Here is a 109,562-nt window from a genome sequence, read left to right on the forward strand (position 1 = left end):
GGTGATGGCGAAGATGCTGTTCGATCCGCCGAACTTCCTGGTGCTGGACGAGCCGACCAACCATCTCGACCTCGCCACCAATGAGATGCTGATCACAGCGCTGTCGGATTTCGAGGGCACCATGCTGTTCGTCTCGCATGACCGGCATTTTCTCAGCGTCCTGTCGAACCGCGTGCTGGAGCTGACGCCCGAGGGCATCCATCAGTTCGGCGGCGGCTACACCGAATATGTCGCGCGCACGGGGCAGGAAGCGCCGGGGTTGCGGAGCTAGTTCTTGCTCTTGCCCTTGCCCGCGATCGTGGCGATTGCCTCGATCTCGTTGGTCCAGATCCCGCCGGAATAGCCTTGCGGGAGCCGGGCAAAGAGCTCGGGCGTATCGATGCCGGTGGAGAACTCGCCTCCACTGTAGGGACCGAGCACGAACACTGCGCTGTTCGCGCCCTCCATGCGCGCGAGGAAGCGGTCAGGCCAGCCCCATAGAAAGGGCGCGATATTGATCGGCACCAGCACCATCGCGTTCCGACAGGCTGCCGGCACCAAGCCGGTCCAGCCGTAGCCGATATAGCCGATCAGGCAGCTTCGGATTGCCGCGCGCGAGATCGTGCGAACTTCCGGGGTAAGGCGACGGATCATGTCGATGGGCTCGTCGCCGCCATAAACCATGATCGTCCGGCGGCGCTCGGCCGGCAGCGCGTTCAACACCGTGGCAAGTTTCTCGCCTTCGTATGCGTCGCGGCTCTTCACGTTGATGAGCAGCTTCCTGTCAGGGAAGGCGGCGAACACTTCCGACAATTTCGGCATCATCCCGATGCCTTTGCCGCGAAACGGAAATGTCTTGCCGCCGTCGGCGGTGTAACCATAGCCGATGTCGAGCAGCTTCAGCCTCGCCATGCTTTGCTCGCGCGTCACGCCGTGGCCGTCGGTGCGGCAATCGAGCGTCCAGTCGTGGAAGACGGCAAACTCGCCGTCGGTGGTCGGGTGCACGTCGAGCTCGACCACATCCGCGCCGGCGTCGAAGCTTGCCCGCATCGAGCGAACAGTGTTCTCCAGATAGTCGTGTGTCGCCGGCAACATTTGCGCGGCGGTGCAGGTGTCGTTCTTCACATCGCGCTCATCGAAGCGCTGCGCCATGCCGCGATGGGCGAGTAGCACCGGCTTGCCGTTACGATGAGGCGCCAGCAGACTCGTGTTGTTGACGTAGACGCCCGCGGCGACGGCGATCATGGCTGCCGTCGCGACTCTCAGTTTCGTGCCCACCGATTCTTCCCCCAATTCCGTGATCACCGTCGGCGGCGTTTGGGGTTGATTTGCGGCAATCATCGCGCAAGGGGACGGCTCTGCGCCTTCCGGCTTGAACGGTCCGATGCCGCCCGCTACGCTGCTTTAAAAGCTGGGGTGGAACGCGCATGAAGCAGCTGCGGATCGGCGACATCACCATCGATGCGGTGATCGAGCGGGAGGGGCCGTGGCGGCGGCCGCAGGATTTTTTCCCGGCCTATGACGAGGGTGTGTTCAAGCACCATCTGCCGACGATGGAGCCGGAGGTGTTCGACGCCGCGCGCGGCATGATGGTGATCACCTATCAGACCTTCGTGGTGCGCACGCCGCGCTACACCATCCTGGTCGATACCTGCACCGGCGAGGACAAGGGCCATCCGCCGCCGTTCGATTTTCCGGGCAAGGCGCGCTGGCGCAACGAGCTGTTCGCGCTCGGCATCGGCTTCGAGCAGATCGATTACGTCTTCTGCACGCATCTTCATATCGACCATACCGGCTGGAATACGACCTTGCGCGACGGACGCTGGGTGCCGACTTTTCCGAATGCGAAATACGTCTTCCACAAGGGGGAATATGCGGCCTGGGAGGCCGAGCACGCCAAGGGCAGCAACCCGCCCGGCACCGTGTTTCGCGACAATTGCCTGCCGATCGTCGAGGCAGGCCAAGCGCTGCTGGTCGATGACGATTACGCGCTCGACGACACCGTCACGCTGACGCCGACGCCGGGGCATTCGCCCTGCCATTGCTGCGTGAACATCTTCTCGAAGGGCCAGCGCGCGGTGGTGGCCGGCGATCTCATGCATCACCAGATCCAGTGCCGCGAGCCGGACTGGTCGGCCAAGCCGGATTGGGATGCGAAGCAGTCGGCGGTGTCGCGGCGGAAGTTTTTTGCTTCCGTCGTCGACACCGACACGCTGATCCTGCCGATCCATTTTCCGGCGCCGACGGTCGGGCTGATCAAGCCGTTCGGCGCCGCCTTCGACTACCGTTTCAAGCGGGAGTAGGGCGACCGGACGGTCTAGTAAGTGAAGAACATCCGCTGGATTTCCTTGGTGTCGGTCGTCTTGGTTAGCGCCAGCATCAGCAGAATACGCGCCTTTTGAGGATTGAGCGTATCCGAGACGACGAAGTCGTGTTCGTCATCCTTGGCCTCGCCATTGCGTGCGACGATGCCGTTGCCGACACGGCTGCTGCGCACGATCACGACGCCCTTCTTGCGGGCCTCGTCGAGGGCCGGTTCGACCGCGGGACGAGCCAGGCTGCCGTCACCGACGCCGGCATGCACGATCCCCTTGGCACCGGCGGCGACAAACGCGTCGATCGCGACCCGGTTCATGTTGGCGTAGCCGTAGACAATGTCGACTTGCGGCAGGACATCGAGGCTGGAGACGTCGAATTCGGAGTCCGCGGTGTGCCGCCGCGTCGATTGACGATAGAAGAACGGCTTGTTGCCCTGCATGTAGCCGAGAAAGCCGAGTTCAGGCGTGCGGAAGGTGTCTGCCGTCGAGGTGTTGTTCTTGGTCACATCGCGAGCCGCGTTGATCTGATCGTTGAGAGCAACGAGCACGCCCTTGCCGACGGCCTCGTCGCTGCCTGCGAGGATCACCGCATTGAAGAGGTTGATTGGCCCATCCGCGCTGATCGCGGTCGACGGCCGCATCGCGCCGACGACGACGACAGGTTTCTTGCTCTTGACGACGAGGTCCAGGAAATAGCTGGTTTCCTCGATCGTATCGGTCCCGTGCGTGATCACAATGCCATCGACGTCGTCCTGCGCGAGCAGCGTGTTGACGCGCTTGGCGAGCTTGAGCCAGTAGTCATTGTTCATGTTCTCGCTGGCGATCTGGAAAACCTGCTCGCCCTTGACGTTGGCCACCGTTTTCAGCTCGGGGACGGCGTTCAGGAGCGTCTCTATGCCAACCGTGGCGGCGGTGTAGCCGACCACGGTGGTGCTGCTCGCCCCGCTGCCGGCGATCGTGCCGCCGGTTGCGAGCACCATGACGTTGGGCAGTCCCGGGCCCCTTGCATGCGCGACGTCAAAACTGATGAGCAACGCGAAGAGCACGCTCATTATCGCCATCGTGTAATCACGCACTCGAAACTGCAACATCTCGACCACCCTTTGCTGGAAGATTCGTTGGTGCGCCCCGGTTCGCTCAGCGCTGCATGTTCCGCTAGCCGAGGCACTCTGTCTAGGGTGGCGACGATTTTGCTCTGCGCGCTCGGCGCGTGCGAGAAGAGGCAAACGGTCTTTGCCTCTGTTATTCAGAGACAAAAACGTGGATGCCCGGGACAAGCCCGGGCATGACGAGTTTGTGGAACCGTTGCTCGCTAAATGAGCACCAAAGTCGCAGCGGTCAGGCGCCGACTTCGCACTTCTTCATAAAGCTGTTCTTGGCGGCGCCGGCGAGCGGCTTGCCCTCGGCGCTGACGGCCTTGGGCGCGCAGGCGTCGGCCTTGCACTTCTTCATGAACGAGGTCTTGGCGGCACCAGCCAGGGCCTTGCCGTCCTTCCCGACGGCCTTGCTTTCGCAGGTGTCCTCCGCGAAGGCCGAACCAGCCGCAAACGTGGCAACGATCGCAGCCAGGAAAATCCGCTTCATCATGATTGTCTCCCTAAACCAGAAATGGCGCGCGGATTGGAGCCGGGAATCGTGGCGCAATCAAGCTGGATGAGCGCCTGCCGTCCGGTCTTCCTGGCGATTTTTCGAGCGCGGGTGCGAAGGGGCCGACGGCCTGCTGCACTGCTCGCTGACCGGGACGGGCGATCCTGCTAGCTTCGGGCGAGTTTAGCCGAAGGGAGCATCGTGATGGAGACCCTGATTGCGAACATGCCGGATGCCGCTTCTGACCGGCATTCTCACCTGGTTCGGCCGCAAGAGATGGAATGGCAGAAGACGCGCTTTCCCGGCTGCGAGGCCAAGACGCTGCTGTTCGATCGCAGCAGCGGTCTGATGACGGCCTTGATGCGCTTTGCGCCGGGATCGGTGCTGCCCGATCACGAGCATGTCGGGGTCGAGCAGAGTTATGTCATCGAAGGCGCTCTCGTCGACAACGAGGGGCCGGCCAAGGGGATTGCCTGCAAGGCCGGCGAATTCATCTGGCGCGAGGCGGGCAGCCGGCATGCCGCCTGGTGCCCGGAGGGCGCCCTGATCCTGGCGATCTTCCAGGTGCCGAACAAGTTCTTCGAAGCCGACGGCCGCGTCGTGGATGCCGCCGGTCAGGATTGGGACCAGACGTGGGGGCACACCGACGCGCAACGGGCGGGGAGATAGGCGGCTGTTCGCAGCTCAAACGCTGTCATCGATGCTTCTGACGAGCATGGTGACCTGAACGGCGATCAGCCGCCGCATCTCTTTGCCGGTCCTGGCGGTTTCGCGCAGCCCCCGCATGCCGAACACCAGGCATCGCGCCAGTACTTCCGGCTCGTCCGCTATCGCAGCGGCCTTCACCTGATCGCGGATGAGGTCGGCGACCAAAGACTGGAAGTTGTCGTAGACGTTTCGGACTGCCGGGAAACGGAGGTCGAACAGATCTGCTGAATCGGGATGCGCCTCGATCAGGTCGAAGCCATGGGATCCCCAGGATTTGCAGGCGTGGAGCAGCTTGGCATGGAGACCGTCGAGACGCGCGATCGCGGCCTTAATGTCGCGATGCTTCTGCTCGTCCATTCTCTGGATCACCGCCGCGAACACGGCATCCTTGTCGGGGAAGAGCAAATAGAGCGCCGGCCGCGACATGCCCGCCTTGGCGGCGATATCGCCCATCGTCGTACGGGCATGGCCGTAGCGGGAGAAGACCTCCGTCGCAGCCTCGATCGCGAGCTCCTCTTTCGAAATGCTGGAACGAGCCATGAGCCTCACCGGCGTCGGAATTGAACCTCCGTCATATTGACAAAAGAACAAGAATTGTCAATTTGACGGAAACGGCATGAAGCCATGAGAGGTTCTGCGAGATGAACGATGAAGCGCGACTGAAGACCTGGAACACCTATCAGGCGGCGTGGGGACCCGTCGACGAGGACGAGCGGCGTCGGCTGCTCGAGCAAAGCGTCGCCGCGGACTGCGTGTATACCGATCCGGGCTCTCAGATTGAGGGACGCGACGCCTTGATGGCGCGCATCGGTCAAACCCAGCTCAAGTTTCCTGGCGCGCATTTCAGGAATGACAGCTTCCTCGAACACCACGAGCAGGGGCTTTTTCGCTGGACTATGTATGATGGCGCCGGTCGCGTGTTCGTCACGGGTGAGAGTTTCGGCCGCTTCGGCGGCGACGGCCGGCTCGTTCAGGCGACGGGCTTCTTCGAGGTGCCCGCTGCCAAGGCCTGAACGCCGGCCGGCGTGGCGGCCGATCCTGCCGCTCCCGATATCGCCCTCAGGCGCCGCGCGCGAGAAGCGCCTTGAAGTCCGCGCGTGCGCGCTGCGCTTCCGCGCGCGCCACCTCGGAGGCATCGCCGAGGCCGAAATAGCCGTGGATCAGGCCGGGGCCTTCATGGTGCTTTACCGGCACACCGGCGGCTTCCAGCGCGTGCGCATAGGCTGTGCCCTCGTCGCGCAGGGGATCGAACCAGGCGGTGGTGACGATCGCGGGCGCGACGCCGGCAAGCGAATTCGCGCGCAGCGGTGAAACGCGCCAGTCGGTCGCGTGCGAGGGATCGGCGAGATAATGGCCGCAAAACCACTCCATCACGGCGCGTGAAAGAAAGTAGCCCTCGGCATTCTCGGCGCGCGAGGGGAAGCGTGCGTTCTCGCGCGCGTCCGCATAACTCCCGAGGACGTCGGTCACGGGGTAGACCAGGAGTTGCGCGGCGAGCTTGATGCCGGCGTCGCGGCAGGCGATCGCGGTGGTGGCGGCGAGATTGCCGCCGGCGCTGTCGCCGGCAACACCGAGGCGTTTTGCATCGCCGCCAAATTCCGCGACGCGGCCAAACACGTCGCTGACCGCGGCAAAGGCGTCCTCGAACGCGCCGGGAAAGCGCGTTTCGGGCGGGCGGCGATAGTCGACGGAGACGACGACGGCGCCGGTCTCGATCGCAAGGTTGCGGGCCTGCCGGTCGTGGGTCTCGAGGTCGCCCGCGACCCAGCCGCCACCATGGAAGAACACAACGGTCGGTGCGGGCGTGGTGCCGACCCGGTAGACACGTGCATCGAGCGGTCCGGCGCCGCCTTTCACCTTGATATCCGCGATAATGTCGACGGGTGGCGGCGGTATGGCCGCGCGCGAGGCAGCCAGTGCGCGCAAGGAATCGCGGGCGCTCTGTGGCGTCATCGTCGTGGCATCGCGCATCGGCAGCAGCGGAATGATCTGGGCGATGACGGGATCGAGCGGTGCGGCCATGTTGGCTTTCATGGGATCCTCACAGGGTTCTTGGTCTTGCTTGCGGGTTAGCATAGATATGGCGCGCCGCGTCGGCAACCGCTCGCATGTGGCAATGCCGGGGAATGAACGGGCAGGGAGGTCTTGAGGTGGAATTCGAAACGCTGGTCCAGTCGCGCCGCAGCGTGCGCGGCTTCAGGAACGAGCCGGTGCCGCGCGCGGTGATCGAGGCGATCATCGACACCGCCAAACGTGCGCCGTCGTCGATGAACACCCAGCCCTGGCATGTCCACGTGCTCACAGGCAGTCCGCTGGAACAGCTGCGCCGACGCAACATGGAGGAGATGGTTGCCGGCGCCAAGGTCAAGCGCGACATCGTCAGCCACGGCGAATACCAGGGCGTGCACCGGACGCGGCAAGTCGACGTCGCCAAGAAATTGCTCGGCGCGATGGGAATCGCGCGCGACGACAAGCCGATGCGCCAGGACTGGGTGCTGCGCGGCTTCCGCCAGTTCGACGCGCCGGTGTCGCTGGTCTTGACCTATGACCGCGTGCTCGATCCCGGCGCGGTCTGCCATTTCGACCTGGGCGCGCTCTGCTACGGCATCGTGCTCGCGGCCTGGGACCGCGGGCTCGGTTCGGTGATCAACGGGCAGGGCATCATGCGCTCCGACATCGTGCGCGAGGTCGCGAACATTCCGGAGGACGAGGTGATCATGACCTGCGTCGCGATGGGCTATCCCGACGACAACTTTGCCGCGAACGCCGTTCGCTCCGATCGCGAGGGCAACGACGATTTCGTGCGCTACGTCGGATTCGCCGAGTAGCGCAGGCAGAGGAGATTATTCTCTCGCCGAATTTTTTTGGTGCGGACCGCTTGGCGGCCTCTTGCAATCTCGATCGTGCAGGAGGAACAATGTACGGACTGAAAGGTTTGATGCTGGCGCGAGGGAATTGACATGCGGCGGCTCGCTAGCCTGGTTCGACGGTTCTTCGGCCCGCGAGTGCGGCGTCCGATCGATGATGATCCAAGTCTTCCTTTCACACCCGAAGAGTTCGGCCGGCTGATCCGCAGCGGCCGGCACGAGGACATGAAGCTGCTGGCCGAAGGGCTCGCGTGCCGGACCGTTCCGCGCCGCACCAGACATCGCGCCGCGCACTAGACCGGGGTCGAGACGGGTTGCTGCGCTCATCTCGTGAGCGCGACCTCTCTGAACGCGGTCAGCAGTGCCTTTTCCAGCTTTCCACTCATTCCGCAGAGAATGTTATAAGCCTCTGCCCGCGGCATCGTCGGCTTGTAGTGCCGGTGCTCGATCAGGGCAGCGAAGATGTCCGCGATCGTCAGGATGCGCACGACATCACCGATGTTCCCGGCGCAAAGCGCATCCGGGTAGCCGCTGCCGTCGAGAAATTCGTGATGATGCCGCACGGCATCAAGGATCTCTGGCGAGATATTGTCGTGGTCTTTCAGAAAATCGTAGCCCGCCACCGGGTGCGTCTCGATTATGGCACGTTCCTCCGGATCGAGACGGCCGGGCTTGTCGAGGATGGCAAGCGGAATCCGGGCCTTGCCGATGTCGTGGAACATGGCCGCCGTGTATAGCCGCTCCAGATCTGGCCTGCCGACGCCAAGGCTCAGGCCGAAGTCGATGGCGACGCCGGTGACGAGGAGGCAATGCTGATAGGTCCCCTCGTGATGGCGCCGCACCGTGGTGAGCCACTCCGACAAGCCATGCTGGGTGATGCGATCGGCGATCTGGCGGCCGGCTTCCTTCGTGCCGTCGACGTCGACAGGCTCGCCGAGCGTGACGGCCGTGAACATCGACGCGATGGCGATCGCCGCGGTCTCGACCGCGTTGTCCGGCTGCGGCGCGTGACCTGAGGAACCAGACGCCTCTTCGGCGGGATGAGCCAGCGCTGCCAGCAGCTTGATCTTGTCGATCGTCCCGGGAAGGACGAGCGTGGCCCCGAGCGCGTAGGCTTGCGAGATACTCATATGAGAGGAGTGCTCGACCAGGAAGATGCGTTTCGTTGCCTTCGCGAGCTTTACGGCTCGTTTCTTGATGGCCGCAATGGTGCGGACCTCACGCAATTCCGCACGGATCACGATCGCGAACGGCACCTCGGACAGCTTGGCTTCCGCGTCGAGCCGTTCGCCTGCGACGGCAAACTGCTGCTCGAGAATCGAACAGACGCTCGACAATTTGTCCGAGGAATCAGCCAGCACATGCACGAACCGGCGTGCCGCTTCCTTCTCTCGGATGCCGCCGTCGCCTTTGACGGGGCGGGATATAATTCGCGCGTTCTGCACGGTTGACCTGAATCATGCTGGAGTTAATCGGGGCTGATGAATCCTTGGGGCTATTTGCTCTGAGCGGCAGTCTGCGCGGCGGCTGCCGGTTTCCTCTTTGCGTCTGCGGTGACGAAGTGCACGCCGGCGGTGGTGCCGTCGATCCAGACCAATTCGCAGCGCCGGTAAGCGAGCCCCGTCGACGATAGCAGCAGGAAGAATTCCTTTGCCCGCAGCACGTCGAGCGTGCCCTCAACTTCGATCTTCGCACCGCTTTGCGATATGTCGAGCAGAACGCAACTGCGCCGCCACGTGCCGTCCGAGCCCATCAGATTGACCGGCTGCTTGTGATCCATTTTTACGCGCTGCGCTTTGCGACCGTCGAACTTCATCGGTTAACCACCATCTTCGAGCCGCGATCTACCGGATCGCGCGTGTTGGCGCTTGCTGCTATTTCTCCCCATCGCACTGCCCATTGGCTGGTGGACAGAAGCAGCGTCTCGAAGATGCGTTGCGCGCGCTCGCGCTCGGCAAAAGAGAGCCTTTTCCCGCCGCGGTTGCTCAGGATGGTAAGGGTGGTCTGCCAGTTCAGCCGCGAAGCCCGGCACGCCATGACCAGCCCTTCGCAATCGTCGTCGCTCACGACACGCTCGATGATCTCGAGCGGCGCCCCTGAAAGCACCGACAGCGCCGTGAACAAATTAGCCGTTTCGCCGCGGATCGCAAAACGGTTCACCGTGGAATCGTTGAGCTTGCCGATGCGGTTGAGGACGACGATCTCCGGCCTCGCGCTTGCGTAGTCGGCCCTGCAAGGCCGCTTTGGCGGAGCCGGCTCCGCTTCCGGCACCGGCGCCGCGGCGGGCGGGTTGGGTGTGGCCGGTGCCTTCCGGGCTGGTGGGGCGGAGAGCAGCTTGCGTACGACTAGGTCGGGCGTGCCGGGCCGGAGCACCAGCGCCTTCGCGATCTCGCCGTCCTGGTCAGCCTTGGCAATCAGCGCTGCATAGGCTGCGTCGGAGAATTTCGTTCCCGGGTTCTTGATCAGGGCAAGGCAGATCGCGCCGCCGTGCTTGATCAGCGCCTCGGTCACGGTCGGCGCGATCTCGCTGCGGGCTGTGATCGCGCGTCGATGTCGCTCGCCACGGGAGTCAATGACAGCCTCGAGGTCCGCCGCGGAGAGTGCCTGCGATTTGAGCAGGACCGGACACGCCACGTCGGGATCGTCGTGTGAGGCCAGACGCCACAATGTTTCGGGAGGCGCCACGTCAAGCTCGGCGAGCGCCGTGCTGAGCTGAACCAGCGCGATGGCATCGACCCGTTCCGTCAAGCGCAGCAGAACACCGTCGACCACGTTGACGAGCAATTCCCGGCACTGGTCGTGGCTGCCAATGAGCAGCTGCACCATGCCGGAGAGAATGCGGTCGCAACGCTCCGCCGGGCACGTTGCGACCGTCTCTTCGAATTCAGCGAGAATATCAGCAGGCGAATTTGCCATCATGGCAGGGGCCTGACTCAAAATTGATTTTGACTATCGAACAGCGCTCATTCCGCTCGACAGAGGTTAATATGAAATGTTGCTTTCGATCGTTTGGGTATTGGTGCACCGCTGACACGGCAGGAAACGCTATCGAAAATTGGCGAGATTTGATGCGCCGGGTTGTACTTGGACTTCGACGCTCGCCAACTGGTCGGCATAGTTCGAAGTGATTCTTTCAGACTGAGGGGACACCGGAACGGGAAGTTGGGTCGGCATTGTCGCCGGACGCGCGTTTGTTGCGACGCGAAGTTTCACATTGCCATGAACAGAACTGATGATGCGCCGACGCTGGCGCCAAAGGTATTTCGCTTCACCGACGTCGATGAATTTCGAAATGCCATACGGGGCCTGAACTTCGAGTTCACGCCATTCGTACGAAGGATTTCGGCCGAGCAGATTATTCTGTCGCTGCCCGGCTGCGACGTGAATTTGACGCGGGCATTTCCGCGGGTCGTCGACGCACAACTCGTCGAGAATTGCACCGCGATCGGATTCACGATGGACGACTTGGACGTGCCCGTTCGATTCAACGGCACGCGGCGCACACGACCCGTCATCGTCATCGGCAGCGGCGGCGCGGCCTACACCACCGTCGAGGAGGTTCAGCGGGAAATCGCCTCGGTGGTGTTCAGGCCGGAGGTGACGGATCGCGGCTGGCCACAAGCAGCCCTCTGCTTCAAGATCTTCGAAACGACCGCCGCGGGCTTGAACCGGCTCCGCGTTGTGGTTCGGGAGGTGTTGGCAGCCGCGTCGGAGCCGGTCGACGCGCCCGACGTGCCGCTGAAGGCGGCCGCCATGAAGGAGACCCTGCTCGGCGCCGTGGACGTAATTTTCCAAAATATGGGTCCCGCGCGATGGACCCTGCATCCCAATGACGAGCGGAACTTCAAGGTCTTTCAGGACATCCGCGCGCTGCTTTCCGACGACCTCTCGCAGCCCATCTACAGCGCCGAGATCGCGCGCAAGCTCGGCCTGCCGGTTCGCACCATGCACGACGTCGTCCGCCGCTATCGCGGCATGAGCCTGCACCGCTATCTACGCCTGCGGCGGCTGTGGCTGGTGCGCCAGCGGCTGCTCGCCGGTGCCGACAGCGTCAAGGCCGTCGCGCTGGCGTTCGGGTTCTGGCATTTCGGCGACTTCTCCAGAAGCTATCGCGATCAGTTCGGCGAGACACCGTCGCAAACGCTCGAGCACGGACGGCGAACCTAGCGCGTCAAAACGTTGAGGCCGGCTTGCTGATACGTGCTATACTACCGCCCATGAGCAATCGCATCCTCGTCCTCTACGGTTCCTACCGTTCCGACCGCATGGGCATCCGCCTTGCGAATTTCGTCATCGATCGCCTGCGCGCCCGCGGCGACGACGCCGTGTTCATCGATGCCAAGGCGATCGGCCTGCCGATGCTCGATCGCATGTACAAGGAATATCCCAAGGGCTCCGCACCCGAGGCGCTGGAGAAGCTGGCCGGAGAGATCCGCGGCGCGGACGGTTTCGTCTTCGTCACTGGCGAATACAATTGGGGCATCCAGCCGGGCCTGAAAAATCTCACCGACCACTTCCTCGAGGAGTGGTTCTGGCGTCCGGCCGCGATCGTGAGCTATTCGGCCGGCCGCCTGTCCGGCGCGCGTGCCTCGACCGCCTGGCATGGCACGTTGTCGGAGATGGGCATGGTGGTGGTGTCGAGCACCATCGGCGTCGGCCCGATCGCACAGACGCTGTCGGAAGCTGGCGAACCGATCGGCGAGGGCGGCAAAGCGCTCGAACGTTCATTCCCGCGCTTCGCCGACGATCTCGCCTGGTGGATCGAGGCCGCCAAGGCGCAGCGGGCGCGCAAGGCACCGCCTTACTGACGGTCCCGGACTACGAAGCTGCGCGTTTGCCGCGCTTACGCGGCCCTGACCTCACCGAGGAAACGGTCGAACTGTCCGGCGAGATCGCGTGACTGAGTCGAGAGCTGCTCGGCGGCGCCCAGCACCTCTCTTGCGGCCGTGCCGGTATGGTCGGCGGCGCGCTGCACGCCTGAGATGTTGGTGTTGACCTCCTGGGTGCCGCGCGCGGCCTCCTGGACGCTGCGGGCGATCTCCTTGGTCGCCGAGCCCTGTTCCTCGATCGCGGCCGCAATGGCGGTGCCGATCTGGTCGATCTCGCCGATGACGTCGGCAACGTTGCGGATCGCGGTCACGGTCTCGTCGCTCGCGGCCTGGATCGCCGAAATCTGCTCGGAGATTTCGGTGGTGGCCTTGGCGGTTTGGCCGGCCAGCGATTTCACTTCGGCAGCAACCACCGCAAAACCGCGGCCGGCGTCGCCGGCGCGGGCGGCCTCGATGGTCGCGTTGAGCGCCAGCAAATTGGTCTGCTCAGCGATGCTCTGGATCAGCGTGACGACGTCGCCGATCTTCTGTGCGCCCTCGGCCAGCGCTCGGGCGGTGTCGCCGGTGCGGCGGGCGTTGTCGACGGCGCGGGCCGCGATCTCGGTAGACTGGGCCACTTGACGGCCGATCTCCGAGATCGAAGAGGTCAGCTCTTCGGTGGCGCTCGCGACGGTCTGGACGTTGCTCGATGTCTGCTGTGAGGCGGCGGCAACGACCGCGGCCTGGCTGTTGGTCTGGGCCGCCGTCGAGGTCATCGACTGCGCCGTGCTTTCCATGGTGGATGACGCGCGGGACAGTCCGCCGACGAGCTCGGTGACCTTGGCTTCGAACGCGCGGGTGATCCCGTCGAGCGCCTGTGCGCGGCGCATCTTGCCGTCGTTCTCGGCCTGCTTCTCCGCCGCAAGGCTGTCGGCCCGGATCATGTTGTCCTTGAACACCCGGACGGCCGCGGCCATGGCACCGATTTCATCGGAACGCTCGGCGCCGGGAATCTCTTCCGCAACCTCGCCATCGGCAAGCCGCGACATCCGGGTCGTCAGGTTGACGATCGGGGCGCAGACGCGGCGGCGGACCGTGACGATGAGGCCGGCGCTGGCGATCAGCACGGCGAGGAGGCCCGCGAGTGCGATGGTGAAGCTGGTATGGGCGGCCGTGGATGCACCGGCGAGAATCTGCTCCGCGTTGTCGTAGAAGGCATCGCGGACGTCGATGATGGTGCTGAGGCCGCGCTGCGTGGCGGTGTAATAGGTGTCCATGTCGTGTTCGTACTTGCCGCTGACCGCACCCTCCTTCACCAGCTTGAGCTCGCGGCCGAACTCGTCGATATAGATCGCGTTGAATTTCTCCAGTGCGGCGGCAACGTTCGCCGGCGTTGCGGGATTGCCGCGCAACTCCAGCAGCGACATCACGATCTGGTCGTTGCGGCCCTGCGAGCGGCTGATCTCGGCCTTCTCGGTATCGGTCGCCGGCTTTTTGCCCCCGACGAGATTCTTGTGCAGGCTGGAGTTGAAGCCGCCCACGTCGCGCAATGTCATGGCGATGTTGGCGTAGCTGGCCTGCCGGTAGGCATCGCCGTTGAGGATCGCCATGCGGCGGACCTGCTCGTTGAGCAGCGCGGTCACGCCGGCGTTGAGCACGGCGTTGTCGGCGACGATCTTCTTGGCCGCGTCCTTGCGCGCCTCCGGCGGGCCCGACATCGCCTTGTCGATGGCCTCGCGCAGCGCGGTGAACTTCGAATTGACGGCGTCGATGTTGCCGCCGGTGGTGTTGCCGTCGTCGAACGGGCCGGGCAGGTCCTTGCGCAGCGCGTTCATCCTGTCGCGGGCGGCATCGGTCTGCTTGCGCAGCTTGTCCTGCTCGGCAAGCAGCGCCGGGTCGACGGCGGGAGGGCCATAGAGGATGTTGGTAGAAAAGCCGCGCTCGGGATTGAGGTAGCGTGGGATGTCGCTGACGGCGCGAACGATCGCCAGCCGCCCCTGGGCCTCGGTGATCCGCTCCATGGTCTGGTATTTCGTCACGGCGACGTAGACGGCGAGGCCGCCGCCCACTGTCGAGAGCGAGACGATGGCGGTGGTCAGGAGCGTACCGATTTTCATGATTCTGTCCGGCAACTGGCGCGGGAAATTATTGCACGGACCATAGGCAGGCGATCTTAATCCCGGGTTTACGCTGGTGGCCGCGGCAGCCGCGCGCTGAGTCTGTCCGTCTAGGCGTAGGTCGCGCTTACGGTTCCGAGCGGACCGAAATCGGCGACGTAAGTCTCGCCCCGCTTCGGCCGCAGCATGCCCGTCAGCGTTCCGGTGGAGATGGTCTGGCCGGCCTTGAGGCCGATGCCGGTTCGTGACAGCTCATTGGCGAGCCAGGCGAGCGGCACCAGCGGATGATCGATCGCCTCTGCAGCGCTGCCGCGGCGCCTCTCGGCGTCGTTGCAGTTCAGGACGACCTCCTGATTGGCAATGTCGCGTTTGCGCCAGTCCGCGATGGGCTCTCCAAGCACGATCGTTCCCGATCCGGAGCCGTCGGCCATGATTGCGGGCATCGGGGGAAACGCCGCGTCGTGGACGAAGCGGCATTCGGCGAGCTCGATGCCGGGATGCAGCGAAGCGACCGCATCGCCGACCTCTTCCACCGTATAGGGCTTCGCGCGCGGCGGCAGGTCGGCGCCGAGCCGGGCCTGGTACTCGACCTCCGGAATCGGACTACATTGTTTGACGTGTTCCACGCTCGCGGGCGAGGTCTTGATCAGTGGCGCGAACACCCGCCCATAGATCGGCGTGGAAATGCCAAGCTGGCGCTGGAGCCCGGGCTTCATGCCGGCGATCTTCCAGCCGACGACGTCCCAGCCCAATTCTTCTTCCACCATCTGCGCGATGCGGTACGCCGTGTCGGCATCCGGCGGCACCAGCCGCTGCTCGAGGCCGCTTTGCTGCCGGCCCTCGCGGCGCAAATCGGCGAGATGGCGGGCGAGTTCGCGTTGTCGGGAGAGATTCATCGGTGCGTCTCCATTCTATCCTGGTGTGCGGGCGAGGGCGGAGGACAGGACCGTCTCCAGCTCCTCTTGCACCTGATCGAGCGCGTCGGCGCTGCGATTTGCACGGCACATTGCGACCGTGCCTTCGATCGAGGCGACGACCAGCGTTGCAAGCCGCTCCGCGCGTTCGGCGGCCACTCCCTCGCGCAGGAGGGCTGAGCGCATGATCTGTCGCCAATCGGCGAACACGCCGTCGGCAAGATCGAGCAGGTGCTGCTGCGCCGTCTCGTCGTCCCTGTCGGAGGCTTCTCCGACATAGCGGTCGACGGCGACCGCGAGCACGGGGCAGCCGGCCTCGAAGCCGGTCGCTTCCAGCTGGCGGCGCCACGATGCGACGAAAGCTCGCAAGCCACCGATCACGCCGCGTTCGTTCATGGCCCTCTCCAGGGGAATGGACACCTGCTTGCCGGCAAAGGTTACGGCCTCGGCGATCATCTGCTGCTTGCCGCCGGGGAAGTGGTGACTGATCGAGCCGCGTGGCGTCGCCGCATGGCGGACGACGTCGCGCATGCTGGTGGCGTTGACGCCGCGCCGGCTCATCAGGTCGGCGGCGCCGGCGATCATCTTGTCGCGCGTGGTGGTCATCGGAACTTCCGCAATTGGCTGTGCTTTATCTAAACTATGACGATTGACATAGGCAAGCGGCACTGCGATATGACGTGCGTCATAGTCGCAGAAAGGAATAGGTTGACCATCATCACCGTGACCGCACCTGCCGGCCGGCTCGGTCTGGCGCAGCGCCGCTGCCTCGCCGAAAGCCTGACCGACGCCGTGCTCGCGCCCGAGATCGGCCAGCATGCGCCGGCGGCGCGAATGGGCTTTCAGGTGCATTTCCATGACCTGCCAGCCGACTGCATGGCGATTGGCGGCCGGCTCCTGTCGGACCAGGAAACGCCGCGCGACGTGATGACCGTCAATATCGCGGTGATGAACGCAGCCTGGCCTGCCGAGGTGCGAGCGGAGGTGATCCGCAATGTGCTGGCGCGGCTTGCGGAGGCCTGCGGCATGCAGGCGCCTGCGCCAACCTGGTGGGTCAATTTCGAGATCATCGAGGAGGGAAGCTGGGGATCGCGCGGCGGCGTGCTCTCGATCCTCCAACTCCTGGATTCCGGTGTGTTCACGCCGCAGCGGATCGAGGCTATCCGCGCGGCAATTCAGCCGCCGGCCTGATTTGCCCACCGACTATCCGGAGAGAAGCGAAATGAGCGAAGGTCAGATCCGCACCGAGGTGCACGGCCATGTCTTCAAGATCATCATCGACAACGCCGCGAAGAAGAACGCGTTCACGCCGGCGATGATGGAGCAATTGTCCGATGCGCTGACTGAGCTGCACGACAACGATGCCTATCGCGTCGGCGTGGTTTGCGCCGAGGGCGGGGATTTCACCGCCGGTCTGGACATGCCGAAATTCTTCGGCCCGACTGCGGAGAAGCGCAATATCAGGGAAGGCAATGTCGATCCGCTCGGCCTTGCCAAGCGCTGCCGCAAGCCTGTTATCACCGCCGTGCAGGGCATCGTGTTCACGATCGGCATCGAGCTGATGCTCGCCGGCGACATCGTGGTCGCCGCCGAGGATGCGCGCTTCTGCCAGATGGAGTCCAAGCGCGGCATTGCGCCGCTCGGGGGCGCGCATTTCCGCTTTTTGTCGCGCGCCGGCTGGGGTGACGCGATGTATCATTTGTTCCTCTGCGACGAGTTTTCAGCCGAGCGCGCCCACACAATCGGTCTCGTCCAGGAGGTCGTGCCGGCGGGAGAGCAGGTCGAGCGGGCGATGGCGCTCGCCGCCATCATCGCGCGCAATGCCCCGCTCGGCATCCAGGTCACCAAGGAAGCCGCGGCCAAATATATCGAAGGCGGCGAGGCGGCGGCGATCGCCTATATCCCGATAATCCGCGATCGCGTGCTTGCAAGCGCCGACGCGAAGGAGGGCATTCAGTCCTTCATCGAGCGTCGCGCGGCCGTCTTTCAGGGGCGCTGATCCGACGCGCTATGTCGGCCGATCCAGCTTCGACAGGATCTCCAGCGTAGCGCCGTCGCGCTCGCCGGAAAAATATTTGGCGAGCGCCTCGTCGAAAACGGGCTCATTGGACACCGCGTCGAACAGCGTCATCGACGACCGGAATTTGGCGTCATCGGGCGCGCCGAGGATGGCGTTGATGGTTCGACCCTCGATGGCAAGCACGAGGCGGGTGCATTCGATCAGGCGCGGACCGAGGATGGGGTGGGCGAGATAGGCCTTGGCCTCGGCGCGGGAGGCGATGGCGTAGCGCTGCGACATGGCGCTGAAGCCGAGGCCGGCGACCTGGGGAAAGACGAACCACATCCAGTGGCTCTGCTTTTGGCCCCGGGTCAGCTCCCCCTGGATGTCGCGGTAGACCGGGTCTTGGGCCCGGACAAAGCGTTTGAGGTCGAAAGGATCGGTCATTGGATACCTTAGGATACCTGGAATGGCTTGCCGGAGCCTTGCCGGCCGCGATTATGCCTAACTTTTGGCTCCCAATGTGGTAGCTGGTATAGAATCTCCGGGTGGGGGTGGGTCCCCCCGGGGATCGATTTTGGGGAGCTGATGGTTTCCGACCGGGCACAAGCCGAGAGGCTATTGTCGCGCCGCCGTATTGGGCGAGCCGAGACGATATTGCTGTCTCTGGCCGCTGTCGCGCTGGCACTGGGCGCCGCCGCCTGGGTCGCGGATATCGGCGGTTCGGCCTCGCTGGTCACCGCCGCGCTGCCGCCGTCCAATGCGCCTTCATTCGATGATCGTTTCGCTTCTGCTTCCAGCAGTCCGCCCGCCCGCGAGCTCGGCTTGCGGACGCTGGAGCGCTCCGCGGTGAGTGCAGTCCAGCTCAAATTGCGCGACGCCAAAGCGATGCTTGCCCAGAAGCTCCAAGGCGACGACTGGCGCTCGACCCTGACCGACGACGACCGGCATATGTCGGAGGAGACGAGACAATCGCAGCGTGCTGACGCCATCCCGATGCCGCGCTCGCGCCCGCCCCAGGCCGACATCTCGGCCCAGATCGCCTCGAGCCAGGCTTACGCGGAGACCAACCCAAGGGTCGACAACCGCAACTTCTTCGAAAAATTCACCGACAAGATCAGGCTGGCCTCGCTGACGCCCGACAGTGGCCTGTTCGGCAAGGCGCCGGACCTCGCCGCGCTCGGTTACGATTCGCGCACCGCGGTCTACGACATCTCGGCCAAGGCGCTCTACCTGCCGAGCGGCCTCGCGCTCGAAGCGCATTCCGGCATGGGCGCGCTGATGGACGATCCGGAGCACGTCGACCAGCGGATGGTTGGCGCGACCCCGCCCGCGACCTACGACCTCAAGCCGCGCGAAAAACTGTTTCACGGCGTCCGCGCACTGCGCTTGACGCCTACCGAAGGCACCAGCGCGCTCGGCCGCGTCGGCCTGCTCACCCACAATTACATGCTCGGGCCCCGTGGCGACTCCAACGGTTGCGTGTCGATCAAGGACTATGATCGGTTCATGAAGGCCTACGACAACGGTGAGTTCAACCGTCTGGTCGTGGTGCCCAAGTTGACCCCATCGGCGACCGCCTCGCAGCGCGCGAGCACTGAGTCCTGATATCTGCTCCTGATATTTGCCTGCCGCGGCGGGGCTGCCGTTTTCCCTTCGTTAAGCCGTCATCGTCCAGAAGCAGCCCATGAGTGATCCGCAAAGTTCCGAGACCCCGCTGCGCACGACGTTCAAGATCAAGCTGAACGGCGACACGCTGGCGATCGCGACCGTCGGCCAGGCCTATCAATTCCTCACCAATTTCAAATCGGTCGAGTGGATGGAATTCCGCTCGCTGCACGAAGACGCGGTCGCGGCGCTCGAAGGCGCCGCCGAGAACGCCATGCTCGTCGTGCAGGCGACCAACGCCGTGCGCGCGCTGTTCGTCAGCGCCAAGCTGCTCTGAGAGCGACACGGCAGATATTTGGGGAGATTCCCGGATTGCGCTGCGCTCCATCCGGGCTACCGCTCACGACTTGAATTCCGCTATAGGAACGGCAATAGCTCGCGAAGATCGCGCTCAAGCCGATACATTGAAACGTAGTTCAGGGAGAGACCCATCATGAAACGCCGTGCATTTCTCAAGGGCGGCGCGGTCGCCGGCGCGACGACGCTGGTTGCCGCACCCGCGATCGCGCAAGGCGCGCCCGAGATCAAATGGCGCCTGACGTCGAGCTTCCCGAAGTCGCTGGACACCATCTACGGCACCGCGCAGACGTTTGCGAAATATGTTGCCGAGGCCACCGACAACAAATTCCAGATCCAGACCTTTGCGGCCGGCGAGCTCGTCCCCGGCCTGCAGGCGCTCGATGCGGTCAGCACAGCCTCCGTCGACATGGCGCAGACCCCGCTCTATTTCTACATCGGCAAGGAGCCGGCGCTGGCCTATGCGACCGGCGCGCCGTTCGGCATGAACCATCGTCATCAGGAGTCCTGGTGGCATTTCGGCGGCGGCGCCGACCTCACCAACGAGGCGCTGAAGCCGTTCAAGGCGCATGCCATCCTCTGCGGCAATTCCGGCACCCAGATGGGCGGCTGGTTCCGCAAGGAGATCAAGACCGTCGACGATCTCAAGGGCCTGAAATTCCGCATCGCCGGCATGGGCGGTCATGTGCTGGCGCGGCTCGGCGTGGTCCCGCAACAGATCGCGGGCGGCGACATCTATCCGGCGCTGGAGAAGGGCACGATCGACGCGGTCGAATTCGTCGGCCCCTATGACGACGAAAAGCTCGGCTTCCAGAAGGTCGCAAAATACTATTACTTCCCGGGCTGGTGGGAAGGCGGCGCCATGCTGCACATGATCGTCAACGACGAGAAGTGGGCGTCGCTGCCCAAGCAGTACCAGGCGATCGTCAACCAGGCCGCGTCGGCCGCGGGCGCCTGGATGCTCGAGAAATACGACAGCGTGAATCCGGCGGCGCTGAAGCGGCTGATCGCCAATGGCGCGGAGCTGAAGGCGTTTCCGCAGCCGGTGCTGGAGGCCTGCTACGCTGCGACCCAGGAGCATCTGAACGAGCTCGCCACCAAGAGCGACCTCTTCAAGCGCACCAAGGAAAGCCACGACGCCTACATGAAGGAGCTGCTGTTCTACACGCAGATCGCGGAGAATTTCTACGACAATTATCTGCTCGGCAAGATGCGCAACAAGACCTGATCGCGCAAACGCCCGCGGGTGGGCAAAGGCGCACTTGCGCCGTGCCCACCACTGCTTGCTCGACTCGCCATGGTGGGCACGCTTCGCTTTGCCCACCCTACAGCATCTGTCGTGCGGTGAATTAAGCCGTGCCCAAACCCAGCTTCTCGTAAATGCGCCGTGCATAGGCGCCGAACAGGTCCGTCGTCTTCAGCGGCAGAGCCCGCGGGAAGGGCAGGTCGATCGGGAAATAATCGGCCATCTTCGCCGGGCCGGCGGTCAGCACGGCGCAGTGCGAGGACAGGAATACGGCCTCCTGGATCGAGTGCGTGATGAAGATGATGGTCTTGCCGCTCTCGCGCCAGATCCGCAGCATCTCCAAATTCATCTGCTCGCGCGTCAAGGCGTCGAGCGCGCCGAACGGCTCGTCCATCAGGATCAGTTTCGGGTCGTGAATGAAGGCGCGCGCGATGGCGGTGCGCTGCTGCATGCCGCCTGACAGCTCTCGCGGATATTTCTGCTCATAGCCGGCAAGTCCCACCAGATTGAGCAGATCGCGTGCCCGCTCGCGCGCGGCCTTCATGGGAAGACCGACGATCTCCGCCGGCAGCAGCACGTTGTCCAGGATGGTCCGCCATTTCAGCAGCAGCGCCTGCTGGAACACCATGCCGATGTCGCGGGTCGGATCGAACGGGCTTTTGGCATTGCCGATCTTCACCGTGCCGCCGTCGGCGTCGTGCAGGCCGGCCAAGATCTTCATCACCGTGGTCTTGCCGCAGCCGGATGGCCCGACCAGCGAGACCAGCTCACCCTCCTGCACGTCCATGGTGACGTCGGACACCGCGAGGAATTCGGCTCCGCCGCTACGATAGACCTTGCGGACGCCGTGCAGGCTGATAAAGGGGTTTGAGCTCATGCCAGCCATTTGTTCAAGTTTGCGGCCACGAAGGCATCGTCGCTGAGATCTGAATGCTCGCGAGTGACGCGGTCGATCTCGTCCTTCTGGCCGGGGCTCAGGCCCTCGTTCGGATCGAGGCACCATAGGCCCTGCATCAGGCCCTGCCGTCGCAGCACCTCATGGCAGCCGGCGATGCAACCGTGAAAATCGTTGGCGACGTCGAAGAAGGCGCTGTTGCAATCGGTGACGCGGGCATCGAGCGCGAGCAAATCGGCCGGGACGCTGTCCTTGTGCCGTGCCGCCTTGCAGCGCTCGAATTGCTTGATCGCGCTCGCCGTCCACACCGACCAGTGGCCGAGCAGACCGCCCTTGAAGTAGGTCCGCGTGGTGACGCCGTTGTCGCGCAGATCGAACGGCAGCATCAAATCGAGCAGGATGTGGTCGTCATTGCCGGTATAGATCGCGACGCGGTCGAGCGCGCCGGCCGCCGCGACGCCGCGCAGAACATCAAGGGTCCTGTAGCGGTTGAACGGCGCGATCTTGATCGCGATGACATTGTCGATCGAGGCAAAGCGCTGCCAGAACCGGCTCGACAGGACCACGCCGCCGACTGCCGGCTGAAGATAGAAGCCTACCAGCGGAATTTCGGCTGCGACCGCTGTGCAATGCGCGATGATCTCGTCTTCGGACGCGCTCTTCATCGCAGCGAGACTGAGGAGCCCTGCGTGGTAGCCGATGTCGCGCGCGGTGCGAGCTTCAGTGGTGGCCTGCCTGGTCGGACCGGCGAGGCCCGCGACCAGCGCCAGCGGACGCTTGGTCCAGTTCGCCGCCGTCTCGGCAGCGAGCTCGAGCACGGGCCGATAGAGGCCGACATCGCGGATCGCAAACTGCGTGGTGTGGACGCCGACGGCAAGGCCGCCGGAGCCGGCGTCGATGTAATAGCGCGCCAGCGCGCGCTGGTGCTTCTTGTCGAGCTCGCGTTCGGCGGTAAGCGCGAGGGGATGCGCCGGCAGCACGGTGCCGTCGGCGATCAGCTTGCGGATATCGCTATTGATCTGGCTGTGGTGCATGATGTCCTATCCGAATTCAGGGCCGGCGACGGCGAACGGCATGTCCTCACCCGCGGCAGTGGCGGGGCCGAACCGCATGCGCTGGAACGGCCGTTCGATGCTCCAGCCCGATGCGGTCAATCCTTCAGGGAACGCGGCTTGCGACGCGACGGCATCGAGCAGCAGCGGCCCGGTCTCCGATCGCGTGATGGCATCGACCAGGGCCAGCGCGGCTGCGGCGTCGTCGGCAAACAGCGGGCCGATATGGCGCGCGGTGCGTCCGTCGCGAACCAGCGCGATGGCGCCGTTCGCGGCGACAATGCGTGAGCCGGGACGCTGAGCGAAGTTGGAGAGCAGGGCGGTTCGATCGAGGCCCGTAGCCCGCCGGTCACGCGCGCAGAGCGCGTCGAGCGTCGCAGATGAAGGTGGCTGCGCGGACGCGAACGCGGATTTCACCAGCTTGAGACGGCGCAATTGCAGCGTCGGCGTGAACCCGAGCGGTCCGTAGACGGCAGCACCGTCGGGTGTTGCGTCGAGCCAGCTCGTCAGGCCGTTCCTGCGAGCGGTTTCCAGGCAGGCATCGACGAGGCGCGTTGCAATGCCGCGGCGGCGATGGGTGCCTGATACCAGCACCATGCTGATCCAGGCGTTTTTGCCGGAGTAGGGCAGCAGGGCCGCGGTTGCCACCAGCCGTCTGCCGTCGCGGATGCCAAACACGATTCCATCGTGCAGGAAGATGCGCCAGTCCTCCTCGATCTGGTTCCAGTGTGCTTCCGTCGACAGCACGAGCCCGGCGGTCGCATCGTCGACGCCGAGCTTGATGATGGCCGGATCGTCAGTAGCGTCCATCGCGCACCTCGTATTTGGTGGGCTTGCCGAGGCTCGGCATGGCGCGGGACACCCAATCCGCGGTCCAGGCGATCAGCTGCTCGGTGTCGACGACCGGCAGGCCGAACAGCTCGACGGCCTTGGACGTGTCCGTCAGCCACGCCGTCGGCTGTTCGTTTCCTGTCAGCACCGGCGCGCGGCCGAACCTGGCGCCGAATCGTGCTGCGAGGTCGCGCACCGCCAAGATCTCGTGGCCGCTGACATTGACCGGCGAGGTCGGCGTCGTGCAATGCGCGAGGCAGCGCAGCGCCTGGGACGAGGCATCGCCCTGCCAGATGAAATTGACATGGCCGATGCTGACGTCGATCGGCGTGCCCGTGAGCACTTTCGATGCGATGTCGTGGAGCACGCCATAGCGCATGTCGATCGCGTAGTTGAGGCGGAACAGCCGCCCGGGCGTTCCGAACTTGCGCGAAAAATACTCGAACATGCGCTCGCGGCCGACGCAGGACTGGGCGTACTCGCCGGGCGGGTTCGGCGCCATGTCCTCGCGCGAGCCTTTGCCGTCGACGGGGACGAAGGGATAGATGCAGCCGGTCGAGAACGCCACGATCCGCGACGACGGGAAGGCCTGTGCGACCAGCGCCGGCACGTGCGCATTCATCGCCCAGGTCAGCGAGAGGTCGCCCTCCGCGCCGAATTTGCGGCCGGCCATGAAGACGATGTTGGGCGCCTTCGGCAGCGCCTGAATCGCTGCTTCGTCCATCAAATCGCAATTGATGGTCTCGACGCCACGCGCGTGCAGCCAGTCCTTGACGCCGGCGTCGCTGAAGCGGGCAACGCCGATGATGCGGCGATCGGGTGCTGCGGCTTTGGCGAGCCCCGCCAGCGTCGGCCCCATCTTGCCGGCGACGCCGAGGATCATGATGTCGCCATCAACCCTGGCGAGGTCGTCGACCAATGCCTGCGTCGGCTGGCACAGCAGATCGTCTAGCGCAGCGATATCAGGGATGGTCTTCGGCAGTGTCTGGCGGGTGAGGAGCATGGTTGTGGTCCTTGGTCTTGGCTTTGCCGTTCAAGTCGGTGTTGCGTCACCGACCACGAACATGCGTTCGAGGACGAGCACGAAGCCGTAAAGCGCGACGCCGAGCAGCGTCAGCAGCACGACAGCCATCACCATCGCGGGCGTGTCGAGCGACGACTGCACCTGGATCATGAGGTAGCCGAGCCCGCGCTCGGAGGCGATGAACTCGCCGACGATGGCGCCGGCCACCGCGAGGATGGCGCCGACCTTCATGCCGGAGAAGATGTAAGGCAGCGATCCCGGCAGCTGGATCTTGCGGAACAGCGTCCAGCGCGAGCCGCGCAGCGATTTGACCAGATCGAGCAGATCCGGCTCGACCTCGCGCAAGCCCCGCGCGGTGGTGAGCAGGATCGGAAAGAAACAGATGCTGAAGGCGATCAGGATGTTCGGCACGATGCCGTAGGAGAACCAGACGATGAGGAGCGGGCCGAGCGCGACCTTCGGGATCATGTTCAGCGTCACGAACAGCGGCAGCAGCACGAGGCTGATCAGCGGCGCCCAGCTGAAGATGACGGCCAGCGCCACGCCGACAAATGCGCCGAGCGCAAAGCCGCCGAGGATCTCGATCGCCGTCACCAGCGTATTGGCGCCCCAGGCGTAGCTCGCGGTTCCCAGCGTCTGGATTGTCGCGAGCGGCGAGGGCAGGATGAACTTCGGCACGTGGAAGGCATCGACCAGGACCTGCCAGAGCACGAGCACGGCGAGGTGCACGATCAGGACGATCGCAAAGCTGCGCGTATTGCGGGCGCCGTCTCCTGTCACCGGTTGCTCCCTGTTGCCGCCGGCCACCTTGCCGCCTGGTCTGAAGCCTAACCGTCCTTGAGGGAAGTTTCAACCAGTTGGTTGATTACGGACGGAGCGAATGCAGCACGAGATCGGCGACGTGCCGGCGGCGGGCGCGGCGCGCGGCCCGGCTCGACAGGTCCTTGCCGAAGATCGCCGATAGCGTCGGCGTGTTCGAGAGATAGAAATAGCTGAGGCCCGCGATGGAGATATAGAGCTGGATCGGGTCGATCCCCTTGCGGAACATGCCGGCGCGGACCCCCTCGTGGAGGATGTGGGACACGCTCTTCACCAGCGGCGAATGCATCGCCTCCAGCCGCGTCGAGCCACGGACGTGGCGGGCGCCGCCGCGGTTCTCGTCGTTCAGAAGCACGATGAAATCGGGGTTTGCCGCGAGGTAATCGAACGAGGCCTCGATCAGTTTCCGGATCGCCTTTTCCGGCGGCAGGCCTTCGAGATTGAGCTGGCGCTCCTGCTCGCGGATATCGGCGTAAACCCATTCGAGCACGGCAAGATAGAGCGCGTCCTTGTCGCCGAAATAATGGTAGACGAGCTGCTTGTTGACGCCGGCGCGCTCCGCGATCTCGTCGACGCGGGCACCGGCAAAGCCGTGCCGGGCGAACTCCTCGCGCGCCGCGGTGAGCAGCTTCCTGCGGGTTGCGACCGGGTCGCGCCGCTGCGGCACGGTGTCGCCTGAACGTTTTGCGGGCATTTCCAACCAAACAGTTGACAACTTGAGGGCGGCCTTGTTGCATTGGTATCCTCACAGGGGGAGAGCGACAAGCCGGTCGCGGGCAACGAGGAGAGATGCGATGAAGCGTTTGCAGGCGGCGGGCTCGGCCCTGGCTGTGGCCCTGATGCTCGGATTACCAGTCGTGCCGGCGACCGCGGGCGAGGCGGTCAACCTGATCCTGAACTGGGCACCGACGGCCGATCACTCGCCGTATTATTACGCCAAGGCGCAAGGCTGGTACGAGAAGGCGGGCATCGATCTGACCATCGAGGTCGGCAAGGGCTCCGGCGTCTCCGCCGCCAAGGTCGGCTCCGGGGGCTCGCCCTTCGGCGTCGCTGATCTCGCCACCATGCTGGTGGCGAAGAGCAAGGGGGCTGACGCCGTTGCCGTGATGAGCGTCTACGCCAACACCGGCCAGACCTTCTACTGGCTGAAGAGCTACGGCGTAAACGGGGTGAAGGATTTTGCCGGCCACAAGATCGGCAATCCGCCCGGGGACGCCTCGCGCGTGATGTGGCCGGCCTTCGCAAAGGCTGCAGGGCTTGCCCCCGACTCCGTCGGCTTCGTCAATGTCGGGCCGACGGCGAAGATCGCCGCGCTGAAGAGCCATACCGTAGATATCATCAGCGACTTCTACAACGAGCACGATTTGAAGGTGATCGAGTTCGGAGCCGATCTCGGCTACGTCAACTGGAAGGACATCGGGCTCAATCCTTACGGCAATTCGCTGATCGTCAACGGCGGCTATCTGCAGAAGAACCCGAAGCTGGTCGAGGAGTTCGTCCGCGTCACGCAAAAGGCCTTCGCGACTTGCGTTGCCGACGCCGCGCCCTGCCTGAAGGCGTTGCTCGACCAGGTCTCCGGTCTCGACAAGGAGAACCAGGAGCGCCAGTGGGAGCGCATCAAGTTCCTGATGACGGACGAATTCACGACGACGAAGGCGCTCGGCTGGATCGACGGCGAGCGGATGAAGAAGGACTACGAGCTGGTCCAGACCTATCTCGGCATGGAGAAGCCGTTCGACGTCACGACGGCGTTCACGACCAAGATGCTCGACCCCGCCATCAAGATGGATGCGAGCAAGGTGAAGAAGTAGGAGGCAAGCGCTCGCCCCGCATGTCGCTGTCATGCCCCGCGCAGGCGGGGCATCCAGTACGCCGCCGCCTATCGGTTGACCCACAACCGTCTCGGAATACTGGATCGCCCGCCTTCGCGGGCGATGACAGCAGCGCGTTGGGCGAGAGCGTCTGCCTGACGCTCGCCCAATGCCCGCCGGCTCATCGCGGCCCACCAACATCCCACGTAACCCCACGGAGAAATTAACCGGCCATTAACCATATCGGCGGCATCGTTAACCATTCAATAACAGGGAACGAGTCGGCCGCTATGGAGGCTGCAGTAAAACCTCAACGCCAAATGGTTCGCCTGCGCGGGCGCTCCTATGTGGCCTTCGTGTTCGTGCCGACGGTTCCCATCCAGGACTGGCTGCAGGAGATCGACACCACCATCGCGCGCTCGCCGGGCTTCTTCGCCGGCCGCCCCGTGGTGATCGACCTGTCCTCGGTCGATCTCAGCCAGTCCGGCATCGGCCATCTGCTCACCAGCCTTCAGGACCGCAACATCCGCGTGCTCGGGATCGAGGGCGTGGAGGAGGGCCGGCTGACCCCCATGATGCCGCCGCTGCTGTCGGGCGGGCGGAGCTGCGTGGTCGAGCCGAGTGCGCCCAAGAAGGTTGAGGCAAAGGTCGAGACCAAGCCGACTTCGCTGCTGCTCGAAAGCCCCGTGCGCTCCGGCCAGACCGTGATATTCCCCGAAGGCGACGTCACCATTTTGGGTTCTGTCGGCTCCGGCGCCGAGGTCGTTGCCGGCGGCTCCATTCACATCTACGGCGCGCTGCGCGGCCGTGCCATGGCGGGCGTGAACGGCCACACGAGCGCACGCATCTATTGTCAGAAGATCGAGGCCGAACTGCTTGCAATCGATGGTTTTTACCAGACCGCCGACGATATCGACGCGGCCCTGCGCGGCAAGCCGGCTCAGGCCTGGCTGCAGGGCAACACCATGCGAATTACTGCGCTGAACTGACCAGAAGGAGATTTGAGAAATGGCCAAGGTACTGGTCGTGACGTCAGGCAAGGGGGGCGTCGGCAAGACCACGACGACCGCCGCGCTGGGAGCTGCGCTCGCGCAACGCGGCGAAAAGGTCGTGGTCGTCGATTTCGACGTCGGCTTGCGCAACCTCGACCTCGTGATGGGCGCCGAACGCCGCGTCGTGTTCGACCTCATCAACGTGGTGCAGGGCGTCGCAAAGCTGCCGCAGGCGCTGATCAAGGACAAGCGGCTGGAGAACCTCTGGCTGCTGCCGGCCTCGCAAACCCGCGACAAGGACGCGCTGACCGAAGAGGGCGTGGGCAAGGTCATCGACGATCTGCGCAGCCGTTTCGACTGGGTGATCTGCGACAGCCCTGCCGGCATCGAGCGCGGCGCCTCCATGGCGATGCGCTTTGCCGACGAGGCCGTGATCGTCACCAATCCGGAAGTCTCCTCGGTGCGCGATTCCGATCGCATCATCGGCATGCTCGATTCCAAGACGGTGCGGGCCGAGAAGGGCGAGCGGGTCGAGAAGCACATTCTCATCACCCGCTATGATCCCTCGCGCGCCGCGCGCGGCGAGATGCTAACCATCGAGGACATCCTCGAGATCCTCGCAACGCCCTTGCTCGGCATCATCCCGGAGAGCCAGGACGTGCTGCGCGCCTCCAATGTCGGCACGCCGGTGACGCTGTCGAACGCGGAAGGTGCTCCGGCGCGGGCCTATATCGACGCGGCGCGGCGGCTGTGCGGCGACACCGTGCCGATGCAGGTGCCGACCGAGCGCAAGGGCTTCATGGACCGCCTGCTGCGAAGGAGGGCCGCATGAGCATGGGTTTGCTTCGGCTTCTCCGCGGCAACAAGGCCTCTGCACCCGTCGCGCGCGAACGGTTGCAGATCCTGCTTGCCCATGAACGCGGACTGCGCGGCCAGCCCGATCTGCTCGGTGTGCTGCGTGAGGAAATTCTCGCGGTCGTCTCCAGGCACGTCACGCTGGACCCGACCAAGGTCATCGTCCGGCTCGATCGCGGCGACGAGGTCTCGACCCTCGAGGTCGATATCGAGGTGCCCAACGATTTCGAGCGCAAGCGCGCGGCGGCCGGGTAGGATTTCGGCCGCGACGCTTCGAATTTGGGGTGGGTGAGAAGGCGGTCCGCTGGGTATAGCGGGCCGCCTTTTGCGCGTCGAGTGAACGCTACGGAACGAGGTCCGGGGCTCAATCGTTGTGAACAACCCGCGGCGGCGCGATGCACCGCGGTTTCGTCAAACGGGAGAACGCCCATGATGACCGAGGTCCAGGTCCACACCGTCGCGCGCCAGATGTTGGAACAGCACGGTTTTGCGGCGATCGCGAAGGCCGCGGAACAGGCCAGGGCTTGCGAGGGCCGCGGCGAGGCCGATGAAGCCAAAGAGTGGCGTCACCTCGCCGACGCGATGAAGATCATTCGCGGTCCGCACCAGAGCTGACACTCCCGCGCGTTCAACGCTCCCCGCGGTCGGCGCCCTGCGGCGACGTACGATGCTGCGTCTGCGGCTGGGAGCGCTCGCCCGTTTCCTTGCAGGGCAGCGGCTCCCACGAGCCGTCCGGCGCCTGCTGATAAGCGCTGCACGATGACGGCGAGGTCGATTTGTCCTCACCCTTCTGGGCGTCGGAATTCTTCGCCAGCACGGGCGCAGTCAGGATCGTGGCGACGGCAAACGCCACGGCGAGAAGGACATGGTTGATCCGCATGGGGCTCCCCTGTTCGAGATTCGAGAGAGCCGCATGCTGGCGAGGATTGTGACGATTATTGGCCGAAGCAAAAGTTCCGGCGCGGCGTGCTTAACGCCGCGCGACAACGCTAGCCGCCCTTGCTGCGGATCAGGCCGGCGAGGTTGGTCTTCTGGGCCTCGCACCAGCTGGGCATCCCGAGGCGGCGTTGGTTGAGGTCGGTCGCCTGGGTGGCCACCGCGACCTCGGCCATCAGATCGTCGTCCTGCTTCTCGCCCAATTTGCCGCCGGTGTGCATCCACGCGATTGCCTTGCGGACCTTCTCGGTGGTGCCTTCGGGCAGCTGCATCTGCTCCGCCTTCTGCACCAGATCCTGGTAGACGACGTCGGTGCCGGGACATTCGACCTTGGCGGCGAAGGCCTGCAAGACCAACGTGACATAGGTCGAACGTGGATGGTCGGCCGCTTGGGCCGGCGCCGCCAGCAGCAACAGGGCCGTCATCAGAAAACCAGTGCGCATCCTTGGTACCTCCCCGAATTTTCGGGAAGGCTAGCGGCTGCCGCGCCGCTCCGCAATGGGGATAGCGTGCGGCTGCGAAGACGGCCGGCGGGCTAGCGCCGCCAAGCCGGCACCGGATCGAGCGGCGTGCGATAGACCTCTTTGTGATCGCGGTCGGTGACGCGCACAGCGCAACCCTTGCTTTGCAGCTCGGGCTTCACCTGCGACAGCTCGGTGGCCAGTTGAACGGCGCGATCCGAGGCGACCTCGATGTCTTCGAGGATGATGCCGCCCTGGTTCTTGAACTCTTCACCAACCACGAGATCGAAAGAATAGTAGGGCATCCGAATTCCCCGGTGTGACGAATTGAGCTTCGGGTGGACGTTTCAACACATGACCGATGGTACCACTGAGTCGATGTTTATCGAATGAACGGCGCGCGCAATCTCTGTGCTTATGGCGCAGAAATGATGTGCAGCATTCAAGCGCGTTAAGATTTTATTAAATATGTCGGCGTGATCATGAGGCATGGAATTGCAGCAGAACCGGGCTCCGGGAACCGGCAGCTGCAAGAGAAGGCCGCCGGCATAAATCCCGACGGCCTTTTCTCTTGATCGAAAACGATCGAAGCGCCGCTTCCCGTAGTCATCCGGAGTCAACGCATCATATCGACTCGGACAGCATCGCTGGCGCGACGCTTTCGTGTCATCGCGTGACGATCGTTCAGCGCAGCGGCATTGGCGGGCGTACGACAGGTCCGTCGTCGTCGGCAACGGCTTGCGTCGTCATGGCAGCTGGCGGTGGGACTGCGGCAGCCTGCGAAGGCGGCGGCGGAGCGAGCGGCGCGGGCGAATAAGCCGGCATGTAGGTGTGCGACACGACCGGCTTGGGCTTGCGAACCAGCGGCGCCGCGGGTCGCGGCGGCAGCGCAGACATTTGCGCGCGCGGATCGATGCGCGGCTTGGCATCGGCCACCGGCTTCGGCGCGGGTGGCTTCGCCATCTCGCGTGCCATCTGCTCCTGCCCGGCCTTCAAGTCGGCGATGTTGGCCTTGAGCTGCTCGATCTGTTGCGCCATCGCGGCGAGATCGCGCGTCATCGACTGCACCGATTGTACAGGATCGGATTGTGCTGCCGCGGGCACCGCTGCTGCAAGCTGGGTTGCGGGCGGAGCCGCAGATTGATCGGTTGCTTGATCCGTGGCGGCTTGATCCGTTGCAGCCTGGTCCGCAGGCGCCGCGGCTTGTGCGGCGGCGACCGGTGCCGAGTGCGAGGTCGACGGCAGCAGCGACGACAATGCCGGGGTCCATTCGGCGAGCACCTGTCTTGCGGTGTCGCCATGTTTCTCCCAGGCGACAGTGGCGGCCGCGCTTCCGCCCGCAAACAGCATCGTGACGAACGCGCCGCGCAGCCATTTGCCGGCTGAGGAGCGCTTCTGCCGGCTGAGACCATCACTGGCCGCGACGCGCACGGCGGTGTCGACCGAGGGCGCTGCCGCCTGCGGCTCCACGAGGGGACTGAACTTCGGCTCCGGATTCGTTCTGGACTTCAGCGTGAACGCCGGATCTATCTTGGGCTCCGGACGGGCCGTAATCTCAGGCGCGAGCGCGGGCGCGACGCTGAGAGGGCGCGAGGCCAGCACAATGTCAGGCGAAATCTGGACGGCGTCGTGCGGGTCGTTGTTCGTGACCGTGTCCTTCACGATCTCATCGACGATTTGCCGAGAGTTCAGCGTCGCGAGCATCGCAGCTCCTTTGAAGCCTGGGTGTTTTGAAGCCCAGTTGTTGAGTAGTTGAAGTGTTAGCCGTCCGCATTCGCGCGAGCAGATCCGTGAGGTGAGCCCATCCAATTCCCCGAGGCCCAAGCACATGACGCACGAGTCCAGCCGGGTTTGACCAAAGCAAGGCGAGGGGATGGAGACTGTGCGACGCTCTTGCGCCGTTTGTGGTGATGGAACCCGGTTGATCAAACACGCGCAATTGTTCCGCAATGCCTTGTTTTCAGCACGATTTTGGCAGCATCTGGTGTTGCTGGGGGTGCTGCTATCGCTATCGGGGCCGGCGGTGCCAAGATCCTTATTCGTTCTATTCGTCCTTGCCATGCTTCCGTTGGGCGGCTGCATGCAGACAACGCTTTCGCCATCGACAGATGTGAGCATGACGCCGCGCGACCGGCAGTTGCTGGCGCATACGCCGTACGCGCAGGCGAACGTGCCCGAGCAATATCTCCGTCATATCGTCGATTATCCGCGCAAGGAGCAGCCGGGCACGATCCTGGTCGATACCGATGCGCGCTATCTCTATTTCGTGCTGCCCGAAGGCAAGGCGATCCGCTACGGCGTTGCGGTCGGCGAGGAAGCCATGGCGTTCTCCGGGGTCGCGCGGGTCGGTCGTCTGGCGGAATGGCCGGACTGGGTTCCGACGGCGGACATCCAGGCGCGGCTCGGACCCTATCCGGCGCGCGTGCCCGGCGGTCCCGCCAATCCGCTCGGCGCGCGGGGCATCTATCTGTATGCCGGCAACAAGGACACGCTCTACCGCATCCACGGCACCAACCAGCCGGAATATATCGGGCAGGCGATCTCGTCCGGATGCATCCGGATGCGCAACGAGGACGTGATCGATCTCTATGACCGCGTGAAGCTCAATTCAATGGTCGTGGTGCTGCCGCCCGGACAGAACGCGCAGGTCGAGGCGCGGCCCAGCTGGCGCGGGTGAGGTCGCCCTAGTTCTCGGGACGGGCGATGCGCCATTGCAGCGTCGTGGCATTGCCGTTGGCCTCGCCCGGCGCCTTGTCTGCCGGCGAGGTGTAGAGCGGACGATAACGATATGCCCACATCTTGCTGCCGTCGTTGCGGTTGATCACGGTGAAATCGCCGATCGCCTTGGCATCGGCTGTTGCGGAGAGCGGAATCCAGCTCTCGACGCATTTCCCGTTGCAGTTCGACGTCTTGCCGGTGGTATCGCGCTCGTAATAGTAGAGCGTCATGCCGTTGAGGTCGACGAGCGTGGGGCCCTGCTTGGTCAGGATCACTTTCGCCGGTGAGGTCGCGGGCTTCGGCGGAGGAGGGGCATCGCCGCCGCCATGGCCATTCGCGAGCGCCGGAGCGGCCGAGAGCGCGATCGCCGCCGCCGCAATGAGGAACCTGAACATCCGAAACTCCAGACCGGCAAAGTTAATCGCGCGTTAAACGCCGAATGCCGCCGACCATAACAGCCGAAGGTTAGTTCCTGGTTTCGCGATACTGCGACAATGAGGGGTAGAATTACGGGGGCCTTCTGTCGTGGCGCGTTTCCTTGACGCGAAGCGGTGCCCCTTCGCTCGAAAACGCTCTATGCCTGCACCTCGCGCAACGGGGCGCGGCTGAGCTCGTTGCCGGCGGCGATGGCCTTGTGCAACAGCCGCATCAGATCCTCACCTTCCTTCGCGCTGAGGCCACGCAACATGATGCGTTGCGCGGATTCGACGGCCGGCGTGATCTTGCGCAGGGTGCGGCGGCCTTCGTCGGTGATCTCGAGCTCGCGGGCACGACGGTCGCGGCGCGAGGCGCGGCGCTCCGCGAGCCCCTTCTGCACGAGGCGGTCGATCACGCCGGTGATGGTGGTGCGGTCGTAGGCAATCAATCCTGCGAGCGTCACCTGGTCGAGCCCCGGATTGGCCTTGATGGTCGCGAGCGCGGCGTATTGCACCGGCGTGAGGTCGAAGCCGGCATCCTCGACCTCGGCCAGAAACACCGCCACCGCGATCTGCTGGAAACGGCGCGCCAGATGTCCGGGCATGTCGTTGTTGTCTTTCACCGAATTTCTCCGTTGGGGTAGGACGGCCGGGATCGTTGACAAGTATACTGATAGTCAGCATACTGAGCAATATCCAAACAGAACATCGGCGGGAAAGGTGCTCATGCAATTCCATCTCAATGGATTTCAGCCGGGCGACCCTGAAATCGCAGATCCCGCCGCGCGCATTCAGCCTTCTGGCGCAACGGGCGCCGTGCCTGAAGAGGTCGATGTCCTCATCGTCGGCTGTGGTCCTGCGGGCCTGACGCTTGCGGCCCAGCTTGCGCAGTTTGATGACATCAAGACCTGCATCGTCGAGCAGAAGCCGGACCGCTTGCTGGTCGGGCAGGCCGACGGCATCGCATGCCGCACCATGGAGATGTTCCACGCCTTCGGATTCAGCGAGCGCGTCCTCAAGGAAGCCTGTTGGGTGAACGAGACGACATTCTGGAAGCCGGACGAGCGGCTGCCAGAACATATCGTCCGCAGCGGCCGGGTGCAGGACGTCGAGGACGGCTTGTCGGAATTCCCGCACGTCATTCTCAACCAGGCGCGCATTCACGACGGTTTTCTCGACGTCATGCGCAAAGCGCCCGCCAGCCTCGAGCCCCATTACAGCCGGCGCCTGCTCGACCTTCAGGTCGATCCGGCCGCGGGTCCCGCCGACCATGCCGTGACGGCGCGGCTCGAACGGCTCGATGCCGGGAACGAGGGCAAGATAGAGACGATCAAGGCGCGCTACGTCGTCGGCTGCGACGGCGCCCGCAGCACAGTGCGCAAATCGATCGGCCGCGAGTTGCTCGGCGATTCCGCCAATCATGCCTGGGGCGTGATGGACGTGCTGGCGGTGACCGATTTTCCGGACATCCGCTTCAAGGCCCTGATCCAGTCGGCGAAGGACGGCAGCCTGCTGATCATTCCGCGCGAGGGCGGTTACATGGTCCGCCTCTATGTCGAGCTCGCCAAGCTCGACATCGGCGAGCGCGTCGCCAATCGCAACATCACCGCCGATGACGTGATCGCGAAGGCGCAGCGGATCCTCAAGCCGCACACGCTGGATGTGAAGGAGATCGCGTGGTGGTCGGTCTACGAGATCGGCCAGCGACTGACCGACAAGTTCGACGACGTGCCGGGGATCGAGATCGCTAAGCGTCTGCCGCGGATCTTCATCGCCGGCGATGCCTGCCACACCCACAGCCCGAAGGCCGGGCAGGGCATGAACGTCTCGATGCAAGACGCCTTCAATCTCGGCTGGAAGCTCGCTGCCGTTTTGCGGAAGCAGTCTGCGCCAAGCCTGCTGCATTCCTATTCGGCCGAGCGCCAGGCCGTTGCGAAAGAGCTGATCGATTTCGACCGCGAATGGGCTGGGATTCTTGCGTCCGCCGCCAAGGCCGGCGGCGCCGATGCCGCCAGGACGCAGGACTATTTCGTCAGGCACGGTCGCTACACCGCAGGCACGGCGACGCATTACCGCCCGTCGGTTCTGACCGGAGCGACGTCCCACCAGCAGCTCGCGCAAGGCCTCGTCATCGGCACGCGCTTTCATTCCGCACCCGTGATCCGGCTTGCGGATGCCAAGCCGGTGCATCTCGGTCACGCAGCGTCCGCAGATGGCCGCTTTCGCATCTACGCTTTCTCCGGCGCTGAGGATCCGGCAACAGCCGGCTCGGCTATACGCGCATTGTGCAATTTTCTCTCCGAGGCGCGGGAGTCGCCGGTCCGGCGTTACACGCCCGTGGCCGCCGACATCGACGGCGTGATCGACCTGCGGGCGGTCTTCCAGCAGGATCATCGCGAGCTCGCCGTCGAGGCGATGCCCGCGCTGTTGCTTCCGCGCAAGGGCCGGTACGGCCTCATCGACTACGAGAAAATGTTCTGTCCGGACCTCAAGAATGGCCAAGACGTTTTCGCGATGCGCGGTATCGATCGTAAGGCCGGCTGCATGGTCGTGGTGAGGCCGGATCAGTATGTCGCGACCGTGCTGCCGCTCGATCATTTTGCTGCGCTTGCTGCGTACTTCGACGGTTTTATGCAGCAAGTGAACTGACGGGACGGCGGCGCACACACTCGCGCGTGCGCGCGATGTCGATGAACGGCGAATGAATATTGAACCGCGCACGGCATTCGTCTCGATCTTTCGACGGATGAGACCTTCGTTCGCGGAACGCCTGTTCCGCTTGCGCGTTCCGACTCGAAAGAGGAGGACTACGCCATGAAATTCCGAAGCATGTTGTTAGCCGCATTGCTGCTCGCCCCGACGGCCGCGCTGGCCGCTCCGGGTATGGTCACCGTCTCGACCGGCCTGCGCGCCGGGCCGGGTTCGGGCTTTCCGCTGGTCGATCGCATCCCCGAGGGCGCCCGCGTCGATATCCATGGTTGCCTGCGCGGCAAAGCCTGGTGCGACGTGAGCTTCTCGGATGACCGTGGCTGGGTGTCGTCGCAATATCTCGAATATCTCTACCGCAATCATTACGTCTATCTCCCCGACTATGTCGACGAGATCGACGTGCCGATCGTCCCCTTCGTGCTGACCTCGTACTGGTCGAGCTATTATGAGGGGCGGCCCTGGTATCGGCGGCATGCCCACTGGAATAGCTACTGGACCTCGCATCAGCGCGAAGCGACGCGGATGACGATCGATCCGCGCGCGGCTCGCATGGGCCGCGCGGCAACGCGCGATGCGGCGGTCGCACTCGGGCGCAACAGTGCGAATGCCAGGGAAAATGCGAAGGAAAGTGTCAAGGGCGCGGCCGCGGTCTCCGGTCGTGATGCCATAACTTCACGGCACGACGCCGCGATGGCCAGGCACGAGAGTGCGACTGCGACGGACCGGAGCCGTGCGGGACGAAGCGACCGCATCGCGCATGAGCGGACCAATCTTCAGGGCCGCAATCCGCACGATGCACAGGCCCGCATCATGCACGAGCAGGCCGCACACCGCGCGGCCCTGCATGCCCAGCCGATGGCGCGCCCGCATGAGGCGCCGCGTGTCTCAGCAGCTCCCGCAAGCCGGCCCGCGATGCCGCATGTGGCCCAGCCTAATGTGAGCCACGGCTCCCCGATGAACGCTCATGCCCAAATGCCGGCGCCGCGCACGGCTGCGCCTGCGATGCCTCATGGCGGTGGCGGCGCTCCTCACATCAACGCCGCGCCGCACGGCGGCGGTGCGCCGGCCGGCGGTCCCGGTGGCGGGCACCAGAAGCACTAGCGTTGCCAACGAAAGCCCGGCCCTCGCGCCGGGCTTTCTGCTGAGGCCCGAGCGGGTTCCTTGCCCATACAATTTAAGAAGTTTCTTCGCGGGCAGATTTCATCGATCGTAATATGTCTACTCAAAGCTGTAAGCATTCCACTCGGGGCAGCGGGGCACGGGAGGATGACGACGATGAGACAGAACCAGGCGGAGACGCGCCGCCATAATGTCGCGAAGCGGTCGATGACCAAGGAAGCCAAGCAGCTGTCCGGCCTGATTGCCGGATTGCGCCAATCTCTCGAGGTGATTCACAAGGAGCGATCGAGCACCAAACTCTCCGGCGCCGAGATGGGCCTTCTCGACGAACGCCGCAACAATCTGTTGCTGACCATCGCAGCCCTCGACGACCGCCTCTCCGCGGTGCAGGGGCTGATCGATCTTGGCCGCCCCCACATCATTCGCGTCCACTGATCGGAGCGCAGACCTGATGCTATCGGCTTCGTCGCGGCGGCGACGGAACCGGGCTCAGCTGCCGGCTCTGCCTGGCATAGGGATTGGCGTAGCACTGGGCGGATTGCCCGGAGGCGGTCGCGGCGCACTGCGCGATCGTCGCAAAGCTGCAATCGATGCTGCGGCCGTCGATGGTGTAGATCTCGATGCAGACGGGATGGCGCGGATCGTAGGTCTGAGCCGCTGTGGGCGCCGCGCCAAGCAGGCCCGCACCAAGGCAGCCCACGACAAGCAGGATCGCATTCATGATGCGGCGCACGAAAAGCTCCTTTCGTAATCGGAACAGGCACAATGCTGCCGCGGATGGCACCAAATTGCCACGCTCCCGGCGAATTGCCGCCAAAGCCCGCTGCCACGACGAGAGCGGCTGCAGGCAACGCTAAGGGGATGCGCATTGGCCTACAAGATGATCGCAGAACGCGACAATGAGAAGTGCAGTTTTGCCCGCGAGAGCCGTTTGCTCATCGTGGCGAAGGCAAAGGTTTGGGCAAGCGAGGGGTGGAAGGTCGTCATCACCGACCAGGACGGCAAGGCCTACGCGCCGCCCGAGTTCGATCAGCTATTGGCGGCCTGACCGCAAGACGGGGCTGGGCAAGACATTGATTTCGCCATTTCGATTAGGGCGCGGCGTGATCGCGCCCCTTATGAGTCTTCCAACGATGACTCTTGCGGCGGCCGCCGTTCTGACGGCGACGGTTGCCGTGGCGCAAAATCTCGATGCCGGCAAGTCGCCGCAAAAGCTTTTCGCCGATGGGTGCGCGACCTGCCATCGCAGCCCGCGCGGTCTTGCCAAGGGGCGCTTCAACCTGACGCTGTCCTGGTTCCTGAAGGACCATTACGCAACCAGTTCGGACACAGCCAAAGCGCTTGCCGCCTATCTGGAATCGGTCGACACGGCGCCGCCGCGAGCTGCGGCCAAGCCTGGCGCGAAGCGATCCGGGCCGCGTACTCCCAAGCCGTCGCAAAGCCAGTAGGCGTGGGTCGGCTGCCGGAAGGGCGTCGCGAAGCCGAAGGCCTTGCCGGTGAACACCGTGCTTGCCGGCATCAATGCACCGTGGTCGCCGAGAACAGGTTGATGACCACCACTCCGGACACGATCAGCGCGATGCCGACGAAGGCCGCAGCGTCGAGCATCTGGCGAAACAGCACGAAGGAGATCGTTGCAGTCAGGATGATGCCGACCCCGCCCCAGATCGCATAGGCGATGCTCAGGGGGATGACCCGGATCGCGACCGACAGCGCGTAGAACGAGGCGACATAGAACAGCACCATCGCCAGTGTCGGCCACAGCCGCGTGAACTGCACGGATTGCTGGAGGAAGGCGGACGCCGTGACCTCGAGGACGATAGCGAGGGCAAGCGCTGCGTAGGCATTGAAGGCGGAAGTCATCACGGGCTCGGGCGTATTGTGCAAAGAAAGATACCGCACGGTACGGGGAATATGACGTTTGCCCGGGTCCAGCTATCACGTGTCAGTGACGAGCCTGCGACACGAAGGAGCGCCGCACGAAACCGCCGCGCGATGGTTCGCGCGGCGGCTCATTGGTCTTGGCGTTAGTTGATCCGCACGGAGAGTTCGACGTCCTCGGCAAAGGCCGTGGACATGTAGCCGCTTCTGGGCATCCGCATGCGCGCCAGATAGTCGGGGCTGTCGTCGGCGTTGTCGGCGACGATGATCGCGCCTGGCCGGAGATGGCCTTCGACCAGATCCAGGACAGCGGGGTAGAGCGCCTTGGCGCCGTCGAGTAGCACGAGATCGATCGTATCAGGCAGATCGACTTGAAGCGTCTTCAGCGCGTCGCCTTCGCGGATTTCGACGAGATCCAGCAGCCCGCCGGCCGCGAGGTTCTCGCGCGCCCGGGCCGCCTTGGACGGTTCGAATTCGCTGGTGATGAGGCGGCCGCCGCCATTGTCGCGCAAGCCCGCGGCAAGGTGCAGGGTCGAGATGCCGAACGAGGTGCCGAATTCGACGATCGCTTTGGCGCGGGAGCTGCGTGCGAGCATGTAAAGCAGGTGACCGGTCTCGCGGGAGACCGCGAGCGGTGCGTCCTTCAGCCGCCCGTAAAGGTCGCGGTAAGCGGTCTTGCTCCGCATCATCCGTGCGCGGTCGGCGTCGGTCACATCGGCGAAGGCGGCTCGCATCGCGCCGCGCGCGGCTTCGTCCTGGTCGAACAGACGATCGAGCAGTGGCGCAAGTGATGAGATGGTCGGGGTGGTCATGTGTACTCTCCAGATGTCGCCGAGAGGCGAGTGCTTGCGTGAGAATTGAAATACGACTAATTCGTCGCATTCGCTATTCGCATTGCCCGAGGGCCCATGGCCGATCGCCGAAGCCGTTCAGTTTCCTCACGAAAACAGCCGCAGCAGGCCCGCTCGAACGAGCTGGTGGCGGCCATTCTGGACGCGGCTGTTCAGGTCCTGGCAAAGGAGGGGGCGCAGCGCTTCACGACGGCGCGGGTGGCCGAGCGAGCCGGGGTGAGCGTCGGGTCGCTCTATCAATATTTTCCGAACAAGGCGGCGATCCTGTTCCGCCTCCAGAGCGACGAGTGGCGGTGCACGAGCGAGCTCCTGCGCGGCATCCTGGCGGACCGGGCGAAGCCGCCACTGGTGCGGCTGCGCGCGCTGGTCCACGCCTTCATTCGCTCCGAGTGCGAGGAGGCTGCAATCCGCACGGCGCTCAGCGACGCCGCGCCGCTCTATCGCGATGCGCCCGAAGCACACGACGCGCGGGCCGCCGGTAAAGGCATCGTCGCGGCCTTCATGCGGGAGGCCCTGCCCAAGGCGCCGGATGCGACGCGGGAGCTTGCCGGCGAGCTGATCAAGACGACGCTGAGCGAGGTCGGCAAGCAGTTCTCGGAGACACCGCGCAACGAGGCGGAGATCGCGCATCATGCCGACGCAATGGCCGACATGTTCTGCGCCTATATCGATGAGCTCGCGCGGCGACGAGATCATTCCTGACATCCGCGTTTGCGGGCCAATATCGCTTCTGATCTGACCGGATCATGAGTTAGCCTCGATTGTCCTCCAGCCCGCTAACGAGCGCCCCGCCATGCATGTCCTCCGCCCCCAATTCCGTATCGAGGAGCAGCAAGCGCTGCAATTCGCAACCCAGCGCGGCTTCGGCATGATCGTCGCGGCGGATGAGCGCGGTCCGCGCGCCTCGCATGTGCCCTTCGTGCTGGAGCAACGTGAGGGGCGCGCGATCGTCCAGATCCATTTCACCGCCAGGAATCCGCTCGTTCCGCTCGCGGATGGCGTGCGGCGCTTTCTGCTGATCGTTGCCGGCGATGACGCCTACATCTCCAACGACTGGTATTCTTCGCGCGACAACGTCTCGACCTGGCTGTACGAGGCCGTGCACCTGTCGGGCGTGGCGCATGTGCGCGGGCTCGACGAGAACCGCGGGCACGGCGATGCGCTACTCGCGGTCGCCGAAGCGCGGCTGCCGAAGGCGCCCTGGGACCTGGCGCAGATGGAGCCGGACAAGCGCGAGACCATGTTGGCCACCATTCGCGTCATCGATCTCGTGGTGGATACCGTCGAGGGGCAGGCCAAGCTCAACCAGCACAAGAGCGATGCGGATCACGTCGCGGTCGCCGGCCGGCTGGTGCGGTCGGAGGAGAGCGGGCATCGGCGGCTGGCGCGGAAGATGCAAGCGCTGCGGCCGGGGCTTGGATATCATTTTTCGTGACTGGGCGACCTTGTCTCGCTTGACGATTACTCCTACGGACCTCTTTCATGCTCGTCATCTCCATTCAAAGCCAGGTGGTCCACGGCCATGTCGGCAACAGCGCCGCCGCCTATGCCATGCAGGCGGAAGGTGTGAATGTCGCGGCGGTGCCGACCACGCTGCTGTCGAACCATCCGCGCTATCCGACCCTGCGCGGGCGGGTGCTGGAGACCGAGCTCGTTGCAGACCTGCTGAGAGGCGTCGAGGAGCGCGATCTCGTCGACGAGGCTGCGGTCCTCGTCACCGGCTATCTCGGTTCGTCCGGCAATGCCGCTGCCATTGCCGATTTCGTCGAGCGGGCGCTGACCCGCAATTCAAAACTGGTCTATCTCTGCGATCCCGTGATCGGTGACGATGGCCGCGTCTACGTCGCCGACGGCATCCTGGACGTGGTCCGGCACCGGCTGCTGCCGGCCGCCAATCTGACCACGCCGAACCAGTTCGAGCTCGGGCTGCTCGCAGGCCTCGACATCACAGATGCGCAGGGTCTGCGCGCGGCGTGCGCGGCGCTGGCCGGGACCGGCCGCATCGACGTGGTCGCCACCGGTTGCACGCTCACTGATACGGCGGAAGGGCAGGTGGAAACGATTCTGTGCGCCGACGGTCAGTTGTCGCGCTTTGCGACGCCGCGCCTGCCGATCCGCCCCTCAGGCACCGGCGATCTTCTCACGGGCCTGATCGCGGCGCATCTGGCCAAGGGCACAGCGACCGAGGCGGCGGTACGGCTCGCGGTCGAAACCATCTTTGCAGTGCTGGTGCGGACTCAGGAGGCGGGCACCGTCGAGATGCAGCTCGTACCGCTGCCGACGCCGGGACGATAAGGTGTGATACTCAGGTCGCGCGTTTCGCGGCCGATTGCGCTGATTTCTGCGGCTTTGCCGGAACCTTCTGCTCGCGCGTCGCCTGTGCCTTCGCCTTTGGCGGCTTTGCGCTTGCCACGGCCCGCGTCTTCCTCGGCTTGACGCTGGCTTCCTTACGGTCCGACGTGCCTCGGCGCGAGACATATTCCGTACCGTCAACCGGGCCGACATGCGGGGGATCGCGGCCGAGATAGGGTCGGCCGATACCGAGCGCCTTGCCATTGGCATCGACCCACTTCCACAGCACCTCGGTCGAGACCCAGCGTTGCGCGCGGTTGTCGCCCTTGGTGCTGACGATGTCGGCCGCCATGCCGTGGCCGTAGCCGCCGCGCGTGCTGCCGCCGTGATAGGAGCGGTCCGAGGCAGCCTTCAGGCCACTCGCGATCGACTGGCGATAGTCGTCCCGAAACGCGCTGGTGATACCCGGCGAAAGCCCGGCAGCCTCAGCCGCGAGCAACGTGCGAAACAGCTTTTTCTTGAAACTCTTGTCCATGCCGCCGATGACGTAGTCCATCATCGACATGCCGGCGCGGTCGGCCGCCTTCGGATCCTTCCATCCAAAGTCCTCGTCGACCAGTTTCGTGAAGCTGCGCATCACGGTCACCATCTTGCCCTTGCGCTTGACGGTGACAGCGCGCCGATCCTCGACCTTGACCGAGTCTTCCTTGGGCGTGCGCTGGTAGAGCGCCCAGAGATAACGGTCGATGCAGGCTTCCATGACGTAGCATTCGTCGAGCACCGCGGTCGTGTCCGCGGACGGCGAGGCCTTGCTCGCGGCAGGCGCAGGGCCGGTCGCGATCGTCGCGGGCGACAGTGCGTCCGTCGTCACGATCTCGGTGGGATCGGCCGAGGCGAGTTTGATCACGGGCTCCGGCGCCGGAGCAACCTCGCTGGCGACTGGTGTCGGCTCAGGCGAAATCTGCGGCGCGAGCGGCGCTTCGGTCGGCAAGATCAGCACCGGGTCGGCCGAGGCGAGCTTGATGGCCGGAGCTGGCGCCTCGGGCGCTGCCGCTTCAGCATTGACCAGCCCTGGTATCGCAGCGACAGCGGCCGCGATATCGGCGGTCAAGGCGACGCCGTCCTCGATGGCCGCAGCGTGCGGGATGTCGGCGAGGTCAAGCCGGCTGAGATCCTTCGCGCGCGAGACGGCGGAAGCATTCGCGCCGCTGTTCTCGATAAGGGCAGGGGCATAGGCGGACAAAGAGAGCGCCAGCCAGCCGGCGAGAACCGCCGAGGGGCAGGAGACCGCCACCAGAAGAGACCGCCGATCATTCATGATCCCTGCCTCCAAACGGTTCTGTCGAACCTCGTCTTCTCCGAACAGTCTTGACCAAACAGTCTTGCACGAAAAGGCACGCTACGCGTCGATTGTTCGGAGGACGGTGTGGCGGCGCAATGGCGCAATTCGGCGAAATGGGGCTTTTCGAGCGGGTGTTGCGCGCGGGCAACGCGGGTTCCATTGTGGTCTCAGGGGGCCGTAGTCGAAAGGGCCCGCAAATGCGGCATTCATTGTCATCAACTTGAGGCGACTGAATTTACTCAATCTTGGATTGTGGCTGTGCAAGTGTCCCGCGTCGGCGATTCCGGCAGAGTTGGGAAGGACACGCACATGAAACTGAAATGCAAATGGGCCGAATTCGCTGCCGATGAATCCGGCGCTACCGCGATCGAATACGGCCTAATCGCAGCCGGCATCGCGCTCGCGATCATCGAGATCATCTACGCCCTCGGCACCAACCTCGTCGCAAAGCTGCAATCGCTGGCGACGGCGTTGAAATGAGCTGTGTGGCGCGGCGCCCGGCGCTTCGCCGCAACCTTGGGCCGGCTGGCGCGTTAGGCGGCCATGACGCATTCGTCGCTTCGTCCCATGGACGCCTTCGATCCTTCCGAGCCCGCCATCCTGCACGACCAGCTCTCCGATACGATCATCACGTGGACCGCTGAGCAGGCTGACGATTTCAGGCGTGCCAGCCAGCCGGGACAGGACGGAACCGTGATCTGGAAGACCTACGTCTTCGACGGCTGGGGACACGTGCTCGGCGGCTGACCGCCGCTCATAAAAGTGTCATGTCGCAGTCGGCGGTGATTCGGCCAAAGCCTTGTGCGCATTAAACATATTGCTATGCACCGGGCGCGTTGTTGCAATGCAGCAACGCATGTCGCAACGCAGCAAAATGAGCTTAGATGTGCTCCGAACCTTCCATCAGGAGCATCACCCATGAACAAGAAGACTCTGTCGATCGCCGCCGCCATTCTGACGATCGCGGGCAGCACCGCGGCTTTCGCCGCCGAGCTGCCGACTTATGAGGTCAACGGCTTTCCGGTCTCCCCGATGCAGGTGCGCGTGCTCGGTGCAGCGCATGTCGAGCAGCAGGCCTCGGCGCCCACTACTGTCGCTTCGGTCCACCAGGCCCGCGTTCTGTCGCCGCGCAAGGTGAAGACGGCTGACGTCACGACGGGCAGCGCCCGCTGATCTGGGGACGCCACAAGCCAACGTCAAGCCAACGTGATGCAGGCTCGTTTTCTCCGAGCCTGCCTGGACCGCGTTCCCTTTCGGGAGCGCGGTCTTTTTTTGGCGCAGCGAGTCATGATCACGTGCGGTTGTGTACGGCCGTTCAAAGCGAGTGTGATCTCTTTAATAGTTGCTTTGCAGATCGCGGCGCTTGATGCGGGCGCCGCTTATTGAGCAGCCAAGAATCATTTTCATAATGGAGTAGTCATGTCTGTTGCACAGAAAGCCGTTGTTGCAAGCGTCTCGCCGCGCGCGTTCATTCTCAAGCATCTCGCCTTGTTCGCAGCCGCCGCGCTGTTCGTGTTCGTGCTCAGCCTGACCTATGGGCTCGATCTCAGCCCCGGGTTTTTCTGAGAGAAGGCGCGCTGGCGTCTCTCGCTTGCGTGCCAGCCTTGCAGGCACATGGGTTGAGCCATGGCCTCTGTCGGCGTACCGCTTTGTCCCATGGATCAGCGGACGAGCGGCGCTGACGCTCTCACTCAAAAGAACGATCAGGCGCCGGCGCTTGTCGGTGTGCTCTGCGGCCTTGCCGCGGCGGTGTTCTGGGCGCTCGGCTTTGCCGGCACGCGGCACGGGCTCAAGGTCGGCTTCTCGCCGGTCGATCTGCTGGTGCATCGCTATGTCTGGTCCGGCATCGCCTTCCTGCCGCTGGTGATACGCGGCGGGATCTCCGATCTCTGCGGCATCGGCTGGGGCAGGGGCCTTGCGCTGATGGTGCTCGGCGGCCCCGTGATGTCGCTGATCTCCTACACCGGTTTTCTGTTCGTGCCGCTCGGCCATGGCAGCGTGATCCAGCCCTCCTGCGCGACGCTCGGCGGCCTGCTGCTCGCGGCCTTGTTTCTGAAAGAGCATGTCTCCGCGTCGCGCATCGCTGGCGCCCTCGTCATCGTCGCCGGGCTCGGCGTGATCGGCGCGGAATCGATCGGTCATATCGGCGTCGATGGCGTGCTGGGCGATCTCACCTTCGTGCTGACCGGATTGATGTTCGCAGGTTTCGGCGCGCTGGTGCGCCACTGGCGTGTCTCCGCCGTGTCGGCTGCGCTCGTCATCAACGTGCTGTCGCTGCTGCTGCTGCCGATCTACCTCATGACCGGCGGCCTCGCGCGGATCGCGGCGATCGGTATCGGTGAGAACGCCATCCAGGCGCTGGCGCAGGGCGTGCTTGCAGGCCCGGCTGCGCTTTATCTGTTCGCCGTCTCGGTCCAACGCCTCGGCGTTGCCCGCGCCGCCGTTGTCCCCGCCTGCGTGCCGGCGCTGACGGTGCTCACCGGCTGGCTCCTGCTCGGCGAGCCGCCGACACTATTGCAGACGGCGGGATTGGTGACGGTGCTGTGCGGATTCTATCTGGCGCAGAGGCAGCGATAGATCGCAAGCCTCCGGACCGCGCTTACCATTCGATGGCGGCAAACTTGACGCCGCGGCCCGTCAGCTCCCGCCCGAGCCGCTCGGCGCGCTCGCTGGCGGATTTGCCGAGCAGCCGATACCTGCCTCCGAGCGCCTTGTCGGCGACAACCTGATGCCGGATGTTTTCGTACAATCGCAAGACGGCCTGATCGCTTAGATTGTCGAACATGTCATCGGTCGGGTTTGGCCTGGTCGCGTCACCTGTTGGCGGTCCTCGCAGAGCGGCCTCCCAAGTCTTGTTCGTACGGATGTCGGCTCATGGGTAGCGGTCCGGCGCAGCAACGTATGTCCACTTCTGAACATTGCGACATGCGGCCGCCTCGGCTTACGCCTTCCTCACGAACTCCGATTTCAAATTCATCGCGCCGATGCCGTCGATCTTGCAGGCGATGTTGTGGCCGTCGGTGGCGTCCTGCAGGCGGATGTTGCGGACCTTGGTGCCGCCCTTGACGACGGAGGAGGAGCCCTTGACCTTGAGATCCTTCATCACGATGACGCTGTCGCCATCAGTGAGCGCATTGCCGTTGGCATCGCGCACGCCGGCCTCCTGCGCGGCGTCCGCGGCGGCCTCCGCCGTGCCGCTCCATTCATGGCCGCATTCCGGGCAGACCCAGAGGCCGCGATCCTGATAGGCGTGCTCGGAGTTGCAGGTCGGACATTTCATCGCGTCGGTCATCGTTTGCCTCGTCGCCCGTCACGGGCGCGCCGCACGCTTTCCGCCGGAAAAGATGGATTGGGAGCAAATCCTTTACCATGGCTTTCAGTCCTGGTCGAACCCCTGGAAACTTAGGAGTTCGGGAAAAATTCTGCGGTATCGAGGTCCGGGTTTACGCGGCGTCCGTTCGACGTCGCGGCGGAAGGGAGTGTTCTGGTCATGAGCGAGCATCGCGCCGCAGTCAGACATCACACGCTACGCACCGGCATTGTCGAATTCGACAACGGTACCGGCAAGATCATCAGCGCGCCCTGCACGATCCGCGATGTCTCGGGCACCGGCGCGCGCCTCGGCCTCAACGCCTCGCTCTGGGTCGCCGAGCAGTTCACGCTGGTCTTCAGCAGCGGACTGCGCAAGCACTGCCGCGCCGCCTGGCGCAAGGGCCGGCTGATCGGCAGCGCATTCGCGGACGGCTATGCGAGCGCGGACGAGCAAGCCGTGATGATGACCGCGGACGAGCAGTCCCGCCACCGGCTTGGGATCGGTGCGCGCCTCAGGGCTGCGCGCGAAAAACGCGGCTACACGCAAGGCCAGCTCGCCGAACTCATCGGCGCCACGCCGGCCTTCGTCTCGCTGGCCGAGCAGGGCCTGGCGGACATTCCGCTGTACCAGCTGATGCACATCGCCGATCTGCTGATGGTCGGTCTCGATGGGCTCGTCGCAGGACCGGCGCCCGAGGACGTGGACGCGGCGTAGGCGGCACCGCCTCAAAACAAAAACGTCGAAAACAACCCCATGCACAGTAGAAATCCCGAGGGATTTCAGCGTGTTGAAAATCCGAAAAAGCGGTGGTGTTGAGCCGTAGCACGGATGGAGCGCAGCGGGCTACGGGCCTCGCACCAACTTCGGCGATACCGAATCGAATTTGACTCGTCGGGCAAAACAGGGGCAGTATGGCATGATGGCGCCGCTGGAAGCTGGTGGCTCGCCAGCTGCGGAGTGACATGCCGAAGACACCAAAAAGAAAACTGAAGACCTACCAGACCTCGCTCGGCTTCTACGACCAGGCGATCGCCGCGCCCTCGATGAAGGCGGCGCTGGATGCCTGGGGCGCCAGGTCCAATCTGTTTCACCAGGGCGCCGCGAAGGAGACCGACGACCCCGACATCGTCGCCGCGACGATGGAGAAGCCGGGCGTGGTGCTCCGGCGTCCGGTGGGGTCGGACGGGGCGTTCACCGAGCATTCCGAGTTGCCGACCGATCTCGCTGACGACGAGGCCACGCCGAAGCGCAAGGCCAAGTCCAAAGTAAAGTCCAAGCCGGAAAAGCGTCCGTTAAAGGCTGCAAAGCAACCAGCCCGCAAGATCGACGATCAACAGGCGCGCAAGGCCGCCGCGGCGTTCGAGAAGGAAGAGCGGCGGCGGGAAGCCGAGCGCCGCAAGGAGGAGGCCGCTCGCGCCAAGGAGCGCGCGCGCCGCGACAAGGCGGTTGCGAGCGCGCAGGCGGCGCTGGACGAGGCAAAGCGGGAGCACGAATCGCGGGCGGAGGCGATTGAAGCCGAGCGCGCTGCACTCGACGAACGCGCCGGGGCGGAGCAGAGCCGGTGGGACAAGCAGAGGATGAAGCTGGCGGAGGCTGTGCGTCGCGCGCGGGAGTAAATGCCCGGCCATGCGCGCCGCGTCGTCGTCCTTGGCGGCGAGGTCGCGGTTCCATGCCTATATGGACTGATGTCCCACATAGGTTGCCATGTCTGAAAAGCCGTCGATTTCTAAAAGCCCCAATTCCAAAAGCCCGATGATCGTGTGCTCGCGCCGCGCGGCGCCTGTCCTGGTTTGCCGCAAGTGCCTCAAGCGCAGCGACGTCGGCCGCGACGTCAGGCGTGCGCTGAAATCCGAACTGAAGGCGAACAAGCGCGACGGCACCAAGCCGGCCAAGCTGATCGTGACCGGATGCTTCGGCCTGTGCCCGAAGCAATCGATCGTGATCGCGAGCGGCGCCAGCCTGGCGCGGCAGGAATATGTGCTGGTTGCGGACCGCGATCAGGTGCCGCGAGCGCTCGCGCTGTTGGATGGCAAGCCCGGCGCATGATGGTCGGTCTGCGCTGCGCCGAAACGGCGGAGCGGCCGGCGTCGGTCATTCCGGCAAAGCTTGATCGCAAATTCGCTTGCCTTGCCTGGCGTCCTTTTGCACTCTGGCGGCAAGGAGACCAACGCATGAAGATCATGACTGTCGCGTGTGCGCTCGGAACCGCCCTGGTGCTGGGCAATCTCGGGATATCGGATGCCGAAGCCCGGACGCGGAAGGCTCGCGTGGTGGATGAACAACGGCTGAGGGTGGATGTCCCCGTGCTCAGGCCAACGCCGTGGGATTACAATATCGTTCCGCGCTATCGTTATCGCCCGGAAGACGACCGGGTCGACCCCTACGGCCCGCCGCTGGTGTCGTCGTATGTCCGCTACGAGGGCTGGCGGTGGCCGTATTGGTGGTGAAGGGCGACGTTCCTAACCGCCATCCTCCGCCGCAAGCCGCAGAAACTGCCGCTTCATTACGTTGACCCTGGCGACATAGCTCGCGACGAGGTGATCGCCGCAGCGCTCGTCGGCGATCATCTGGAACTTGCGGCGCGCGTAGGCCGTGGCGGGGCCGGCGCCGCAGAGATGGATGAAGGCGGCGAGATCCTGCCGCTCGCGCGCACTCGCCTTCACATCGCCCGCACGGGTGAGCACATCGGCGACATTGCGATCGAGATAGACCGATGCCAGCTCGATGGCGTGGCTCGGGATTGCGCGGATATAGAGGAAGGGAGAGCCGCAGCCGGCCTCCGTGACCGCGTTGCCACGAACGCAGAACCGCGCGGCGTCGGCATAGGCTGCGTCCAGCATCTGGAAGAGGCCGACGGCGCTGGAGGCGGGCCGGTAGATCGCGAGCGGATTGAAACTCCATCGCCAGCGCCAGTAGGTGCGCGCGAGCGGATTGCCCGATGTCTCGACCTGCGCCAGCGCGGCCAGCAATTCGGGCGTGATCGTCGCGGTGGCATGCTTGCGGAATAGCGGCCCGTATTGCCGCCAGGTCTCCGGTGGATCCTTGTCGAGCGCGTGGCCGACAAGGACGAACAGCTCGATCGGCTTGCGCATGGTTTGATAGGCGATGTTCACGAGCACGACGACCGCAAGCAGCATCGCCACGCCGCCCGCGATCCGGACCATCCGCGGTGCGCGCGCGAAGGTCTTTCGCATCCATCGTGCGCGTCGCCTGAGCTTGCGAAGGCGAGAGAGGAGGGGCTTGCTTCGTCCTGGCATCGGTCTTCTGGGAGTGCATTGCGGAGGCTTTGCACCTGGTTAACGCTGCCACCAGGCCTTGAAATCCGGCTTCTTTTCGCTCTGGTCGCGTGCTTTCAAGCCGCCGGTCCGTACTCCCACGGCAGTTCGCATCCTTGATGGAAATAACCCGAGGTTGTAATGTGCGCCGCAACAGGGTTAATTTTGTGTGAATGGATCGGCTGGAATGACCGTAATCGAAAGCGTGGTGTCGGCGGAAGGCGCGGAGCGGAAAATGCCGCCGGGCGTGCTGGTCGAAGGGCCGGTGGTCGAGGCCAAGTTTCGCGACTCCTACATCTCCTTCGTCATCATGATCGGCGGTTCGATCGCGGCGCTGGTCTGGGCGTTCTGGCAAGGCATCGGCTGGGTGGAGGTTTCGGTCTTCGCCGGCACGTTCGCGCTGTCCACGGTCGGGATCGGCTTCATGCATCGCTACTTCGTCCACCGCAGCTTCCGCTGCGGTCCGGTGATGCGGACGTTGTTCGCGGCCATCGCCACGATGGCGGTGCAGGGCTCGATCCTGAAATGGGTGAGCAATCATCGCCGGCATCATCTTCACTCCGACAAGCCCGGCGACGTCCACAGCCCTTACTATGACGGCGACGGCAACCCCTATGTCACCTTCGCCAAGGGGATGATGCATGCGCAAGGCGGCTGGGTGTGGGACCAGGCCACCACCGATGCCGGATACTACGCCAAGGATATCCTGGCCGATCCGATCGCGATGTTCTTCACCAGAACACGCTGGTACTGGTACGCGCTCTCGGCGGTGATCATTCCGGGCGCGATCGGCTACGCCTTCGGCGGCGTGCACACGATGACCGGCTGCATCCTGTTCTCCGGCCTGTTCCGCAGCTACCTCATGACCATGGCGACGTCGCTGGTCAACTCGGTCTGCCACAGCGACGGCCGCTACGGCTACCGCCGCTTCGATCTCGACGACGGCACCACCAACGAGTTCGTGACCACGATCCTCACCTTCGGTGAAGGCCTGCACAACAACCATCACCGGTTTCCGCGCGACGCCTACATTTCGCACGCCTGGTACGAGATCGACATCAACGGCCTGATCATTCTCGGGCTCGGGAAGCTCGGATTGGTGCACGACATTTTCGCGGCGGGAAGCAGGGCTGTTCGCTCTGGAGATTCGGAGGACGGAAAGCGTCCAGTGGCAGATACGGAAGCGATGGTCTGAAGCAGGTAGGATGGGTCAAGCGGAAGCGAAACCCATCAATTGCCATTATGACGCGATGGGTTTCGCAAGTGCTCTACCCATCCCACGTGCGTGAGGCGCGGGCCAAAACCGCATCTATCCCGCGTTGGCTTGGACGCCATCGGTGAAATCCAAACATAAGTTGTGTTCGGAGGGAACTCTGGCCCAAGGGAGCCGTTGAGCCTGTGATCCCCGAGCGTAGCGAGATCGAACCTCCGATCCTCGCCTGAACAAGACCGCAGTCGCCTTGTGAGAGCGGCTCGGCGCGAAGCGTCCTCCGTGCGTATTAACCGGAAACCTTCATGAACAGCCCCGATGTTCGCCATGCCATTCAGATCGACCGCGGCTCCAGCCTGGCGATCTGCAATGAAATAGCAGACCGCCTGCGGATCAAGCTTGGCGGCGAGCACGACCCATTGCCGCGACATCTAGCGGCCCTGGTCGACCGGATCGCGCATATCAGCAGCCATTCGAACCAAGCGACGCCCGTGATGACCTCCAGATCGGATTCAGCATGTTAGACTTTTCGAATGCATCTTTTACGCCTGAAACCATCGGCGTCATGAAAACTGCGCTGGACACGGCGGTTGCGTCACTGCCGGCCCCGGTCAGCTCTGCGCATGTCCGCTCGATCGCGGAGACGATCCTTCGCACGGCGAAGGAGGGCGAGCGAGACCCCGCTGTCCTGGAGCGCATGGCGTTGATGGAGCTTCAGATCTCGCCGCGTGACTGATGCCGGTCCGCTAGCTTGCGTGCCGGCGCAGAAATGCTCGCGTTCATTGCCGCGCCCTGATGCTTCGATGGAGCTCTGGGGCCGCGGAAGCATTCACATCTGCAGCCGCGATCACGCGGCTCCTGGAGAATCCCCAACATGATACGTCATTTGTTGATCGGCGTTGCCGCGTGCGCAATCGCGGCAATGTCGACACTATCTGCTTCTGCCATGCCCCGGGTTGCGGCGGAGACGCTGGTCGCTGGCTCCGACAGTCCGGTGATTCTCGCGCGCGGCGGTCATGGACACGGCCACGGTCACATGGGACGTGGCGGCCACGGTCATCACTATGGCTGGAGCAGGGGCCGTCATCGCGGCTGGCGCTAAACGCAAACCGACTCAACATCCGGGGCCGCCTTCGATCGGCGGCTCCGTAAAGTCGGCTCATTCGCCCAGCGGGCTCACCAATCCGGATCGCCGTAATAGGGATCGACCATATAGGGCGGGGGCATCCAGGGCCCTCGCGACGGCCTGGGCCGCCGAGGTGCGGCCGCTTGCGCGTGCGGTCGTGCAGGCGCAGCGGCATCGTTGTTGATCACGCTGCGCGGGGCGGGTTTCGTGGATGCAGGCGCGGATGCAGGTGCGGATGCGGGTGCGGATGCGGGTGAAGTCGTCAGCTCCTTTTGCAGTGCCTGGACCTGTGCGGCGAGGCGCGCATTGGCCGCCGCATCCTTCTCCTGCGCCGCCTTGAGCTGTTGAATGGTGTCGGCCTGCTCGCGCAGCGTCTGCTCGCTGCGGCTTTTCAGTTGCTCGAGCTTTCCGTTGATGTTCGCGAGCTCGCTGCTGATGGTCTTGAGCGATTGCGCGAGATCAGACGACGACGGGTCAGGCGTTGTGGCGCCGGATCTCGAGGCGTCGGGTCTTGAAGCGTCAAATCCTGCGTTGCTCTCCGTGTCCTTGGCGACCGGCGGCGCTGGCACCGTGCCGGGCTCATCCGCGGCAGCCAGTTGCACGGCCCGCGGTGGCGCCGGACTTTCGACAGCGGAGGCTTGCGGAGGCGCCTTCGCGACCGGCGGAGCCCATCGCGCCATGATCGACCTGCTGATCGACCTGGCCTCATCGCGATATTGCGAAGCGAAGGCGACACCGAGAATGCCGATTGCCAGCACGAGGCCGATCAGAGCGCGCAGCATGGGACGATCTCCCATCAGGCCTTGATTACGAACCCTGCTATCCGGCGCCGGCGCCTCGGCCTTGGGAAGCTCGTCCTTGGGAGGCTCCTCCTTGGGAATCTCGTCTTTGGGAGGCTGGACAGCCTCCGCGGCGGCGCTTGCTCGCGGGGCCCGTGGGCTTTCGCTGCTGTGTTCCATTCCGGAAACCAGCCGGTCCAGCCGCGCAAGGTCTTGCTCCGCGCTCTTGATCCGGTCGTAAGCCCGCGCCAGCCCGCCATCGGCGCGCCCCACGTCCGGCTTGGGGGCCTCAGGTTTGGGCGCGTCTGCCTTGTGGTCGTCAGGCTTGGGGTCGTTCGTCTCGGGCACCGATGCGCTCTCGATCCAGTCGGGCGTCAATGGGAGTGCGGCAGTTCAATCGGAACGATAGGTCTCGCCGCTGTCCCACACAACGCGCGTGCGAAGGAGAAATTATGGCGGGCTCGGAGGAGGGCGGGTCGCGGGGTAGCGGGCCCCTTGATCTGGATCAAGCAGGCAGCGCCCGACCGCCTCCAGCGTGCAGGCATTCATCGGAAGGAAAACATGGTTCAGACAAGAGTGATCGTCCTTGGTGCCTTCGCCGCCCTGCTGCTGGCCGTGCCGGCCAAGGCCCAGGTGCTGGTCGATGTTTCCAAGATCAGCTGCGACCAGTACATCACCCAGCGCATTACCCACATGCAGACCGTGAACGTCTGGCTCGCCGGGTTCTACGCCGGCCGGCGCAACAATCCCGTTGTGGACACGCAAGCGCTGAACAAGAACGGCAACAAGCTCTCGCGCTTCTGCGAGTCGCATCGCGAGATGCCGCTGCTGGATGCGGTCGAGGCCAATACGAAGTAGCGCCTCGCTGGTCCACCCGACGAGCTCTTACCGTAATGTTGGGCTTGGGAACCAAATGCAAAATCATTCGATTGATGAGCATCACCCCACGATCAACGGAGACACGGATGGAACTGTCCGGGAAAAAGATTGCGATTCTTGCGACCAACGGCTTCGAGCAATCGGAGCTCGAAGTGCCGCGTGATACCCTCAAGGCGGCCGGAGCGACCGTCGAGATCATTTCGCTGCAGCCCGGCGAGATCAAGGGCTGGGACGAGAAGGACTGGGGCCGCCCCGTCAAGGTCGACAAGACCCTCGATCAGGCCAAGGCCGGCGATTATGACGCGCTGGTGTTGCCCGGCGGCCAGATCAACCCTGATCTCCTGCGCGTCGAGCCCAAGGCGCTGGCCTTCATCAAGAGCATCTTCGATGCCAAGAAGGTCGTTGCCGCGGTCTGCCATGCGCCCTGGCTGCTGGTCGAAACCGGCATCGCGAAGGGCCGCAGGATGACCTCCTACAAATCGATCAAGACCGACATCGCCAATGCCGGGGCGAAGTGGGAGGATTCCGAGGTCGTCGTCGACCAGGGCATCATCACCTCGCGCAACCCGGGTGACCTCAAGGCCTTCAGCGCCAAGATCATCGAAGAGGTGAAGGAAGGCCGCCACACCCAGCGCAGCAACGCGGCGTAAGGGTGGTGGCGGTGCGCGAGGCGATGCCATCCAACCCCGGTTCACGTGGCGCTATCGAATGACATTGGCGTAGGGTGGGTTAGCCGAAGGCGTAACCCTCCACGACTTGCCGTAGAAAACAAAAGAGGTCGGTTACGCTTCGCTAACCACCTCACGCGCCAGAATTCTGGAGCCAGCAATCAATAGCGGCTGCCGGTGCCCTTTTGCTGCGTGATCCAGTCCGACAACGTTTTCGGTCTGGCTTTCTCGGTCCGGCCCGGTGGTGCCTTTGGATTGTCGCGGGTGCCTTTGGTCGAACGGGACCGCGGTGCATCCGTTGCGTGGACGCTCCTCAAGGCAGTCGTCGATGCCTCAGCGGCTTCCTTCTCCAGGCGCAACTGCTTCAATCGCGCCATCTTGAGGCGCTCTGCCTCGACTTCGGGTCGTTCGGCGAGCTGCGGCTTGTACTGAGCAAGCTCGGCCGGGACCAGGACACCGAGAATGGTCGTCTCGCCGAGCGCCTTGCAGGCTTCGAGCCGATGCAGTCCATCGACCAGAACGAGGCGGTCTCCGTCGCGCCGAACGGAAATGGGAGCCTGTTGTCCGATGTCCAGCATGCTTTCCGCGATCTCCCCGACGATTTCGGGCTTGATGGCTTTCTTCTGCTTCGTGGGAACGAAAATCGTCTCGATCGGGAAGCTTTCCGGTGTTGGCATAAGTCTACTCCGCTTCTACCGGGCGCGTCGGAACCCATGCCGGTGGTGTTGGGAGTTTAGGAGGGAAGGTGGCGGCCGCAAAGGCAATTCGGTGGAAGGGTATTGATGAGCATCGAGGCCGGAAACAACCTCGATACTATCGAGATAGTGCACTCAATTGATACGACGCACCAAACGCGAGCTGAAGCTGCAGATCGGGAGGATGGGCGAGTGAATTTGGTGCACTGTCACCGCAATTTCGCGGGATTACTGATTCGCTATGAGTTGGCGATCCATTAAGCGCTTGAGCAAGACAGCCCCGCCGCACCGTTCCGGAATGGCCGCGGGATCAAATGCCCCGTCGCTGACGAAATAGCCTGTCGTGTAATACGAGGCGCAATTCCAAAGAAACGGGCTGTTGACTTGGCGTCTCCGATACCCAAATCCATTCCACGCTTCCAGTCGAAACAGAATTCGAGCAATGCTCCAATCTGTGGCTCCAATGAGCCCACTTATTCGGAGCGCATCCGAAGCTCCATCTTCCCAAGTAGCAAACGGTCCTCTGCCTTTAGGCACATGCACCGTTACGGCGGTGAGAGGATCATTGTTCGATAGGTACTTCTGGAAATCCAGTCCGTTCTCTAGATAGTGCACTACACCGACAAAAAACCACGGTACGCCTGTTCTGCTTTCAATCTCTGAATATCGAACTTTGTTTGCAATAACCTTGTCGACGATGCCGTCTACCTTCTGATTCTCGACCGCCAGTATCAGTTCCTTGAACATCCGATTGTATTCGTCTGCTAGAGACTGAAATGATGAAACGGTTGACGGAGTGGGAATTCTTTCCTTGCGGTCTATGAGGCGATCGAGATCCTCCTTGGCAAATTTGATTGGCGAGACCCCGTCGATCAGCCGCCACGACCATGTTGTCAATTCCTTAGGGAGATCCTTTTCCGTCGAAGTCAGGATGTCTTTAGCGATCTTCACGTATTCGAGCGATATCTTGTCTTTGTCGACCGCTCGCTGCTGATCCTGCTGAATTCGCGCGGACTCTTGTTTGTCATGCTCAATTGTCGTCTGAATTATCCAGCCACCGACCCCAAGGATGATCGGAATTGCCGCGGTCGCAAAGATTTTCGCGATCTTATCAGCCTTGTCGAGAAGCGATGGGGGCGCCCTACTGGGCGGCTCACTTCGGTCCGTAGCTTCTGTCATGTCTCGCCCCGCATCGCGCATTTGCGCGAAGACCTATCCAGTGAGAACAATCCCTAGGTACAAAGCAAGATATGCATCAGGTGGAATCAGATTTCAATGCAACTTAAACATGTACAAGCAGCGTAATGCCGGAAAAGCAGTTGCGTTAATACTGGGGGCTGGGTGTGCCCCGGTGGGACGCGCGATCGGCTTCGCTGCCGGCCTCGACAGCCGAAGGGAAAATATTCCCAGCCTTAGTGCTTTCCTCCACCTGAGATGTCGGGCTGAGCATAGGCACGCCTCAGTGCGTAGGATGGGTAGAGCGATCGTGAAACCCAACAGCCGCCGCGACATGATGGGTTTTGCAACGGCTCAACCCATCCTCCGGGCTCCTAGTTTGCAATGCCAATATTTGAGAAAGCCAAACGGCTTGCGGAAATTTTAACGCCGATAAGCGCCACAAGATCATGTTCGTTCTCGGCAGGCCTCAAGAGCCGATCTGTTTCTACAGATAGCTTCGTGACAAGGGAATCGTCTTGGAGCAAGCAGTGAATAGGGTCGCTTGAAATTGCATTTTCGAAATGCTTTTGTTGCGCTCGAGGAGGCATCGACAATGCATCAAGAAGAGTTTTGATCCGATTATTAATATCCCCGCCTTCGCCGATCAATTGACCAGGCGCTTGCCTTCTCAAGAAGATGATGTCGAGTTCGCACATCAAATCCAAGCGCTTCGAAACTAGAGACGCGAAGAGGGTCGTGCCGCGCGTTTCCAGAATTCCGATTTGACTTGTTGGAACGTCATATTGCTCCTTTAGCATCTTTTCTGCTTCACTCCTCAGAGGCGAGTGTTGCCACAGCTCACGAATTTGAGGAGCGAAAGCAGTCCGCATCGCATGGATATCGACGAGGCTAGCCCGCTGCCTTGGTGCGATCGGACCTTCGTATAGAAGTCGAAACTTCATCGTGTGCTTGCCCGCGAGGGGCACCCTTGTAACGGAACCCTTCCTGGGCGCCCAATTGCAAAAGACCCGCTGAGTCGATCAGCGGGTCTTGTTAGGGCTGCGATTATGCCGATGTACTCACGAACACCCCGTCGTGCTTCCGCACGTATCGCATTTCATGCACGTGCCATTCCGCACCAGCGTGAAGTTGCCGCACTCGCTGCACATCTCGCCTTCGTAGCCTTTTGCCTTCGCTTCCGCGCGGCGTTCGGCCTTGGAGGGGACCATGGTCTGCGCGGTGCCGGACTTGCTCCACTGCAGGGCTTCCAGCTTCTCGGTGGGCGAGAGGTCGTGGGCCACTTCCTGCTTCAGCGCGACGGCGCCTTCCAGGACGTCGCCGGCACGGCCTGCACCGTGCGAGGCGAGCGAGGTGACCTTGCTGCCGCCTGATGGTGCGCTGTCGTTGCCCTGCGCGACCGCGGTCGAGCCGCCGCGCATCACCACGAGGTTGTCGGTGCGGGAGCGGGTGAGGCCGCGCGACACCAGCTTGGAGGCGCGCTGGCCGTGATCGTCCGGCTCCTTGCCTTCCTCGACGCCCTTGCCGAGCACGTCGAACCCGGTCTCGCTGGGATCGACATGGGCGAGGTCGAAGCGGCTGAGATAGCTCACCGCCAGTTCGCGGAAGACGTAGTCGAGGATCGAGGTCGCGTATTTGATGCTGTCGTTGCCCTGCACGGGGCCCGCCGGCTCGAAGCGGGTGAAGGTGAAGGCGTCGACATATTCGTCGAGCGGCACGCCGTACTGGAGGCCCAGCGACACCGCGATGGCGAAGTTGTTGATGAAGGAGCGCAGTGCCGCGCCTTCCTTGTGCATGTCGATGAAGATCTCGCCGATGCGGCCGTCGTCATATTCGCCGGTGCGCAAATAGACCTTATGTCCGCCGACGACCGCCTTCTGGGTGTAGCCCTTGCGGCGATCCGGCATCTTCTCGCGCTCGCGCATCACGATGATGCGCTCGACCAGCTTCTCGACGATCTTTTCCGAGACCTGGGCGGTACGTGCCGCCATCGGCTTGTCGTAGAGATGCTCGATCGCATCGTCCTCGTCCTCATCGTCGGCGATGAGCTGCGAGTTGAGCGGCTGGCTGAGCTTGGAGCCGTCGCGGTAGAGCGCGTTGGCCTTCAGTGCCAGCTTCCACGACAGCATGTAGGCGGACTTGCAGTCCTCCACGGTGGCGTCGTTCGGCATGTTGATGGTCTTGGAGATCGCACCCGAGATGAAGGGCTGCGCCGCCGACATCATGCGGATGTGGCTCTCGACCGAGAGATAGCGCTTGCCGACCTTGCCGCAGGGGTTGGCGCAGTCGAACACCGGATAGTGCTCGGCCTTGAGGTGCGGGGCTCCTTCCACCGTCATCGCGCCGCAGATGTGGACGTTGGCCGCCTCGATCTCGCGCTTGGTGAAGCCCACGGCCTGGAGCAGGTCGAAGCCGGGGGCCGCGATCGCCTCGGCGCCGATGCCGAGCTGGTCGCGGATGAAGTCTTCGCCGAAGGTCCACTTGTTGAAGGCGAACTTGATGTCGAACGCGGTCGGCAGCGCCTTCTCGACCTTGGCGATGGCTTCATCGGTGAAGCCCTTGGCCTTCAGCGTCGAGGCGTTGATGCCGGGCGCGTTGGAGAGCGAGCCGTGGCCGACGGCGTAGGCCTCGATCTCCGCGATCTCGCTCTCGCGATAGCCGAGCGCGCGAAGTGCTGCTGGGACCGCGCGGTTGATGATCTTGAAGTAGCCGCCGCCGGCGAGCTTCTTGAATTTCACCAGCGCGAAATCAGGCTCGATGCCGGTGGTGTCGCAATCCATGACCAGGCCGATCGTGCCGGTCGGCGCGATCACCGTGGTCTGGGCATTGCGATAGCCGTGCTTCTCGCCGAGCTCGAGCGCCGCATCCCAGGCCGCTTGCGCGTGCGTGACCAGGTCGGTCTGCGGGCAGGACACCAGGTCCATCGGCACGGGGTTGACGCTCAGCCCTTCGTAGCCGTTGGACTGGCCATGGGCGGCGCGGCGGTGGTTGCGGATCACGCGCAGCATGTGCGCGGCGTTCTTCTTGTAGCCGGGGAAGGTGCCGAGCTCGGACGCCATCTCGGCCGAAGTCTTGTAGGTGATGCCGGTCATGATCGCGGTCAGCGCGCCGGCGATGGCGCGGCCTTCCTTCGAGTCATAAGACAGACCCATGGTCATCAGCAGGCCGCCGATATTGGCGTAGCCGAGGCCGAGCGTGCGGAACTCGTAGGAGAGCTCGGCGATCGACTTCGACGGGAACTGCGCCATCATCACCGAGATTTCGAGCACGACGGTCCAGAGCCGGCAGAGGTGCTCGTAGCCTTCGACGTCGAAGCGCTTGGAGGGGATGTCGTAGAACGTCAGCAGGTTCGCCGAGGCGAGGTTGCACGCCGTGTCGTCCAGGAACATGTATTCCGAGCACGGATTGGAGGCGCGGATGTCGCCGGACGCCTTGCAGGTGTGCCAGTCGTTCATGGTGGTGTTGAAGTGCAGGCCCGGGTCGGCCGACGCCCAGGCGGCGTAACCAATTTTTTCCCAGAGGTCGCGCGCCTTCAGCGTCTTGGTGATCTTCTTGGTGGTGCGTCCGACGAGATTCCAGTCGCCGTCGGTCTCGACCGCGCGCAGGAAGTCGTCCTTGAGCGAGACCGAGTTGTTGGAGTTCTGCCCCGAAACCGTGAGGTAGGCTTCCGAATCCCAGTCGGTGTCGTAGACGTCGAACTGGATGTCCTTGTAGCCTTGTTTTGCAAACTGGATGACGCGCTTGATGTAGTTGTCGGGGACGAGGCTGCGGCGCGCGAGCTTGATCTCGCGGCGCAGCGCCGGGTTCTTCTCGGGATCGAAGCAATCGTCGCCCGAGCCCTCGCAATTGACGCAGGCCTTGAGCACGGCCTTGAGGTGCTTCTGGTTGATCTTGGATCCGGTGACGAGAGCCGCGACCTTCTGCTCCTCCTTCACCTTCCAGTCGATATAGGTCTCGATGTCGGGGTGATCGACGTCGACGACGACCATCTTGGCCGCGCGGCGCGTGGTGCCGCCCGACTTGATCGCGCCCGCGGCGCGGTCGCCGATCTTGAGGAAGCTCATCAGGCCGGACGAGCGGCCGCCGCCGGAGAGGCGTTCGCCTTCGCCGCGCAGGCGCGAGAAGTTGGAGCCGGTGCCGGAGCCGTATTTGAACAGGCGGGCTTCGCGGACCCAGAGGTCCATGATGCCGCCCTCGTTGACGAGGTCGTCACCGACGCCCTGGATGAAGCAGGCGTGCGGCTGCGGATGCTCGTAGGAGGATTTCGACCGGGTCAGCTTGCCGGTGAAGGGGTCGACGTAATAATGGCCCTGGCCGGGGCCGTCGATGCCATAGGCCCAATGAAGCCCGGTGTTGAACCATTGCGGCGAGTTCGGCGCGACCATCTGCATGGTCAGCATGTAGCGGAGCTCGTCGTAGAAGGTCTGGGCGTCTTCGTCGGAGGAGAAGTAATTGCCCTTCCAGCCCCAATAGGTCCAGCAGCCGGCGAGACGGTCGAACACCTGCTTGGCCGAGAGCTCGCTGACATAGCGCTCTTTCTCGGGCAGGAGGGCGAGCGCCTCGGTGTCGGGCACGGAGCGCCACAGGAAGGAGGGAACGGACTCTTCCTCGACCTTCTTCAGGCGCGCGGCAACGCCGGCCTTGCGGAAGTACTTCTGGGCCAGGACGTCGGAGGCGACCTGCGACCACGCGGTCGGCACCTCGACGTTCTCGAGCTTGAACACGACAGAGCCGTCGGGATTCCTGATCTCCGACGTGGTCAGCCGGAAATCGATGCCGGCGTAAGGTGACTGTCCCGAAGTGGTGTGGCGCCGCTCAATCCGCATGGTCTTGCCCCGTCCTATCTTTGACCGGACCGCCTCCGTTCAGGCGTGCCGGGTCATCATTTCATTTCGCGGTGCTTGAGGGCGGTCGGGCCCCTTGGCAACGCAGCTCAGCCGGTAGACCCGGCCCATTTTCTCCCGACGCGATTCCTCGATGCGCGCACCGATCATCCGCCGGCACGTCCAGACCCATCCGCCCCAAAGGGATGAGCCCGACATGCGTTCAACGCCCCACACATCAAGTCTTCAACCACTGCACGTCTTCAACCATTGCCATCCGGGCCTGTTTCCAGCCCGTTCAGGCGCCCGAAAGGTCCGCTCTCGCCGGGCAGACAAGCCCGTATCCCGCTGCCTTTGTCTGGCTTGGCGGAGTGCTGTTTTGCAGACCCTTTGGGGGAGTGCCGGCGGGACGCAAACACACTCGCGCCGAACGGATCGAAAACTAGGACTCTCCGTTACGCCCGTCAAGAACTAGTGCGAGTTCCTGAATCAAATACTAAATATGGTGGATTGTGGGGGATAACAGGGGGCAGGCCCGCGCCTGTTGTTGAGCCAAGTATCAGTGAGTCCTCAGGGATTCCCAACCGAAAAAATTTGCATCTTGTGGTGCCACGGAGGCTTCACCCCGCTGTTCACAGGGCAGGTATATTTTTGAATGGCGGGCTTGCCTCCGGGGGACTCACGTAGGGCTACGGAAGGTGAGGGCAGGCATGCCCGCAGGGGTGGTGGTGGGAGGCGCGAATCCGCGCCAAGCTCGGTCCGATTTTGCCGGATTGCCCACATGCTTGATTCGACTCGGCCGGTGCTGCGACCGCGCATCGCCCCGGCCGGCCTGATGTTCCTCGCCATCACCTCGGTGGGCTGGGGCTTCAACTGGCCGGTGACGAAATTCCTGCTCTCCGAGCTGCCGCCGCTGACCTTGCGCGGGGTCACCGGCGTGCTCGGCGCGGTGCTGCTGGCGGCGCTGGCGCTGATCCGCGCTGATAGCCTCACCGTCCCGCGAGAGATCTGGCCGCGCCTCGTGACCGCCGCGCTCCTCAATGTCACCGGCTGGATGGTGCTGATGGGTCTGGCGCTGCTGTGGCTGCCGGCGAGCGAAGCGGCGCTGATCGCCTACACCATGCCGGTCTGGGCCTCGCTGATCGCCTGGCCGGTGCTCGGCGAGCGGCCGACCTTGTTGCGCACCATCGCACTGGTGATGGCCTTTGCCGGCCTCGCCTCGATCATGGGCGGCAACGGCTTTGCCGCCACCGCGGACAAGCTGCCGGGCATCATCATGGCGCTGTGTGGCGCGATCGGCTTCGCCGCCGGCACGGTGTTTTCGAAGAAGTATCCGATCCGCCTGCCGCCGATCACGGCCGCGGCCTGGCAGATCGGGATCGGCTGCCTGCCGATCACGATCATCGGCCTCGCCGTCGAGACCACGCATCTGGAGCTGGTGACGCCGGTCGGATGGTGGCTGCTGGTCTATTCGACCGTGGTCCAGTTCTGCATCGCCTATGTCAGCTGGTTCGCTGCCCTTGCGCGCCTGCCGGCCTCCGTCGCCGCGATCGGCACCATGGCGGTGCCTGTCATCGGCGTCGTGGCGTCCGCGATCGCGCTCGGCGAACCGTTGGGGGCAGGGCAGATCGCCGCGCTGGTGTTCACGCTGGCGGCGGTGGTGCTGGCGACGCGGTAGAGCGAGTCCTCATGAAGAGGCTGGCCGCCTGATGTCCGCTTGACCGCCATCATCGGCCGGAGAGCGGAAGGCTTCCGAGGTCGCGGATGGACCGATCGGCGGCATGCTGAGCACACAAAAAAGCCCCGGAGGATGCCGGGGCTTTCGCAGTGCTCTTAAGGATCAGTACCTGGCGACGACCGGACCGCCGAAGTTGAACTTGTAGTTTACGCCGACCGTCGCGGTAGATACCTCCAGCCGAGTCGAGATGACTTCGGAGGGAAGTCCCGCCACGAAGCCACTGCCGGTAACGGCCGAGATGTGCTGAACGTCTCGACGGCCGAAGTCCATATAATTGTACTCGGCAAAAGCCGACCAGCCCGGAGCGAACATCCACTCGAGACCGCCACCCACTGTCCAACCAGAACGGTTCACACCCAGAGCCGTTTCGGAAAGAGCTCCGCTGGGCTGCACGACGGTATTGTCCTGCCGGGTCCAAGCGCCACCGCCCTTGATATAGCCAAGCAGCTGCGGAACGAATAAATAGCCGACGCGGCCCGTGACAGTCCAAACGTCTTTGGTCTCGTTAACGGAGGTAAAGGTCGGGAACGCTGGCAAAGCGTGCGAACTGCCGATGCGAGCATAATCGTACATGCCTTGGATACCGACCACCCAATTTCCAGCAAATTGGTAATCGCATCCGATCTGACCGCCGCCAATGACCTGGCTGTTATCGCTAGAACCATAGTCCGCCGGAAACAGTACACCGAGTCGCGACACTCGGGTTTGATCAGTCCGGGCCCAACCACCGCCGACGTTGCCGCCAACATAGCAACCCGTCCAATTATAGACCGTGACAGGTGCGGGGGGGTGGAGCCTTCGCATAACGAGGAGCCATATCTGCGGCGATAGCTGATCCGGTGAATGCTGCTATAGCGGCGATAGAGATCACGATCTTTTTCATGTCCACTCTCCCATGGCGCATCCGAAATCGTGGCCCGAAAGTAGCGCTATTCTGGCAAATTACTGTCCCCGGAAAGCCACACTCGCCTGTTGTCGCGACGATTGGTAGGCATCGAAACACTGCGAAATGTGCGAAGAGCGACAAGTCGGCTATGGGGCCGATTGCAGGAGTCTATGTTGTTGACGGGCTACCGCCGGGGCAGGAAGGAACGACAACCTTGGTGTACGCACAAAAGCCGAGGTGTCAGATGTCATTGCGTGGAGTGATCCGCAAAATCGAACCGGACTGCACTGGGCAGCGTGGCTGACGTTCAGCTGCAGCTCAGTCGGGTTTTTCCTGGGGTTCGGTTTGTCTACCTGGCCGAGGAACCGCCAGGTGCGATCGAGACGCCAAAACACGTGCCTCTTACGCTGCGGCTATGGCTTATGTTGTTCGGAGTAAACGCACGCTACCCCTGTTGCAACGGCTCCTGAGAGCGGGCCTGTCCTATTTCGACGTCATAGACCTGATCGCGGGCGTCGCCTCGAAGGCCAGAATTGTCGGTCTCGATCTAGTCGAATTGGTGCCGGAACGTGATGTGCAGACTATTGGGGCGATCTGCGCAGCGCGGATCATCTGCAACGCCATTGGATGTGCCGCCAAGCAGAAACGCTAGCCCGCCACCGCGCCTCCCAGCGCCTTCCTGATCATCTCGGCGAGCTGGTTGCGGCGGTAGGGTTTTGTCAGCAGCATGACGCCGTCGTCGAGCTTGCCGTGGTGGACGATGGCGTTGTCGGTGTAGCCGGAGGTGTAGAGCACCTTCACCCCGGGGCGGATCGTCGCCACCTTGTCGGCGAGCTCGCGTCCGCTCATGCCGCCGGGGATGACGACGTCGGTGAACAGCAGATCGAACGGCTGGCCGGCCTGGATCAATTCGAGCGCGGCCTTGCCGTCGGGCGCGGCGACGGTCTGGTAGCCGAGGCTCTGGAGCTGCACGGTGACGAAGTTGCGCACCAGCGGGTCATCCTCGACCACGAAAATGGTCTCTGCGCCGCCTTCCGCCTGCGGCGTGGTGGTGGGAGCCACCTCGGCCATGCCTTCGCCCGGCGGCAGATAGAGCTTGATCGTGGTGCCGTGGCCTTCCTCGCTGTAGATCTTGATGTGGCCGCCGGACTGCTTGACGAAGCCGTAGACCATGGAAAGGCCGAGGCCGCTTCCCTTGCCGACCTCCTTGGTGGTGAAGAACGGCTCGAACGCCTGCTGCTGCACCTCCGCCGGCATGCCGGTGCCGGTGTCGCTGACGGCGAGCATCACGTAAGGACCGGGCCGTACGTCGGGATTGTTTTGCGCATAGGCCTGGTCGAGCACGACGCGGTGGGCCTCGAGCAGCAGCTTGCCGCCGTTCGGCATGGCGTCACGCGCGTTGATCGCCATGTTGAGCAGGGCATTGGTGAGGCGGGACGGATCGATGTGCGCGGTCATCTGCCCCTGTTCGAGCACGGTCTCGATCTCGATCTGCTCGCCGAGGGTGGGGCGCAGGAGTTTCGCGATGTCCGCGACCGCGGCGTTGATCTCGACGTTGCGCGGCTGCAGCGGCTGCCTGCGCGCGAAGGCGAGCAGATGCTGGATCAGCTCGGCGCAGCGTTCGGCGGCCTCGTCGATCAGGCGCGCCACGCGCTGGAGCTCGGGCTGCTGCTTCAGGCTTGCCACCAGCGTCTCGGTATTGCCGGAGATCACGGTCAGCATGTTGTTGAAGTCGTGCGCGACGCCGCCGGTGAGCTTGCCGATCGCATCCAGCTTCTGCGACTGGTACAATTGCCGCTCGGTCTCGCGCGACATGGTCGCGTCGTGATAGACCAGCACCGCGCCGGAGACGTTGCCTTGCCCGTCCAGCATCGGCCGGCCGCTGATCATGAGATGACGGGGAGCATTGCCGCTGTGCGGGCGGACGATCATCTCCATATTCTCGAACGGCTCGCCGCGCAGCACGCGTGCCGACGGCAGTTCGTCCGGCTTGAGCGGGGTGACGCCGTCGCCGTGAAGCACGCTGGACAGCGCCCGCAGATTGCGCAGGTTCATGCCGGTCCGGTGCAGCAGCATGCGCTCCGCGGCCGGATTGGACAGAAGGACGTTGCCCTCGGCGTCGATGACCAGCACCGCTTCCGCCATGCTGTGGAAGGTGCTCTGGAGCACGTTGACCGACAGGCGGAGCTCGTCATGCGCGGTGACCAGATGCTCGGTGCGCTCGGCCACTGCGGTCTCGAGCTGCTGGTTGGCGGCCGTGGTCTCCAATAGCGTGCTCTTGAGTGCGCCCTCGGTGCGCCGGCTCTCGCGCATCATCATCACGACCAGCAGCAGGATCACCAGCGCGCCGGCGACGTCGATGCCGAGCAGCACGATGCCGGTGCGGCGCGAATCCTGGGAGCGCGCCGCGAGCAATCGTTCTTCTTCTGCGCTCAGATGATCGAAATTGCCCATCACCGTGTCCATGTGGCCACGGCCCTCGCCCTTGCCCTGGAGCGCGGCAATGCCGGCCTGGTCGTTTCCGGCGCGCAGGCGCATCACTTCGGCGGCGATCTCGATCCGGCGCAGCGCCAGCGGCTCGGTGCCCTCGAGCAGCGCGACATGTTCCGGAGTGTCGCGCACGCTGCGCTTGAGGTCGGCGAGTGCCGGTGCGATCCGGGCGTGCACCGCCTGGAATTCCTCGCTGAAGCTCGGGTTGCGATAGATCTCGTAGCCGCGTGCGGCGCTCTCGGCACTGCGCATCAGCACGCGCAGGTCGGAGATCTTCTTCAGCACCTGGACGGTGTGATTGACCCAGGCCGCGTCGGACCGCGACTTGACGTCGAGGCCGATCGAGGCTGCGGTGATGATCAGGAGGATGGCAAGTCCAGCACCGAGAATGACGCGCTGCGTTGGGATCAAGGGGCTTCTTTCTTGTCCTTCGGCTGCGAGCCATCGCCCGGCGCGGCGATGCATTCCCGGATCGTGGTCAGCAGCGCGTCCGGCGTGAACGGCTTGCGCAGGCAGCGGGTCGCGCCAAGCTCCAGCGCCATCCGGAGGAAGTCGGGAGAGGGCGAGGCGGATGAGGCGAAGGCGTAGCCGGACATCGCGATCAGCGGAACCGCCGGCGCGCGCTCGTGAAAGATGCGAATGGACTCGAAGCCGCGCATATGCGGCATGAAGATGTCGACCAGCATCACGTCGAAACTCTGGGTTTCGAGCGCAGCCAAACCCGTTTCTCCGCCGTCAGTCAACGTGACGTCGAAGCCCTGACGTTGGAGGAGGACCTCGATGGTCGCACCGACCATCGGATCGTCATCGACCACGAGAATACGCGGCATGACACTTCCCAGTCATCGAAGTCCCCATAGCCAAGTTGATACAGGTGAATCGCGCGTCGGGTCAATTTGGGATTGGATAAGGGTAGGTATGCACGGTGCGGTGAATAAAGATCCGCGCATCGGTTGTATGCGACAGTCGCCGATGGCGAACATGAGGCGAGCGAAACAGGTGAGGCGCCCGAATGCCAAAAAGGCGCCGCATCGCTGCGACGCCTTCTTCTTCACGTGTTGCAGGTCGTGTTACGGGCAGGGATGACGCTGGCCGTCATAGCCGAGATAAGTGCCGGACGCCGGATCGTAGGACTTGTAGCGCTGCGCGCAGTAGCCCGCGGAGTCGCCGCCGCTATCTGGGACCACGGCTACTGACGGCTCATCATAATAGCTGTCGTCGCCATAGTAGTAGGGGTCGTTGTAATAGCCGCCGCCGTAATAGGCGTACGAGCCGAGGCCGCCGATCGCAGCGCCTGCCGCGACACCGGGCCAGAAGCCGCCGCCGCGATGGCGCCAGCCGCCGCCGTGCCAATGACCGCCGCCGCCATTCCAGTGCTGACCCCCGGCTGCTGCGAAGCTGCGCCCGCCGCCGCCGTTGAAAGCAGCTCCGCCGCTGGGACGCATGGCTGTACCTGCTGCGAAATTGCCACCGCCGCCACCGATCCTCGCGCCGCCGAAGTTGCCGCCGCCCATGCGGGCGCCGCCACCGCCAAAGTGAGCGCCACCGCCGCCGCCGCCGCCGAAGTGGGCACCGCCACCTCCGCCGAAATGGCCACCGCCGCCACCGCCATGTCCGCCGCGACCTTGCGCGAAGCTTGGCGTCGCCAACGGGAGAACCAGCGCCACGGCCGCAGCCGCGCTCAAGACTTTCAGACTTCTCATGATCAAAACTCCTTTTCCCGGAAGCAAACCCGATGAAAGGGCTGTAGTTCCTGGGATCACGGCGGTTTGCGTGCGAGGACAAGTTTTCATGGCGACGCTGTATCCGGCATGAACGGATCGCGTCCGATTTGCGGCAGAGTCGGTGTGCCCGGCGACCGCATCTGCAGCAGGGCACCGCCGCCCCCGCCGAACTGGACATTTCGCCGTCCGGATGGCATCAGGACCCGACGAAGCAGGGCCCTTGCCGCATGAAACAATTCTTCCTCAAGTTCTTCACCTGGTGGAATGGCCAGACGTTTGGCACCCAACTCTGGACCAGGCGCTATGGCGAGCTGGTCGGCCAGGACGAGCAGGGCAACCTCTATTATCGCACCCGCGGCGGGGCGATCGATCCGGCCCTCGGCTTCGAGCGGCGCTGGGTGGTCTATAACGGCTACGCCGAGGCCAGCCGTATCCCGCCGTCCTGGCACGGCTGGATGCATCACACCGTCGACGTGCCGCCGACGCAGGACAGCTACCAGCCGCGCGAGTGGGAAAAGCCGCACCAGCCCAATCTCACCGGCACGGCCAACGCCTACCGTCCCTCGGGCTCGACGCTCGCCAGCGGCAAGCGGCCCAAGGCGACCGGCGACTATCAGCCTTGGACGCCCAGCTAGGCTTCCGATTCCCGTCTCAACCCTTGTCGTTGGAGTGGATGCACCCGCATCCGCCTCGCTCTGCTGTGGACAGCGGGAACAGCGGGGATGAGTCCTGCGCGGGCATTGCAGCCACGCGGGCGATGCGGCTCAATGGTCGCATCTTACGGAGATGGGAGACCATCGCGTTCGGTTCGGGCAACAGTTCGCGACTGTCCCGAAATGCAGCGGCCGCCGACCAGGACTCGATCGGGAAATAGGCCCCCGGTCTGGAAGCTCCGAAATCGCCCGATGAAATGTGCAGCCGCCGTAAGACAGGAAAGGCCGCTCGGGAAACCGGGCGGCCTTTTTCTTTCATGGAGGCACAACTGGATGTCGCGTCCGTGCGCAGCACCGCTACGCGCTGCAGCGCGCCCGGGACACGAGAGCGGAGACTAGGTCATCCGCTCAGCCGCGCGCTTCACCGCCTCTAGCCGCCGCGCCTGACCCTGCGCGCCACGCTCTTTCAGCAATGTCAGCACCTCGGCGGGTGCGGTGTCGGGCGAGCCTGCATTGAACGGCGGGGCCGGATTATATTCGAGTTGGAGCTGGATCGCCTCCGCGGTGGTGCGATCGACCATGATCGACACCAGGGTCAGCGCGAAATCGATTCCCGCGGTGACGCCGCCGCCGGTGATGCGGTTGCGGTCGACGCAGACGCGCGTCTTGGTCGGCGTCGCGCCGAACTGAGCGAGCATCTCCATCGCGCTCCAGTGCGTGGCGGCGCGGTAGCCCTTCAGGAGGCCGGCGGCGCCGAGCGCCAGCGATCCCGTGCAGACCGAGGTGACGTATTTGGCGCCCTCGCCCTGCCGGCGCAGGAAACCGAGCACCTCCTCGTCATTGAGCAGGTCGTTGGTGCCGCCGCCGCCGGGCACGCAGATCACGTCGAGCTGCGGGCAGTCGGCGAACGTTGTGGTCGGCGTCAGTGTCAGCACGGAATCGCTCGGCACCGGCTCGATCCGTTTCCAGATCAAATGCAGTTTTGCGCCCGGCACAGAGGAGAACACCTGCAAGGGGCCCGTAAAATCGAGCTGGGTGACGCGCGGAAACACCAAGAGACCGATCTGGAGCGGGGACGACATGAGAGCCTCCAATTTTGAGCTTGACGGACGCAGCCTCTCATGATGCCCTTCTGTCCAAAATGGCGTATTTCCCTCGCTTTCGGACATGACCATGATCGGCATCCTGATCTTCCCGGACTTCCAGTTGCTCGATGCGGCCGGCCCGATCTCGGTGTTCGAGATCGCGGCGCGCTGCACGGGCAAGACGACACCCGGGATCCGCGTGCTGGCGGTGAACGCGGGGCCCGTGCGCAGCTCGTCCGGCGTGGAGATGATGGCGCGCGACTTCAAGTCGGCGAATGCGATCACGACGCTGGTCGTGGCGGGAGGCGCGGGCGTGACGGATGCCGCGCGCTGCGAGGTCACGCGCGCCTTCGTGCAGCGGCTGGCGCGGCGCGGCGTGCGGGTCGCCAGCGTCTGCTCGGGCGCCTATGTGCTGGCGGAGGCGGGATTGCTCGACGGCCGTCGCGCCACCACCCATTGGGGACGCACGCGGGATTTCGTCGCGCGCTATCCCAAGGTGAAGTTCGAGCCGGACCAGATTTTCACGCGCGACGACAATGTGTGGACGTCGGCAGGCATCACGGCGGGCATAGACCTCGCGCTCGCGATGGTGACCGAGGACCACGGTGAGCAGATCGCGCAGGACACCGCGCGGCAGCTCGTGTTGTATCATCGCCGCAGCGGCGGCCAGTCGCAGTTCTCGTCACTTCTGGAATTGAAGACGCCGAACGGGCGCTTCGGCGCGCTGCTGTCCTGGGCGCGCGAGAACCTCGACGCTCGCTTGACGGTCGAAGATCTCGCCGACCGCGCTGGCATGAGTGCGCGGCATTTTGCCCGCGCCTTTGCCGCCGAGACCGGCACGACGCCCTCGAAGGCCATCGAGCGCTTGCGCATCGAGGTCGCGCGCGAGCGCGTGCAGTCCTCGCGCGAGGCGATCGAGCTCGTCGCGGAGACAACCGGCTTCGGCGACCCCGAGCGCATGCGGCGCGCTTTCATCCGCGCCTTCGGCCAGCCGCCGCAGGCGCTGCGGCGCGCGGCAAGGGCCGGGTAGGGAGAATTCACCGATTTGGAGAGGCCGCTTGAGCGGGTGAGTAGACTTGGATATTTGAGCAGACTTGCATATTGCGCGGCATTTCGCCTTTTGGACCCGGAACCGACCTCCCTCAAGCGAATGCAGCCGTTGCGGACGATCTGTACAACACGTACCGTCGCCGAAACCGATGCAAGGAACCCCAATGACCGATCGAGAAAAGATTCTGATTGCCCTTCGCGAAAAACCTCTGAAGACTTTCGACATCATGAAGCGCGTGAACATCAAGAACCAGGACGACTGCCAATCGCTCCTGTTGAAGATGCGTGACGACGGTGCCGTGAAGTTCGACATTCACAAGGGACATTGGCGCGCTGCGTGACCACGTTCGCTTGGTCACCAGCGGTTGACTTGCGGATTGGTTCAGCCCGATGCGGCCTTGCCGCCGGTCGCCGCGGCGCCCGAGGCCTGTGCGCGCGCCGTCAAGCGCCGCGCGATCGGCATCAGCATGTAGGGCGCCAGGTGAATGGGAAACTGCGTCATCGCGAAATAGAGCCAGGTGGTGGGCGGCAGCGCGCCGGCGGTCGCGGCGAGCATCAGGCCCAGATTGCGCTGTGACACCATCAGCCCGAGCGCCAGCGCGCGCTCATAGCCGATGCGGCGGAACAGCAGCGTGGTCACGGCGAGCAGCGTGAAATAGATCGCGAAGGCGAGAGCTGCGAAGCCCAGAGTGGAGACCGGCCGGGCGACGAGATCGCTTGCGACATCGCCCATGATCGCGGTCGCGAAGACCAGCAGGATGACGATGTTGAAGCCGTCGATCGGCTGCCTGTGGCGCTGGATCGCGGCCGCGCCGAAGACCTGCCGGATCACGGTCGCTGCCAGCAGCGATGCTGCGAGGATGCCAAGCAGCTTCAGCCCCAGCGCAGGCGGCGAGATGCTGAGCATGTCGCCGAGGAACAGGCTCGCGAACAGCGATGCCGTGAACGGCACCAGCGCGGTCGCGCTCACCAGCGTGACCAGCACCAGCGTGGCATCGAGGCCCATCAGCGCGGCCAACGCCGGCGCGGCCATCATTGGCGAGGCCATGCTCTGCAGCATCAAGGCCAGCGCAAGGTCGGGCGCGCGCGCCGTGAGCCCGGTGACATGGACCATCAGCCCGACGATCACGGGCACGCCGATCATGGTCCAGACGGTGGCGGTCCCGACCAGCGCCGGCCGGCGCAGATGGCCGGTGAGCGCGGCGAGATCGACCCGCATGAAGGAGATGCAGAGCAGAACGAAGATCGCCTCGGTGACGTAGGGGCGCAGCAACGCCCCGAGCGGCGGCACCGCGAGCGCGATGAACACGACGGCGGCCACCGCGCGGGTGCCTTGGCCGCCGAGCCATGTCAGCCCGCGCAGGGGGAGGGCGAATATGCTTTGAAGAACGGGCGGCATGGGAAATGGCGTTTCAGCCCAATCCTTTCAGCCACGCGCCGATCTCGCTCACGGCGACATTGGCCTCACGCAGCAATTTTCCCATCGTGATGAAGCCGTGGAACTGGCCGGGATAGTGCTTGGTAGCCACGGGCACGCCGGCCTGCTTCAGGCGGTGGGCATATTCGTCGCCTTCGTCGCGCAGGGGATCGGCACCGGCGGTGAGCACATAGGCCGGCGGCAGTCCGGCCAGGTTTGTCGCCCGTGCCGGCGAGGCGCGCCAGTCGTGGATATCGGCGGCGCCGTTGAGATAGTGGTCGCGAAACCAGCGGATCACCGAATGCGTCCGCAGCACGCTGGTCTCGGGCTCGCGGTGAGAGCCATGCGTCATGGCGAAATCGGTCGCCGGGTAGATCAGCAACTGGGCCGCGATCGCGGGACCGTTGCCGTCGCGCGCGGCGAGCGCGACGACGGCGGCGAGATTGCCGCCAGCGCTGTCGCCGCCGATCGACAGCCGGGAGGCGTCGATGCCGAGCTCGCGCGCGTTGGCGGCGACCCATTTGGTCGCGGCGATCGCGTCATCAATGGCGGCGGGAAATTTGTGCTCGGGCGCGAGGCGGTAATCCACCGAGATCACGATCAGCGCGCCGGCGTCGGCGAGCTGGCGGCAGACGACGTCATGGGAATCGAGATCGCCGATCACCCAGCCGCCGCCGTGGAAGAACACCAGCGCTGGCGACAAACCATCATGCCGGCGCGGCTCCTTCGGAACATAGAGACGCGCGGGAATGGCGCCGTGCGGTGCCGGGATCGATAGCGGCGTGACGCGCGCGAGGTCCGGTGGCTCGGGATTGGTCGCAAAGCGTGCCTGCGCGTAATAGGCCCGCGCTTCCGGGGCGGTCAGCGTCTCGTAGGCGGGCCGACCGGCCTCCTGGAAGGCCTTGTAGACGGCGGCGGCATCGGGATCGAGCACGACGGGCATGGGGGAGCGACCTTGCGGGTTTCGGGTTGTTCGTTGGACGTCGTTTTCGGGGGCGATGCCCGTCTGACCCCTGAGAGGAGTGCTCGACTATCCCATCCGGGGGCCGATCTGGCCAGACCGGGCCGGGAAGGGCAGGGATGCCGCCCTTCCCCCGCCGTATTCGCCGTGTTAACCGGATGGCCTGCGAGCGGCGGTATCCCCTGTAGAATGTCCAGCAAGCCCGATTCGCTGTTGAAGCCGCGCGAGATGTTTCGAACATTTACTCTGACAGGTCTTGCGGCGCTTCTGGCCGCCACCGCACTGACGGCTGCGACGCCGGCGCAGGCGCAGATCGGTACGATCTTCTCCGATCCGCCGCCGCTGCGGCCGCCCGGCAACATTCCGCGTGGCCAGCCCCAGCCGCAGCAGCAGATGCCCGACGACGACGAAGAGGTGCCGGAGCTGCCGCCGCAGGGCCGTGTGCTGCCGTCGCGTCCGATGGCGCCACCGCCGGGTCGGCAGGGCAATGTGATGCCGGGGCCGGTCGAGACCCAGCCTCTGGCGCCGCCGCCAGGGTCTAGCGCAGCTCCGCCAAACCAGCCGCCGTCCGTCGCGGTCGCTCCACCCAATCCGCAAGGCGCGCCGGGTCAGCGCCAGCCGCAGCAGAAGGGCGCGCCCGGAGGCGCAGTCCCGCAGACGCCGGCGAGCCTTCAGCCGGGCGACGAGGTCGTCACCGAGCCGCCGGCCCAGAAGATCGTGAACAAGAAGGCGACCTTCTCCGGTCTCGACAAGATCACCGGGCGCATCATCAATTTCGACGAGGAGATCGGCGAGACCGTGCAGTTCGGTGCGCTGCGCGTCAAAACCGACGCCTGCTACACGCGGCCGGCGACCGAGGCCGCCAACACCGACGCCTTCGTCGAGGTCGACGAGATCACCTTGCAGGGTGAGGTGAAGCGCATCTTCTCGGGCTGGATGTACGCGGCAAGTCCAGGCCTGCACGGCGTCGAGCACCCGATCTACGATATCTGGCTCACCGACTGCAAAGAGCCGCAGCAGACGATTGCGACCGCGGCACCGGATCCCGGCACCAAGCCGCCACCGCCGCCGCCCGCGCAGAAGAAAGCCGCGCCCAAGCAGGTGCAGCAGCGTCCGCCGCAGCCGCTGCCGCCGATCCAGCAGCAGCAGCCGGCACCGCCGCCACCACCTCCGCCGCCCGAGCAGCGCCCGGGTCTGTTCGGTATCCCCGGGTTCGGCCGCTAGGCCAAATCCCCGGGGGTTGGCTAATATCCCTGATTATTGCCGCGCGGCGATGATCTCGAGCGCGCGTGCGCCCGGGATCGCTTCACCGGCGGAGAGCCTCAGGAAATCCCCGGGCTCGCCCGCGAGCGCCTTGTCGAGCAGCGCGGTGTAGCGCCGCCGCGAAATCTCGGCCGCGCCAAAACTCTTCAGGTGCTCGGTGACGTACTGGGTGTCGAGCAGCTCGAAGCCGCCATGGATGAGCCGCGCGACCAGATGCACCAGCGCGACCTTGGAGGCATCGCGCGCGGTGTGGAACATGCTCTCGCCGAAAAAGGCCCGGCCCAGGCTGACGCCATAAAGCCCGCCGACGAGGTCCTCGCCCTGCCAGGCCTCGACGCTGTGGCAATGGCCGAGCTCGTACAGCCCGCCATAGAGGTCGCGGATGCGCTTGTTGATCCAGGTGTCCTCGCGCCCGGCCTGCGGCGCGGCGCAGCCGGCGATCGTTGCCTTGAAGGCGGTGTTGACGGTGACGCGGAATGAATCCGAACGCACGGTGCGCGCGAGCCGCGAAGCCACGCGAAATCCGTCGAGCGGGATGACCCCGCGCAACTCCGGCTCGACCCAGAACAGGGTCGGATCATCGGCGCTTTCGGCCATCGGAAAGATGCCGCAGGCATAGGCCCGCAGCAGCACGGCTGGCGTGATTTCAGACGGGGCAGAGTCGCGCGAAGTCATGGCTCGCCATAATAGCAGGATCGCAATGCGGTTGCGATGGGCGGTGCAGATCAGTTCGCTGCGGCAGCAGCCGGCTTGCCGGCGGCAACCGGGACACGGCGGAACATCAACATGACGCGGGTTCCGGAATGGGTGGGGTCGCGCTCGACCGAAGCATCGAGCTTCGTGGCCATGGCTGCGACGATGCGCTGGCCCATGCCGGTGGAGCGCGGATCGGCCTTGACGTTGTCGCCGACACCATCGTCGCTGATCGACAGCAGGAGATCGTCGCCCTGCGAGGTCAGCTCGACATGGATCGGGCCGGCGCCGTCAGGGTAGGCGTATTTCACCGCGTTCATCACCAGCTCGTTGACGATGATGCCGACGGCGACCGCACGGTCCGGATCGATCTCGATCGGTTCGGCCTTCAGCGTCAGGCGCGACATCCGGTTGCCCTCGGCCGAGCGGCGCAAATCCTCGAGCAGCGAGTCCAGATACTGGTTCAGGACCACGCTCTTCAGGTCCTGCGAGGTGTAGAGGCGGCGGTGCACCTGCGCGACCGCGGCGACGCGGCCCATCGCATTCGTCAACGCAGCCTTGACCTCGTCCTGCGCAGCGGAGCTTGCCTGCAGATGCAGCAGGGAGGCGATGATCTGGAGCGAGTTGCCGACGCGGTGGTTGACCTCGCGCAGCAGCATTTCGCGTTCGGCGGCAAGGGCCGCGTAGCGGTCGCGCGAGGCATGGATCTCGGCTTCGGCTTCCTCGCGCGCCTTCTGCATTTCGGCCTGGCGCAGCGCGCCCTCTGCCGCGACGTGAAGCAGGGGGATGAAGTCGCCCTTGACGTCCTTGACGAGATAATCGGCCGCGCCCGCTTTCAGCGCCGTCACCGCAATGCTGGAATCCTGCGAAGCGGTGACGAAGACCACCGGCGGCGCGCCCGGGATCGCCATGATCTGCTCCAGCGTCTCCAGTCCGTCGAGGCCGGGCATGTACTGGTCGAGCGCCACGACGTCGATGCCGCGGTCAATGCTGTCCTGCGCGCCCGCGCGGCGGATGAGCTCGAGGCCTTCCTCGCCGCTTGCGGCGTGAACGACCTTGTAGCCGCGCCGTGTCAGACCGCGATCGACCAGACGCGCAAGCGCCCCGTCGTCGTCGATGTAGAGCAGTGTGGGCATGCGCTGGTTCATGGGGCGGCGGGCGGGACCTGGATGACCGAGAAGAACAAGCCGAGCTGCCGGATGGCATTGGCGAAATTCTCGTAGTTCACGGGCTTGGTAATGTAGACATTGCAGCCGAGCTCGTAGCAGCGCTTGATTTCCTGGGAATCGTCGGTGGTGGTCAGCACCACGACGGGCGAGGCCTTCAGATATTTGTTCTCCTTGATCTGCTTGAGAATGTCGATCCCGGTCATGTCGGGAAGGTTGAGATCGAGCAGGATCAGGAGCGCATTACCTTTCTGCACGAGCCCGCTGCCGTCGGGCCCGAACAGGTATTTCATCGCGTCCGTGCCGTTGGCAAAGGAGATGATCTCGTTGTTGACGCCGGATCTTCGGATGTTCCGCTCGATCAGCCGCGCGTGCCCTTCGTCGTCCTCGATCATGATGATGCTGACGGGTTGAGTCATTGATCCGCGTTCCGGTTGCTGGTGTTCCAGGTAATGGGCAGCGTGATGATGAAGGTACTGCCCGTATTCAGTTCCGATGATACCGACATGGTGCCGCCGAGGCGACGCACAAGTGCACGCACATGCGCAAGACCGATGCCCTGACCGGGCTTGTCCTGGGTTCCGGCACGGCGAAACAGGTCGAAGATCCGCTGGTGGTCCTTGGGGTCGATGCCGCGGCCGTTATCGCTGATCTCGAAGATTGCGTAGCCGAGCTTGGTGCGCCCGCGGATTCTGATCTCGCCGGGGACGCCGGGCTTGAGATATTTGATGGCGTTGTCGATCAGATTGGAGAAGATCTGCTCCAGCGCCAGGCGGTCGCTGACGAGATTGGGCAGGGGGGCGACTTGGATCTCCGCCTGCGCCTCGGCGGCCTGATGCGCCAGCGTCGATACGATCGCTTCGATCAGCTCGGCGGTGTCGATCTTTTCCGGCTGGAACTCGCGCCGGCCCTCGCGGGTGAGATTGAGGATCGCCGAGATCAGGCGATCCATTTTGGCGATCGACGACTTGATGAAGCCCAGCGCTTCGGAAAAATCCGCTGAGAGCTGCTTGTCGGGACCTTCGAGCGCGATCGCGCCGTCCGGCAGCGGCGGCCCGTCGGCCGGGACGTGGGTAAGGCCGCCGATACGGCGGAAAATGTCGCCGCCGAGCTCTTCGAGTTCGCTGGTGAAGCCCATGATGTTGACGAGTGGCGAGCGCAGATCGTGGCTGACGATATAGGCAAAGCGCTGGATCTCGTTATTGGCTTCGCGCAGATCGGCCGTGCGTTCGTCGACCACGGCCTCCAGGTTGACGTTGGCGTCGCGCAGGCGCGCCTCGGCATCGTCACGGGCACCAGCCGAGCGCCGCACCAGCCAGATCGATATCAGCGCCAGCAGCACGACGAGGCCGGAGCCGATGCCGGTCATCGACGCGGCGAGGGTCTGGCTGCGATCCGAATTGACCGTTCGGAGCCGGAACAGCCGCTCCTCCTCCTGAATCATCCCCGTCGCGACATTGGCGATCACGGCTGTTGCGTCCGTGGAGGCGATCTCGCGGACCAGCGCTGCGGCCTTCTCCGGCTCACCCCGCCGGATGAAATCCATCTCCTGCGCGAACTGCCCGAGCCTGGTCTCGATCGCCGCGCTCAGCTTCTCGATGCTTTGGCGTTGCGCCGGGTTGTCGCCGATCAGGCGCGTGAGCTTGTCGAGAGCGGGGATGACGGCCGCCACGGCCTTGTCATGCTCGACCTTGAAATCCGCCCCTTGTGTCAGAAGGTAGCCGCGGGCGGCGCTCTCGGCCCGCCGGATTTCCAGCAGGAGGGCGTTGATCTGGTTCTCCGCCTCGATGGTGTGAACCACCCATTTGCTGTCGTCTCTCGCCTTGTTGACGAGGTAGACGGAGCCGGCGCTGATCACGGTCAGCACCAGGAGTCCCGCTGCGAACAGCAGGATCTGCCAAAATGTACGCCGTCGCTGCGCGTCAGCGGTCACGACGGTCTCGCTCGATCAGGATTGCCGGACTTCAAAACGCCCCCTCGGAACTGTCCCCATCGTCCCAAACGCGATTGGGGCCAAAGGGTTCCATGCGGAGGGACGGCTACTTCGGGGCGGGTTCCGCCTTGCCGGCAAGATATTGTTCCAGCCAGTGGATGTGGTAGTCGCCGTTGATGATGTCGTCTTCGCGCACCAGAGCGCGGAACAGCGGCAGCGTGGTCTCGATCCCCTCGACCACCATCTCGTCCAGCGCCCGGCGCAGCCGCATCAGGCACTCGCCGCGGGTCTTGCCGTGCACGATCAGCTTGCCGACCAGCGAGTCGTAATAAGGCGGGATCGTGTAGCCCTGATAGACGGCGGAATCGATCCGCACACCGAGCCCGCCGGGCGGGTGATATTGCGTGATGCGGCCGGGCGAAGGACGAAAGGTCTGCGGATTCTCGGCGTTGATGCGGCACTCGATCGCGTGGCCGATGACCTGGACCTCTTCCTGCCTCGCCGGCAGGTCGCCGCCGGCGGCGATGCGGATCTGCTCCAGCACGAGGTCGATGTCGGTGATGCTCTCGGTGACGGGATGCTCGACCTGGATGCGCGTGTTCATCTCGATGAAGTAGAACTCGCCGTCCTCGAACAGGAATTCGATGGTGCCGACGCCGAGATATTTCATCTCGCGCATCGCCTTGGCGCAGGTCTCGCCGATCTTGGCGCGTGCAGCCGCGGTCAGCACGGGCGAGGGGCCTTCCTCCCAAACCTTCTGGTGGCGTCGCTGCAGCGAGCAGTCGCGTTCGCCGAGATGAATCGCGCCGCCGCGGCCGTCGCCGAGGATCTGGATCTCGATGTGACGCGGCTTCTGCAGATATTTCTCGAGGTAGACGGAGGCATCGCCGAAAGCGGATTTGGCCTCGTTGGCAGCCGTCGACAGCGCGACCTGAAGATCGGCCTCGCTCTCGGCCACCTTCATGCCGCGGCCGCCGCCGCCCGCCGCGGCCTTGACCAGCACGGGGAAGCCGATCTTCCTGGCGATCGCCATCGCGTCGTCGTTGGGGCCGACCCCTCCGTCGGAGCCGGGCACCACGGGAATGCCGAGCTTCTTGGCAGTCCTCTTGGCCTCGATCTTGTCGCCCATCAGGCGGATGTGCTCGGCCTTCGGGCCGATGAAATGCAGATTATGCTCGGCGAGGATTTCGGCGAAGCGCGCGTTCTCCGACAGGAAGCCGTAGCCGGGATGCACGGCATCGGCGCCGGTGATCTCGCAGGCCGCGAGCAGCGCGGGCACGTTGAGATAGCTGTCCTTGGACGCCGGCGGCCCGATGCACACGCTCTCGTCCGACAGGCGCACATGCATGGCATCGGCGTCGGCGGTGGAATGCACGGCGACGGTCGCGATCCCGAGCTCCTTGCAGGCCCTGAGGATGCGAAGGGCGATCTCGCCGCGATTGGCTATGAGGATCTTGTCGAACATGGTGTCCTTATTGGACTGACGCGCGGAAAGCGGCGAGGGCGATGAGACCGCCCTCGAACGTCACTCAATGATCACGAGTGGCTCGCCGTACTCCACCGGCTGGCCGTCCTCGATCACGATCTGCGTTACCGTGCCGGCGCGCGGCGAGGGAATCTGGTTCATGGTCTTCATGGCTTCGATGATCAGCAGCGTCTGGCCGACCGAGACCTTGCTGCCAACCTCGATGAACGGCTTGGCGCCGGGCTCCGGCGCCCAATAGGCGGTGCCGACCATCGGCGAGGTCACGGCGCCGGGATGCTTCGACAGGTCGGCAGCGGCCGGCGCGGCGGCAGCTGCAGCCACCGGGAGCGCGGCGGGGGCAGCCGCCATCTGCATCGGCATGGTCGCGGCGACGCTGATGTTGCGGGCGACGCGCAGGCGCAGGCCGGCACGCTCGATCTCGATTTCAGTGAGGCTGGTCTCATCGAGCAGCAAGGCGAGCTCGCGGACGAGGGCGGAATCCTCGCTGGAAAACTTTGCGTCTGCTTTGTCGTCTGGCTGGCGCGCCATGTTGTTTGATCCGAATGTTCTGTGTGAAGGGGGAGCGTCAGGCTTTGGGCTTGATGCCGAGCTTGGCGGCAAGGCCCTGGATGGCGAGGCGGTAGCCCTCGATGCCGAAACCGCAGAGCGAGGCGAAGGCCGCGCGCGCGGTGTAGGAGTGATGTCGGAAATTCTCGCGGGCGTGGATGTTGGTGACGTGCACCTCGACCGTCGGGATCTGCACCGCCAGCAGCGCGTCGTGCAGCGCGATCGACGTGTGCGAATAGCCGCCGGCATTGATGATGATGCCCTTCATCTTGCGGGCATGTGCCTCGTGGATGAAGTCGATCAGCTCGCCCTCGCGGTTGGACTGCCGGCAGTCCGCCTTGAGGCCGAACGTCGTTGCCGTCTCCCGGCACAGCGCCTCGACGTCGGCCAGCGACGCATGCCCGTACTTCTCGGGCTCGCGTGTCCCCAACATGTTGAGGTTCGGCCCGTTCAGGACAAGGATCGTGTCGGTTGCTGGTTCGGCCATTCCAATCCCGCAAGAGGTGCTTCGGCGTGGCGGGGGTTATAGGTAACAAAGCGCGTGAGGGGAAGCCTTGAAGGACCTCCGAGCTGGCTTCAGATGCCTCATCCGGGGTGCAAAAACCTGTGCGCAAGCTACGGAAATTGCTTGTTAACCAGTCCGAAGCATGGCTGCCGCAGCGCCAGAGGGGCTGGGTCTCCCGAGAGACCGAAAGCCCCCGCCGATCTCTCGGCGGGGGCTCGTGCGGACGGGTCGGTCAGCGGACCGGCTTACCCCTCGATGACGTACACGATCTCGCGCGTCTGCGGACGAACGATCACGTACTGGCCGTGCACGAAGATCACCTCGTAGCCGCGCCACTCCGGATAGATCTCGACGATCCGCGGCGGGAGCGGGTGGAAATGAACGCTGGCAGGGATCGTCGTGCCGACCGAGATGTTGAAGTTGACGTTGGTCGTTTCCTCGATCTTGGTCGACTTGATCGCGGATGTGATCTCGGTCCGCTTCTCGGGCGGCGGTGCAGAAGCGGTCGCGGAGGCCGTGCCGGTCGTGGTCTGAGACTTGGTATCGGCAGCCTTGTTGTCCGCACCCTTGGTCTGACTGTCTGCGCCCTTGGTCTGGGCGTTCATATTGCCGCTCTTGGTGTCAGTCTCCGTGCTCTTGGACTTGTCGGTCTGGGACTTGTCCATCGTGCTCTTCGACTTGTCCTGCGCTGCCTTGTCCTGCGCTGACTTGTCATGCATGGACTTGTCCTGCGCGGACTTATCCTGCGCGCCTTGGGCGTGCTCACCCTTCGCCGCGCCGGCCTTCTCGTCGGCCGCGTTCTTGTTCATCGCGCCGGACTTGTCCATCCCACCCGACGACTTCTCCTCGGCTGCACCGCCGGGCTTCATGGCGCCGCCAGTCTGGCCGACGGTGCCCTTCTCCTGAGCGGATTCACGGCCCATCGAGCCGCCGCGCTCGGCGGCGCCGGAAGGCTGCGAGTGCTGCGTCGGCTGCGCGCCAGCGCCGCCACCGCTGTCGCGGTTCATGGTGCCCTGTGCGTTCGCCAGACCGGTGCCGGCGACGAGCGCGAGCGCGGCGACCGAGATCATAAAGCGGTTAGACATTGAATTCTCCTCACGTGTTTCTCTGCGTCATTGCCCGCGCCGACAACGAAAGGAGGTATCAGGAGTTCCGGAACATTGGCGGTTCCGCGGCATTTGTTTGTTGAACGCCAGATGAACGCGCGCGCCAGATTTCGGCGCAATGAAAAGGCCGGCGTTTCAGCCGGCCTTTTGCATGCGTGAGTTGTAGAGCAGATCCCTGATCAGCAAGTCGCCTTGTCAGCAGGTCGCTTTGCCGCAGCGGGCCACAGCGATCTTTTCCTTCAGGCTATCGACACCGACGGCGCCGACAACGATCTGCTTGCCGATCACGTAGCTGGGCGTGCCGTTCATGCCCATCGCTTCGGCGAGCTTGAAGTTCTCCTCGATGGTGCTGCGCACCTCGGCGCCGCCGATATCCTTCTCGATCTTCGCGACGTCGAGACCGGCTTCCTTGGCCGCCTGAAGCGCGCGCGCCTTGTCTGCCGCGCCACGGCCGCCGAGCAGCTTCTGATGGAAATCGAGATATTTCTTGCCGGAGGGATCCTGCATGCGCACCGCGACTGCGACCTGGGCTGCTTCCACCGAACCCTGGCTCAGCACCGGAAACTCCTTCAGCACCACCTTCAGCTTCGGATCAGCCTTCATGAGGGTGAGCATGTCGTCCATCGCGCGCTTGCAGTAGCCGCAATTGTAGTCGAAGAACTCGACGAAGGTGACGTCGCCGTCCTTGTTGCCGAGCACGACCTGGCGTGGCGAGTTGAAGATCGCATCGGAATTCTGCGCGACGCTGGCCTCGTGTTTCTGCGTCTCGGCCGCGGCCTGGCGCTTGGTGAGCTCGGCCATCGCTTCCTCGAGCACCTCGGGATGGGTGACGAGATAGTTCTTGATGATCACCTCGATGTCCGTGCGCTGGGCATCGGAGAAGCTGTCGGCCGACGCGGGCGCGGCTGCGCCGAACATGGCGAGCGCAAACAGCGCGGGAGCAAGCAGGCGCAGCGAAGGCATAGGCAAATCCTCTTATCCAAAGCAGGTTTCGGAAAACGTCCCGGCGGACTTAAGCTCGGTGTCGTGACGTCGTTTCGTAAGGCGTCGTGGCGTAAGGCGTCGTCCTGTAAGGTCGTCTTGGTCTTGTCAGTTGCGCGGCGGTTTCGACGCCACGATGTCGTCGGCCTTGACCCATCCGGGCGTGCCGACGGCGAAACGGGTTTTCGCGCGCGTCGCAAGCTCGCGGGCGGTCTTGTTGTCGCCGCGCAGATAAGCGGCCTGCGCCGACGCCAGATCGGCCTCGGCATAGTCGCCCTTCCGGCCATAGGCCATCGCGAGCTGCATGTAGCCGAGAATGGCCTCCGGTTCCCGTGCGACCGCGGCCCGGAGAATCCGAACGGCGTCATCGGTGTAGGCCTTATTATCGGACCCAACCAGAGCCTGCCCAAGTAACATCTCGATGAGGGGCGCGTTGTTCGAAAGTGCGACAGCCTTGCGCAGGGCAGGGATCGCCTCGGCCGGCTTGCCGCCCTCCAGCAGGGCCTGGCCGCGCACCTCGTAAAAATACGCATTGTTGGGCTGGACCTGGATCAGCGCGTCGATCTGGGTGAGCGCGCTGCGCAAATCCCCGTGCAGATAGGTGCTGATGGCGCGGGCGTAGCGCGCCGGCATGCTGTCATTGGTCAGGGGATAGCGGCGATACACCGTCTCCGGCCGCTCCATGAAGGCGGAGATCTTGGCGCGCACCATGTCGTGGCGGAGCTGGAGCGCTGGATCGTCCTTCTTGTCCCAATAAGGGCTGGAGCTGACGAACTCTTGCAAGGAAGCGACGCGCTCGGCCGGCATCGGGTGCGACTGGAGATAGGGATCGGCGCCTCGTGCGGCGAACAGGCTCTCGCTGGTGAAGCGCTTGAACGTCTCGTACATGCCCTTCGGCGACTGCTGGGTCGCAGTCAGGAATTTCACGCCCGCGCGGTCGGCGTTCTCCTCCTGCTGGCGCTGGTAAGACAGCAGCGTCCGGCGGATCATCTCCTGGGGACCGGCGAGGGCGGCGGCTCCTGCATTGGCAAGGCCATTGTTGCCGGCGCTGCCACTGCCGCGGGTGCTGCCTACGGCCATCGCGCCCGCGCCGAGCAGCATGGCGATGATCATCTGGGTCTGGGCATTGGCGAGCTGCTCGCGCAGCTTGGACAGATGGCCACCGGCCAGATGCCCGGTCTCGTGCGCGAGCACGCCGATGATCTGGTTCGGCGTCTCCGACTGGAGGATCGCACCGTAATTGACGAAGATGCGGCGGCCATCGGCGACGAACGCGTTGAACGAGCCCTCGTTGACGATCACCATCTGGATGTTCTGCTTTTCCAGACCGGCGGCGCGCAGGATCGGGCGCGTGTATTCGCGCAGCAGCTGCTCGGTCTCGGTGTCGCGCAGGACCGGCGGCCCCTTGGCCTGCGCATGCGCGGCCGAGAACGGCGTCAGCGCGATCGCAGCCGCCGCGACGAGGGAGGTGAGGGCGGTGGCCGTCTTGCGCAATGCGATCTGGAACAACATCAAGCGGTCTGGGTCAAACGGTCTTGTCAGCAGGCTTGTCAGGCATTCCTGGTCAAGCAGTTCAGTGATTGGTTTTGGCGATTGGCGGCGGACCGGATACGCGATATGCCCCTTTGAGCCGTACCCCTTATGAGCCGTACAATGCGGCCAGTCTGGGGCGCAAGCACCCCGTTTTGCCCGGGTCGGACGGATCGGCCCCGCCAGCGAATAGCAGAAATCGATGCACGATGCGACATTGAGGAACCGATTGGGAGAGTGGCTTGCGCCCTCCCGCCGCAGCGATGTTCCCCCGTTCATGGTGATGGACGTGATGGCCGCGGCGGCCCGGATCGAGGCGGCCGGAGGCCATGTGATCCACATGGAGGTTGGCCAGCCCGCCGCCGGCGCGCCGAAGACTGCGATTGCGGCCGCCCATGCGGCGCTCGAGGCGGGGCGGATTGATTATACTTCCGCACTCGGCATCCCCTCCTTGCGCGCGCGCATCGCGCGGCATTATCGCGATGCCTATGGCTGTGACGTCAGCCCCGAGCGGATCGTGGTGACCACCGGCTCCTCCGGCGGGTTCATTCTGGCATTCCTCGCGATGTTCGAGCCGGGCGACCGCGTTGCCGTAACGGTGCCGGGTTATCCGCCGTACCGTCATATCCTCACCGCGCTCGGCTGCGAGCCGGTGCTGATCGAGACCACGAACGAGACGCGCCATGCGTTGACCGGCGAGGCGCTGCTGGCCGCCCATCGCAAGGCGCCGCTGAAGGGCGTGCTGGTCGGCAGCCCAGCCAATCCAACCGGGACCATGATGTCCCGCGAGGCGCTCGCCGGTCTGATCGCGGCGGCGGAAGACGCGGGCATCCGGTTCATCTCGGACGAGATCTATCACGGGCTCGATTACGCGTTTCCCGCGGTGACGGCTGCGGCGCTGTCGGACCACGCGCTCGTGATCAACTCGTTCTCGAAGTATTTTTGCATGACGGGCTGGCGCGTCGGCTGGATGGTCGTGCCCGAGATTCTGGTGCGGCCGATCGAGCGGCTGCAGCAGAACCTGTCGATCTCGGTGCCATCGCTGTCGCAGATCGCAGCCGAAGCGGCCTTCGACGGCGCGGCCGAGATGGAGGAGATCAAGCACGGCTATCAGGAAAACCGGCGCATCCTGATCGAGGGATTGCCCAAGGCCGGCCTGACCAGGTTTCTGCCGGCCGACGGTGCATTCTATCTCTATGCGGACGTCTCGGATTTCACCTCCGACAGTTTCGAGTTCGCCAAGCAGATGCTCGAACAGGCCCATGTCGCGGTCACGCCGGGGCTCGACTTCGATCCCATCCATGGTCGTTCATTCATAAGGCTCTCTTACGCGCGTTCGGCTGCGGAGATGCGGGAAGCAGTTGACCGGATCGCCCACTGGCTTAAATAGCCGCCAGTTTTCTACAGCCTTCTGGAGTGCAACTTGTCTGACCGTTCCGTCCCGTCTACCGCCACGCATTCTCCTCTCGCCGCATTGATGTGGCCGATCCGGCCGGGTGAAACCGTCGGCGCCTTGCGCGCCGTCGTGCTGATTGCGCTCGGCACCGCCTTGATGGCGCTGTCAGCCAAGGTGAACCTGCCACTGCCTTACGTGCCCATGACATTGCAGACGCTGGTCGTGTTGATGATCGGCGCCGCCTATGGGTGGCGGCTTGGCAGCGCAACCATGATCGCCTACCTCGCCGAGGGCGCAATGGGCCTGCCGGTGTTCGCCGGTCCCGTTGGTGGAATCGCACCGTTGGTCGGCCCGACCGCAGGCTATCTGTTCGGCTTCATTGGCGCCGCGTTCGTCACCGGCTGGCTCGCCGAGCGCGGCTGGGATCGCAGCGTAATGCTGCTGTTTGCGGCCATGGCCGTCGGCCACATCCTCATTCTGGCCGCGGGCTTTGGCTGGCTGGCCTTCGGTCTCGGCCTCGGCGCCGCAAAGGCGTGGCAGGTCGGCCTGATGCCGTTCGTTGCGGCCTCGCTGGTCAAGAACGCGCTGGGCGCGACGTTGATGCCGGCGATACGCCGGGTGGTCGACCGCGGGTAAAGCGCGCAATATCGAGCAGTTCCGATTGACAGGGCCGGCCAAGTTGATCTTGGCTGGCCTGGCGTTTTGAGGGGGAGTGAAACAATGACGACGACAACGATGGTGGGGGCGCCGGTCGCGCCGCCCGCCGCCAAGCCGTGGTACAAGGTACTTTATATCCAGGTGCTGATCGCGATCGTGCTTGGCGCCATCGTCGGCTGGCTCTGGCCGTCAGTCGCTACCAATGAGTGGATCAAGGCACTCGGCGACGGCTTCATCAAGCTGATCAAGATGGTGATCGCGCCGATCATCTTCTGCACCGTTGTCTCGGGCATTGCCCATATCCAGGACGCCAAGAAGGTCGGCCGCATCGGCGTCAAGGCGCTGGTCTATTTCGAGATCGTCTCGACCTTCGCACTGGTGATCGGACTCATCATCGGCAATCTGGTGAAGCCGGGTGCGGGCTTCGGCGGCGCCGCCGCCAACGCGCAGGCCGTCGCCAACTACGCCAAGCAGGCTGAAGGCCAGAAGTCGGTCGACTTCGTGCTGCACATCATTCCGGACACCGTCGTCGGCGCCTTCGCGCAAGGCGAGATCCTGCAGGTGCTGCTGTTCTCGGTGCTGTTCGGCTTCGCCATCATGGGGCTCGGCGAACGCGGCCACACCATCCGCAGCTTCATCGACGACGCCGCGCATGCGGTGTTCGGCGTCATCTCCATCGTGATGCGCGCAGCCCCGATCGGCGCCTTCGGCGCGATGGCCTACACCATCGGCAAGTTCGGCACCGGGGCGATCCTCAACCTCGTCGGCCTGATCGCGACGTTCTACGTGACCGCGGCGCTGTTCGTGTTCGTCGTGCTCGGAACCATCGCGCGCTTCGCCGGCTTCTCCATCTTCAAGTTCCTCGCCTACATCAAGGACGAGCTGCTGATCGTGCTCGGCACCTCGTCCTCGGAAAGCGCGTTGCCATCCTTGATGGAAAAGCTCGAGCGCCTCGGCTGCTCCAAGTCGGTGGTCGGCCTCGTGGTGCCCACGGGCTATTCGTTCAATCTTGACGGCACCAACATCTACATGACGCTGGCGACCCTGTTCATCGCGCAGGCGCTGGGCTTCGATCTCACCTTCGGCCAGCAGCTCACCATCCTGGTGGTGGCGATGCTGACCTCGAAGGGTGCCTCCGGCATCACGGGCGCGGGCTTCATCACGCTGGCGGCGACGCTCGCCGTGGTCGATCCGCGCCTCGTGCCGGGCATGGCGATCGTGCTCGGCATCGACAAGTTCATGAGCGAGTGTCGCGCGCTGACCAATCTGTGCGGCAACGGCGTTGCCTGCGTGGTCGTCGCCTGGTGGGAGGGCGAACTCGATCGCGACAAGCTCAACGCCAACCTCGCCAGGCAGATCGATCCGACTGACATGGAAACGGCGGTCACGACGGACTGATCTGCATTTGGCGGTGCCGGGCGCCGTCAGATCTTGAAGTAATAGGGCTGGTCGAGATCCTCGATCAGCCCTTTTTCTTTGGGCGACCAGCCGAGAGCGGCACGCGTCTTCGCGCTCGAGGTCGGAACGTCGGCGGCCGCGAACTGTGCGAACCAGCCGAAATGCGCGGTCGCTTCCTCGGGCGATTGGGACACCACGGGCACGCCGAGCCGCCGGCCGATCACCTCCGCAATCGCCTTGAACGGCACGCCTTCCTCGGCGATCGCGTGATAGTGCTTCGCGGTTGCGCCTTGCTCCAGCGCCAGCCGGTAGACGCGCGCGGCATCGACGCGGTGCGCGGCGGGCCAGCGGTTGCCGCCATCGCCAACATAGGCCGATATGCCTTTCTGGCGCGCGAGGTCGATCAGGATCGGGACGAAGCCGTGGTCGCCCTCGCCATGCGTGGACGGCGGAAGGCGTACCACGGCTGCGCGGACGCCAGCCAGCGACAGCGCGGTCGATTCCGACACGCGTGGAAAGCGGTGCGATGATTCATCGTCCTCGGTGGCGAGGCGTCCGGGCGCAAGCAGCGCGACGCCGGAGGTGACGATGAGAGGGCGACTGGAGCCCTTGAACTCCTCGCCGATCGCCAGGATCGCGCGGCGGTCGAGCTCGCAATTGTCCAGAAACTTCGAAAAGTCGTGGTTGAAACCGAGGTGCAGGACGCCGTCGGAGGCGGCCGCGCCGCTGCGCAACGACGCGTGATCCTCCAGCGACCCGCGATGGACCTCGGCACCCATCGCGGCGAGCGCCGCGGCTCCCGCGTCGGAGCGGGCGAGGCCCGCGACCCGGTGGCCGGCGGCGATCAGGTCGCGGACGACGGCGGAGCCGACGAAGCCGGTGGCGCCAGTGACGAAAACACGCATGAGTATCTCCAGGGTTGGTGGAGACGACCATCCGCGCTAGGATTATCCGGGTAAAGTGGTGACATTATCGGGGTATGATTGCTAACAGGATGAGCGAGGGCGCGACAGCTGAGAACCTCTTGGGGACGTACCTCAAGGACCGCCGCACCCGGCTCGATGCCGCCGCGTTCGGCTTCGCGGGTAGCCGCAGGCGCACGCCCGGGCTGCGCCGCGAGGAGGTGGCGCAGCGCGCCAATATCAGCCCGACCTGGTACACCTGGCTCGAGCAGGGCCGCGGCGGCGCGCCGTCGCCCGATGTGCTCGACCGCATCGCGCGAGCGCTGATGCTGACCGATGTCGAGCGTGAGCACCTGTTCCTGATCGGGCTCGGCCGCCCGCCCGAGGTGCGCTACCAGGCGAGCGAAGGCGTCTCGCCGCGGCTGCAGCGCGTGCTCGACGCGCTGGAGACCAGCCCGGCGATCATCAGAACTGCAATCTGGGACGTCGTTGCCTGGAATCGCGCCGCCACCATCGTGCTGACCGATTACGCCAAGCTCGCGCCGGAGCGACGCAACATCTTGCGGTTGATCTTCTGCGAGCCGCGGGTGCGCGCCGCGCAACATGACTGGGACAGTGTGGCCCGCTTCGTGGTCGCCGCCTTCAGGGCGGATGCAGCGCGGGCGCCGGGGCCGTCTCGCATGTCGCCGACTTCGTCGATGAGCTCTGCCGCCTTAGCCCCGAATTCGCGTCGCTATGGCGCGACAACGACGTCCGCGCCCATGGCGAAGGCGTCAAGCATCTGCGCCACCCCGTGCTCGGTCCGATCGCGTTCGAATATTCGGCCTTTGCCGTAGATGGTAGGCCAGATCTCGGCATGGTCGTCTACAATCCGGCGACGCCTGATGATGCCGAACGCATCAGGACGCTTCTCGCCGAGCGCGCTGGCTGACGGAATTTGCGAACTCGCGCGTTCAACCTGCATCGGGCGACGCGCGCGCGGTGCTTGCCGTCAACCCTGGGAATTAGAATCGCTCCGGCCGGTACGGCGTCGGATCAATCATAGGCGTTTCGCCGCTCATCATCTCGGCGAGCAGGCGCCCGGTCGCGGGTCCCAGCGTAAAGCCCTGGTGGCCGTGGCCGAAGTTCATCCAGAGGCCGGGATGGCGTGGGGCAGGGCCGAGCACCGGCAGCATGTCGGGCGTGCAGGGGCGGGTGCCGAACCACGGATCGGGCTCGACCCGCTTGCCGAGGTCGATCAGCTCGCGCGCGGAGGCTTCCGCGCTGGCGAGCTGCACGGGCGTTGCGAGCGCGTCCAGGCCGGTCAGCTCCGCGCCGGTGGTGATGCGGATGCCTTTGGCCATCGGACCCATGGCGTAGCCACCGGCTTTATCGACCAGAGGCAGATCGAGCGAGGCGCCACCGCTGTAATGCATGTGGTAGCCGCGCTTGCGCACCAGCGGGATGCGATAGCCGAATTTGAGCAGGAGATCCGGCGACCACGGCCCGAGCGTCACGACGGCGTGGGCGGCGTCGATGCGTCCAACGTCGGTCCCGACCGACCAGCCGGTCGCGGTTTGCTGCAAGCTCTGGGCATCGCCTAGCACGATGGTGCCGCCGAGGCGTTCGAACAGATCGGCATAGGCCGTGACCAGCGCGCCGGGATCGGACACGGTCCAGGTGTCGAGCCAATGGATCGCGCCGGGCAGGTCGTCGCGCAGGACAGGTTCGGCCTTGGCGAGCTCGGCGCCTGAGAGCGCACGAAACCTCACGCCGAATTCGCGCTGGTCCTCTTCCGCCGCCTTGACGGCGAGATCGAACGAAGCTGCGTCGCGATGCAGGTGTCGGTATCCCGCGCGGCGGATCAGATTGTCGGCGTGGGCTTCGCGAATGAGGATGTCGTGCTCCGCCGTCGCGTAGGCGATCAGCCGTGCCCAGGCGTCGATCGCTTCGCGATGCCGCTTCGGCGCCGAATGCCACCAATACCGCAGCAGGGGCTCGATATGGAGATGAAGCGATGACAGGCTGTAACGCACGTCGTTGGTGCGTCCGGTCGCGATCTTCAGGAGCGTGGCGAGGTCGCGCGGCATCGGATAGGGGCGCACCGCTTCCGCCTGGATCATGCCGGCATTGCCGTAGCTGGTCTCGCGGCCCGGCTCCCTGCGGTCGATCAGCGTGACGGACCAGCCGCGCTGCTGGAGGTGCAGCGCCGCGCTGACGCCGATCATGCCGCCGCCGAGGACGATCACGCTTTGCATCGAACTGACCTCGCAAATCAAAACCGCCCGGTTTGGCCGGGCGGTTTCAACAGTTTTGTTCGCTTTATTCGCCGCCGCCGAAGCGGCGCGACCACCAGCCGGCACGACGCGGTGCGGCCGACGTTTCGCTTGCCGCTGCGGGCGCGGGCTCCGGAGCCGGTGCGGCAACCGGCTCGGGCGCCTGAGCAACCGGCGCCGGTTCACTCTGGCTGCTCGATAGGAAGCTCACCTTTTCCCGAACCGTCGAACGGCGTCGTGAGGCCTTGTCGTCGGCGTTCTCTTCGTCCGCGGCAGCAGGAGCCGGCTCAGGCCGGGCCGTTGCCTCGATGCTTGCCTCGATCTTTGCCGCGGCGCGCGGCTCTGGCTGGGTGACCTGCGGCTGCGAGGTGTGCTCGGCCTGCGCGATCGAGGGCGCTGCCTCGCCGCTGAAACCGTCGAAATCGGCGACTGCGTCGGTCGCTTCCGACGGCGCATTGGCCGCGAGCTCGTCGCCGATGGAGCCGGCGAGACCTTCCTCGCCAGGACCACGCCGGCGGCGTCCGCCACGGCGACCACGCCGGCGGCGGCGGTCCGCGCTGCCCTGCTGCTCGCCACGGGCTGCCTGGTCCTCGCCGTCCTCGCCGTCCGGCTCGGCCTCGGCATCCTCTTCGCCTTCGCCGGCCGCCATGGCCGTCTCGGCAAGAGCGGGAGCGCCATCCTCGCGCGTCTCCTCGTCGCGCGGGCCACCGCGACCGCGGCGACGACGGCGACGCTTGCGGCGCTGGCTGTCCTGCTCGGTAGCGTCGCCTGCGGTCTGCTCGCCTGCGGTCTGCTCCTCGGCGAGACCTTCGGTCTCCTCGGTCTCGACCTCGGATTCGGTCTCGGGATCGAATTCCTCGTCGTCATAAGCCTCTTCGACCAGGGGCGGCGGGCTTGCGGCCGCCTGGGCCGCCAGCAGAGCCTTGGCGGCTTCCAGCGTATGCACCTGCTCGCCGCGGTCGATGACATAGGCCTGAGGTCCGTTGACGCTCGGGTCGGCGATGACCGCCAACGTGACCTTGAAGCCGTTCTCGAGGTCGCGCAGATGGCCGCGCTTGTGGTTCAGCACATAGAGCGCGACGTCAGTGCGGGTGCGGACCACCAGATTGTGGGTCGCGCCCTTCATCAGGATCTCTTCGAGGCCGCGCAGCAACTGGAGCGCAACCGAGGACACCGAGCGCACATGGCCGGTGCCGCCGCAATGCGTGCAGGGATCGGTCGAGGACTCCAGCACGCTGGCGCGGATGCGCTGGCGCGACATCTCGAGCAGGCCGAAATGCGAGATGCGTCCGACCTGGATCCGCGCGCGGTCCTGCCGGAGGCAATCGGACATCTTGCGTTCGACCGCGCGGTTGTTGCGCTTCTCGTCCATGTCGATGAAGTCGATGACGATCAGGCCGGCGAGGTCGCGCAGCCGAAGCTGACGCGCGACCTCCTCGGAGGCCTCGAGATTGGTCTTGAGCGCGGTGTCCTCGATATGATGCTCGCGCGTCGAGCGTCCGGAGTTGACGTCGATCGAAACCAGCGCTTCGGTCTGGTTGATCACGATGTAGCCGCCGGAGCGCAGCTGCACGGTCGGCGAGAACATCGCATCCAGCTGGCTTTCGACGCCCATGCGCGAGAACAGCGGCTGGCCGTCGCGATACTGCTTCACCGCGCTCACATTGGCGGGCATCAGCATCTTCATGAAGTCGCGCGCTTCGCGGTAACCGGATTCACCGGCAACTGAGATCTCGTCGATCTCCTTGTTGTAGAGGTCGCGCAGCGAGCGCTTGATCAGCGAGCCTTCCTCGTAGACGAGGGTCGGGGCCTGCGACTTCAGCGTCATGTCGCGCACCGTCTCCCACATCCGGATCAGGTACTCGAAATCGCGCTTGATCTCGGGCTTGGTGCGGGCGGCACCCGCGGTGCGCAGAATGATCCCCATGCCCTCGGGCACGTCGAGATCCTGCACCACTTCCTTCAGGCGCGAACGGTCCTGCGCGCTCGTGATCTTGCGGCTGATGCCGCCGCCGCGCGCGGTGTTCGGCATCAAGACGGCATAGCGGCCGGCGAGCGAGAGGTAGGTCGTCAGCGCTGCGCCCTTGTTGCCGCGCTCTTCCTTGACGACCTGCACCAGCATCACCTGGCGGCGCTTGATGACTTCCTGGATCTTGTACTGGCGGCGGGGACGGAAAGTGCGCTCCGGCACTTCCTCCAGCACATCGTCGCCGCCGACGGATTCAACGACGTCCTCTTCGGCATCCTCGTCGTCCTCGTCTTCGTCGTCATCCTCAGCCGTGGCTTCGGATTCGTGATGCGGAGGCTCCGCACTCTCCCCTGCGGCGTACACGGCGTCGGCAGGCTCAGCAGCCGATGTCACGGCCTCGGCAAGGTCGTCGGCGTGTGCGTCGGAGACAACCTCCTGCGGCTCGGCAACGGCCTCGGTGGCGACCGCGGGCTCGGCACCGATCGCTGCGACAGGCGCTGGTGTCTCGTCGGCATGATCATGGTCGTGATGACCATGGTCGCCATGATCGTGGTCGTGATGTTCGTGCGCGTGATGATCGTCACCATGGGCATGATGATGGTCGTCGTGGTCATGCCCTTCGTGGTCATGTGCTTCGTGGCCGTGATCATGATGATCGTGGCCTTCGTGCTCGCCGTGATGCTCTGCGCCGGCGTGCAGGTGCTCGCCCTCGTGCGACGCGCCCTCGGGCAGGGCCTCGCCCTGGACCTGCCGGGCCGCGGGATCGCTGCCTTCGACGACGTCGCTGCGGACGCGCTCGCCATGACTACGACGGCGGGAATTGCGGTGGCGGGAGCGACGGCGACCCTGGGAGCGGTTCTCGCTCTCTTCCTCGGCCTCGCGATGGGCCTGCTCCTCGGCTTCGATCAGCGCCTGCCGGTCGGCAACCGGGATCTGGTAGTAGTCGGGATGGATTTCGCTGAAGGCGAGGAAGCCGTGGCGGTTGCCGCCATATTCGACGAAAGCGGCCTGGAGCGAGGGTTCGACCCTTGTGACCTTGGCGAGGTAGATATTCCCGCGCAGTTGCTTGCGTTGCGCGGTCTCGAAATCAAACTCTTCGACGCGATTGCCGCGGACCACGACGACCCGGGTCTCTTCCGGGTGGGTGGCATCGATCAACATCTTGTTGGGCATGTCTTAACTCTTGGCGGCGGCGGGCGCGATTCACCGTGGGCGCCATCAGCGCTGCCGGGTGACGCGACGGTCCACCTGATTCGGGGGTGAGGGGAAGGCCGAAACGCCGTCTCTCGCGCCTTGCCGAACCGGAAGCCGGAGGACCAAAGCGGCGCGCGGAATTTTCACTCCGCAGCGTCGCGAATGGTCCTTCGGAATTGGTCGGCACAGTCTGGCGCATCAAGCGTCGGCCCGTATGAAACATTGGGCGGCGGGGCCGCCCCTCAATCAGTTGCTGTTGGCCAGGCATGGCGCGAGCGCGCTCGCCTTGGGTATTATGAACCGTTCCCTTGGGATTAAGGGACCGGGTAACGGGTCGCGCCGCTGTCAGAACCGTCCCGGAAACGTGGTGGTAACCGGGGACCGTCCGCCGCCGGAGCTTGCCCCGTCCACCTCGCTGCCGCGCACCGCGCTGGACTTAGAGGGGAACGGAAAAACGCTGGAATTCCCAAACCTTGAGAGTTCCGGCGCTGCACCGGGAGGCTGAATGCGACACAACCGGAAATATCGGCCGTCAGCATTCCGTACATACGTGGATTGGGCCATTCGTGCAAGGAGCGTCGCACGGCGGTCACAGTCAGCGAGTTTCGCGTGTCCGTCATTAAGGATCGTTTAACCCCGTGGTTCTATTGCGTTAAAGAGGCTGCTCGGAGGCACGGAATCGGTGGCGAGCCGCGCAAATCAAAGGATCCTGCTGGGATGCGTGCTGCTCTGCGCGGCGGCATTGCCGTGTGCTGATTCCTCGCGTCTGAAGGCTGCGGAAAGTCAGCCTCAACTCCCTGTTGCATCAGCGAATTTCCCGACGGCCTCGGCCGCCCGGCTGGCCGGCGACGGCCGGCAAACGCGCTTTGTCCTCGACATCGACCAGACCGTGACCTTCCGCGCCGTCACCTTGGCTGACCCGTACCGGGTGGTGGTCGACGTGCCCCAGCTTAATTTTCAACTTCCCGCCGGCACCGGTTCCGGCGGACGCGGACTGGTCAAGGCCTTCCGCTATGGGCTGGTGATGCCCGGCGGCTCCCGAATCGTGTTCGACCTGACCGGCCCGGCCAAGATCGCCAATTCCTACGTGGTGGAGGCTGCCAACGGTCAGCCGGCGCGGCTGGTGCTCGAATTGGAGGAGGTCGAGCGCACCGCCTTCGTGGCGTCGTTAGCTCCGGAAAACCGCCCTGAGCTGCGGCCGGGAATTGCCGATCCGCCGCCCGCGACGGTTCCGGCATCTGCGCACCCTGAAGCCGGGCAGAAGGCCGATGGCCGCGCGGTGGTCGTCATCGATCCCGGCCATGGCGGCATCGACAACGGCACGCAGTCGAGCGGCGAGAGCGAGAAGAATCTGGTGCTGGCCTTTGGCCTGGCACTGCGCGAACGGCTGGAAAAGACCGGCAAATATCGCGTGGTGATGACACGGGACGACGACACCTTCATCCCGCTCAACGACCGGGTCAAAGTCGCCCGCAACCTCAAGGCGGCGTTGTTCGTCTCGATCCATGCCGACGCGCTGCCGCGCGCCGAGGGCGATGCGCAGGGCGCGACTATCTACACATTATCCGACAAGGCATCAGACGCCGAGGCGCAGCGGCTGGCGGATGCGGAAAACCGGGCGGACGCCATTGCCGGCTTCAACCTCGCGGAAGAGCCGACCGATGTCGCCGACATCCTGATCGATCTCACCCAGCGGGAAACCCGCACCTTTTCAAGTCGTTTTGCCCGCCTGTTGATGGGCGAAATGAAGTCGACGGTGCGCATGCACAAGCATCCCCTGAAGTCGGCCGGCTTCCGGGTGCTGAAGGCGCCCGACGTGCCGTCGGTCCTGGTCGAGATCGGTTACGTCTCCAACAAGGGCGACCTCGAGCATCTGGTCTCCGAGGGATGGCGTTCGCGTGCCGTGGGCTCGATGGCGCAGGCGATCGACGGGTTTTTGGCCAAGCGGATGGCCACGGCCGGATCGTCCAATTGACGACCGGGGGATCGACGAACTGACGTGATATTGACGACCCGGGGATCGTCGAATTGAGAGTGATTTTCCGTCCCGCCGCAAAAGCCCTAGTTTGGCCACAGCGGGCGCTTTATAAAAACGCCGCAGGGGGTTCCGGAATCGGCGAGAATCCCGCTCGGCAAGCGTCTTGGGTCCGGCACTGATAGTATTGAGTAAGGCCGGTGAATTCGCGATGGTTTGGTGCCTGTTTTCGGTGCCAAGGGCTGATCTTAAGCTGGTCTTGGGCTGATCTTTGGGCTGATCCAGAGTTTGAACGGATAAACAGATAATGCGCTTGCTGGTGCGGTTCATGGGCTTCCTGTTCGCCGCGGGAACGGTGTTGTTCCTTGTCGGGGTCGGTGCCATCGCAGGCCTGATCTGGCATTTCTCCAAGGACTTGCCCGACTACTCTCAGCTTCAGGATTACGAGCCGCCGGTGATGACCCGCGTGCACGCGACCGACGGCTCGCTGCTCGGCGAATACGCTAAGGAGCGGCGGCTTTACCTGCCGATCCAGGCGGTGCCGAAGCTCGTGATCAACGCTTTCCTCGCGGCCGAGGACAAGAATTTCTACGAGCATGGCGGCATCGACTACACCGGCATGGCGCGCGCCGGCGTGGTCTACATCCAGAACTACGGCTCCAATCGCCGCCCGCAGGGCGCTTCCACGATCACCCAGCAGGTCGCCAAGAACTTCCTTCTGACCAACGAAGTCTCCTTCGCCCGCAAGATCAAGGAAGCCTTGCTGGCGATGCGGATCGAGAAGACCTACTCGAAGGACAAGATCCTCGAGCTGTATCTGAATGAAATCTATCTGGGCCTCGGTGCCTACGGCATCGCGGCGGCGTCGCTGGTTTATTTCGACAAGTCGGTGAACGAGCTGACGGTGGCAGAAGCGTCCTATCTCGCGGCGCTGCCGAAGATGCCCGCGACGCTGCATCCCGTTCGCAACCGCGACCGCGCCATCGAGCGCCGCAACTACGTCATCGATCGTCTGGTTGAGAACGGCTGGGTCAAGCAGGCCGACGCCGACAAGGCGCGCAAGGAGCCGCTGGCCGTGACCAGCCGTTCCAACGGCGCCCACACCTTCGCCGGCGAGTATTTCGCCGAGGAAGTGCGCCGCGACATCTTCGAGCGTTATGGCGAGAAGAAGTTGTACGAGGGCGGCCTCTCGGTCCGCACCACGCTCGATCCGAAGATCCAGGTCATGGCGCGCAAGACCATGGTCGCCGGACTCGTCAACTATGACGAGCAGCAGGGCTATCGCGGCGCCATCAGCAAGCTCGACATTTCGGGCGACTGGGGCGTCAAGCTCGCCGAGATCAAGTCTCTGTCCGATATCTCGCCATGGCGCATGGCGGTGGTGCTGGAGACCAGCGACCAGTCGGCGCGCATCGGCTTCCAGCCGAGTCGCGAACTCGGCGGCGCCATTAGCAAGCAGCGCGAGACCGGCCTCATCACGCTCGACGGCATCAAATGGGCACGAGCGGCCTCGGGGGCTGCGAAGGGCAGGACGGCGAGCGCGGTGTCGCAAGTGCTTCAGCCCGGCGACGTGATCTACGCCGATCCGCTGTACAAGGACGCCCAGCCTGTCGAGGGCCAGTACCGGCTGCGCCAGATTCCCGAAGTGTCCGGGGCGATGGTGGTGATGGACCCCTGGACCGGCCGCGTGCTGGCAATGGTCGGTGGGTTCTCGTTTGACCAGAGCCAGTTCAACCGCGCCACGCAGGCCTATCGGCAGCCCGGTTCGTCGTTCAAGCCGATCGTCTATTCGGCCGCGCTCGACAACGGCTATACGCCCTCGACTGTCGTGCTCGACGCTCCGATCGAAATCGACCAGGGCCAGGGCGCAGGCGTGTGGCGGCCTGAAAACTTCTCCTCGGGCAAATTCCAGGGGCCGGTGACGCTGCGCAATGCGCTGCGGCAGTCGCTCAACACGGTGACGGTGCGCCTCGCCCAGGACATCGGCATGCCCTTGATCGGCGAATATGCCCGCCGCTTCGGCGTTTATGACGAACTGCCGAACTATCTCTCCTACGCGCTCGGCGCCGGTGAGACCACGGCGATGCGCATGGTCACGGCCTATTCGATGCTCGCCAATGGCGGCCGCCGGGTGAAGCCGACTCTGATCGACCGGATCCAGGATCGCTACGGCCACACCATCTTCAAGCACGACCAGCGCGAATGCCGCGGCTGCGACGCGCCGGGCGGCTGGAAGAACCAGAACGAGCCGCAGCTGATCGACCGCCGCGAGCAGGTGCTGGATTCCATGACCGCCTATCAGATCACCGAGCTGATGGAAGGCGTGGTCCAGGCCGGTACCGCCACCGTGGTCAAGCAGGTCGGCAAGCCGATCGCCGGCAAGACCGGCACCACCAACGAGGCCAAGGACGCCTGGTTCGTCGGCTTCTCGCCCGACGTCGCCGTCGCCATCTATATGGGCTACGACAAGCCGCGTCCGCTCGGCAAGGGTAACGCCGCGACCGGCGGCCATCTGGCGGCTCCAATCGCACGCGACTTCCTCCAGCTCGCGCTCGCCGACAAGCCCGCGGTCCCGTTCAAGGTGCCGGCCGGCATCAAGCTGGTGCGGGTCGTCGCCAAGTCCGGCATGCGCGCAGGTCCAGGCGAGACCGGCGGAACCATCCTCGAAGCCTTCAAGCCGGGTACGGCGCCGCCGGATAATTATTCGGTCATCGGCGTTGCCGATGCCGACGGCCGCATGCCGGCGTCACAGCAGCAGCAGCCGGATTCCGGTTTCTTCATGCGGCCGGGCACCGGCGGGCTGTACTAGGGCTTAGGACAAGACAGATGTTCGTCGCCGCGGCGGTTGCGCTTTGCAGCCGCCGCCGCTACATCCCGTTGCAACGAGACGCGGAACAATTCCGCGAGACCCGAGAATCACATGCGCGCCGAAATCGAACGGTTGGTAGAAGAGATCAAGCAGTCTGTCGGGCTGCTGAGGAGGCATCTTTGACGTCGAGAAATCGACGGCGCGCCTCGCTGAGCTGAACAAGCTCGCAGAAGATCCCAACCTCTGGAACGATCCCCAGAAAGCCCAGAAATTGATGCAGGAGCGCACCTCGCTCGAGGATGCGCTCTCCGGCATCGGCAAGGTCGAGCAGGAGCTCGAAGACGACATCGGCATGATCGAGCTTGGCGAAGCCGAGGGCGATGAGGGCGTCGTCAAGGAAGCCGAAGCCGCGCTGAAGACCCTCAAGAAGGAAGTCGCCCGGCGCGAGCTCGAGGCGCTGCTGTCGGGCGAGGCCGATAGTTTCGATTCCTATCTCGAAGTGCATGCCGGCGCCGGTGGCACCGAGAGCCAGGACTGGGCGCAGATGCTGCTCCGCATGTACTCGCGCTGGGCCGAAACCCGCGGCTTCAAGGTCGAGATGCTGGAAGAGTCCGAGGGCGAAGAGGCCGGCATCAAGTCCGCGACCATCCAGGTCTCTGGCCACAATGCCTATGGCTGGCTCAAGACCGAGGCGGGCGTGCACCGCCTGGTGCGGATCTCGCCGTTCGATTCCAATGCGCGGCGGCACACCTCGTTCTCGTCCGTAGCTGTGTTTCCGGTGATCGACGACACCATCAAGATCGACATCAAGGAATCCGACGTTCGCGTCGACACCATGCGCTCCGGTGGTGCCGGCGGCCAGCACGTCAACAAGACCGAGTCCGCGGTACGGCTGACGCATATCCCGACCGGCGTCGCCGTGGTCTGCCAAGCCGGCCGCTCGCAGCACAAGAACAAGGCGCAGGCCTGGGACATGCTGCGCGCCCGGCTTTACCAGATCGAGCTGAAGCGGCGCGAGGAGAAGGCCGCCGCCGACCAGGCCGCCAAGACCGACATCGGCTGGGGCCACCAGATCCGCTCCTACGTGCTGCAGCCCTACCAGATGGTGAAGGACCTGCGCACGGGTGTGCAGACCTCGGACACCTCAGGCGTGCTCGGGGGCGATCTCGACGAGTTCATGGCGGCAACCCTGGCGCAGCGCGCCTTCGGCACTCCCGGCGCCGACATCGAGGACGTCGACTGATGCTCCGCATCGCCTTCATCGGGCTTGGACGGATGGGCCATGGCATGGCCGGCCGCTATCTCGATGCCGGTTTTACGGTGACGCTGTGGAATCGCAGCAAAACAAAAGCGGAAGACCTGATCGCGCGCGGCGCGCTGTGGGCGACCTCGCCCGAGGACGCAGCGATCGACGCCGATGCCGTCGTGACCATGGTCGCCGATGACGAGGCCGCGCGTGCGGTCTGGCTCGGGCCCGAGGGCGCGGCCAAGACCGCGAAGGCCGGCACCATCGCGATCGAATGCTCCACCGTCTCCTATGACCATGCGCGCGAGATGGGCCGCGAAATGAATGCGCGCGGTCTGACCTATATCGATTGCCCCGTGACCGGATTGCCGGATGCGGCCGCGAGCGGAAAGCTGACGCTGCTCGTTGGCGCCGATGCGGCCGATCTCGAACGCGCGGGGCCCTATCTGACACCGATCGGTTCGACCATCCGCCATTTCGGCTCGGTCGGCTCCGGCACGGTCTACAAGCTGATCAACAATCTGATGGGCGCGATCCAGATCGCCGGCCTCGCCGAGGGACTTGCCATCGCCGAGCAGGCCGGGCTCGACATGAATCTGGTGCTGGACTCGATTCAGGCGGGCGTAGCCGCGAGCCCGCAGGTGCAGCGCCACTCCAGGCGCATGGTCGCCCGCGATTTTTCCGGCGCAACGTTCACGGCGGCACTGCGGCACAAGGATGCCGCCTACGCGGTGAAGCTCGCCGAGAGCCTGCTGGCCGACAAGCCGCTGGTCGCGCGCGCCGCGGTGGAGGCCTACGCACAGGCGAAGGCCGCGATGCCCGATGACGACGAAGGCAAGATGATCGAGCTTGTGTCGCGGCCGAAGAAACCGTCCTAGCGGTCGCATCGACATGGGGCAGCCTCGTTCGCCTCGTTCGAGCATCGGTCTTGTAAACGGGCGCGTCGTCGGAAATCGGGTGGCGCTGTTCGCCGTGTTGTCTTAGGCGGCTGTCTCGGCCACCGTCATGAGACGCCATGTCCCCGAACGACAACCGTATCGACGCGCGCGACTGGTCGCTGCTCGCTGTGCTCTCGGTGCTCTGGGGCGGCTCGTTCTTCTTCAACGGCGCTGCGCTGCGGGAATTGCCGCCGCTGACGCTGGTGCTTTTGCGCGTTGCACTTGGCGCGGCTCTTCTGCTGCCGCTGCTGCGTATCCAGCGCATCGGATTTCCCAAGGGTGTGACGGGCTGGAGGCCGTTCGTCGCGATTGGGCTCCTCAACAACGTCATCCCGTTCTCGCTGATCGTGATCGGCCAGACTTTCATTCCAAGCGGGCTGGCGTCGATCCTGAATGCCACCACGCCGCTGTTCACGGTGATCGTGATGGCCGCGGCAGGCGAAGAGGCCTTACGGCTGCGCCGCGTGGCCGGCGTTGCCCTCGGGCTTGCCGGCGTGATCATCCTGCGCGGATGGGGCGTTGAAACACGGGCAGGGCAGGGGCTCGGCATCCTGCTCTGCCTCGGCAGCGCCTTCAGCTATGGCTTTGCGGCGCTAGCGGCGCGGCGGTTGTTGAAGGACGCAGCCCCGCTGGGGACGGCAGCATTTCAACTGATGGCTTCCACGGTGATGATGGCGATCGTCGCCGGCGCGATGGAGCAGCCGTGGCGTCTCCCGATGCCGGGCGCGACAACGTGGCTCGCTGTGCTTGGCCTTGCCGGCTTGTCGACGGCCCTCGCCTACATCGTCTTCTTCCAGATCCTGCGGCGCTCAGGCGCGACCAATGTGATGCTGGTGACGCTGGTCATTCCCGTCACCGCCATTCTTCTGGGATGGCTGGTGCTGGGCGAGCCGATCTCCATGCGTGAGATCGCGGGCGCGATCGTGATCGGCAGCGCGTTGCTGGTGATTGATGGGCGCGTTCTGAACCTGCTGCGGCGCGGCACATAGTTCCAGAGCCGCCGTTTCACCTCGCGGAAAATCGCGGCGCTTGCCAGCCGAGATCCACCTTGCGACACTCCCAGCAAAACAAGACTACAAAACACAGGGGAGAGAACGATGCCGGGTTGTCGCAATAAACTTGCAGCCCTTGCCATGCTTGCTGCCGCCGTGTTGGCCACAACATCGGCTCTGGCGCAGAAGAAATACGATCCCGGCGCCACCGACAACGAAGTCAAGCTCGGCAATATCATGCCCTATAGCGGGCCGGCGTCGTCCTATGGCGTGATCGGCAAGACCGAGGCCGCGTTCTTCAAGATGATCAACGACCAGGGCGGCATCAACGGGCGCAAGATCAATTTCATCAGCTATGACGACGCCTATTCCCCGCCGAAGGCGATCGAGCAGGCGCGCAAGCTGGTGGAGAGCGACGAGGTGTTGCTGATCTTCCAGCCGCTCGGCACACCCTCGAACTCCGCGATCATGAAATACATGAACGCCAAGAAGGTACCGCAGCTCTTCGTTGCCTCCGGCGGCACCAAGTTCGGCGACCCCAAGAATTTCCCATGGACCATGGGATTTCAGCCGAACTACCAGAGCGAGGGGCGGATCTACGCGAAGTATATCCGTGACAAGTTTCCGAACAGCAAGATCGCGGTGCTCTGGCAGAACGACGACGCCGGCAAGGACCAGTTCAAGGGCCTGAAGGATGGGCTCGGCGACAAAGCCAATATGATCATCGCCGACAAATCCTATGAGGTCAGCGATCCTTCGATCGACTCGCAGATCGTTGCGCTTCACGATTCCGGCGCCGACATCTTCTTCTCATGGGCCGCGCCGAAAGGCTCGGCGCAGGCGATCCGGAAGGTCGGCGAGCTCGGCTGGAAGCCGAAATTCTTCCTTGCCAATACGGCTACGTCGATCGCCTCGGTGCTCAAGCCCGCCGGGCTCGACTATTCCAAGGACATCATCTCGACCGCATATCTGAAGGATCCGACCGACCCGACCTGGGACAAGGATCCGGCGGTCATCGCGTGGCGCACCTTCATGGACAAGTACTATCCCGAAGGGGACAAGACCAACGCCAACAACCTTTACGGCTACGTCCAGGCGGAGGCGATGGCGCAGGTGCTGAAGCAGTGCGGCGACAACCTCACGCGAGACAACGTCATGAAGCAGGCCACGAACCTGAAGGATTTTCACACCGACCTGATGCTGCCCGGCATCATGGTCAACACCTCCGCCGACGATTATTTTCCGATCGAGCAGATGCAGCTGATGCGCTTCAACGGACAGGCCTGGGAGCTGTTCGGCGACGTCATCACGGGCGAGGTCGGCCACGAGCGCGGACAGTAGTCAGCCCCATTTTCGGCGTCCCCCCGCTTATTCGGTGACGAGATCGGCGGCGCGTTTCGCCTTCTTGCCGGTATTCTTGACCGTCTCTTCTCCGGCCTTTTCGGCGTTGGCGCGAAGCTCACATTTGGTGCGGATCTCGTCGAGCTCGTCATCGGTCAAATGCTCAATTCCGACGAAGGAATTCTGCACCGCGCTCACCCGGATCAGTTCGTCAAGCTTCACCTGGATCGCCGCGCTATCGCGATTCTGAGAATTCTGAATCAGGAAGACCATCAGGAACGTCACGATGGTGGTGCCGGTGTTGATCACCAACTGCCATGTGTCGGAGTACTGGAAGATGGGACCGGTGACCGCCCAAACCAGGATGATGCCGGCTGCAATCATGAATGTTAGCGCGCGCCCGGCCGCTTGAGATGTTCGGTTAGCAATATCGCTGAAGAGTTGAGCCGCGCTGTTACGTGGCTGGTTCGCTTTGCCCTTGGCCGGACGAGCTTTGGTATCGGTCTGTTGCATCGGAAGATCGCGCTGATAAGGGAGCTGCGATCTAACGTCGAGGGAACTCCGAAGTTCCGCGATGTAAACAGGAACTAGGCGAGCGGACTCTCAACGAGCCTAGCCCGCGCTCAGGCGCACGCCGGCGCGCAGGAATTTCTGCGGATCGACTGCTTCGCCGTCGATGCGGGTTTCGTAGTGCAGGTGCGGGCCGGTGGAACGGCCGGTCGACCCGACGAGCCCGACGACCTGGCCGATCTTCACGATCTCGCCGACCCGGACATTGATCTCGGAGAGATGGCCGTAGCGGGTCGCAAGGCCATTGCCGTGATCGACCTCGATCATGCGGCCGTAGCCGCCGGACCAGCCGGCGGAGACGACCTTGCCGTTGGCAGTGACACGAACGGGATCGCCGCTCGCGGCGCGGAAGTCGAGCCCGGTGTGCATCGCGGGCCGGCCGAGGAACGGATCGCTGCGCACGCCGAAGCCGGAGGTGAACTCGACCTCGCCGATGACGGGCTTGCGATAGGGCACGAGTGCGAGCGTGCGATTGAGCCGGTCCATCTCGGCGCGGGTGCTGTTGATGCGATAGAGCTGCTTCTCGAACGGCCCCGAACTGGCGGTGAGCTTAACGGGTACGAAAGGCCCGCCCATTGCCGTGCGTGGCACGGCGGCTTCGAGATTTGCGAGGTTCAGGCCGAGATCGCTGACGACGCCGCGCATCCGGCGCATGCGTGAATCCATGCCTTCCTCGACGGCGTTGAGCGCCGCCATCTGGCGACGCTCGACCTGGTCGAGTGAGGTCGTGAGCCGAACGACGACGTTGTCGAACCCTTGATTCTTGGCGAATTGATTGACGGGCGGAGCTGCGAGGGTCGGCGCGCGCGACTCGAGCCGCGCCTCGCGATCCGGCGGCGCCACGAAGATCACGGTGTCGCTGATCGGCGAGGGCTTTGGCGTGCCCTGCGTCGTCTGGCTGGCATCGCCACGCTGCGGGGTGGAGCGGGGAATCGATCCGGTCACGTCCGGCATGGACCCGAGCGCCGTGGCACGGGACTCCAGCGCCGTCTGGCGCTTCACTATTTGGTCGAGCTTCTGGTCGAACTGCTCCTGGTCGAGCAGTTGCCGGCTGGTGGTGCGGTCGACCTTGGCGCGGAGCTCGGCGATGCGGTCCTCATAGGCGTATTGCATCTCGGCCTGCCGGGCGATCAGCCGGGTGAGGACGTCGTCGCGGAAGGCGAAATAGGTCGCGGTTGCGGCCGACCAGAGCCCGAGCAACACGATCGTGCCGACCACGATCCAGAACACCACAGGCCCCAGGCGAACCTGCTTGCCGTGATGCACGATGGTGTAGGCGTCGTCGATGTCCGGAAGGGGAAGTGCGGTTGCCACCGCGGCGGCACGGCGATGAAAGGCTCGGCCGTGGTCGTGGGGGTGATGTTGGGGGTACTGCGAGAGTTGGGCAGAACTTTTCGACATCGGCACTCCCGCGCCGATCGGATGAGTCCGTGCGGCCTAATTGCCGCGGCAATCTGGGCCGGTCATGGTTAATTTTCCGGAAACGGAACCGCTTGAATTTAAATGATTGGTTAAAGGCTCCTTGCGGCTTCCAGCACCTCGTCGGCGTGGCCGTCGACCCGGACATTGCGCCAGATCCTGGCAATCTTGCCGTCGGCGCCAAGCAGCATCGTGGTCCGAAGAACTCCCAGGAAGCTCTTGCCATACATGGACTTTTCGCCCCAGGCGCCGTAGGCCTCCAGCATCGCGTGCGTCTCGTCCGAGATGAGGGGCACGCCGAGACCGTGCTTGTCGCGGAACTTGTCCTGAGCCTTGACCGGGTCAGCGGAGATACCGAGCACGGCGGTGCTGGCCTTGGCGAAGGCGCCGGTCAGCCGGGTGAAGTCGATGGCTTCCCTGGTGCAGCCCGGCGTGTCGGCGCGGGGGTAGAAGAACAGGACCAGCTTCTGGCCGGCATAATCCGACAGCGCAACGACACCGCCACCGTCGCGGGGCAGGCGGAAGGCGGGGGCCTTCTGACCCTCGGCTAAGCCGGCCTTCGCCGCCGTTTTGGGCGCGGATGCCGATTTGGAAGAATTTAACCGTTTCGGTGCGGCCTTATGCGATGCTGTCTTTGCTATGATCCCAGTTGATTTGCTCGCTGGTGTCCGCTGTGTTTTCGCGGACTTAGTTTGAGTCGCAGCCCGCGCTTTCACGGGCGTCTTTTTAGCCGTCGGACTGACGGAGGGCGTTTTGGACGATTTCTTTCGGGATTTCTTGGACATACGCCTTCCTTTCGTCGCTTTCGGCGGGTCAACCAAAGCGGTATTGCAGCCTTTTTCCGGTATGCCGGAATCGTGCCCTCGGCTGGATGAGTCTGACGACGGCGAAGCCTGGTTACAAGGAATTACACGGACCACCCCACTGCTCGTTGAACGCGCTCCCGGGGCGACATGACGAACAGAAGGAATATTCGAGGTATGGCGGCAATGCCGGCGCGGGAAGCTTCGCTTCCTGACGACGGCTGCGGCCCCGGCGGCGCTCAATCCCACGACGGGCGCCTGTATCGAGAGGCAATGGCAAGGAATACGTCGCCCCAGGATTACAATCGGGATTCGGATCGGCGCGGCAGCCAACCAGAGCAGCAGCAATGGGACGACGCCGATTGGGATCCGGATCAGGAAGCGGCGGCGGGCTATCGGGCGCGCCGGCTGTTGTCGCGTTCCAATTCGGGCTTCCATCGCTTCGCTGACGGGTTTGGTCCCTTGCGCCGCTGGCTGGGCGGCGGTCGCTGGGTGAAGCGCGTGGCCGTGGTCGTCGGTGCCCTGGTCGTCATCTTCGTCGGCTGTTTCGGCGCGCTGTGGTGGCGGCTCGGCGCCGGTCCCATCAATCTCGACATTGCGACGCCGTGGCTCGCGGCCGCGATCGAGGACAATATCGGTCACGGCAACACCGTGGAGGTCGGCGGCACGCAGATCGAACGGGCCGGGCGGATCCGAATCGCCGTGCGCATCCGTGATATCGTCGTGCGCGACCACGATCACGTCATTGTCGCCACCGCACCGAAGGCCGAGGTGAAGCTGTCGGGTGCAGGCCTGCTGATGGGGCATCTGCGCGCCGAAAGCCTCAACCTCGTCGATGCCGAGCTCGCGATCCGGATCGCGCCTGACGGTACGGTCACGGTGTCGGCTGGCGACACCGCAAAGCCGCTTGCAACTGGCGTCGCCTCCAAGAAGGACGCGGGGCTGCCGCCGACTTTCCCGCGCAATGGTGTCCCACCGCCGCCATTCGCCACCGGGCCTGCGACCCCCGACGCATCGCAAGCCGCGACCCAGGCCACGGCCCCGACCGGCATTCTTCAGGGCCTCGACTGGCTCGACAGTCTGAGCATGACCGGCCTCGACGGCCAGAATCTCAACGAGATCGGCCTGAAGAACGGCAATCTGATCGTCGACGACCAGCAGCGCGGCAGCAAATGGACGTTTGAGAACATCACGCTCAGCCTGCGCCGACCGAGCCGTGGCGGCGTCGCGCTCAGCCTCGGCGAGGAGGGCGCGCGTCCTTGGTCGTTGCGTGCCACGATCGGCCCCACCGAGAACGGCGTGCGCTCGGTCGATATCCGCGCCGACAAGGTTTCGACCGCCAACATCCTGCTGGCGCTGCGGGTGAAGGATCTCACCTACACCGCCGACCTGCCGCTGACCGGCGAGCTCAAGGGCGAGCTCGGCCGCGACGGCGTGCCGACCTTCTTTCGCGGCAAGATCGCCGTCGGTGCCGGCAACATCATCGACACCGATACGCCGGATTATCCGATGGCGATCGACTCGGCCGAGATCAATGTCGAGTGGGACGCCAATCGGCGGGTGCTGGTCGCTCCGTTCAAGGTCCTCTCGGGCGCGAACCGCCTGACGCTTCTGGCTCATGTCGAGCCACCCAACGGCACCGTCAATGACTGGCAGCTCGGTTTCAGCGGCGGTTCGATCCTGCTCGGCGGCATCGACAACGAGCCGCCGCTGGTCTTCAACCGTATCGCGATCGGCTTCCGCTTCGACACCGACCACAAGAGGCTGCTGTTGACCCAGGCCGACATCTCCAACGGAGAGATCGGCGTCGCCGGCACCGGTGCCATCGACTATTCGGGCGAGCCACGGCTGACATTGGGTTTTGCGGGAACGCCGATGTCGGCCTCGGCGCTCAAGCGGATGTGGCCGACGCTTGTCGTTCCCGAGTTGCGCGAATGGGTGATCGAGCGGATCGAGCGTGGAACGCTCCAGCGCATCGAGATCGGCGTTAACTCGCCGACGAAGAATCTTCCGCGCAAGGGCCCACCCATTCCCGACGACGGCCTGTCCGTCAATATCGTGGCGAGCGGTGTCACGGTTCGCCCTGTCGATGGCCTGCCGGTGGTGCACGATGCCGATTTGAAGGCGCGCGTGACCGGCCGCACCGCGACGGTGAACATCGGGCAGGGCATTGCCGATACGCCGGCGGGCCGCAAGGTCACGATTTCCGACTTCGTCTTCGAGGTGCCCGATATGGCGCCCAAGCCGTCGCCGTCGCGGACCCGGTTCCGTGTCGAGGGTCCGGTGCCCGCAGCCGCCGAAATGCTTTCCAACGATCGCCTGAGCGATCTGTCGTCGACCGTCATCGATCCCAACACCAGCAAGGGGACGTTCTCGGCGAACGTCCAGCTTGGGCTGCCGGTCAAGGGCGAGCTGACCAAAGCCGACACCACCTACAGCGTGACCGCCGATCTCAACGGTTTTGGTGCCGACAAGCTGGTGATGAACCAGAAGCTGGAGGCCAACAACCTCAAGATCGTCGCGAGCAACCAGGGCTATCAGGTCAAGGGCGACGTCAAGATCAACGGGCAGGCGGCCTCGCTCGACTACCGCAAGCCCGCCGAGGGCGATGCGGACGTCAAATTGCAGACCACGCTGGACGATGCGAGCCGCGCGCGTCTCGGGTTCGATCTGGGCCCCGCCGTCAGCGGATCGGTGCCGATCAAGCTGTCGGGTAAGATCGCCGGGGGGCCCGACCAGACGACGAAGCTCGGCATCGAGGCCGACCTGACCTCGGTCAAGCTCGACAACATCCTGCCCGGCTGGGTCAAGTTGCCGGGCAGAGCGGGCAAGGCCAGCTTCAAGGTGGTGCCGACGGCGCAATCGACGCGCCTGGAGGAGATCGTCATCGAAGGCGGCGGCGCCTCGATCAAGGGGTCGATCGAGGTCGATGCCAACGGCGATCTCATGAACGCGAACTTCCCGACTTACGCGCCGTCCGACGGCGACAAGGCGTCGCTGAAGGTGGAGCGCAGCCAGGACGGCGTGGT

General features: G+C 64.3%; 116 protein-coding genes and 1 pseudogene (2 of these 117 running past the window's edge). 58 read left to right on the top strand and 59 right to left on the bottom strand.

Annotated features, from left to right (window positions below; genetic code table 11):
* On the top strand, positions 1-271 hold the end of the coding sequence (locus IVB41_RS20295; RefSeq protein ID WP_247434237.1) for an ABC-F family ATP-binding cassette domain-containing protein. 1,352 nt of this gene lie to the left of the window's left edge; the window shows 271 of its 1,623 coding nt (coding positions 1,353-1,623); its start codon lies beyond the left edge, outside the window; it ends in the stop codon at positions 269-271.
* Here IVB41_RS20295 and IVB41_RS20300 read toward each other — a convergent pair.
* Complete coding sequence (locus tag IVB41_RS20300; RefSeq protein WP_407062489.1) at positions 268-1,257, bottom strand: glycerophosphodiester phosphodiesterase family protein; 990 nt, start codon at positions 1,255-1,257, stop codon at positions 268-270. The genes IVB41_RS20295 and IVB41_RS20300 overlap by 4 nt on opposite strands.
* Before the next feature lie 149 nt (positions 1,258-1,406).
* Here IVB41_RS20300 and IVB41_RS20305 point away from each other — a divergent pair, with 149 nt between their 5' ends.
* Positions 1,407-2,282, top strand: a complete 876-nt coding sequence (locus IVB41_RS20305; protein WP_247434240.1) for an MBL fold metallo-hydrolase — start codon at positions 1,407-1,409, stop codon at positions 2,280-2,282.
* Between the two features lie 14 nt (positions 2,283-2,296).
* Here IVB41_RS20305 and IVB41_RS20310 read toward each other — a convergent pair whose 3' ends face one another.
* On the bottom strand, positions 2,297-3,349 hold the full coding sequence (locus IVB41_RS20310; protein ID WP_051462938.1) for a type II asparaginase: 1,053 nt from the start codon (positions 3,347-3,349) through the stop codon (positions 2,297-2,299).
* Between the two features lie 286 nt (positions 3,350-3,635).
* The gene (locus tag IVB41_RS20315; protein ID WP_035962662.1) at positions 3,636-3,884 is read right to left on the bottom strand and encodes a hypothetical protein; all 249 of its coding nucleotides are present in this window, start codon (positions 3,882-3,884) and stop codon (positions 3,636-3,638) included.
* Positions 3,885-4,088: 204 nt separating this feature from the next.
* Here IVB41_RS20315 and IVB41_RS20320 point away from each other — a divergent pair, with 204 nt between their 5' ends.
* Positions 4,089-4,553, top strand: coding sequence for a cupin domain-containing protein (locus IVB41_RS20320; protein ID WP_247408510.1), 465 nt, complete (start codon positions 4,089-4,091; stop codon positions 4,551-4,553).
* A 15-nt stretch (positions 4,554-4,568) separates the two neighbouring features.
* On the opposite strand, the gene IVB41_RS20325 is transcribed toward IVB41_RS20320, so the two are convergent.
* Positions 4,569-5,132, bottom strand: a complete 564-nt coding sequence (locus IVB41_RS20325) for a TetR/AcrR family transcriptional regulator (RefSeq protein ID WP_027569750.1) — start codon at positions 5,130-5,132, stop codon at positions 4,569-4,571.
* Positions 5,133-5,233: 101 nt separating this feature from the next.
* On the opposite strand from IVB41_RS20325, the gene IVB41_RS20330 reads away from it, so the two are divergent.
* Entirely contained in the window at positions 5,234-5,605 is a 372-nt protein-coding gene (locus IVB41_RS20330; RefSeq protein WP_247286317.1) for a nuclear transport factor 2 family protein, read from the top strand.
* A gap of 46 nt (positions 5,606-5,651) precedes the next feature.
* Here IVB41_RS20330 and IVB41_RS20335 read toward each other — a convergent pair whose 3' ends face one another.
* Positions 5,652-6,614 (bottom strand): alpha/beta hydrolase, encoded by a 963-nt coding sequence (locus IVB41_RS20335; RefSeq protein WP_247434876.1) that lies wholly within the window; start codon positions 6,612-6,614, stop codon positions 5,652-5,654.
* Between the two features lie 128 nt (positions 6,615-6,742).
* On the opposite strand from IVB41_RS20335, the gene IVB41_RS20340 reads away from it, so the two are divergent.
* Together IVB41_RS20340 and IVB41_RS20345 are read left to right on the top strand one after the other, a co-directional pair.
* Positions 6,743-7,420: a nitroreductase gene (locus IVB41_RS20340; RefSeq protein WP_247434243.1), complete on the top strand. Its 678-nt coding sequence runs from the start codon at positions 6,743-6,745 to the stop codon at positions 7,418-7,420.
* A gap of 132 nt (positions 7,421-7,552) precedes the next feature.
* Positions 7,553-7,756, top strand: a complete 204-nt coding sequence (locus IVB41_RS20345) for a hypothetical protein (RefSeq protein WP_018456356.1) — start codon at positions 7,553-7,555, stop codon at positions 7,754-7,756.
* A gap of 26 nt (positions 7,757-7,782) precedes the next feature.
* Here the strand turns inward: IVB41_RS20345 and IVB41_RS20350 are convergent, their stop codons facing one another.
* The 3 genes from IVB41_RS20350 to IVB41_RS20360 are packed head-to-tail and all read right to left on the bottom strand — an operon-like array spanning position 7,783 to position 10,378.
* The gene (locus IVB41_RS20350; RefSeq protein ID WP_247434246.1) at positions 7,783-8,904 is read right to left on the bottom strand and encodes an HD domain-containing phosphohydrolase; all 1,122 of its coding nucleotides are present in this window, start codon (positions 8,902-8,904) and stop codon (positions 7,783-7,785) included.
* Between the two features lie 50 nt (positions 8,905-8,954).
* Positions 8,955-9,275 carry a PilZ domain-containing protein gene (locus tag IVB41_RS20355; RefSeq protein WP_247434249.1) on the bottom strand — a complete coding sequence of 107 codons (321 nt, stop codon included), beginning with the start codon at positions 9,273-9,275 and terminating at the stop codon, positions 8,955-8,957.
* A complete protein-coding gene (locus IVB41_RS20360; protein ID WP_247434252.1) occupies positions 9,272-10,378 on the bottom strand; it encodes a DUF2336 domain-containing protein in 1,107 nt (368 codons plus the stop codon). Before IVB41_RS20360 ends, IVB41_RS20355 begins: the two co-directional genes overlap by 4 nt.
* Positions 10,379-10,678: 300 nt before the next feature.
* Here IVB41_RS20360 and IVB41_RS20365 point away from each other — a divergent pair, with 300 nt between their 5' ends.
* A complete protein-coding gene (locus IVB41_RS20365; protein ID WP_247434878.1) occupies positions 10,679-11,626 on the top strand; it encodes a helix-turn-helix domain-containing protein in 948 nt (315 codons plus the stop codon).
* Positions 11,627-11,676: 50 nt separating this feature from the next.
* Positions 11,677-12,267, top strand: coding sequence for an NADPH-dependent FMN reductase (locus IVB41_RS20370; RefSeq protein ID WP_247408527.1), 591 nt, complete (start codon positions 11,677-11,679; stop codon positions 12,265-12,267).
* Between the two features lie 35 nt (positions 12,268-12,302).
* Here the strand turns inward: IVB41_RS20370 and IVB41_RS20375 are convergent, their stop codons facing one another.
* The 3 genes from IVB41_RS20375 to IVB41_RS20385 all read right to left on the bottom strand — a co-directional run bounded on the left by IVB41_RS20375 (position 12,303) and on the right by IVB41_RS20385 (position 15,904).
* Positions 12,303-14,384 (bottom strand): methyl-accepting chemotaxis protein, encoded by a 2,082-nt coding sequence (locus IVB41_RS20375; RefSeq protein ID WP_247361354.1) that lies wholly within the window; start codon positions 14,382-14,384, stop codon positions 12,303-12,305.
* Positions 14,385-14,494: 110 nt separating this feature from the next.
* Positions 14,495-15,280: a 2-keto-4-pentenoate hydratase gene (locus IVB41_RS20380; protein ID WP_247434257.1), complete on the bottom strand. Its 786-nt coding sequence runs from the start codon at positions 15,278-15,280 to the stop codon at positions 14,495-14,497.
* 15 nt (positions 15,281-15,295) lie between these two features.
* Entirely contained in the window at positions 15,296-15,904 is a 609-nt protein-coding gene (locus IVB41_RS20385; protein WP_247434260.1) for a TetR/AcrR family transcriptional regulator, read from the bottom strand.
* Between the two features lie 102 nt (positions 15,905-16,006).
* On the opposite strand from IVB41_RS20385, the gene IVB41_RS20390 reads away from it, so the two are divergent.
* On the top strand, positions 16,007-16,489 hold the full coding sequence (locus IVB41_RS20390; RefSeq protein ID WP_247361349.1) for a tautomerase enzyme: 483 nt from the start codon (positions 16,007-16,009) through the stop codon (positions 16,487-16,489).
* 31 nt (positions 16,490-16,520) lie between these two features.
* The gene (locus IVB41_RS20395; RefSeq protein WP_247434263.1) at positions 16,521-17,297 is read left to right on the top strand and encodes a crotonase/enoyl-CoA hydratase family protein; all 777 of its coding nucleotides are present in this window, start codon (positions 16,521-16,523) and stop codon (positions 17,295-17,297) included.
* 9 nt (positions 17,298-17,306) lie between these two features.
* Here IVB41_RS20395 and IVB41_RS20400 read toward each other — a convergent pair whose 3' ends face one another.
* Positions 17,307-17,744 carry a DUF1810 domain-containing protein gene (locus IVB41_RS20400; RefSeq protein ID WP_247434265.1) on the bottom strand — a complete coding sequence of 146 codons (438 nt, stop codon included), beginning with the start codon at positions 17,742-17,744 and terminating at the stop codon, positions 17,307-17,309.
* 210 nt (positions 17,745-17,954) lie between these two features.
* On the opposite strand from IVB41_RS20400, the gene IVB41_RS20405 reads away from it, so the two are divergent.
* The 3 genes from IVB41_RS20405 to IVB41_RS20415 all read left to right on the top strand — a co-directional run bounded on the left by IVB41_RS20405 (position 17,955) and on the right by IVB41_RS20415 (position 20,490).
* Positions 17,955-18,905 carry a DUF2778 domain-containing protein gene (locus IVB41_RS20405; protein WP_247434268.1) on the top strand — a complete coding sequence of 317 codons (951 nt, stop codon included), beginning with the start codon at positions 17,955-17,957 and terminating at the stop codon, positions 18,903-18,905.
* 79 nt (positions 18,906-18,984) lie between these two features.
* A complete protein-coding gene (locus tag IVB41_RS20410) occupies positions 18,985-19,242 on the top strand; it encodes a hypothetical protein (RefSeq protein WP_007609546.1) in 258 nt (85 codons plus the stop codon).
* 156 nt (positions 19,243-19,398) lie between these two features.
* The gene (locus tag IVB41_RS20415) at positions 19,399-20,490 is read left to right on the top strand and encodes a TRAP transporter substrate-binding protein (RefSeq protein ID WP_247434271.1); all 1,092 of its coding nucleotides are present in this window, start codon (positions 19,399-19,401) and stop codon (positions 20,488-20,490) included.
* 121 nt (positions 20,491-20,611) lie between these two features.
* Here the strand turns inward: IVB41_RS20415 and IVB41_RS20420 are convergent, their stop codons facing one another.
* The 6 genes from IVB41_RS20420 to IVB41_RS20445 form a co-directional block, all read right to left on the bottom strand.
* The gene (locus tag IVB41_RS20420; RefSeq protein ID WP_247434274.1) at positions 20,612-21,394 is read right to left on the bottom strand and encodes an ABC transporter ATP-binding protein; all 783 of its coding nucleotides are present in this window, start codon (positions 21,392-21,394) and stop codon (positions 20,612-20,614) included.
* On the bottom strand, positions 21,382-22,437 hold the full coding sequence (locus IVB41_RS20425; RefSeq protein ID WP_247434276.1) for a dihydrodipicolinate synthase family protein: 1,056 nt from the start codon (positions 22,435-22,437) through the stop codon (positions 21,382-21,384). Before IVB41_RS20425 ends, IVB41_RS20420 begins: the two co-directional genes overlap by 13 nt.
* Before the next feature lie 6 nt (positions 22,438-22,443).
* Positions 22,444-23,265, bottom strand: coding sequence for a GNAT family N-acetyltransferase (locus tag IVB41_RS20430; RefSeq protein WP_247434279.1), 822 nt, complete (start codon positions 23,263-23,265; stop codon positions 22,444-22,446).
* The gene (locus IVB41_RS20435) at positions 23,252-24,289 is read right to left on the bottom strand and encodes an NAD(P)-dependent oxidoreductase (RefSeq protein WP_247286291.1); all 1,038 of its coding nucleotides are present in this window, start codon (positions 24,287-24,289) and stop codon (positions 23,252-23,254) included. The genes IVB41_RS20430 and IVB41_RS20435 overlap by 14 nt, the downstream gene beginning before the upstream one ends.
* Positions 24,290-24,319: 30 nt before the next feature.
* The gene (locus IVB41_RS20440) at positions 24,320-25,090 is read right to left on the bottom strand and encodes an ABC transporter permease (protein WP_007609553.1); all 771 of its coding nucleotides are present in this window, start codon (positions 25,088-25,090) and stop codon (positions 24,320-24,322) included.
* A gap of 85 nt (positions 25,091-25,175) precedes the next feature.
* Entirely contained in the window at positions 25,176-25,823 is a 648-nt protein-coding gene (locus tag IVB41_RS20445; RefSeq protein WP_027569770.1) for a TetR/AcrR family transcriptional regulator, read from the bottom strand.
* Between the two features lie 100 nt (positions 25,824-25,923).
* Here IVB41_RS20445 and IVB41_RS20450 point away from each other — a divergent pair, with 100 nt between their 5' ends.
* From IVB41_RS20450 to IVB41_RS20470, 5 genes are all read left to right on the top strand, one after another.
* Positions 25,924-26,940 carry an ABC transporter substrate-binding protein gene (locus IVB41_RS20450; RefSeq protein ID WP_247434282.1) on the top strand — a complete coding sequence of 339 codons (1,017 nt, stop codon included), beginning with the start codon at positions 25,924-25,926 and terminating at the stop codon, positions 26,938-26,940.
* 290 nt (positions 26,941-27,230) lie between these two features.
* Positions 27,231-27,929, top strand: a complete 699-nt coding sequence (minC, locus tag IVB41_RS20455; RefSeq protein ID WP_027569772.1) for a septum site-determining protein MinC — start codon at positions 27,231-27,233, stop codon at positions 27,927-27,929.
* Between the two features lie 19 nt (positions 27,930-27,948).
* Complete coding sequence (gene minD / locus IVB41_RS20460; protein WP_007591740.1) at positions 27,949-28,764, top strand: septum site-determining protein MinD; 816 nt, start codon at positions 27,949-27,951, stop codon at positions 28,762-28,764.
* A complete protein-coding gene (minE, locus tag IVB41_RS20465; RefSeq protein WP_007591739.1) occupies positions 28,761-29,042 on the top strand; it encodes a cell division topological specificity factor MinE in 282 nt (93 codons plus the stop codon). Before minD ends, minE begins: the two co-directional genes overlap by 4 nt.
* A gap of 174 nt (positions 29,043-29,216) precedes the next feature.
* Positions 29,217-29,402 (top strand): hypothetical protein, encoded by a 186-nt coding sequence (locus IVB41_RS20470; RefSeq protein ID WP_027517632.1) that lies wholly within the window; start codon positions 29,217-29,219, stop codon positions 29,400-29,402.
* 13 nt (positions 29,403-29,415) lie between these two features.
* Here IVB41_RS20470 and IVB41_RS20475 read toward each other — a convergent pair whose 3' ends face one another.
* From IVB41_RS20475 to IVB41_RS20490, 4 genes are all read right to left on the bottom strand, one after another.
* Complete coding sequence (locus tag IVB41_RS20475; protein ID WP_247434285.1) at positions 29,416-29,667, bottom strand: hypothetical protein; 252 nt, start codon at positions 29,665-29,667, stop codon at positions 29,416-29,418.
* Positions 29,668-29,776: 109 nt separating this feature from the next.
* A complete protein-coding gene (locus IVB41_RS20480) occupies positions 29,777-30,166 on the bottom strand; it encodes a hypothetical protein (RefSeq protein WP_027517634.1) in 390 nt (129 codons plus the stop codon).
* Positions 30,167-30,258: 92 nt separating this feature from the next.
* Positions 30,259-30,489, bottom strand: coding sequence for a DUF6894 family protein (locus tag IVB41_RS20485; RefSeq protein WP_007591727.1), 231 nt, complete (start codon positions 30,487-30,489; stop codon positions 30,259-30,261).
* A 379-nt stretch (positions 30,490-30,868) separates the two neighbouring features.
* Complete coding sequence (locus IVB41_RS20490) at positions 30,869-31,888, bottom strand: hypothetical protein (protein ID WP_247434288.1); 1,020 nt, start codon at positions 31,886-31,888, stop codon at positions 30,869-30,871.
* Positions 31,889-32,243: 355 nt separating this feature from the next.
* On the opposite strand from IVB41_RS20490, the gene IVB41_RS20495 reads away from it, so the two are divergent.
* A complete protein-coding gene (locus IVB41_RS20495) occupies positions 32,244-32,861 on the top strand; it encodes a L,D-transpeptidase (RefSeq protein WP_247434291.1) in 618 nt (205 codons plus the stop codon).
* Between the two features lie 7 nt (positions 32,862-32,868).
* Here the strand turns inward: IVB41_RS20495 and IVB41_RS20500 are convergent, their stop codons facing one another.
* Both IVB41_RS20500 and IVB41_RS20505 read right to left on the bottom strand, forming a co-directional pair.
* Positions 32,869-33,297 (bottom strand): hypothetical protein, encoded by a 429-nt coding sequence (locus IVB41_RS20500; protein WP_247286284.1) that lies wholly within the window; start codon positions 33,295-33,297, stop codon positions 32,869-32,871.
* A gap of 179 nt (positions 33,298-33,476) precedes the next feature.
* A complete protein-coding gene (locus IVB41_RS20505; RefSeq protein WP_027569777.1) occupies positions 33,477-33,941 on the bottom strand; it encodes a MarR family winged helix-turn-helix transcriptional regulator in 465 nt (154 codons plus the stop codon).
* A 103-nt stretch (positions 33,942-34,044) separates the two neighbouring features.
* Here IVB41_RS20505 and IVB41_RS20510 point away from each other — a divergent pair, with 103 nt between their 5' ends.
* From IVB41_RS20510 to IVB41_RS20520, 3 genes are all read left to right on the top strand, one after another.
* Positions 34,045-35,967: an FAD-binding monooxygenase gene (locus IVB41_RS20510; protein WP_247434295.1), complete on the top strand. Its 1,923-nt coding sequence runs from the start codon at positions 34,045-34,047 to the stop codon at positions 35,965-35,967.
* Positions 35,968-36,132: 165 nt separating this feature from the next.
* Positions 36,133-37,128: an SH3 domain-containing protein gene (locus IVB41_RS20515; RefSeq protein WP_247434298.1), complete on the top strand. Its 996-nt coding sequence runs from the start codon at positions 36,133-36,135 to the stop codon at positions 37,126-37,128.
* Between the two features lie 174 nt (positions 37,129-37,302).
* Positions 37,303-37,581 carry a hypothetical protein gene (locus IVB41_RS20520; RefSeq protein ID WP_027517641.1) on the top strand — a complete coding sequence of 93 codons (279 nt, stop codon included), beginning with the start codon at positions 37,303-37,305 and terminating at the stop codon, positions 37,579-37,581.
* 19 nt (positions 37,582-37,600) lie between these two features.
* Here the strand turns inward: IVB41_RS20520 and IVB41_RS20525 are convergent, their stop codons facing one another.
* Entirely contained in the window at positions 37,601-37,879 is a 279-nt protein-coding gene (locus IVB41_RS20525; RefSeq protein WP_247434301.1) for a DUF3551 domain-containing protein, read from the bottom strand.
* A gap of 108 nt (positions 37,880-37,987) precedes the next feature.
* On the opposite strand from IVB41_RS20525, the gene IVB41_RS20530 reads away from it, so the two are divergent.
* Together IVB41_RS20530 and IVB41_RS20535 are read left to right on the top strand one after the other, a co-directional pair.
* Positions 37,988-38,194 (top strand): hypothetical protein, encoded by a 207-nt coding sequence (locus IVB41_RS20530; RefSeq protein WP_027569781.1) that lies wholly within the window; start codon positions 37,988-37,990, stop codon positions 38,192-38,194.
* Between the two features lie 85 nt (positions 38,195-38,279).
* A complete protein-coding gene (locus IVB41_RS20535; RefSeq protein ID WP_247434304.1) occupies positions 38,280-38,594 on the top strand; it encodes a hypothetical protein in 315 nt (104 codons plus the stop codon).
* A 70-nt stretch (positions 38,595-38,664) separates the two neighbouring features.
* Here IVB41_RS20535 and IVB41_RS20540 read toward each other — a convergent pair whose 3' ends face one another.
* Entirely contained in the window at positions 38,665-39,009 is a 345-nt protein-coding gene (locus IVB41_RS20540) for a multidrug efflux SMR transporter (protein WP_027569783.1), read from the bottom strand.
* Between the two features lie 164 nt (positions 39,010-39,173).
* The gene (locus IVB41_RS20545; RefSeq protein WP_247434308.1) at positions 39,174-39,839 is read right to left on the bottom strand and encodes an O-methyltransferase; all 666 of its coding nucleotides are present in this window, start codon (positions 39,837-39,839) and stop codon (positions 39,174-39,176) included.
* Between the two features lie 96 nt (positions 39,840-39,935).
* On the opposite strand from IVB41_RS20545, the gene IVB41_RS20550 reads away from it, so the two are divergent.
* The 3 genes from IVB41_RS20550 to pdxY all read left to right on the top strand — a co-directional run bounded on the left by IVB41_RS20550 (position 39,936) and on the right by pdxY (position 42,173).
* Entirely contained in the window at positions 39,936-40,580 is a 645-nt protein-coding gene (locus IVB41_RS20550; protein ID WP_247286277.1) for a TetR family transcriptional regulator, read from the top strand.
* A 91-nt stretch (positions 40,581-40,671) separates the two neighbouring features.
* Positions 40,672-41,313: an FMN-binding negative transcriptional regulator gene (locus IVB41_RS20555; RefSeq protein WP_247286276.1), complete on the top strand. Its 642-nt coding sequence runs from the start codon at positions 40,672-40,674 to the stop codon at positions 41,311-41,313.
* Positions 41,314-41,360: 47 nt separating this feature from the next.
* The gene (pdxY, locus tag IVB41_RS20560) at positions 41,361-42,173 is read left to right on the top strand and encodes a pyridoxal kinase (protein ID WP_247434311.1); all 813 of its coding nucleotides are present in this window, start codon (positions 41,361-41,363) and stop codon (positions 42,171-42,173) included.
* Positions 42,174-42,183: 10 nt separating this feature from the next.
* On the opposite strand, the gene IVB41_RS20565 is transcribed toward pdxY, so the two are convergent.
* On the bottom strand, positions 42,184-43,488 hold the full coding sequence (locus IVB41_RS20565; RefSeq protein ID WP_247434314.1) for a hypothetical protein: 1,305 nt from the start codon (positions 43,486-43,488) through the stop codon (positions 42,184-42,186).
* 333 nt (positions 43,489-43,821) lie between these two features.
* Here IVB41_RS20565 and IVB41_RS20570 point away from each other — a divergent pair, with 333 nt between their 5' ends.
* The 5 genes from IVB41_RS20570 to IVB41_RS20590 all read left to right on the top strand — a co-directional run bounded on the left by IVB41_RS20570 (position 43,822) and on the right by IVB41_RS20590 (position 46,089).
* Positions 43,822-43,992, top strand: a complete 171-nt coding sequence (locus tag IVB41_RS20570) for a Flp family type IVb pilin (RefSeq protein ID WP_007609602.1) — start codon at positions 43,822-43,824, stop codon at positions 43,990-43,992.
* A gap of 63 nt (positions 43,993-44,055) precedes the next feature.
* Positions 44,056-44,259: a hypothetical protein gene (locus tag IVB41_RS20575; protein ID WP_027569790.1), complete on the top strand. Its 204-nt coding sequence runs from the start codon at positions 44,056-44,058 to the stop codon at positions 44,257-44,259.
* 171 nt (positions 44,260-44,430) lie between these two features.
* Complete coding sequence (locus tag IVB41_RS20580; RefSeq protein WP_247434318.1) at positions 44,431-44,685, top strand: hypothetical protein; 255 nt, start codon at positions 44,431-44,433, stop codon at positions 44,683-44,685.
* A gap of 246 nt (positions 44,686-44,931) precedes the next feature.
* Positions 44,932-45,078: a hypothetical protein gene (locus IVB41_RS20585; protein ID WP_247434321.1), complete on the top strand. Its 147-nt coding sequence runs from the start codon at positions 44,932-44,934 to the stop codon at positions 45,076-45,078.
* A 90-nt stretch (positions 45,079-45,168) separates the two neighbouring features.
* Positions 45,169-46,089 (top strand): DMT family transporter, encoded by a 921-nt coding sequence (locus IVB41_RS20590; protein WP_247434324.1) that lies wholly within the window; start codon positions 45,169-45,171, stop codon positions 46,087-46,089.
* 22 nt (positions 46,090-46,111) lie between these two features.
* Here the strand turns inward: IVB41_RS20590 and IVB41_RS20595 are convergent, their stop codons facing one another.
* Both IVB41_RS20595 and IVB41_RS20600 read right to left on the bottom strand, forming a co-directional pair.
* Entirely contained in the window at positions 46,112-46,297 is a 186-nt protein-coding gene (locus tag IVB41_RS20595; RefSeq protein WP_247434327.1) for a hypothetical protein, read from the bottom strand.
* Positions 46,298-46,453: 156 nt separating this feature from the next.
* Entirely contained in the window at positions 46,454-46,804 is a 351-nt protein-coding gene (locus IVB41_RS20600) for a zinc ribbon domain-containing protein YjdM (RefSeq protein ID WP_027569793.1), read from the bottom strand.
* Between the two features lie 198 nt (positions 46,805-47,002).
* Here IVB41_RS20600 and IVB41_RS20605 point away from each other — a divergent pair, with 198 nt between their 5' ends.
* The 4 genes from IVB41_RS20605 (at position 47,003) to IVB41_RS20620 (ending at position 49,272) form a co-directional block, all read left to right on the top strand.
* Positions 47,003-47,539, top strand: a complete 537-nt coding sequence (locus IVB41_RS20605) for a helix-turn-helix domain-containing protein (RefSeq protein WP_247434330.1) — start codon at positions 47,003-47,005, stop codon at positions 47,537-47,539.
* Positions 47,540-47,787: 248 nt separating this feature from the next.
* On the top strand, positions 47,788-48,441 hold the full coding sequence (locus IVB41_RS20610) for a cell envelope biogenesis protein TolA (RefSeq protein WP_247434333.1): 654 nt from the start codon (positions 47,788-47,790) through the stop codon (positions 48,439-48,441).
* 136 nt (positions 48,442-48,577) lie between these two features.
* Positions 48,578-48,871 carry a hypothetical protein gene (locus IVB41_RS20615; RefSeq protein ID WP_247434336.1) on the top strand — a complete coding sequence of 98 codons (294 nt, stop codon included), beginning with the start codon at positions 48,578-48,580 and terminating at the stop codon, positions 48,869-48,871.
* On the top strand, positions 48,868-49,272 hold the full coding sequence (locus IVB41_RS20620; protein ID WP_245287861.1) for a hypothetical protein: 405 nt from the start codon (positions 48,868-48,870) through the stop codon (positions 49,270-49,272). The genes IVB41_RS20615 and IVB41_RS20620 overlap by 4 nt, the downstream gene beginning before the upstream one ends.
* A gap of 12 nt (positions 49,273-49,284) precedes the next feature.
* Here IVB41_RS20620 and IVB41_RS20625 read toward each other — a convergent pair whose 3' ends face one another.
* Positions 49,285-50,019 (bottom strand): lytic transglycosylase domain-containing protein, encoded by a 735-nt coding sequence (locus tag IVB41_RS20625; RefSeq protein WP_407062490.1) that lies wholly within the window; start codon positions 50,017-50,019, stop codon positions 49,285-49,287.
* Between the two features lie 268 nt (positions 50,020-50,287).
* On the opposite strand from IVB41_RS20625, the gene IVB41_RS20630 reads away from it, so the two are divergent.
* The 3 genes from IVB41_RS20630 (at position 50,288) to IVB41_RS20640 (ending at position 52,046) form a co-directional block, all read left to right on the top strand.
* Complete coding sequence (locus IVB41_RS20630) at positions 50,288-51,295, top strand: acyl-CoA desaturase (RefSeq protein WP_247434342.1); 1,008 nt, start codon at positions 50,288-50,290, stop codon at positions 51,293-51,295.
* Positions 51,296-51,615: 320 nt separating this feature from the next.
* Positions 51,616-51,834, top strand: a complete 219-nt coding sequence (locus IVB41_RS20635) for a hypothetical protein (RefSeq protein WP_247434345.1) — start codon at positions 51,616-51,618, stop codon at positions 51,832-51,834.
* Positions 51,828-52,046, top strand: a complete 219-nt coding sequence (locus IVB41_RS20640) for a hypothetical protein (RefSeq protein ID WP_247286259.1) — start codon at positions 51,828-51,830, stop codon at positions 52,044-52,046. The genes IVB41_RS20635 and IVB41_RS20640 overlap by 7 nt, the downstream gene beginning before the upstream one ends.
* 440 nt (positions 52,047-52,486) lie before the next feature.
* Here the strand turns inward: IVB41_RS20640 and IVB41_RS20645 are convergent, their stop codons facing one another.
* Positions 52,487-53,563, bottom strand: a complete 1,077-nt coding sequence (locus IVB41_RS20645; protein ID WP_247434348.1) for a hypothetical protein — start codon at positions 53,561-53,563, stop codon at positions 52,487-52,489.
* Between the two features lie 213 nt (positions 53,564-53,776).
* Here IVB41_RS20645 and IVB41_RS20650 point away from each other — a divergent pair, with 213 nt between their 5' ends.
* Entirely contained in the window at positions 53,777-54,073 is a 297-nt protein-coding gene (locus IVB41_RS20650) for an HdeA/HdeB family chaperone (RefSeq protein WP_245287862.1), read from the top strand.
* A gap of 107 nt (positions 54,074-54,180) precedes the next feature.
* Positions 54,181-54,744, top strand: a complete 564-nt coding sequence (locus IVB41_RS20655; protein ID WP_247434351.1) for a type 1 glutamine amidotransferase domain-containing protein — start codon at positions 54,181-54,183, stop codon at positions 54,742-54,744.
* Between the two features lie 179 nt (positions 54,745-54,923).
* Here the strand turns inward: IVB41_RS20655 and IVB41_RS20660 are convergent, their stop codons facing one another.
* The 4 genes from IVB41_RS20660 to IVB41_RS20675 all read right to left on the bottom strand — a co-directional run bounded on the left by IVB41_RS20660 (position 54,924) and on the right by IVB41_RS20675 (position 61,459).
* Complete coding sequence (locus IVB41_RS20660; protein WP_247434354.1) at positions 54,924-55,439, bottom strand: ParB N-terminal domain-containing protein; 516 nt, start codon at positions 55,437-55,439, stop codon at positions 54,924-54,926.
* Between the two features lie 246 nt (positions 55,440-55,685).
* A complete protein-coding gene (locus tag IVB41_RS20665; protein WP_247434357.1) occupies positions 55,686-56,636 on the bottom strand; it encodes a hypothetical protein in 951 nt (316 codons plus the stop codon).
* A 371-nt stretch (positions 56,637-57,007) separates the two neighbouring features.
* On the bottom strand, positions 57,008-57,577 hold the full coding sequence (locus tag IVB41_RS20670) for a hypothetical protein (protein ID WP_247434360.1): 570 nt from the start codon (positions 57,575-57,577) through the stop codon (positions 57,008-57,010).
* 117 nt (positions 57,578-57,694) lie between these two features.
* Positions 57,695-61,459 carry a vitamin B12-dependent ribonucleotide reductase gene (locus tag IVB41_RS20675; protein WP_247434364.1) on the bottom strand — a complete coding sequence of 1,255 codons (3,765 nt, stop codon included), beginning with the start codon at positions 61,457-61,459 and terminating at the stop codon, positions 57,695-57,697.
* A gap of 778 nt (positions 61,460-62,237) precedes the next feature.
* Between IVB41_RS20675 and IVB41_RS20680 the strand changes: the two genes are divergently transcribed.
* Complete coding sequence (locus IVB41_RS20680) at positions 62,238-63,134, top strand: DMT family transporter (protein ID WP_247434367.1); 897 nt, start codon at positions 62,238-62,240, stop codon at positions 63,132-63,134.
* A 162-nt stretch (positions 63,135-63,296) separates the two neighbouring features.
* On the opposite strand, the gene IVB41_RS20685 is transcribed toward IVB41_RS20680, so the two are convergent.
* Positions 63,297-63,998 carry an outer membrane protein gene (locus tag IVB41_RS20685; RefSeq protein WP_247434369.1) on the bottom strand — a complete coding sequence of 234 codons (702 nt, stop codon included), beginning with the start codon at positions 63,996-63,998 and terminating at the stop codon, positions 63,297-63,299.
* Positions 63,999-64,495: 497 nt separating this feature from the next.
* Here IVB41_RS20685 and IVB41_RS20690 point away from each other — a divergent pair, with 497 nt between their 5' ends.
* Positions 64,496-64,732: an arginase family protein gene (locus tag IVB41_RS20690; protein WP_027569813.1), complete on the top strand. Its 237-nt coding sequence runs from the start codon at positions 64,496-64,498 to the stop codon at positions 64,730-64,732.
* Here the strand turns inward: IVB41_RS20690 and IVB41_RS20695 are convergent.
* From IVB41_RS20695 to IVB41_RS20705, 3 genes are all read right to left on the bottom strand, one after another.
* Complete coding sequence (locus IVB41_RS20695) at positions 64,729-66,981, bottom strand: CHASE3 domain-containing protein (RefSeq protein WP_247434372.1); 2,253 nt, start codon at positions 66,979-66,981, stop codon at positions 64,729-64,731. The two genes, IVB41_RS20690 and IVB41_RS20695, sit on opposite strands and share 4 nt — an antisense overlap.
* Positions 66,978-67,400 carry a response regulator gene (locus tag IVB41_RS20700; protein WP_027569815.1) on the bottom strand — a complete coding sequence of 141 codons (423 nt, stop codon included), beginning with the start codon at positions 67,398-67,400 and terminating at the stop codon, positions 66,978-66,980. Before IVB41_RS20700 ends, IVB41_RS20695 begins: the two co-directional genes overlap by 4 nt.
* Before the next feature lie 240 nt (positions 67,401-67,640).
* Positions 67,641-68,273, bottom strand: coding sequence for a BA14K family protein (locus IVB41_RS20705; protein ID WP_027569816.1), 633 nt, complete (start codon positions 68,271-68,273; stop codon positions 67,641-67,643).
* Positions 68,274-68,521: 248 nt separating this feature from the next.
* On the opposite strand from IVB41_RS20705, the gene IVB41_RS20710 reads away from it, so the two are divergent.
* Positions 68,522-68,929, top strand: a complete 408-nt coding sequence (locus IVB41_RS20710; RefSeq protein ID WP_247434375.1) for an NADH:ubiquinone oxidoreductase subunit NDUFA12 — start codon at positions 68,522-68,524, stop codon at positions 68,927-68,929.
* 413 nt (positions 68,930-69,342) lie between these two features.
* Here the strand turns inward: IVB41_RS20710 and IVB41_RS20715 are convergent, their stop codons facing one another.
* Entirely contained in the window at positions 69,343-70,029 is a 687-nt protein-coding gene (locus tag IVB41_RS20715; protein ID WP_247434378.1) for a DJ-1/PfpI family protein, read from the bottom strand.
* A 91-nt stretch (positions 70,030-70,120) separates the two neighbouring features.
* Between IVB41_RS20715 and IVB41_RS20720 the strand changes: the two genes are divergently transcribed.
* The gene (locus IVB41_RS20720) at positions 70,121-71,062 is read left to right on the top strand and encodes a GlxA family transcriptional regulator (RefSeq protein ID WP_247361275.1); all 942 of its coding nucleotides are present in this window, start codon (positions 70,121-70,123) and stop codon (positions 71,060-71,062) included.
* 184 nt (positions 71,063-71,246) lie between these two features.
* The gene (locus IVB41_RS20725; protein ID WP_008137831.1) at positions 71,247-71,423 is read left to right on the top strand and encodes a hypothetical protein; all 177 of its coding nucleotides are present in this window, start codon (positions 71,247-71,249) and stop codon (positions 71,421-71,423) included.
* 41 nt (positions 71,424-71,464) lie between these two features.
* Here the strand turns inward: IVB41_RS20725 and IVB41_RS20730 are convergent, their stop codons facing one another.
* On the bottom strand, positions 71,465-72,481 hold the full coding sequence (locus IVB41_RS20730; protein ID WP_247434381.1) for a Na+-dependent transporter: 1,017 nt from the start codon (positions 72,479-72,481) through the stop codon (positions 71,465-71,467).
* A gap of 13 nt (positions 72,482-72,494) precedes the next feature.
* Complete coding sequence (locus IVB41_RS20735; protein WP_247434384.1) at positions 72,495-73,442, bottom strand: alpha/beta hydrolase; 948 nt, start codon at positions 73,440-73,442, stop codon at positions 72,495-72,497.
* A 207-nt stretch (positions 73,443-73,649) separates the two neighbouring features.
* Here IVB41_RS20735 and IVB41_RS20740 point away from each other — a divergent pair, with 207 nt between their 5' ends.
* A complete protein-coding gene (locus tag IVB41_RS20740) occupies positions 73,650-74,684 on the top strand; it encodes a DUF2155 domain-containing protein (protein ID WP_247286243.1) in 1,035 nt (344 codons plus the stop codon).
* Positions 74,685-74,717: 33 nt separating this feature from the next.
* Here IVB41_RS20740 and aat read toward each other — a convergent pair whose 3' ends face one another.
* The 10 genes from aat to IVB41_RS20790 all read right to left on the bottom strand — a co-directional run bounded on the left by aat (position 74,718) and on the right by IVB41_RS20790 (position 84,651).
* On the bottom strand, positions 74,718-75,398 hold the full coding sequence (gene aat, locus IVB41_RS20745) for a leucyl/phenylalanyl-tRNA--protein transferase (RefSeq protein WP_026232743.1): 681 nt from the start codon (positions 75,396-75,398) through the stop codon (positions 74,718-74,720).
* A gap of 50 nt (positions 75,399-75,448) precedes the next feature.
* A complete protein-coding gene (locus tag IVB41_RS20750) occupies positions 75,449-76,564 on the bottom strand; it encodes a sensor histidine kinase (protein ID WP_027569824.1) in 1,116 nt (371 codons plus the stop codon).
* On the bottom strand, positions 76,561-77,001 hold the full coding sequence (locus IVB41_RS20755; protein ID WP_027569825.1) for a response regulator: 441 nt from the start codon (positions 76,999-77,001) through the stop codon (positions 76,561-76,563). The genes IVB41_RS20750 and IVB41_RS20755 overlap by 4 nt, the downstream gene beginning before the upstream one ends.
* The gene (locus tag IVB41_RS20760; protein ID WP_247434387.1) at positions 76,998-78,515 is read right to left on the bottom strand and encodes a CHASE3 domain-containing protein; all 1,518 of its coding nucleotides are present in this window, start codon (positions 78,513-78,515) and stop codon (positions 76,998-77,000) included. Before IVB41_RS20760 ends, IVB41_RS20755 begins: the two co-directional genes overlap by 4 nt.
* Before the next feature lie 106 nt (positions 78,516-78,621).
* Positions 78,622-79,980, bottom strand: coding sequence for an acetyl-CoA carboxylase biotin carboxylase subunit (gene accC / locus IVB41_RS20765; RefSeq protein ID WP_007609734.1), 1,359 nt, complete (start codon positions 79,978-79,980; stop codon positions 78,622-78,624).
* Between the two features lie 60 nt (positions 79,981-80,040).
* Positions 80,041-80,529: an acetyl-CoA carboxylase biotin carboxyl carrier protein gene (gene accB, locus IVB41_RS20770; RefSeq protein WP_247286241.1), complete on the bottom strand. Its 489-nt coding sequence runs from the start codon at positions 80,527-80,529 to the stop codon at positions 80,041-80,043.
* Between the two features lie 37 nt (positions 80,530-80,566).
* Positions 80,567-81,034 (bottom strand): type II 3-dehydroquinate dehydratase, encoded by a 468-nt coding sequence (gene aroQ / locus IVB41_RS20775; RefSeq protein WP_027569828.1) that lies wholly within the window; start codon positions 81,032-81,034, stop codon positions 80,567-80,569.
* A 263-nt stretch (positions 81,035-81,297) separates the two neighbouring features.
* Positions 81,298-82,137: a DUF1236 domain-containing protein gene (locus IVB41_RS20780; RefSeq protein ID WP_027569829.1), complete on the bottom strand. Its 840-nt coding sequence runs from the start codon at positions 82,135-82,137 to the stop codon at positions 81,298-81,300.
* Positions 82,138-82,353: 216 nt separating this feature from the next.
* Complete coding sequence (locus IVB41_RS20785; protein WP_247286239.1) at positions 82,354-83,121, bottom strand: DsbA family protein; 768 nt, start codon at positions 83,119-83,121, stop codon at positions 82,354-82,356.
* Between the two features lie 126 nt (positions 83,122-83,247).
* Positions 83,248-84,651, bottom strand: a complete 1,404-nt coding sequence (locus IVB41_RS20790) for a M48 family metalloprotease (RefSeq protein ID WP_247434391.1) — start codon at positions 84,649-84,651, stop codon at positions 83,248-83,250.
* Between the two features lie 220 nt (positions 84,652-84,871).
* On the opposite strand from IVB41_RS20790, the gene IVB41_RS20795 reads away from it, so the two are divergent.
* From IVB41_RS20795 to IVB41_RS20805, 3 genes are all read left to right on the top strand, one after another.
* Positions 84,872-86,059: a pyridoxal phosphate-dependent aminotransferase gene (locus IVB41_RS20795; RefSeq protein ID WP_247361260.1), complete on the top strand. Its 1,188-nt coding sequence runs from the start codon at positions 84,872-84,874 to the stop codon at positions 86,057-86,059.
* A gap of 87 nt (positions 86,060-86,146) precedes the next feature.
* Entirely contained in the window at positions 86,147-86,701 is a 555-nt protein-coding gene (locus tag IVB41_RS20800; RefSeq protein WP_027569832.1) for a biotin transporter BioY, read from the top strand.
* A gap of 84 nt (positions 86,702-86,785) precedes the next feature.
* Positions 86,786-88,120, top strand: a complete 1,335-nt coding sequence (locus tag IVB41_RS20805; protein ID WP_027569833.1) for a dicarboxylate/amino acid:cation symporter — start codon at positions 86,786-86,788, stop codon at positions 88,118-88,120.
* 26 nt (positions 88,121-88,146) lie between these two features.
* Here the strand turns inward: IVB41_RS20805 and IVB41_RS20810 are convergent, their stop codons facing one another.
* Positions 88,147-89,025: an SDR family oxidoreductase gene (locus IVB41_RS20810; protein WP_247434394.1), complete on the bottom strand. Its 879-nt coding sequence runs from the start codon at positions 89,023-89,025 to the stop codon at positions 88,147-88,149.
* Between the two features lie 89 nt (positions 89,026-89,114).
* Between IVB41_RS20810 and IVB41_RS20815 the strand changes: the two are divergent.
* Positions 89,115-89,953, top strand: a pseudogene (locus IVB41_RS20815) (helix-turn-helix transcriptional regulator).
* A gap of 73 nt (positions 89,954-90,026) precedes the next feature.
* Here the strand turns inward: IVB41_RS20815 and IVB41_RS20820 are convergent.
* Positions 90,027-91,259: an FAD-binding oxidoreductase gene (locus IVB41_RS20820; RefSeq protein ID WP_247434397.1), complete on the bottom strand. Its 1,233-nt coding sequence runs from the start codon at positions 91,257-91,259 to the stop codon at positions 90,027-90,029.
* Positions 91,260-91,323: 64 nt separating this feature from the next.
* On the bottom strand, positions 91,324-94,419 hold the full coding sequence (locus IVB41_RS20825; protein WP_247434400.1) for a ribonuclease E/G: 3,096 nt from the start codon (positions 94,417-94,419) through the stop codon (positions 91,324-91,326).
* Positions 94,420-95,122: 703 nt separating this feature from the next.
* Between IVB41_RS20825 and IVB41_RS20830 the strand changes: the two genes are divergently transcribed.
* The 6 genes from IVB41_RS20830 to IVB41_RS20855 all read left to right on the top strand — a co-directional run bounded on the left by IVB41_RS20830 (position 95,123) and on the right by IVB41_RS20855 (position 103,741).
* Positions 95,123-96,415 (top strand): N-acetylmuramoyl-L-alanine amidase, encoded by a 1,293-nt coding sequence (locus IVB41_RS20830; protein ID WP_247434403.1) that lies wholly within the window; start codon positions 95,123-95,125, stop codon positions 96,413-96,415.
* Positions 96,416-96,722: 307 nt separating this feature from the next.
* A complete protein-coding gene (locus tag IVB41_RS20835; RefSeq protein ID WP_247434405.1) occupies positions 96,723-99,224 on the top strand; it encodes a penicillin-binding protein 1A in 2,502 nt (833 codons plus the stop codon).
* A gap of 111 nt (positions 99,225-99,335) precedes the next feature.
* A protein-coding gene (gene prfB, locus IVB41_RS20840; RefSeq protein WP_155809971.1) for a peptide chain release factor 2 occupies positions 99,336-100,467 on the top strand; the annotation gives its coding sequence in 2 pieces (ribosomal slippage) (positions 99,336-99,404 and positions 99,406-100,467; 1,131 coding nt in all).
* Entirely contained in the window at positions 100,467-101,348 is an 882-nt protein-coding gene (locus IVB41_RS20845) for an NAD(P)-dependent oxidoreductase (RefSeq protein ID WP_247434407.1), read from the top strand. The genes prfB and IVB41_RS20845 overlap by 1 nt, the downstream gene beginning before the upstream one ends.
* A gap of 137 nt (positions 101,349-101,485) precedes the next feature.
* A complete protein-coding gene (locus IVB41_RS20850; RefSeq protein ID WP_247434410.1) occupies positions 101,486-102,397 on the top strand; it encodes a DMT family transporter in 912 nt (303 codons plus the stop codon).
* Positions 102,398-102,505: 108 nt separating this feature from the next.
* Entirely contained in the window at positions 102,506-103,741 is a 1,236-nt protein-coding gene (locus tag IVB41_RS20855) for an ABC transporter substrate-binding protein (RefSeq protein WP_247434412.1), read from the top strand.
* A 27-nt stretch (positions 103,742-103,768) separates the two neighbouring features.
* Here IVB41_RS20855 and IVB41_RS20860 read toward each other — a convergent pair whose 3' ends face one another.
* The 3 genes from IVB41_RS20860 to IVB41_RS20870 form a co-directional block, all read right to left on the bottom strand.
* Positions 103,769-104,254 carry a low affinity iron permease family protein gene (locus IVB41_RS20860; RefSeq protein ID WP_247286222.1) on the bottom strand — a complete coding sequence of 162 codons (486 nt, stop codon included), beginning with the start codon at positions 104,252-104,254 and terminating at the stop codon, positions 103,769-103,771.
* 99 nt (positions 104,255-104,353) lie between these two features.
* Entirely contained in the window at positions 104,354-105,712 is a 1,359-nt protein-coding gene (locus IVB41_RS20865) for a M23 family metallopeptidase (RefSeq protein WP_247434415.1), read from the bottom strand.
* A 110-nt stretch (positions 105,713-105,822) separates the two neighbouring features.
* On the bottom strand, positions 105,823-106,515 hold the full coding sequence (locus IVB41_RS20870; protein ID WP_081747957.1) for a peroxiredoxin: 693 nt from the start codon (positions 106,513-106,515) through the stop codon (positions 105,823-105,825).
* 204 nt (positions 106,516-106,719) lie between these two features.
* Here IVB41_RS20870 and IVB41_RS20875 point away from each other — a divergent pair, with 204 nt between their 5' ends.
* Positions 106,720-109,562, top strand: the 5' portion of a protein-coding gene (locus tag IVB41_RS20875; protein WP_247434880.1) for a DUF3971 domain-containing protein. It continues 955 nt past the right edge of the window; 2,843 of the gene's 3,798 nt are visible here — the first part of the coding sequence; it begins with the start codon at positions 106,720-106,722; its stop codon lies beyond the right edge, outside the window.

The organism is Bradyrhizobium sp. 44, from assembly GCF_023073095.1.
Taxonomy (GTDB): Bacteria; Pseudomonadota; Alphaproteobacteria; order Rhizobiales; family Xanthobacteraceae; genus Bradyrhizobium.

What these genes read in the sequence shown, in the direction of transcription:
- IVB41_RS20725 (WP_008137831.1), top strand. Translation starts at nt 71,247, where the DNA reads ATGACCGATCGAGAAAAGATTCTGATTGCCCTTCGCGAAAAACCTCTG.
- IVB41_RS20855 (WP_247434412.1), top strand. Translation starts at nt 102,506, where the DNA reads ATGCCGGGTTGTCGCAATAAACTTGCAGCCCTTGCCATGCTTGCTGCC.
- IVB41_RS20670 (WP_247434360.1), bottom strand. Translation starts at nt 57,577, where the DNA reads ATGAAGTTTCGACTTCTATACGAAGGTCCGATCGCACCAAGGCAGCGG.
- IVB41_RS20790 (WP_247434391.1), bottom strand. Translation starts at nt 84,651, where the DNA reads ATGTTGTTCCAGATCGCATTGCGCAAGACGGCCACCGCCCTCACCTCC.
- IVB41_RS20370 (WP_247408527.1), top strand. Translation starts at nt 11,677, where the DNA reads ATGAGCAATCGCATCCTCGTCCTCTACGGTTCCTACCGTTCCGACCGC.
- IVB41_RS20665 (WP_247434357.1), bottom strand. Translation starts at nt 56,636, where the DNA reads ATGACAGAAGCTACGGACCGAAGTGAGCCGCCCAGTAGGGCGCCCCCA.
- IVB41_RS20550 (WP_247286277.1), top strand. Translation starts at nt 39,936, where the DNA reads ATGGCCGATCGCCGAAGCCGTTCAGTTTCCTCACGAAAACAGCCGCAG.
- IVB41_RS20345 (WP_018456356.1), top strand. Translation starts at nt 7,553, where the DNA reads ATGCGGCGGCTCGCTAGCCTGGTTCGACGGTTCTTCGGCCCGCGAGTG.
- IVB41_RS20320 (WP_247408510.1), top strand. Translation starts at nt 4,089, where the DNA reads ATGGAGACCCTGATTGCGAACATGCCGGATGCCGCTTCTGACCGGCAT.
- IVB41_RS20415 (WP_247434271.1), top strand. Translation starts at nt 19,399, where the DNA reads ATGAAACGCCGTGCATTTCTCAAGGGCGGCGCGGTCGCCGGCGCGACG.
- IVB41_RS20720 (WP_247361275.1), top strand. Translation starts at nt 70,121, where the DNA reads ATGATCGGCATCCTGATCTTCCCGGACTTCCAGTTGCTCGATGCGGCC.
- IVB41_RS20565 (WP_247434314.1), bottom strand. Translation starts at nt 43,488, where the DNA reads ATGAATGATCGGCGGTCTCTTCTGGTGGCGGTCTCCTGCCCCTCGGCG.
- IVB41_RS20445 (WP_027569770.1), bottom strand. Translation starts at nt 25,823, where the DNA reads ATGCCCGCAAAACGTTCAGGCGACACCGTGCCGCAGCGGCGCGACCCG.
- IVB41_RS20485 (WP_007591727.1), bottom strand. Translation starts at nt 30,489, where the DNA reads ATGCCCTACTATTCTTTCGATCTCGTGGTTGGTGAAGAGTTCAAGAAC.
- pdxY (WP_247434311.1), top strand. Translation starts at nt 41,361, where the DNA reads ATGCTCGTCATCTCCATTCAAAGCCAGGTGGTCCACGGCCATGTCGGC.
- IVB41_RS20495 (WP_247434291.1), top strand. Translation starts at nt 32,244, where the DNA reads ATGCTTCCGTTGGGCGGCTGCATGCAGACAACGCTTTCGCCATCGACA.
- IVB41_RS20425 (WP_247434276.1), bottom strand. Translation starts at nt 22,437, where the DNA reads ATGCACCACAGCCAGATCAATAGCGATATCCGCAAGCTGATCGCCGAC.
- IVB41_RS20610 (WP_247434333.1), top strand. Translation starts at nt 47,788, where the DNA reads ATGCCGAAGACACCAAAAAGAAAACTGAAGACCTACCAGACCTCGCTC.
- IVB41_RS20615 (WP_247434336.1), top strand. Translation starts at nt 48,578, where the DNA reads ATGATCGTGTGCTCGCGCCGCGCGGCGCCTGTCCTGGTTTGCCGCAAG.
- IVB41_RS20420 (WP_247434274.1), bottom strand. Translation starts at nt 21,394, where the DNA reads ATGGCTGGCATGAGCTCAAACCCCTTTATCAGCCTGCACGGCGTCCGC.
- IVB41_RS20500 (WP_247286284.1), bottom strand. Translation starts at nt 33,297, where the DNA reads ATGTTCAGGTTCCTCATTGCGGCGGCGGCGATCGCGCTCTCGGCCGCT.
- IVB41_RS20360 (WP_247434252.1), bottom strand. Translation starts at nt 10,378, where the DNA reads ATGATGGCAAATTCGCCTGCTGATATTCTCGCTGAATTCGAAGAGACG.
- IVB41_RS20780 (WP_027569829.1), bottom strand. Translation starts at nt 82,137, where the DNA reads ATGTCTAACCGCTTTATGATCTCGGTCGCCGCGCTCGCGCTCGTCGCC.
- IVB41_RS20680 (WP_247434367.1), top strand. Translation starts at nt 62,238, where the DNA reads ATGCTTGATTCGACTCGGCCGGTGCTGCGACCGCGCATCGCCCCGGCC.
- IVB41_RS20655 (WP_247434351.1), top strand. Translation starts at nt 54,181, where the DNA reads ATGGAACTGTCCGGGAAAAAGATTGCGATTCTTGCGACCAACGGCTTC.
- IVB41_RS20825 (WP_247434400.1), bottom strand. Translation starts at nt 94,419, where the DNA reads ATGCCCAACAAGATGTTGATCGATGCCACCCACCCGGAAGAGACCCGG.
- IVB41_RS20515 (WP_247434298.1), top strand. Translation starts at nt 36,133, where the DNA reads ATGAAATTCCGAAGCATGTTGTTAGCCGCATTGCTGCTCGCCCCGACG.
- IVB41_RS20750 (WP_027569824.1), bottom strand. Translation starts at nt 76,564, where the DNA reads ATGAACCAGCGCATGCCCACACTGCTCTACATCGACGACGACGGGGCG.
- IVB41_RS20870 (WP_081747957.1), bottom strand. Translation starts at nt 106,515, where the DNA reads ATGTCCAAGAAATCCCGAAAGAAATCGTCCAAAACGCCCTCCGTCAGT.
- accC (WP_007609734.1), bottom strand. Translation starts at nt 79,980, where the DNA reads ATGTTCGACAAGATCCTCATAGCCAATCGCGGCGAGATCGCCCTTCGC.
- IVB41_RS20800 (WP_027569832.1), top strand. Translation starts at nt 86,147, where the DNA reads ATGTGGCCGATCCGGCCGGGTGAAACCGTCGGCGCCTTGCGCGCCGTC.
- IVB41_RS20595 (WP_247434327.1), bottom strand. Translation starts at nt 46,297, where the DNA reads ATGTTCGACAATCTAAGCGATCAGGCCGTCTTGCGATTGTACGAAAAC.
- IVB41_RS20575 (WP_027569790.1), top strand. Translation starts at nt 44,056, where the DNA reads ATGACGCATTCGTCGCTTCGTCCCATGGACGCCTTCGATCCTTCCGAG.
- IVB41_RS20710 (WP_247434375.1), top strand. Translation starts at nt 68,522, where the DNA reads ATGAAACAATTCTTCCTCAAGTTCTTCACCTGGTGGAATGGCCAGACG.
- IVB41_RS20325 (WP_027569750.1), bottom strand. Translation starts at nt 5,132, where the DNA reads ATGGCTCGTTCCAGCATTTCGAAAGAGGAGCTCGCGATCGAGGCTGCG.
- IVB41_RS20795 (WP_247361260.1), top strand. Translation starts at nt 84,872, where the DNA reads ATGCACGATGCGACATTGAGGAACCGATTGGGAGAGTGGCTTGCGCCC.
- IVB41_RS20730 (WP_247434381.1), bottom strand. Translation starts at nt 72,481, where the DNA reads ATGCCGCCCGTTCTTCAAAGCATATTCGCCCTCCCCCTGCGCGGGCTG.
- minD (WP_007591740.1), top strand. Translation starts at nt 27,949, where the DNA reads ATGGCCAAGGTACTGGTCGTGACGTCAGGCAAGGGGGGCGTCGGCAAG.
- IVB41_RS20805 (WP_027569833.1), top strand. Translation starts at nt 86,786, where the DNA reads ATGACGACGACAACGATGGTGGGGGCGCCGGTCGCGCCGCCCGCCGCC.
- minC (WP_027569772.1), top strand. Translation starts at nt 27,231, where the DNA reads ATGGAGGCTGCAGTAAAACCTCAACGCCAAATGGTTCGCCTGCGCGGG.
- IVB41_RS20410 (WP_007609546.1), top strand. Translation starts at nt 18,985, where the DNA reads ATGAGTGATCCGCAAAGTTCCGAGACCCCGCTGCGCACGACGTTCAAG.
- IVB41_RS20625 (WP_407062490.1), bottom strand. Translation starts at nt 50,019, where the DNA reads ATGCGAAAGACCTTCGCGCGCGCACCGCGGATGGTCCGGATCGCGGGC.
- IVB41_RS20395 (WP_247434263.1), top strand. Translation starts at nt 16,521, where the DNA reads ATGAGCGAAGGTCAGATCCGCACCGAGGTGCACGGCCATGTCTTCAAG.
- IVB41_RS20375 (WP_247361354.1), bottom strand. Translation starts at nt 14,384, where the DNA reads ATGAAAATCGGTACGCTCCTGACCACCGCCATCGTCTCGCTCTCGACA.
- IVB41_RS20845 (WP_247434407.1), top strand. Translation starts at nt 100,467, where the DNA reads ATGCTCCGCATCGCCTTCATCGGGCTTGGACGGATGGGCCATGGCATG.
- IVB41_RS20605 (WP_247434330.1), top strand. Translation starts at nt 47,003, where the DNA reads ATGAGCGAGCATCGCGCCGCAGTCAGACATCACACGCTACGCACCGGC.
- IVB41_RS20570 (WP_007609602.1), top strand. Translation starts at nt 43,822, where the DNA reads ATGAAACTGAAATGCAAATGGGCCGAATTCGCTGCCGATGAATCCGGC.
- IVB41_RS20305 (WP_247434240.1), top strand. Translation starts at nt 1,407, where the DNA reads ATGAAGCAGCTGCGGATCGGCGACATCACCATCGATGCGGTGATCGAG.
- IVB41_RS20310 (WP_051462938.1), bottom strand. Translation starts at nt 3,349, where the DNA reads ATGAGCGTGCTCTTCGCGTTGCTCATCAGTTTTGACGTCGCGCATGCA.
- IVB41_RS20685 (WP_247434369.1), bottom strand. Translation starts at nt 63,998, where the DNA reads ATGCGAAGGCTCCACCCCCCCGCACCTGTCACGGTCTATAATTGGACG.
- IVB41_RS20640 (WP_247286259.1), top strand. Translation starts at nt 51,828, where the DNA reads ATGTTAGACTTTTCGAATGCATCTTTTACGCCTGAAACCATCGGCGTC.
- IVB41_RS20480 (WP_027517634.1), bottom strand. Translation starts at nt 30,166, where the DNA reads ATGCGCACTGGTTTTCTGATGACGGCCCTGTTGCTGCTGGCGGCGCCG.
- IVB41_RS20715 (WP_247434378.1), bottom strand. Translation starts at nt 70,029, where the DNA reads ATGTCGTCCCCGCTCCAGATCGGTCTCTTGGTGTTTCCGCGCGTCACC.
- IVB41_RS20600 (WP_027569793.1), bottom strand. Translation starts at nt 46,804, where the DNA reads ATGACCGACGCGATGAAATGTCCGACCTGCAACTCCGAGCACGCCTAT.
- IVB41_RS20545 (WP_247434308.1), bottom strand. Translation starts at nt 39,839, where the DNA reads ATGACCACCCCGACCATCTCATCACTTGCGCCACTGCTCGATCGTCTG.
- IVB41_RS20475 (WP_247434285.1), bottom strand. Translation starts at nt 29,667, where the DNA reads ATGCGGATCAACCATGTCCTTCTCGCCGTGGCGTTTGCCGTCGCCACG.
- IVB41_RS20555 (WP_247286276.1), top strand. Translation starts at nt 40,672, where the DNA reads ATGCATGTCCTCCGCCCCCAATTCCGTATCGAGGAGCAGCAAGCGCTG.
- IVB41_RS20785 (WP_247286239.1), bottom strand. Translation starts at nt 83,121, where the DNA reads ATGCCTTCGCTGCGCCTGCTTGCTCCCGCGCTGTTTGCGCTCGCCATG.
- IVB41_RS20690 (WP_027569813.1), top strand. Translation starts at nt 64,496, where the DNA reads ATGGCTTATGTTGTTCGGAGTAAACGCACGCTACCCCTGTTGCAACGG.
- IVB41_RS20430 (WP_247434279.1), bottom strand. Translation starts at nt 23,265, where the DNA reads ATGGACGCTACTGACGATCCGGCCATCATCAAGCTCGGCGTCGACGAT.
- IVB41_RS20540 (WP_027569783.1), bottom strand. Translation starts at nt 39,009, where the DNA reads ATGACTTCCGCCTTCAATGCCTACGCAGCGCTTGCCCTCGCTATCGTC.
- IVB41_RS20520 (WP_027517641.1), top strand. Translation starts at nt 37,303, where the DNA reads ATGAGACAGAACCAGGCGGAGACGCGCCGCCATAATGTCGCGAAGCGG.
- IVB41_RS20700 (WP_027569815.1), bottom strand. Translation starts at nt 67,400, where the DNA reads ATGCCGCGTATTCTCGTGGTCGATGACGATCCGATGGTCGGTGCGACC.
- IVB41_RS20510 (WP_247434295.1), top strand. Translation starts at nt 34,045, where the DNA reads ATGCAATTCCATCTCAATGGATTTCAGCCGGGCGACCCTGAAATCGCA.
- IVB41_RS20820 (WP_247434397.1), bottom strand. Translation starts at nt 91,259, where the DNA reads ATGCAAAGCGTGATCGTCCTCGGCGGCGGCATGATCGGCGTCAGCGCG.
- IVB41_RS20450 (WP_247434282.1), top strand. Translation starts at nt 25,924, where the DNA reads ATGAAGCGTTTGCAGGCGGCGGGCTCGGCCCTGGCTGTGGCCCTGATG.
- IVB41_RS20755 (WP_027569825.1), bottom strand. Translation starts at nt 77,001, where the DNA reads ATGACTCAACCCGTCAGCATCATCATGATCGAGGACGACGAAGGGCAC.
- IVB41_RS20435 (WP_247286291.1), bottom strand. Translation starts at nt 24,289, where the DNA reads ATGCTCCTCACCCGCCAGACACTGCCGAAGACCATCCCTGATATCGCT.
- IVB41_RS20535 (WP_247434304.1), top strand. Translation starts at nt 38,280, where the DNA reads ATGACTCTTGCGGCGGCCGCCGTTCTGACGGCGACGGTTGCCGTGGCG.
- IVB41_RS20705 (WP_027569816.1), bottom strand. Translation starts at nt 68,273, where the DNA reads ATGAGAAGTCTGAAAGTCTTGAGCGCGGCTGCGGCCGTGGCGCTGGTT.
- IVB41_RS20385 (WP_247434260.1), bottom strand. Translation starts at nt 15,904, where the DNA reads ATGACCACCACGCGCGACAAGATGATCGCCGGCGCCGCCGACCTGATG.
- IVB41_RS20675 (WP_247434364.1), bottom strand. Translation starts at nt 61,459, where the DNA reads ATGCGGATTGAGCGGCGCCACACCACTTCGGGACAGTCACCTTACGCC.
- accB (WP_247286241.1), bottom strand. Translation starts at nt 80,529, where the DNA reads ATGGCGCGCCAGCCAGACGACAAAGCAGACGCAAAGTTTTCCAGCGAG.
- IVB41_RS20650 (WP_245287862.1), top strand. Translation starts at nt 53,777, where the DNA reads ATGGTTCAGACAAGAGTGATCGTCCTTGGTGCCTTCGCCGCCCTGCTG.
- IVB41_RS20580 (WP_247434318.1), top strand. Translation starts at nt 44,431, where the DNA reads ATGAACAAGAAGACTCTGTCGATCGCCGCCGCCATTCTGACGATCGCG.
- IVB41_RS20740 (WP_247286243.1), top strand. Translation starts at nt 73,650, where the DNA reads ATGTCCAGCAAGCCCGATTCGCTGTTGAAGCCGCGCGAGATGTTTCGA.
- IVB41_RS20490 (WP_247434288.1), bottom strand. Translation starts at nt 31,888, where the DNA reads ATGCTCGCGACGCTGAACTCTCGGCAAATCGTCGATGAGATCGTGAAG.
- IVB41_RS20735 (WP_247434384.1), bottom strand. Translation starts at nt 73,442, where the DNA reads ATGCCCGTCGTGCTCGATCCCGATGCCGCCGCCGTCTACAAGGCCTTC.
- IVB41_RS20860 (WP_247286222.1), bottom strand. Translation starts at nt 104,254, where the DNA reads ATGCAACAGACCGATACCAAAGCTCGTCCGGCCAAGGGCAAAGCGAAC.
- IVB41_RS20630 (WP_247434342.1), top strand. Translation starts at nt 50,288, where the DNA reads ATGACCGTAATCGAAAGCGTGGTGTCGGCGGAAGGCGCGGAGCGGAAA.
- IVB41_RS20810 (WP_247434394.1), bottom strand. Translation starts at nt 89,025, where the DNA reads ATGCGTGTTTTCGTCACTGGCGCCACCGGCTTCGTCGGCTCCGCCGTC.
- minE (WP_007591739.1), top strand. Translation starts at nt 28,761, where the DNA reads ATGAGCATGGGTTTGCTTCGGCTTCTCCGCGGCAACAAGGCCTCTGCA.
- IVB41_RS20365 (WP_247434878.1), top strand. Translation starts at nt 10,679, where the DNA reads ATGAACAGAACTGATGATGCGCCGACGCTGGCGCCAAAGGTATTTCGC.
- IVB41_RS20400 (WP_247434265.1), bottom strand. Translation starts at nt 17,744, where the DNA reads ATGACCGATCCTTTCGACCTCAAACGCTTTGTCCGGGCCCAAGACCCG.
- IVB41_RS20620 (WP_245287861.1), top strand. Translation starts at nt 48,868, where the DNA reads ATGATGGTCGGTCTGCGCTGCGCCGAAACGGCGGAGCGGCCGGCGTCG.
- aat (WP_026232743.1), bottom strand. Translation starts at nt 75,398, where the DNA reads ATGACTTCGCGCGACTCTGCCCCGTCTGAAATCACGCCAGCCGTGCTG.
- IVB41_RS20590 (WP_247434324.1), top strand. Translation starts at nt 45,169, where the DNA reads ATGGATCAGCGGACGAGCGGCGCTGACGCTCTCACTCAAAAGAACGAT.
- IVB41_RS20315 (WP_035962662.1), bottom strand. Translation starts at nt 3,884, where the DNA reads ATGATGAAGCGGATTTTCCTGGCTGCGATCGTTGCCACGTTTGCGGCT.
- IVB41_RS20835 (WP_247434405.1), top strand. Translation starts at nt 96,723, where the DNA reads ATGCGCTTGCTGGTGCGGTTCATGGGCTTCCTGTTCGCCGCGGGAACG.
- IVB41_RS20635 (WP_247434345.1), top strand. Translation starts at nt 51,616, where the DNA reads ATGAACAGCCCCGATGTTCGCCATGCCATTCAGATCGACCGCGGCTCC.
- IVB41_RS20850 (WP_247434410.1), top strand. Translation starts at nt 101,486, where the DNA reads ATGTCCCCGAACGACAACCGTATCGACGCGCGCGACTGGTCGCTGCTC.
- aroQ (WP_027569828.1), bottom strand. Translation starts at nt 81,034, where the DNA reads ATGGCCGAACCAGCAACCGACACGATCCTTGTCCTGAACGGGCCGAAC.
- IVB41_RS20335 (WP_247434876.1), bottom strand. Translation starts at nt 6,614, where the DNA reads ATGGCCGCACCGCTCGATCCCGTCATCGCCCAGATCATTCCGCTGCTG.
- IVB41_RS20355 (WP_247434249.1), bottom strand. Translation starts at nt 9,275, where the DNA reads ATGAAGTTCGACGGTCGCAAAGCGCAGCGCGTAAAAATGGATCACAAG.
- IVB41_RS20380 (WP_247434257.1), bottom strand. Translation starts at nt 15,280, where the DNA reads ATGAATCTCTCCCGACAACGCGAACTCGCCCGCCATCTCGCCGATTTG.
- IVB41_RS20660 (WP_247434354.1), bottom strand. Translation starts at nt 55,439, where the DNA reads ATGCCAACACCGGAAAGCTTCCCGATCGAGACGATTTTCGTTCCCACG.
- IVB41_RS20330 (WP_247286317.1), top strand. Translation starts at nt 5,234, where the DNA reads ATGAACGATGAAGCGCGACTGAAGACCTGGAACACCTATCAGGCGGCG.
- IVB41_RS20585 (WP_247434321.1), top strand. Translation starts at nt 44,932, where the DNA reads ATGTCTGTTGCACAGAAAGCCGTTGTTGCAAGCGTCTCGCCGCGCGCG.
- IVB41_RS20865 (WP_247434415.1), bottom strand. Translation starts at nt 105,712, where the DNA reads ATGTCGAAAAGTTCTGCCCAACTCTCGCAGTACCCCCAACATCACCCC.
- IVB41_RS20470 (WP_027517632.1), top strand. Translation starts at nt 29,217, where the DNA reads ATGATGACCGAGGTCCAGGTCCACACCGTCGCGCGCCAGATGTTGGAA.